A 112,650-nucleotide genomic window follows, 5' to 3' on the forward strand; every position below is an offset into this window, starting at 1 on the left:
AAACGCCGCACCGGAGGCGCAGCCTGACGCTAGCTGAGCTTAAGCTAAGAGAAAAGCTAAGCTAGGCAGGTCAGCAATGAGCGGGCGCCTCTCCGCAGGGAAGGCGCCCGTCGCGTGTCTAACCATAAGGAGCTACGGGGTGCTAAAGCTGCCCTCTACCGCCACTATCGTGGCCCTGGCCGCGCTAACGGCGCTCGGCCCGCTGGCGACGGATATGTACTTACCCGCCATGCCCGCCATGGCACAAGCGCTGAATACCGGCCCAGACCAAATCCAGCTAACCCTTAGCCTCTATATGGCTGGATTCGCGCTGGCTCAACTACTGTGCGGCCCAATCTCTGACCGCTTTGGCCGCCGCCCTGTGATGATCGCAGGCCTCTCGCTGTTTCTCGCGGCAAGCCTACTCTGCGCCTGGGCACCAACCGTCGAATGGCTGCTGGCTGGACGCTTCTTGCAGGCCTTCGGCGGTGCTGCTGGCCCGGTGCTAGCAAGGGCCGCAGTGCGCGACATCCACGGGCCTATCGAAGCAGGGCGCATCCTCGCCTATATGGCGAGCACCATGGCGCTCGCCCCTGCCCTGGCTCCTGTTGGGGGTGCGGTATTGCTGCTGTTCTTTGGCTGGGAATCAGTGTTCGTGGTGCTGGCACTTTATGCGGCGGTGATGCTGGCGGTGCTGATACTGATGCTGCCCGAACCGCTAGCGAAGGAGCGGCGGCAGTCGGTTCACCCAAGGGCGATACTCGCTAACTTTCGCCTACTGCTAAGCCAGCGCGCCTTTATTGGCTACACCTTGGTGAATGCGGCCGCTTTTTCCGGGCTGTTCGCGTACCTTTCGGGCTCCTCCTTTGTACTCATCGTGTATATGGGTGTCGCCCCTACCCTTTATGGCGTGCTGTTCACGCTGATTGTCGTGGGCTTTTTTATTGGAACGCTGGCCAGCGGCCGATATAGCCACCGCCTGGGGCGTGATCGCCTTATCACCCTGGGCAGCGTGGTCTGCGCGATAGGCGGAGGAATCATGGCGGGCTTGGCCGTGGTGGGCATTCATCTCCCCTGGGCAGTCGTGGGGCCGCAGATGGTATTCATGCTGGGCGTCGGCATTCTGATGCCGCAAACAATGGCCGGGGCGCTCGCGCCCAACCCACAGTGTGCCGGTGCGGCATCTTCTTTATTTGGTTTCCTGCAAATGACGATTGCCGCTGTGGTAGGTGGATTAGTTGGGCAATTCCACGACGGCAGCTCCCGCACCATGGCCTTGACGATAGGGCTGATGGGGCTGCTCGCCCTGATATGCCACTGGCGACTGGTACGCCGCCGCAACGATCTTAAGAACGCCTTTTGATGCATAGACGTGAAGTTGTATAGCTTTACAAACGCATCGATTTATTAATACATAACAAAAGGCCACGCATTGCGTGGCCTTTTTTACCTATGTGACCCGTCCTGAATAGAGTTGCCTTAAGCAGCTTCGACAGCGATGGTCTTCGAGCGACCTTCACGTAGCTCCTTCAGCAACGTCTCGCGGCGCTCGTTAGCTTTCTCAGCGGCGGCCTCACGAACCGGCCCGAAACCACGAATCTCTTCCGGCAGCTTAGCAAGCGCCAGGGCCGTAGCATGATTTGCCCCGTCAAGACGAGCCACCAGCTCATCAATCAGCTGCTCGTAGTCCGCCAATAGGGCGCGGTCCAGCTTCCGGTCAGCGCTGAAGCGAAACGGGTCCAGCGCCGTGTTACGCAAACCGCGCATCTTTGCCAGCGCGCCCATTGCCTTCAGTACCCAGGGGCCGAAGCGGCGCTTCACAGGACGCCCCTGCGCATCTTTTCGGCCACTCAGAAGCGGCGGTGCCAAGTGGAACCTTAGCTGGTAATCCCCTGCAAATGTTGCGTTGACCTCCTCCAGGAAATCGCTTTGGGTGAAGAGCCGCGCTACTTCGTACTCATCTTTATACGCCATCAAGCGATAAAGCTGATGCGCGACGGCTTCACTCAATGAGTCGCCACCGTTTAACGCGGCCTCTGCGTCACGCACTTTCGTCACCTGGGCGACGTAACGCTCAGCCAAAGCACGGTTCTGATAACTCTCCAGATGGCGGCTATTACGCGCGACCACGTCGTCCAGCGTTGCATTCGCGGACAGTGGCATCGTATCTAAATGCTGCTGAAGGTAGTCGGGTTCCACCGCTGCCAAGCGGCCCCAGGCAAAGGCCTGACGGTTCTTTTCTACGGCGACGCCGTTAAGCTCCAAGGCACGCTGCAGTGCAGGTTCAGAAAGTGGCACTAGCCCCTGTTGCCATGCAAACCCCAGCATCATCATATTGGAAAATACGGTATCTCCTAGCAGCTGTTCCGCCAGGCGATTGGCGTCCAGCGACGCAAAGCGTGCATCTCCCACTGCATCACGCAGCATGTTAAGGCGCTTGCCGGGCTGCATATCCGCATCGCGATAAAGGACATAGTCTGCCGTGGCTAGCTCGGCCAGATTGGCCACAATACGCGTGGTCGGCTGCAGCACATTCAGCGCTTTCTGCGAACTGGCCACCACCATATCGCAAGCGATCATTGCATCGGCCTGACCCGCTTCGATACGTACCTGATTAAGCTCGCTGGGCTGAGATGCCAAGCGGACATAGCTAAGTACCGCCCCGCCTTTTTGCGCAAACCCCATGAAGTCGAGCACACTGGAGCCCTTGCCTTCCAGGTGAGCAGCCATGGTGATCAGCTGGCCAACGGTCACTACGCCTGTGCCGCCAACGCCCCCCACCAGCAGGTCATAAGGGGCCGCCAAAGGGGCAATGGAGGGGCTAGGCAAATGCGACACCCGTTTCCAAAAGGCGTTGTCGGCAGCAACCCCTTGGCCTTTGCGCAGTTCGCCACCTTCAACAGTTACAAAGCTAGGGCAAAAGCCGCTGACACAGGACATATCCTTGTTGCAGGACGACTGGTCGATTTTGCGCTTGCGACCTAACTCGGTCTCGCGAGGCACCACCGATAAACAGTTCGACTGTACCGAGCAGTCACCACAGCCCTCACAGACATGGTGGTTGATAAACACGCGGCGGGCTGGGTCTTCCATCAACCCGCGCTTGCGCCGACGGCGCTTTTCAGCTGCGCATGCCTGGTCATATATCAACACGGTGCAGCCGGGGATCTCGCGCAGTTCACGTTGTAGCGTATCCATCTCTTCGCGGCCGTGGAAAGTCACCCCTTTAGGGAATTCCTTTTCATGCCCCCGGTACTTCTCCGGCTCGTCACTGACCACCATGACCCGGCGAACGCCTTCATCCAGCGATTGCCGAGCAATCATCGGAACATTAATTTGCCCATCCACCGGCTGGCCGCCCGTCATGGCCACCGCATCGTTGAACAGAATTTTGTAGGTAATATTGACGTTGGCAGCTACTGCCTGGCGCACCGCCATTGAGCCGGAGTGAAACCAGGTGCCTTCGCCTAAGTTCTGGAAAATATGACCATTGCCGGTGAAGCGGCTCTTGCCTACCCAGTTAACGCCTTCGCCACCCATCTGAATTAATGATTCGGTGCTGCGGTCCATCCACGAGGCCATAAAGTGGCAACCGATCCCCGCCAGGGCTTTGCTGCCTTCAGGCACTTTCGTCGAGCTGTTGTGTGGGCAACCGGAGCAGAAATACGGCATGCGACGTACACCGCCAAGCTCTTTAACACCTGCTTGGCACGCATCAACGGTTGCTAGTTTGTCGCTAAAATCTATGTTGAAAAAGCGCGCTAAACGCTCTGCAACAAAGCCTGCCAAGAGCCGCGGGCTTAGCTCCCCAACAAAGGGAATCAAGGGCTTGCCGGTTTCATCCTGCTTACCCGTAATCAGCACCTCACCAGGGTGGTCGGGTTCTGACATGTACTCTTTTAGCTGGCTTTCAATAATCCCGCGCTTCTCTTCAATGACCAGCACCTCACGCTTGCCATGAATAAACTCAAGGATGCCATGACGATGCAGTGGCCACACCATCCCGACTTTGTATATCTCGATGCCCAACTCACGCAGCTGCGCTTCATCAATGCCTAGCAAACGCAGCGCTTCCAGCAGATCCAAATGGCCCTTGCCGGTGGTCACCAAACCAAAGGTCGCCTGTTCCTGGGGAAAGAGCCGCTGATCAATCGGGTTAGCCGCAGCAAACGCCTGAACGGCGGCCAACTTGTGCTCAAGGCGGGTCTCAAGCTGCGGCCCCGGCAAGTCGGGCCAGCGATAGTGCAGCCCGCCTTCGGGCACGTCGAATTCGGGCGTTACATATTCCGGTAACGGGGGCACGTCCACCGACGCGCCACTCTCGACGGTTTCAGAAACCGCTTTGAAGCCCACCCAGCAACCCGAGAAACGTGAAAGTGCATAGCCCCACAGCCCAAAGCGTTCATATTCTGCCAATGAAGCAGGGCTCACCACCGGCATAAACCACGCCATAAAGGCAACGTCCGACTGGTGCGGCATTGAGGACGACACGCACCCATGGTCATCACCCGCGACCACCAGCACACCGCCAGTCGGTGAGCTGCCGTAGGCATTGCCGTGCTTTAACGCGTCGCCCGCGCGATCAACGCCTGGCCCTTTGCCATACCACATACCAAAGACGCCATCGACCTGCCTCTCAGGGTCTGTCTCTACCTGCTGGCAGCCCAGCATCATGGTGGCAGCCAGGTCTTCATTGATCGCGGGGACAAAATCGATTTTGTGCGATGCCATAGCGGCTTTCGCTCGCCAAATCTCTTGGTCTACACCGCCCAAGGGAGAGCCACGATAGCCGCTGATGAGACCTGCCGTGTGGCGGCCATCGCGGCGATCAAGCTCGGCCTGGCGCAAAGCGATGCGCACCAACGCCTGGGTGCCGGTTAGAAAGACACGGCCTTCTCCGCGGCTATAGCGGTCAGCCAGCTCGTAGTCATCAAGTGTGATATCGAGAGACGGGTTAGTAGAACCAGCCTGCTCAGCGATTGAGTGGATTGTCATGAGAGATCACCAGTACGGTTGAAGAGTTATAGTTGTAATACGCTTGAGTCTAGCCAAGAGCGCACTAAAGGTGCTTGCTAATTCACTCTTCAAAAGTCTAGTTATTAATCATTCCTTTCATTTTTTTTCTTTAGACGCAATGATATTCAACAAACCACAAATAAATGAAATGACGCCATGAGAGAAGTGACGAAAGAAATCACCTTAGACAGACATGATCAGCGCATTCTTACCCTGCTTCAGCAACAGGGGCGCATTACCAACAATGAGCTTGCCGAACAGATCGGGCTTTCCCCCGCCGCCTGCTGGCGTCGCGTAAAGGCCTTGGAAGAGAGTGGCGTTATCCGCCGTTTTGCTGCGCTGGTGGAGCCCAGCCTAGTGGGCCAGCCACTATCAGCATTGGTCATGGTGACGCTGGTTCGCCATCACATTGACAATACCGTTGAGTTTGAAAATCGCATTCTGCAGTACCCAGAAGTGCTGCAGTGCTACGCCACCACCGGCAACGCCGATTTCGTACTGCGAGTAGTTATTGAAGATATGGCGGCTTACGACCGTTTTCTGAATGAAAAGCTCTTCACCCTAAATGGTATCTCCCAGGTCAGCTCCAATTTCGTGCTACGTAATATCAAAGAAGAGACCGCTATCCCGATTCGCTGACTCCACTGACCGCGGCCGCCAAACTTGTAGATCTTTGAGCACCCGAGTTCTGTAAAACTTAAGACCCAAGACTTAAGTACAATACCAACCGCCCTCAAACTAGTTGCTATTGAAACTATCCAGAGGCATGGTAACCGGTGTGATTTACGCAGCCCCGAGAAGACGCCACTTGCTCGGGGTTAGGCATTACCAATAACAACACAGGCGCTAAGTTTTCGTACAAGGCCTAATAGCGCCGGCTCTGGAGCTTTAAAAATGAACAAACCCGCTCGCTTACTAGTGAGTGCCATCGCTGTTTCAAGCATGGCGTTCAGTATGTCTTCACTTGCACAGTCAACGATCACCGTCAGCACGTGGGGCGGGCCTAATCACGGTGTGAATACCATTGTTTGGCCGACCTGGAAGGCATGGATTGAAGAAGCCACTGATGACCGTGTGACGGTAGAGGTGGTGCATGATATGGGGCCTCCTCCCGCACAAATGGAGATCGTTGCGGATGGTATTGCGGATGCAAGCTGGATTTTTCACGCCCACATGGCGGGCCGCTTTCTAGCCACGCAGTTACCGGAATTCCCGACGTTTGAGGAGTTCTCCTCAGAAGATGCTTCCGCCGCTTATTGGCATACCCATCAAGAGCATTTACAGCAAGCCAATGAGCACCGTGGCGTTGATGTGGTGGCGATGGGCGTGCATGGCCCAGGGCAAATATTTACCCGCGATCAAATACGCTCAATTGATGAGCTTACTGGCAAACGTCTGCGCGTGGGCGGCGGAGTGATGAGTGGCTTAGCCGAGGCAATGTCAGTGACAGGGGTCGCCATTCCTCCAACGGGCACCTACGAAGCGGCCTCCCAAGGCGTTGTTGACGGTGCGATGCTAACACTTGAAAGCTTGCGCAGCTTTCGCGTTGCTGAAGTAGCCCCGCATACCCTTACCGTAGACGGCGGCTTCTATCGCGGCAGCTTTGCGATTGTGATGAACCCGATGTTCTGGGACCAAGTGTCGGACGAAGACCGCGCGGCAATTGAAAGCGTATCGGGCGAGCGGCTTTCACGCCTATTTGGCTACATGATGGATATTTCCGACCAGCGTGGCGTTGAATTTGGTGAAGAAAATGGCGCGACCTTTACCCAAGCATCGGAACAAGACATTGATCACCTGCGGGGCGTCGCCAGCAACTTGCAGGATGCCTGGAGTGAGTCTGTAAAGAGCCGTGGTGTGGACGCGCCAGCAGCGCTTGCCTTCTTTCGTGAGCAGTTAGTCAATGCGGCGGCTGAAGAAAGTATCTCGGCGAGTGTTGTTAGTCACTGAGCCCGCTTTACCCTTCTCGCCGCTGCGCATGGTGGGCGGCGAGAACAACGCTTATCAGCCAATGAGGCTATCAGCCCACCCTCCAGCCTTCCACACTCCATTGTGTCCCCGCCCCCTCTCACCTCTCTGTTTCATTTGAAACCAAATTGACCCCCGTCAAGATAGCCTATCTCTCACCGGTTGATACTGATGCCATCATCAATAACACCGGAGAGAGAATCACCATGAATACTACTAAGAGCACAGACACCACCTCTTGGTGGGAACGCCTGACAGAGCGCTGCTATTTAACGTCAACCACAACGCTAGCGCGCAACGTAAAACAAGAAGCAGGCGCTAGTTATGAGGCGCTTATCCATGACCTAGAAAAACCGCTAGAGCCTCACTTTGAACAAGCAGTAGCAAGGCAGCTGGCGGCAGGGCAACCGGCTCACTTCAGGCCCGCCAGAACCTTAATGCCCGTCATGATGCAGCGCTTCGGCCTTGAGGAAAGCGGACTGATGAATCATCCCGACTATGTCGCACTGCGTGACACCTGCAACGCCTGCGCAGCGGTTGGCGACTGCTGGAAAGCGATGCGAGCGGATGCCGAACTAGATGAGTGCCGTCACATATGTCCCAATGCAAACGCTTTTGATGCTTTAGCAGCTCGGTGAAGCTGATTGATTAACGCTCTCTTTAGCCCCACTTTCAGCGGCTTATGCCTCCACCAACGCATCCCTTTAACGCAAAGCGCTCCCATCAACAGTCGATGGGAGCGCTTTGACGATGCGTCTCAGTTACTTGGTCTTGATGACTTGCTACTGATGACTTGCTTTAGGAAGCTTGGTGGCGCAGTCGCGGGCTAGCGAGCTCGCCCACCACGGTGACAAGCGCCAGCAGAGCCAGTAACCATGGCCACTGAGTGCCTACTTGTAGAGTGGCAATGCCCAGCGCATCGATGAAAATTAACACAATGCCTAGCGGGCTGACATAGCGCACCATAAACAGCCACAGCGTGTGCTGGGTGCGGGTAAGCCCTAGCTCTTCCCTGAATATCTCATTACGCAGCAGGAAGCCTGCCATCAGTGCCATACCTAAGCCACCTAGCGGCATCATCCAGCGGGAAGTTAAATAATCTAGCCAGCCAAAGAAGTTTCGCCCAGCCAGCGACCAATCAGCACCAACATTGAACGACAGCATCGCCAAGGTGCTCACTAACCACAGCACAATACCCACACCCCACGATGCCTGCTTACGCGTCATTCCCTTGCTTCCAGTGAGCCAGGCTACCGTCGCCTCAATCATCGAAATCGACGAGGTAAGCGCCGCCATCGACAGCATCAAAAAGAACAGAATGCCAAACAACGTGCCAAAGGGCATCGCTTGGAACGCCAGCGGCAGGCTCATGAAAATCAGCCCTGGGCCCTCGCCGGGGTTCATTCCGTTAGCAAAAATAATCGGAAAAATAGCCAAGCCAGCCATCAGTGCAACTACGGTATCAGCAATAGCTACGCTAAACGTCGTGCGCGCGATGGAGTGCCCGTCTGGCAAGTAAGAGCCGTAGGTAAGAATCGCACCAGACGCGAGCGATAAGGTAAAGAAGGCATGCCCCAGCGCCGCGAGCAAGCCTTCGCTGCTTAACCCTTCAGTATTGAAGGAAAACAGGAAAGACCACGCGTCGAAAAAACCACCGGAAAAAGCACCGTAGCCAATCAGTATGCCCAGCATAATGACCATGCCCGGCATCATCCAGCTAACACTCTTTTCAATGCCTGCTTGTACGCCCTTGCCCACGATGAACATGGTAAGCACCGTCACCAGCGTGCTCCAGGCGCCTAGCGCAAAAGGGTTCGCATTATTAGCGGCGAAAATTGCTGCCATGTCATCGACGCTATTACCTGCCAAACCGCCACTCAGCATTTTCCACAGATAGGAGAATGACCAGCCAGCGACCACCACATAGAACGACAGGATCATGAACCCACAGAGCATGGCCATCCAGCCGAAGATCGACCAGAAACTGCCGCGGCCCGACTCATGTACCACGCGGCGGATAGCGTCAATTGGGCTGCCCCTTCCGCGGCGGCCGAAGCTGATTTCTGCCATCATGATAGGAACACCTACCGCCAATATGCAGGCCAAATAGACCAGCACGAAAGCGCCACCCCCGAACTCGCCAGTGATGTAAGGAAACTTCCAGATATTACCCAGGCCCACAGCAGAACCTGTGGCTGCCAGTACAAACCCCCAGCGGCCCAGCCACAGCGTTTTGGGAGGCGTATTTGTCGTTGTCATTGGGAAACCTTATGAATTTATATTGTTTTATTAGGCTATTTATTGATGAGCAGCTAGAACAGCTACTTAAAAGCGATTAGCTGCTTATAAAAGCCAACCAACTGCGGTCAACCCGTCATAAAGAGCAATCTATAAAGAGTCTATGGGGATAGCCATGGGGCAGGAATGGGCTTAAATCGCATTCATTGAGACGCTGGCTGCCTAAGCGAGGTGCAACCGTAAACTAATCGTTACACTTAATAAAAAATGCCGAGAGCCGGGGGCCAAGCGTTATATTTCTCTGCCACCCTGTAAATAAATCGTGACAGTTAATTTAACGGCCATGAAAAATTTTATAAAAATCGTCCCAAGTTATCTCTTAGTAATGACTTAAGTGTTGTCTTGGCTATTGTTTTGAGTATCGTCTTGAGCACCTATCCCGTAACGTTTGAGCTTATTGGCAATGGTGGTGTGCGAAACGCCCAACCGCTTGCCCAGCTGGCGGCTGGAGGGGTGCTGCTGATACAGCGTACTTAAGATGTTTCTTTCCACCTCGCCTAGCATGTCGCTCAAGCTTCCCTCTAATGGAATACCCGCCAGCTCAGAAGACACTTCGCTGTAAGGAAGGCGCAAATGCACCGGCTCAATGGCTTTCTCTTCACACAGCGACACCGCCTGGAAGAGCACATTTTCCAGCTGACGCACATTACCCGGCCAGTCGTAGCGGGTGATTTTTTCAAGCGCAGTGGGCGAAAGCTCCGGCAAAGGGCAGCCTATCTGACGCGCTGCACGATCAAGCACATAGGCCGCCAACTCTTCGATGCCGTCCAGGCATTCACGTAACGGTGGCACCTGTAGCGAAAGCACATTGAGCCGGTGATAAAGATCCAGCCGAAACAGCCCTTCACTACATAGCTGTGGCAGGTTTTGTTGAGTGGCACAGATTACTCTGACATCCAGGAAGGTCTCCTCCTCGCTACCCACACGCCGAAAGCCGCCATCCTGAAGAAAACGCAACAGCTTCGTCTGCAGCCGTGGGCTCATTTCGCCGACTTCATCAAGAAAGACCGTGCCACCTTCGTTAAGCTCCAGGAGGCCAAGCTTACCTTCCGGCCGAGCGCCCTCAAAGGCACCAGGTGCGTAACCGAAAAGTTCTGTCTCGGCCATTGATTCGGGAAGCCCAGCACAGTTAAGCACCACAAACGGCGCTTGTCCCCGGGGGCTTGCCAAATGACAGGCCCTGGCCACCAGCTCTTTCCCCGTCCCCGTTTCACCCACAATTAACAGCGGTGCATCCAGTGGCGCCATACGACGCGCCTCGTTGATCACGGCTTCCAATCGCGAACTCGACTGAAAAATGGCCTCAAAGCCACGCAGCTCCTGACGCTGCACTTGGTAAATACGTGCTCCAATACGGTCAGCACGGTGTAACGTCACGACCGCCCCTGCTAGTGAATCCACCTTCGTGTCTTCCATGTGCAGTGGCGCGATATCGGCAAGATACGTGTCACCTTTCAGTTTGATCCGCAGCCCATTGATGCGTGAGTTGTTACGGCGAATCACATCGGGAAGATCCACTTCATCAAGATAACGATCCAGCGAGAGCCCCGGTACTTCTTGAACCCGCACCCCCAATACCTGAACAGCAATACGGTTAGCCGCCACAATCCGGCCCTGCATATCAATCGACATGACGGGGTCAGAAAGCGAGGATAAGAGCGCATCCAGTTCCAAATGACGGCGCTCACTGGGCATCAAGCTAGCGCGCTTAACACTAAACACGCCGGGGATGGCTTCCAATACCGGCTTAAGCGTCAGTAGCTGCGCATTAAGTAAGTTCGGAACATGCAAATAGATGGTATTGCCCTGCTCCCCGCCCACTTCGCCCCGCGCGACATTAATTCGGTAATCAGCAAACTGAGCCACTATATCGCGAAGAATGCCAATTCGATTCTGACAGTAAAACTTAAGGCGCATAGTACCCTCAGGACACAATAAACTCTGTTACTTAGGGAGCCTCTGATTAGGCATTGCTTGAAAAGCCGACGATTTCGGACATAGCCTAACCACCACTCACTGGCAGGCCCTGCGCCTCTTTCATACTACGCAGTATGATTTCAGAGCGGACCTGGGTGACATTAGGATGAGGCAATAAATGATGGTGAATAAAGTCCGAAAATTCAGTTAGGTCCTTGGCTATTACGTGCAGTACATAGTCCGCATCGCCGGATACAGAGTAGGCTTCACGCACCATGGCGTGCTTCGTCAGTAACGCTACGAAATCATCGTCCATGCTTTCACCGTGAGCTTTAAGGTTAACTCTAGTGATGGCACGCAAGCCAAACCCCAGGCTAGCGGCATCTAGCCTCGCCGAATACCCCTTAATCACCCCCTCGGTTTCTAACCGCGCTTTGCGCCGGGAGCACTGAGAGGGAGACAGGCTGACGCGCTCACCCAATTCTGAATTAGTGAGAGCTGAGTTTTTCTGCAATTCTGACAAAATTGCAAGATCGTAACGATCTAGAGAAACCCCATGCATATAAGACTCCAATTGCGCACAAGCTGTGCACTATTTGGCTGCATACGGGGTTAGTTTGCAACCTAATTGCACCGCCTCTTCCCTATACTGATCTTGTCAAATTACAAAACAATAAGGAGAGACAACGATGGGTCCCTTCCCACACAACGCACCCAAAGTAACTATAAGTGATGTAAACCCAGCAGGTACTGATGGTTTTGAATTTGTTGAATTTGCCCACCCAGAGCCAGAAAAATTAGACAGCCTATTTAGGCAAATGGGCTTCATCCCCGTTGCAAAACACCGTGACAAGTCAATCACTGTTTATCGTCAGGGTGACATCAACTACCTGCTTAACAGTGAGCCTGACTCACATGCATCAGCATTTATCGAGGCACACGGCCCATGCGCACCGGCCATGGCCTGGCGCGTAGTTGATGCTCAGCATGCCCTAAAACGTGCCGTTGATTTAGGGGCTGAAGAGTTCACCGGCAATAAATCCATCGATGCGCCTGCGGTGGTTGGCATTGGCGGATCGCTGCTTTACTTTATTGATACGTACGGCGAAAAAGGCAGCTGTTACTCCAATGAGTTTGAGTGGTTAGCTGAGAAAGATCCTAAGCCTAAAGGCTTTGGTTTTTACTATCTTGACCACCTCACTCATAACGTTATTCGCGGCAACATGGACACGTGGTATAAGTTTTATCACGACACCTTTAACTTCCGTGAAATACGCTACTTCGATATCACCGGTAAAGTAACCGGCCTTACAAGCCGTGCATTAACCTCCCCCGACGGTAAAATCCGTATCCCTATTAACGAGAGTGCCGACGATCATAGCCAGATCGAAGAGTACTTACGTGAGTATAACGGCGAAGGTATTCAGCATATCGCCATTGCCACGGACGATATCTATACCGGCACTGACTTAATTGCGGCTGAGGGACTCGAATTTATGCCTGGCCCGCCGAGCATCTATTATGAAAAGTCGCTTGAGCGCGTGAAAGACCACCAGGAGCCTCTCGATAAACTTCGTAACCGTGGCATTTTGATTGATGGTGAAGGCGTCTTGGGCGGTGGCGAAACCAGAATTTTGCTACAAATATTCTCAAAAACGGTGATTGGTCCGATCTTCTTCGAGTTTATCCAGCGTAAAGGCGATGATGGTTTTGGAGAGGGCAATTTTAAAGCACTTTTCGAATCCATCGAAGAGGATCAAATCAACCGCGGCGTGTTGCAAGGCGCTGCAGAATAGTCGCAACGCTGAATAACAGAAAGGAAACCCTGTGCACGACGCTTGGCGTAACTATGCGAATGCCCCCCAAACGGGGGCTATTGTTTGTCCTTCCAACGTCATACAAGAAGGTAAAACACACTGCCTGGAAATCATTAGCAACGAAGGAAGTTTCCCTGTCATTGCAACGCGCATAGAGGGTGCGGTTTATTGCTACGTTAATGCCTGCCCCCACCAATATTTACCTTTAAATTATCGCTCGGACAGTATCATTTCCTCAGATGGAAATCGCTTGCTATGCAGTGCCCATGGAGCAGCGTTTGATAGTAAAACAGGCAACTGCTTAACAGGCGCCTTCGATAAACTTGACGCAATACCAGTGTTTGAAGATCAAGAAGGAAACCTATGCATTGGGCATATCAAATGTAAACAGACCAACTAAAATCTATTACTGCCTAGCTACAAAATAATTTGTCACCTAGCCATTGAGCATATTACAACAAAGATTATTTTTTCAGGTTGGTAGCCGCTGAAAAGAGCTACTGAAAATTGGCCCTAGTGCTCAGAATGCAATACTGCACCTTCCCTGAAGTACCGCAGAGGATACACACATTTTCCTTAAACGCTTGGCTTCAAAGTCTTAAAGCGAATCATCATCGCTTATTTAATGCGGCGTTAGTTGTCGCAGCACTGTCGTAGCATCTTACCTTCTTAACTCAGGGAAGATAAGGATATGGATATACAGACGTGCTCATCAACTGCTTCAGTGACCTCCCAGCAAAAGATGGAGCTTGCCAAGTGGCAAGCGGATCGCGACGCTTGGGCTAACACGCTCCCAGTCATGAATTTTTTAAGTCAGTTTTTGACCCTAACGCCGGTCGTGGCGCCGTCATTTGATTCCGCAAGTACCGATGGGCGTCATCTCTACTTCTGTCCTCGCTACAGCGCTTCCCTTTCCGATGAATCACGCCGTTTTTTACAGGCGCATTTACTCTGGCACTGTGTCGCGGGCCACTTAACGGCGCCGCTAGTCGCTAACCATCACCGCTGGCACCTCGCCTGTGATCATGAGGTGAACGCACTGCTGCTTGAGCTGGGTATTACGCTCCCGTTTGATGCTCTGCTGTTTCCCGTCTGCGTGGGGCGCAGCGCGCAGGCGGTGTATTTGTGGCTGAAAGGACACCCCAACACTTCCTTAGAGAAAACACCCGACATACACCCTGCCGCGCTCTGGGCGCACCTGCCTAATACGGCAACTGAACAGAGCACCGTAGCGCTATGGCGCAACCGTGCTCATTTGCTCGCTCGGGAGACGGATGCGCTGCCCAAGAGAGTCGCTAAGTTTTGTGAGGCACGGTAGACTCTTGCGTTTTCATCATTACTGCCTGGGGTGGCGTCACTATGTCCGATACGCGCGATACGCTTTTTCGCTATTTGACGCTACTACAGCTCATTCCTCGTTACCCTGGGCGCATTTCTACCCCGGTGTTAAAAGAGAAACTCGCGGAACGCGGTTTTCAAATTGATACGCGGTCGTTACAGCGCGATTTAGGTCAAAAACTCTCGACACAATTTCCGATTTGCTGCGACGACAGCCAAAAACCTTACCGTTGGTATTTTGATCGAGAGTTCCAGTGCCACTTACCGGCACTGGACGTGCCGAGTGCGTTAACGCTCGTGCTTGCCGAGGAGTATCTTAAGGGGCTGCTTCCCCCGGTGGTGGTGGGTCAGTTAACGCCCCACTTTAACGATGCACGGCAGTTACTAGACAGCATGGCGTCTAACGGCCTGAGTAAATGGGCCCGCTGCGTGCGTGCGATTCCAAATGGCAAAGCGCTGATTCCCGCCGAGCTGGATGAAGCGACGTGGCAGACGGTCGCTGAGGCCTTGCTGGAACAAAAAGCGATCGACGTGATGTACTTATCACGCACCTCGGAAACAGAAAAACCGTTAACGCTTCATCCCCAGGGGATTGTTAGTCGCCATAGTGCTACTTATTTACTGGCGCACGTCGATGGATTTAAGGATCTACGCCAGTTTGCGCTGCACCGGGTGAAACATGCGGCGTTCAGCCAGCGCGCCTGGCAAGCACGTGACGACTTCGATATTGATCACTATATCCAGAGCGGTGCGTTTGGCTATCGCCAAGGCCCAGATAATGTGGTGTTAGAGGCAGAGATCGCCCATCCGGTCGCTTGGCTATTGCAAGAAACACCGCTATCAGAGCAACAAACAATTGACGCCCTGCCGGACAGCCAGTGGTATCGCCTGACCGCCCATGTGCCCGATGACCAGCAAACCCTGTGGTGGCTGATGGGCATGAGCACCAATGTCAAAGTGCTTGCACCACGTGCGTGGCGAGAGACCCTAAAAGCGAATGCGGCCCTGGTACTGGCACATTATCAGGACACCTCTAACAGCGGCGATACGCACTAAACACGGGCTGTTAATAACCATGTCACGTTAAGGAGAACGCCATGCTCTGCTTTGCTTATGGATCCAATATGTCAACGCAGCGCTTAGCCGCACGGATTCCAGCACGCTTTGTGACCACCGCCCTGCTGCCGTCTTATCGGTTAGCGTTTCATCAGCGTAGTGGGGACGGCTCGGGCAAGTGCGATATTGTGCCTGCGTCAGAGCAGTCAGCGGTATATGGGGTTATTTGGGAGGTCGCTTCTCATCATAAACCCACCCTCGATCGGTACGAGGGGCTTGGCGTGGCCTACAACGAAACCTGGCTGACGGTCACGGATCTTGCCAGTGACCGTCAGTTTGAGGTGCAGGCGTATGTCGGTAACGTCACCGCCCTCGGGCTTCGCCCGTATACATGGTACAAGCACCATGTGCTGGCCGGTGCGCGTGAGCACAGGTTACCCGCCTACTATATTCGCGCGCTGGAACGCATTGAGGCCCACCACGATCACGATGTCGAACGCCACACCCTGGAAATGGCGCTGCATAGTCACGCTGAACCGTTAGAGCGAGGGGCATAATGGACAATGATGCGCGCTTAATCGCGTTTTATCGTGGGGAAGGCCAGGATCATAAAGGACGTCTACTTGAAGAGATCTGGGCACTCTCCTCTTTCTGGCTAGAACATACCCACGACTACATTCAGTGGCTATTCCCCATACCGGAAGCCGGTCGTTTTAATGCGTTTGCGCCCCTGCTGACGAGTGACGTGCAAGCAGCTTTTGAGCGTGAAGAGCCCTTACGCCGCCACCAGCAACGCTCCCTTGATGTCATGCTGGATTTTTTTGGGCTCCTTCGCGATGGCAACGCCATAACCGCCCAGCCGACATTATCGATGCAAACGCACATTTGGTTGAAAGCCGGTGGCCATAACCACCTACGCATTACCCGTATGATTCGGTCGTTAGCACTATGCCATCAGCCAACGTTAGCTCGCGCGGTTCAGCAGGCCGTGATTGAGCTGGGCACACAGCATGGCGTGGTATCAGAAGCATCGTTGCGGTATTGGCGGGAGGCTTTTTAAGTAAATGAGTATGTTTTGCTGTACTGGCCTTTCACTGGGAAGAACGAGCGCCAAACAAGCAAGCTCCCTATTTTGCTAACACATCCGCGACGCCTCGCTCAGCGGCTTCAATAGCACCTGCCAGGTAGCCGGCATAGTGCTTACCCCACTCGCTACCAATACCCGTTAAGCAAGGCCCCCAAGGCCCTTCAGCCGCCCGAGCAGGCGGCGCAGTACCGTGATGCTCGCTAGGTATCTGATCGGCATAGGTAGCGGTGAACGGCTCCTGCGCCCAGTCTTTAATCACATCCATACTCGGGCTAGCAGCTTGAGGGCCAAACAGCCTAGCCAGCTGTACGCGGCAGTGCTGACGCAGTGCCTCATCACTCAGTTGCGCTCGCGCACTGGCGGGTAAGCTAAAAAAGCCAAACAGCGCGCCGTGACCACCTGGATGGGACATATCATGAATTTCACCCAGCGGGCCCAGCAGACTGCGCGCCTCTCCCGAAAGCTGCTCATCTCGCCAAAAAGGCATGGGATACAGGGCGACGTATTTGCCGTGGGGTGCCATCCAGGTAGCAGTGCACGCCCACTGATGAGTAAGCCCCGCCGGTAGCGCCGGTGAAAACGTCATTGTTTGCGCCGCTAATCTCGGCGGCACAGCCAGCAACACATGCTGGGCGTTATAACGCTGCCCAGAAGTACACAGCATCTCCACACGGCCATTGTAAGTGAGTGCCATCGACTGAACGGCCTGGCCGGTAAAAATACGTTCAGGGCCAATGCGCTGGCGCAATGCATCAATCAGCGCTTGCATGCCACCCTGTAGCCGCATAGAAGGCGGCTGATTGACAAAGCCCTGCATGCGAACGGGCGGCATTTGGTGGGAGCGCTCCATAATCATATCGCCGGTTTCATACTGGGCAAACGATGACAGCCCTAGCGATTCCACCAGCGCTCCAAGCACCTGTTGAAACTCAGGCCAAAACCAAGAAGGCCCTAAATCAAACGACCCTGTGCTCCCCTCATTCAGCACCCCTCCGCTGGGTATTAACGTTGCAATACGTCCACCCACCCGCTCTCGCGCTTCCAGCATCACGTAATCGCTGATGCCCCGTTTTTCCAATAAATACGCGGCATACAGCCCCGCTAACCCAGCGCCTATAATGGCGATACGTGATGTAGGCATGAAACGTCTCGATGGTTGCTAATTTAGTGCGCCGCATTGTCGCAACAATGCTATTAACCAATATTATTGGGATGCAAGCGCGTTAAGATAAGCAGATCTTATTCTATATATAGATATCCTTATGCTAAAGCGCTTGCTTCCCCTGGTAATACTGGTTCTTGGCATCGCCAGCTTCATGGCGCTGCGTTATACACGCCCGGAGCCCGCCCCGGTTGACGCCCAGGAGCGCCGCTGGCCAGTTGAAGCCATCAGCGTTTCGCCTGGTGAGCATACCCCCCTGCTGGCGCTGTTTAGTGAAGTGATCGCGCCGAATATGGTGACCTTCGTAGCTCCCCTTCAAGCACAGGTGGTCGAGCGCCCCGTCAGCGACGGCCAGGCAGTAGAGCAGGGCGAGCTGCTGCTGGCGTTGGATGAAGACGAGCTGTTATCGCCTCTGCACCAAACCGAGGCGGAGCTCGCCGACCTGCAGGCGCAGCTGGAAAATGAGCGTATCCGCCATGAGAATAACCGCCAGGTATTGGCACAAGAGCGCGAGATTCTCGCTAATGCCAACCGCCAGCTGGAGCGTAACCGGTCGCTGGAAGGGCGCAACTTGGCCTCTCAAACAGATGTTGATGCAGCACGTGACGCAGTAGCGCGGGCGCAGCTCACCGTCTCTGCCCGCGAAAGTGCTATTGCCGAATACCCCTCTCGCTTAGCCAGCCTGGAAGCGCGCCTGGCCAGGGCGCAGGTGCAGCAGGCTGACGCCCAACGCAACCTCGCCCGTGGCCGAATTCACGCGCCCTTTGCAGGCCGCGTGACCCGCGTGCAGGTCGCTGTTGGCGATGACGTGGCCGCACGCGCACCGCTGCTATCGCTTTATCCGCGCAATGGCTTAGAGCTGCGCGCCCGTGTTCCACAGCGCTATCACGCAGAGCTTGACGCCCATTTACAGAGCGGCCACTCCCTCGAAGCGACCTCGGTGGATGGCCGCCAGCGCTTTGTATTAGAACGCCTGGCGGGGGAGAGCGACCCAGCGGGCACCGAGGCGATTTTCTCACTACACGACCCAGCAGAGGGGCTACGGCCGGGGGCGATGGTCGCCGTGCAGTTAAACCGCCCAAGCGTCAGCGATGCCTTTGCCGTGCCCTACGCCGCCTTGCACGGCGCCGACCTGCTCTACCGCATTAATGATGACAGCCGCCTAGAGCGCCAGCGCGTTGAGCGGCTGGGGGAAGTTGCCAAGCAGCAAGGGGAGCGCTGGCTGTTAGTGCGCGCTGACACGGTGGCGGAAGGCGACCAGATTATGTCGACCCACCTGCCCAATGCCGCCCAGGGGCTGCATGTGGAGATCACCCAAACGCCACCTGACGGTGGGGGCACCCCATGACCCAGCGCGGCGATTTTATCGGCTTCTTTGTTCGCCACAAGGTCGCCGCTAACCTTGTGATGCTGGTAATGCTGTTGGGCGGCGCGCTGGGGATTGCGCGTATGAATATCCAGTTTTTCCCCACCTTTGCCCTCGACGTGGTCAACGTGCGCGTGGTGTGGAGCGGTGCCTCCGCCGAAGACATCGAGCAGGGCATTACCAACCCCCTGGAACAGCGGCTGCGCAGCATTGATAACCTCAAGCGCATGACCTCAACCTCCGCGCAGGGGATTGCCAATATCACGCTGGAGCTAGAGGAAAACAGCGACCCCGTGCTGGCACTGGACGACATTCGCCAGCAGGTAGATAGCTTTACCAACCTACCTGCCAATGCAGAAACCCCCGAAATTTCTCGCCTAGCACGCTATGAACCTGTCGCACGGCTGCTGATACACGGCGATTTAGCCCCCCACGAGCTGCGCCAGTTAGCCCGCCGCTTTGAAGACTCGCTGCTGATGGCGGGCATTGACCGTATCGAGCTTAACGGCCTGCCTGCCCAGCAAATCAGCATCGAAGTACCTGCCGAACGCCTGCAAGCGCTGGGGCTTTCGCTGAGCGACATTGCCACGCGGGTGCAGGGCATGTCGCAAGATTTACCAGCAGGTTTATTAGGCCAGCAGGATAGCACCCGCGAGCTGCGCTCCCTGGAACAGCACCGCGATACCCTCGCGTTTGAGGATATGCCGGTGCTGAGCAACAGCCGCCAGCAGCTGCGCCTGGGCGACATCGCGCATATTCACCAGGAAGCCAGAGAGGGAGAGGTTGAGCTAACCTACCGCGGCTACCCCGCCGTTGAGCTGATTTTACAGCGCGCAGAGAGCGGGGACTCCCTAAAAGCGGCGCAGCACTTAGAGCGCTGGCTGGCTGAAACGCGCCCCACGCTCCCGCCCAACGTCAACGTAGATGTTTACGATGAGTCTTGGCAGCTCATCGACGAGCGTATTTCGCTATTGCTGGGCAATGGCCTGACCGGGCTACTGCTGGTGGTGATATTGCTCTACTTCTTTCTGCCTGCACGGGTGGCGCTATGGGTAGCGATTGGCATTCCAACCGCATTTCTCGCCTCGTTAGGCGTGTTCTGGGGCATTGGCGGCTCTATCAACATGATGTCGCTGTTTGCGCTTATTATGGCGCTGGGGGTGATTGTCGATGATGCGATTGTGGTAGGCGAAGACGCCGACGCCCACCACCGCATGGGCGAAGACCCCAAGCTTGCCTCCGCCGGTGCCGCACGCCGCATGCTGTGGCCGGTGGTCGCCTCGTCGCTCACCACGGTCGCGGCCTTTATGCCGCTGTTAATCGTTGGCGGCGTCATTGGCAATATTCTGGGCGATATTCCAATTATCATGATCTGCGTGCTGATTGCCTCGCTGCTGGAGTGCTTTGTTGTGCTGCCCGCGCACCTGCGCAATGCCTTTTTGCCCGCCAATACACCCAAGCGCCCTGCCCGTGGTATCGAGCGGCTACGCCAGGGGTTTGAACACCGTTTTGACCAGTTCCGTGAAGGCCGCTTCCGGCGCTTTTCCCAGCGCTCGCTGCGCAACCGTGGCGTAACGCTGACCGCAGCCCTCGCCATCACCCTGGTCACTGCGGGGCTTTTAGCCGGGGGGCGCATTGGCTTCAATTTCTTTCCATCACCGGAGTCCAGCATCGTCTATGCCAACGCCAGCTTTGTGGCGGGCACCCATCGTGGGAAGGCGGCGGATTTTGTCGATCATCTGCAGGCCACCCTGCAAGAGACCGATGACGCCCTGGGCGGCGGCCTAGTGCGCACGGCGGTTGCGCATTACGGCAGCACCCAGGCGGGCGGTGCGCCAGCACGCACTGGCGATGGCGTGGGCTCGATCATGGTAGAGCTGACCTCGCCGGATAGCCGCGACGTACGTAACACCGATTTCATCCGCGCCTGGCGCGAACGGATACATACCCCCGCCGGTTTGGATAGCCTGACGATTACCGAGCGCGCCGCTGGCCCGCCGGGCAAAGATGTCAACATCCGGCTCACCGGTGAAGACGCCGAAGGCCTACGCCAGGCCGCCGACATTCTCGGCGAGGCGATGGCCGGGTTACCCGGCGTACTCAGCACGGAAAACGATATGCCCTGGGGGCGCGAGCAGCTGATCTACCGCGTCAGTGCCCACGGCCAGGCACTGGGCTTAACCACTGACGACCTGGGCCGCCAGCTGCGCACCGCCTTTGACGGGCAGATAGTGCAGATACACCAAACTGGAGCGGATGAAATCGAAGTGCGGGTACAGCTGCCCAGGCACCAGCGCGAGCGCTTAGCCACCCTGTCGAGTTTTGCGGTGACGTTAAGCGATGGCCGTCAGGTGCCGCTCTCGCAGGTGATGGAAGTATCCCACCGCCAAGGGTTTGAAACGTTACGCCATGCCGAGGGGCAGCTGGCCGTGGAGGTGACCGCCGACATCGATAGCCAGGCCACCTCAGCAGAGCAGGTGTTGGAAAGCCTTTCTACCGAGCTGCTGCCGCGTTTAGAGCGTGAATACTTCTTAACCACCAGCTTTGAAGGGCGCGCCGCCGACCAGCGCGAAACCATGGCGGATATGCGCACTGGGCTACTCATCGGCCTGGGGCTGATGTATGGCGTGCTCACCTGGGTGTTTGCGTCTTGGACACTGCCGCTTATCGTCATGGCGATTATCCCCTTTTCGCTGGTCGGTGCTCTGCTGGGGCACTGGGCATTGGGGATCAACCTGACGATTTTGTCGCTATTTGGGCTCTTCGGGCTGTCGGGCATTGTGGTCAATAACGCCATTATCTTGGTCAGCTTCTACCGCCAGCAGCGAGAAAAAGGCTTGGATATTGATAACGCGCTTAATGAAGCCGTTGTACAGCGAGTGCGAGCGGTACTGCTGACATCGCTCACCACCATTGGCGGGCTGCTGCCACTGCTGTTTGAAACATCGCTGCAGGCGCAATTCCTGATTCCTATGGCGACCTCCATTGCGTTTGGCTTGGGAGGCACGACGCTACTGGTGCTGTTTATTATTCCGGCGCTGCTTTCCTGGAGTGAACACGCCCGCCAACGCTGGAAGCCCCATGATGATGCAAACCCACGCCCGGCTTAACGGTGCATACCCCGTCTAAGCCTTCATTAATTTTCTGATGTGAGACTTTTTGTCACTTTGGACAAATTGGTGATGGCTTTTTCGCACGCAGCAGACATAATGGAATAACGATATTACAAAAAAATATATCTTAGCGTTCGCTTAAGGAGTGCCCCCATGCAAAAGACGCCACTATTGACGCGCAGAGACTTGCTAAAAGTTGGCTCTAGCCTGGGGGTAGGTAGCCTGCTGCCACTCAGTGCACTGTCTGCCAACACGCTGCCAACCCAGGCACGCATCGTCATTCTTGGGGGCGGTGCAGCGGGCATGGCCATGGCGAACCGCCTAACGAGGCGGCTCCAAGGGGGCAGCATTACCCTCGTTGAGCCACGCGAAACGCATCACTACCAGCCTGGTTGGACACTGGTCGCCTCTGGCGTATGGAACGCCGACAAAACCATGCGCCCAAATGCGCAGTTTATGCCACGCGGCGTGAACTGGGTGCGTGGATACGCGGCGAACATTGATGCCGATAGCAAACGCATTACGTTGGCCAGCGGCAACACCCTTGGATACGACTTCTTGGTTGTGGCAACCGGCATTCAACTCAATTATCACTTAATTGAGGGTATGACGCCTGAACTGGTAGGGCAGCATGGCATTGGCAGTGTTTATGCCAGTATTGAAGGGGCCTCACGGACGAACCACGCCATTCAAACATGGCTTAATAGCGGCCAGGGCAAAGGGATTTTTACCGCTGCCCCCACCCCCGTAAAGTGCGCCGGGGCGCCGCTGAAGATGACCTTCACAACGCTAAGCCGCCTGGAAGCCTCTGGGCAACGTGATGCCTTCACAGTGGACTATATGGCACCAGGCGCGGGACTTTTTTCGCAACCCTGGGTCGATGAGTTCGTTAAACAACGTTTTGATGATCAAGGCGTTAAACGGCGCCATCACTACCGCCTTTCCGCCATCGACCCTCACGCCAAGCAGGCTGAATTTGCTTTTGTTGGACCCGAGAGCGAGTTCACCTCCCACCATGAGCTGCGCGAAGCAGAATTTAGGCGCGATAACCAGCCCACCGTGATTGCCGACTACGACTTTATCCACGTTGTGCCCCCCATGAGCGCCCACGACTTTGTTAAGCAGAGTGATTTGATCGCGCAAGATGGCCCCTTCAGGGGCGAGTGGCTAGACGTAGATATTCACACCCTGCAGCACAACCGCTACCCCGAGGTATTTGGGATTGGCGATGTAATTGGCGCGCCCATCAATAAAACCGCTGCCAGCGTAAAAGCCCAAGCACCGGTGGTCGAAGAGAACCTGCTGGCCGTGATGCAGGGAAAAACACCCCTTGCCCGGCATACGGGCTACACCTCTTGCCCCATGATTACGGGTATTGGAAAGGCCATGCTAGTGGAGTTTGGTTACGCCGATAACTTCGCCTTTATGCCGTCGTTCCCGTTTATTGACCCAACAGACGAGTCTTGGGCGGCGTGGGTGATGAAAGACCGCATGCTGCAGCCCGCCTACTACGCGGTGCTGGAAGGCCAGGCATAAGGAGAACAGACACATGACCATTAGCGGAATGCTCACCATATTGATGTACGCCTTGGCCCCTTTTATGTGGCTGTTGATTATCGGGGGCATCGCTGTCACGGGCCTGCACCTACTTGCCTACTTACGCGGCTATCAAATCACCCGCTACCGTCACCGCCCGACAACCCTATTAGCGCTCATCCTGGGGCTAACGGCTATATTATGGGTGCCCTGGTTAACGCACTCTACGCTGAGCTATGTCGCCACACTGTTTGACTGGATAGCCCTAAGCGGCGCAGTGATCGCCACGTTTGTGCTAGCGTTTCTTATCCTGCACCCGCTTAGCTATTTGATCCGCCTACGCGGGGAGTAAAGTAGCTTGCGCCGCGCGATGCGACAATACGCCATCGCGGATCACGACCTTTTCGTTTGTCGCTTCCAGCGCGCCCTTGTATTATCCAATAGGTAATAAGCATATTACCAAGAGCAATATAAGGGCTCTCTGTTCTCGCTTCACTCCGTGAACATAACGCCTGTTCTTTATCATGCTTCATGCGCTTGGAGGTTTATGATGGAGCTCGATCCGCTGGTGTTATCCCGCCTGCAGTTTGCGTTTGTAGTCTCTTTTCACGCTATTTTTCCCGTTTTTACCATTGGCCTAGCCTCTTACATCGCTGTCCTGCACGGCCTGTTTTATAAAACCGCTAACCTGGCCTGGGACCGTCTTGCACAGTTCTGGACCAAGGTGTTCGCCGTTGTATTTGGTATGGGCGTGGTATCGGGTATCGTGATGTCGTTCCAGTTCGGCACTAACTGGAGCAACTTCTCCTATGCGACCGCTAACTTTCTTGGCCCTATCCTGAGTTACGAAGTGGTCACGGCGTTCTTCCTTGAGGCTGCGTTTTTAGGCGTACTCCTGTTTGGCCGTAATAAAGTGCCCCAAGGCGTTCATCTGTTTGCTGCCATCATGGTGGCTATCGGGACGTTTATCTCCTCGTTCTGGATTCTATCGGCTAACAGCTGGATGCAAACCCCGGTGGGCTATGAGTTGATTGATGGACGTTTCCATATTACCTCTTGGCTTGAAGCGATTTTTAACCCCTCTTTCTGGTATCGCTTCGCCCACATGGGCATGGCGTCGTTCCTCACCGGTGGCTTTGTGGTGGCAGGCGTTAGCGCCTGGTACCTGTTGCGCAACCGCGATGTAGAGGCCAACAAGAAAGCGCTCTCCATGTGCCTTTGGTTACTGCTCTTTTTAACCCCCGCCCAGGCCTTGATCGGCGACTTCCACGGGCTCAACACCCTAGAGCACCAGCCCACTAAAGTGGCCGCCATGGAAGGTAACTGGGAAACCCGCGCTAACGTACCGCTGCTGCTGTTTGCGCTGCCTGACCAGGAAAATCAGACCAACCGCTTTGAGCTGGGTATTCCCAACATGGCGAGCATCATCCTCAAACATAGCGCTGATGGCGTGATTCCAGGGCTTTCCGAAGTAGCCCCTGAAGAGCAGCCTCCGGTGGCACTGGTGTTTTGGTCTTTCCGCGTGATGGTCGGCATTGGCTTTTTAATGATCGGCGTCGCCCTGCTGGGGCTAATACTGCGGCGCAAAGGGCGTATTTTTGAGAGCCCACTATTCCTTAAAACGCTGGTAGCGATGATTATCACACCCTTTGTGGCCGTGCTTGCTGGATGGATCGTGACGGAAGCAGGCCGCGCGCCGTGGCTGGTGTATGGGGTAATGACCCACGCCCAAGGCTTAACACCCTCGCTCACCGGCGCGATGGCGCTGTTTACGCTGATTGGGTATATCGCCGTGTATAGCGTGGTGTTTGTCGTCGGCGTGTACTACCTCACCCGCGTGGTGCGCAATGGCATGCTGGATGACCCGATTGAGGTTCACGGTGAGGTTGAGCGGCCTAAGCGTCCGTTTTCTGCCGCGCACACCCCGCTGGATGATGATTTAGGCGATAACACCGCAGGAGCAAACGCATCATGAGTATCGACTTAGCCTTAATCTGGGCGGTAATCATCGGTTTTGGCGTGATTATGTACGTCATTATGGACGGCTTCGATTTGGGCTTAGGGATTTTATACCCCTTTGCCCCCGACGAAGATTCACGCGATGTCATGATGAACTCCGTCGCCCCCGTATGGGACGGCAATGAAACCTGGCTGGTGCTCGGCGGCGCAGGACTGTTAGGCGCCTTTCCGCTGGTCTATTCGGTCTTTCTGCCTGCCCTGTATATCGGCGTATTCTTAATGCTGGCCGGTCTTATTTTCCGCGGCATCTCCTTTGAGTTTCGCTTTAAGTCACACAAAAACCGCCGCTGGTGGAACCGCGCGTTCTTCTTAGGCTCTGCCGTTGCTGCCTTTGCCCAGGGCGCGGTGGTGGGTGCCTATATCCAAGGGTTTGCCGTTGAGGATTTCCGCTACGTGGGCGGCGCGCTCGACTGGCTAACGCCGTTCACCGTGTTAACCGGGCTAGGGTTAATGGCTGGCTACGCGCTGCTGGGTGCTACCTGGCTGATTATGAAATCAGAAGGCCATGTACAGCAGTGGGCGTACGCCATTACCCCTAAACTGCTGCTGGCTGTTTTAGCGGTGTTTGCCATTGTCAGTATCTGGACACCGCTGGTAAGCCCTGAGGTGTATAGCCGCTGGATGGATACGTTCCAGCTGGTTTGGATCTTCCCAGTGCTGGCCCTACTCTGCTCAGGCATGGTGTACCGTGCGGTAAAACGCCAAGACGAAGGCCTGCCGTTTGTGATGTCGCTGGGCATCTTCCTGTTTACCTACTTGGGGCTGATCGCCAGCAAGTGGCCAGTCATTGTGCCCCCCAACTACACCATTTGGGATGCCTCCTCGGCACCGGAATCACAGCTGTTCCTGCTGATTGGCTTCCTATTTGTCATTCCTATTGTGCTGGCCTACACCGCGTGGACCTACTGGGTGTTTCGCGGCAAGGTCAAAGTGGGCGAAGGCTATCATTAATGCTTGCTACGTCAATCAGCGGCGCTTAGGCACATGAAGTTAAGTACGCGCGTTACTGCATGGTTTATGCGCTTTCCCATGCTAAGCGGTGTCATGCTGCCCTTAGTCTTCGGCCTGCTGATTGTCACTTTGTATCAGTCGGTCACACAAGATATAGACCAACGCGACCATTTAGGCCGCACCGAGCTTTTCCGTGCGGTTGAGGATAGCGATAACGACGGCATAGCGCGCCTCATACAGCAAGGAGCAGCACTAAACAGGTCAGACAACTGCGGTTGGTCGCCGCTGATGAAGGCTGCCTCACTCGGTCATACCACCGCGCTTGAGCAGCTGATGCAAGCAGGTGCCCACATAGAGCATCGCGACGACAGCGGCTACACCGCACTCATGGTGGCCGTCGTCAGTCGCCAAACAGCCGCGACGGCTTCTTTATTAGCGCAGGGGGCACACGTAGACCAGCAAGATACGCTCGGCTGGACAGCGCTGATTTGGGCCGCAAAGCAGAACGATCATCCCACAACCCAGCTACTGTTAGACCATGGCGCAAACCCGTTGCAGGCCGACCACAAAGGCCAAAGCGCACTGCACTGGGCGGCAATCGAAGGGCACGATTCCATGGCAAGACGATTGGGCAGCACCCTCTAAGTATCAACGTCGTAACACACGCAAAGTAGCCGCTACCGCTGCTAAAGCACGCGGCCACACGTTAGGCTGAATCAACACACCCAACGCAGCTAGGAGACAGCAATGCATAAAGATTGGCAAAAAACGACTCAAGACCTTTCGGCACTGATGCAGGATATTGGCAAAAATATTCCTGATGTTGCCAAGGGATTCACCCAAATGGCGAAAGGGGCAAATAAAGAAGGGGCGCTTTCGCATAAACACAAAGAGCTGATGGCGCTAGCCATTGGTATTAGCGTGCGCTGCGATGGGTGTATTGCGTTCCACTCTAAAGCCGCTGCAGAGCTTGGCGCAACGCGGGAAGAAGTAATGGAGATGCTGGGCGTTTGCATGTACATGGGCGGCGGGCCAGCGTTTACCTATGCCGCCCAAGCGCTTGAGGCGTTTGATAGCTTCGCCAAGCAAGACTAGGTGTAGGTGGGCTTTTTACTCTTAGCTCTATGCGCTCGCCCTCTTTCTATATACGAAAGAGGGCGATAAGTATGAAAAAGGGCGAATCCCGTCTTTATCAGTCGCCCGGGCCGCACTCCATGCAGCGCTCGGTAATGCTGGGCCCTTGCTTAAGGTTGGCCTGCAAGTCACGCAGCCCTGACCTTACGCCTTCTTCCACCACGGGATGATAAAAGGGCATGGCCAGCATTTGGCTAACGGTTAGCGTTTGCTCTAAGGCCCAGGCCAGCAAATGGGCAATATGCTCTGCCCGTGGCCCTAACATTTCAGCCCCTAAAAAGCGCCCGCTGCCGTGCTCTGCGTAAAGCGCTAAATAGCCGTGGTTTTCACCCATTACCCGCGCCCTGCCTTGGTCGTCAAACGACACTCCGCCCTCTGCAATACAGTCACACCCGCCGTAGCGCACCTCTAGGGCCGCGCGGCTTTCGCCCACGATAGCCATCTGCGGCTCGGTAAACACCACCGCGAGCGGCACATTACGTTGCCCCACTTGCACATCGTCTAAGCAAGCGGCATTGCGCCCAGCAATTTTTCCTTCGGTAATCGCTTCATGGAGTAGCGGAACAGACTGGTTGGCATCGCCCGCGATGAAGATATGGCTAGGTGTATTGTCCTGGGCTAAACACTGGGTGGTGAAACGATTAAAACGAGGGACGCCACGCGCATCTAGCGCCACGCCTGCTTTCTCGATATCCAGCTGATCTACATTAGGCTTACGCCCCGTTGCCGCTAGCACATAGTCAAATAGTTCCGTGGTTTTTTGCCTGCTTTCCCGCTCGTAGAAGGTAATGGCGACGCCATCGCCCTGCTGCTCTACCTGCTCAATAGTGGCATCAGGGTCTAGATAGAGCTCACGGTTAAACGTCTCGTCAGCCAGCTGCCGCAGCTTGTCAGACTGAAAAGGGCCAACCGCACCGCCAACACCAAAGGTGCGTGTGCGCACGCCTAACCGGCTGAGCGCTTGCCCTAGCTCCATACCAATCACCCCCGGCCCCACCACCGCAACGGAGCCTGGCAGCGTCTCCCAATCAAACACATCATCATTGATGATTAAGTGGTTTCCCGCTCCCTCCAACAGGCGCGGCCACGTTGGCCGCGAGCCGGTGGCAATGATAATGGCGTTGGCCGTCAGCCGGGTATGGTCACCAATGGCGAGCGTATGGGGGTCGATAAAGCGCGCGTGCCCCTGCAGGCGGTGGGACTCGGGAATCGACTTCATAGAGGACAGCACGTTACCCACGAAGCGGTCGCGCTCTCTTTTAACCCGGGCCATCACCGCCTGTCCGTCAACCGCCACCTCGTTAACAGTGACTCCAAACATGGCGGCGTTGCGCGCGCTATGAGCCGTATTCGCGGCGGCAATAAGTAACTTGGAGGGCATACAGCCCACGCGAGCGCAGGTGGTGCCATACGGCCCTTCTTCAATTAACACCACGTCGTCCGTGTGCTTGCGTGCTGCGTGCCATGCACTAAGCCCAGCGCTGCCTGCGCCAATAATCGCAACCTTCGTTTGCAGCTGTTGCATGTTGCTACTTCTCCTTGTGTTGGCCAACGCTATCTTCAGTGGGCATGAGAAAGGCCGGTGACCGGCACGCGACCTATCACGGCACTGTGGGGCTGGCGAGTACGGCAAAGAGTTTGTTGAACCGCTAATCCCAGGCAGCGCCTTCTAAGGCATCCAGGGGAATTTTCAAATAACGCTTACCGTTCGCCTCTGGCTCAGGCAAACGCCCGCCACGGGCATTGACCTGCAGTGCGTGCAGAATCAACTTCGGCATGGGTAATTCGCTATCGCGCTTGCGGCGCAAGGCCACGTAGTCCGCTTCGCTCACGCTTGCTAAGTGGGGGTTGCAATCGCGCTGTTCCGCCACCGTGCTTTCCCACTGCGGCTCGCGGCCATCAGGCATGTAGTCGTGCCCGGTAAACACGCGTGTTGTTTCTGGAAGCGCCAAAATTTGCTGAATAGAGTTCCACAGCACGGTAGCATCGCCACCGGGGAAATCAGCCCGTGCAGTGCCGAAATCAGGCTGAAAGAGCGTGTCGTGGACAAACGCCGCATCGCCAATCACATAGGTGATAGACGCAAGCGTATGGCCTGGGGAGTACATAACGCGGGCATTCAGCTCGCCAATGGTGAACGTATCACCTTCGGCAAACAGCCTATCCCACTGGCGTCCATCGGTGGGCATATCCGGCCAGTGGTAAATCTCTTTCCATAGTGCCTGCACCTTAGTGACATGCTCGCCAATCGCGGTGGGCGCGCCGGTTTTTTCTTTCAAATACTGCGCAGCAGAGAAGTGATCAGCATGGGGGTGGGTATCGAGAATCCACGCCACCGACAAGCCTTCTTTGGCAATGTACGCAAGCAGCTCATCGGCATGATGAGTCGCTGTAGCGCCTGATTTCTCATCAAAATCCAAGACAGGATCAATAATCGCGCACTGCTTCGTTGCAGGGTCACTCACCACGTACTGGACACTAAAGGTGCGCGGATCAAAAAAACCGGCTACATCGGGCGTACCCGCCCCCGTATGTTCAGAATGTGCAAAGGTTTTCATATAGGACTCTCCTGGTAGTGAGCTGAAAAGCCATGATGACTGACCGCAGCCAGCCATCCCGTCGCTGTTCGCAGGTGTTAAATCACCTTTTTGCAGAAGTACCAGTCGGTGTACTCATACCCCTCTGATTGCCGTGCCTCAGCGTCTTGCGAGGTGTGAGGAGGCGGTACGATCACCGGCTGACCCGGCAGCCAAGCTTCCGGTGTTGCGACACCATGCTCATCACTCGTTTGCAACGATTTGACTAAGCGCAGCACCTCCTCAACCGAACGACCGTTAGTCATTGGGTAGTACAACATGGCGCGCAACACGCCTTCAGGGTCAATCACGAAGGTGGCGCGAACGGCGGCCGTATCACTCGCCCCCGGCTGAATCATGCCGTAAGCGTTGGCCACCTTCATGCTCAAATCAGCAATGATGGGGAACGTAATCTCAACACCAAAGTTCTCCTTGATGCTGCGGGTCCATGCGATATGTGAATGGATACTGTCTATGGACAAGCCCAGGAGTTCTGTATTAACCGCTTTAAACTGATCAGCATAATTGGCAAATGCCGAAAATTCCGTGGTGCATACCGGGGTAAAGTCGGAGGGGTGGGCAAAAAGCACCAACCACTTGCCACGATAGTCGCTCAGCGACTTTTCGCCGTGGGTGGTTTTCGCCGTGAAATCGGGAGCGGGGCGGTTAATCTGGGGCATAACGGGCTGCATAGTATCGTTGGACATGATGATTTCCTGAGGGCTGAATTGATAACAGGAATAACGATAGCTCATTTTGTTATATAAAACGAATAGCCACGCGCTATTGTGACCATAGTGATTCAACACCTCACCAAGCGAATCACGACTTGCGATCTCAATCTCACTCGTACCTTTTGGATTGGCTATCTTTGCTGTGCCTCACCGGCGTTACCCCTTACCGATCTGCTTACATAGGAAAAGCGGGCAAGTGGCTATATGGTTTAACCAGCACCCATTTGAAGGTGTACGAGTGCCACGACCCCGTGGAGATGCGTAAGCAAATCGATTGCTTGGCCTTGCTGGTTCAGGAAGTCGAGCGTAATAACCAGGCTCTTCAGAGGTATTTGGACAACTGGGTTGAAAATCACCGTTCCTGTCGAGATGATATGAGGCCTTAACACTTGACCAGCCGCCATGGTTCAGATGCGAACATTTGGGGGGTGTTGTCGGATAGGAAGTAGCTTCCCCGCAGCCTCGATATTGGGTAGGAATGCTGATGCGCTTTGCGATACTGTTCTACTCGCTTTCGTCTTTTTTCTTGGTGCTATTGGCAGTAACTTTTTTGGCTTTCATGGCGTCTTCTCGGGCCTCCTATCCCTGGTCTTCTCTGCTAAGGATAGCTAAGCACCCGATAGTGTGTTCAGTATTGCTTGTGTGGGTAATATCGGGAGGGCTAGTTGTTTGGATGATGCTATAAAACTCTATTGGCGTGCTCTGCTGCATTTGAGCGCACAACGCCCGGGTGTCGCGCGTATAAGGCCCCTCCCCGGCGGCAAGCTCTGATGATGCAAAAACATAAGTGGGGTATGCCCGCTAGTGGCGCGGGCACCCAACATTAGGCTCGCTTTTGGAGCTGTAGATTATGAAGCGTGTAATCTAGCGCTTCAGTGAAACCATCGCTGATTTTAATGCCGTATCGTTTTTGCAGTGCCATTGCACGCCCTGCAAACGCCCCTGAGCCCAATACAATAGCGGTCGACTCTCGTCGGATCGCCTCTTGAATAGCTTCGTGTAACTGGGCTTCGGCTTGCGTAGTTTGCGCGGCAGTGTCAGAAACACCGATGCCTGTGGCAACAACACGGCAGCGTTTATTTAACCCATAGGCGGCGCTCAGCTTCTCAATGGTAGGCACGGCCTCTTCAAACGTCGTGATCACGGTAAACAGGCCCCCGCTGGCCGCTGCAGAACGCATGCCCGCTTCTGCCAAACTGATGACCGGAGCTTGGGTGATCGCTCGTGCTTCTGGGATAGCAATATCATCAAAGCAGGCCATGATGTATCCATCAAAGCTCGCTGCACTGTGTTTTTCAATCAATGTTAGTACGTGTTGAGTCGCCTCCTCTTTGTGCTGTTCGTTCTCAATCGCGTAGGGGCCGTGAGCTGGGCTGGTCACTTTCGTGATAACGCCAGTGGGGGTAATACGGGAGATTAACTGTCGAATACTGTGTGTGACATTAGCGTTCGTATTGGGGTTAATAATTAAGATACGCGCTATTTTTTCCGGTGAGTGCATGTGAGGAGTCATTAGCGCCCCGCCAGCAGGTCAGGAAGCCACATGACAATGTTTGGCCATACCATAATAGCGAGCGTAAACAGTGCCATAATGGCAACAAAGGGCATCGACCCCCAAATAACATCATTAAAGCTGCCACCATCTTTGCGCACGCCCTGAACCACAAACAGATTCATGCCGACGGGAGGAGTGATAAGGGCAATCTCGCACATTAAGACGATAAAAATGCCAAACCAGATAGGGTCAATGCCCACAGCCATCACCATCGGTACGGTAATGGGTACGGTGAGCACCAGCATCGACATGGCATCCATAAAGGTGCCAAGTATCACGTAGAACACCAGCAGTACGAGCAACAGGCCGACAGCGCTAAGCCCAAAAGATGCAACCCATTGAGTAAGCGCTTGGGTAACGCCCAACATCGAGATGGTGACATTGAGCAGCAGCGCACACATCAGCACGATGATCACCATGCCCGACGTTTTAGCTGCTTGGAGAGAGCAGTGAATGAGAAGATCAATACTCATTTTGCCACCGCCAATGATAAACCCTAACGCGATGACCACACCAATGGCAGCTGACTCTGTAGGGGTCGCTAGGCCGCCATAGATACTTCCCATCACCACGCCAAAAATGACCACCGGCGGAATAAGGTGCTTGGAAAGTGAGAGTTTCTCTTGTAGCGAAACGTCAACTTCTACCAGTGATGAGTTGCCTGCCTTGCCGTGGGCAATAAACAGGTATATGGAGAACAGAAGTGCCAAGGTAATGCCTGGAACTAGGCCTGCTGCAAACAGCTGACTAACAGAGGTATTGGCCAATTGCCCATATACCAGCAGGTTAATGCTAGGGGGGATCAGAATGCCGAGCGTACCGCCAGCGGCCAAAGAGCCGAGTGAAGGCCGTATTGGGTAGCGGTACTGATTTAGCGCAGGGAGTGCAATGGTGCCCACGGTGGCAGCGGTCGCCACGGATGAACCAGAGGTCGCCGAGAAAAGTGTGCAAGTGGCAATGTTGGTATGCAGTAAGCCGCCAGGAAGTTTGTTAAACCAAACGGCCAATGCGGCATACATGCGGTCCGCGATACCACCTCGCAGTAACAACTCTCCAAGTAGCATAAACAGGGGTATCGCAAGCATGGAGGGGCTATTTAAACTGCTCCAAACGACGCCGCCCATCATGTCCACAAGGGGCATGCCATACATAAAATAGCCGCCCAGCACCCCCACAAACAAAATGGAAACAGCAACTGGCAAGCTTAGCAGCATCAGCGCGAGCATGGCTAAAAATGCACCTATAATCAAGGGGATGCTCATAGCTTTCCTCCTTCACGCTGTTCAAGGTCGGCCAGTTCTGCCTCTAACTCATCGGTTGCTGAGCTTGGGCCGAATTGGCGGTTTAGCGTTTTCCAGTCACGTTTTAAGAGCAGTAATAGCGCTTTAACTGAGAGCAATGCCGCCGCCACGCTAAAGGCTGTCATGGCGATTAACCAAACGGACTGAGGATAGATCAGTGGCGTCGCCCAAGGCGTTTGCGCAATGGAGCGGTACAGCTGGGTATCCAACACGGTCTGCACGGTGAAATAGAGTAAAAATGCTGCTAACAGCCCTAGTGAAAGGGCTGCCAGTGCATTGAGAACCGCCTGAGTGGCAGTGGGGAGGCGCATGTGCAACAAGTTAATACGAATATGCGATTGCTCAACCATCGCAACACAAAATGCTAGCGGTGCCGCAATGGCAATGGCGTAGCCACCGAGTTCATCGACACCCCCTAGTGACAAAGAGAAGAACTTACGGATGAGTGTTTCGAGGGTGATCAGTAACGCCAGCAATAACATCATGCTGCCAAAAATGATCCCAAGAATTCGAGAGTAAGTGGTCATATTCCTCTCCTATTGCTTTATAAGCCTAACTGAGCGCCAACGGTGTCACGCCAAGCGGCTTCACAATCAGCAGCAACGGCGTTGCACTGGCGAGCCCAGAGAGGTAGCGAGACCTCTTCAACAGCCGCCGTGACGGTCGCTAGATCAGCGTCTGATACAGGCACTTCGCTAAGTGAGTATGAGGTTCCAAACTCACAGGGGGATTCGCCCGCGTTGCAGCGCATAGCGTCTTCATACAACGCTTCAGAGTATTGCCAAACATCGTCACTGAGCTTGGCGATTGCCTCTTCAAGCTGGGTCTGCTGCTCAGCAGATAAGCGATTCCAGGTGTTCATATTGATGGCATAGCCATTGATGGCGAGTTGTAGTGCAATCGGCAGCACCGTGCTTGTTGCTTCAGGCCAGCCACCGGAGTTAGCGGAAGCGGGACCCGTAATCGCACAGTCCACAACGCCACGGGAAAGCGCTTGCTGAACATCACCGAAAGGCATAGAGATGCCGGTCGCGCCAAGTTCACCAATAAAATTAGCTGCGCTTTGGTCGCCCACACGAACTCGTAACCCCCGCAGATCGTCTAGACCGGTGATGTCTTTATTGCAGAAAATGACCTGAGGGCCTGCTGGCCATACACCTAACAGTTTGGCGTTAAAGCGTTCTTGTAGGCGGGAGTCAACATAATCGTAAAACGCATCGACATTATTACGCCCGGCTTCAAAGCTAGTATTAAGGCCGACCAAATCCAGGCCTAAAATGGAAGGCTCATCTCGGCTCACCTGTGGTCCGCGCAGCGAAACAATGTCGAACAAACCTGAGTTCAGTACGCGCAGGCCATCCGTATCGGGGATGCCGGCAACATCAACCGGAATATACTGAACAGACACATCCATGCCGCTATGTTCGGCAAGGGCTTCAAAGAAAGGCTGCTCTTTATTTTGCGCGATCAACCCAGAGCCTGCAGGCTGTCCTAGCACTCTCAGCGAAAGTGTTTCTGCATGGGCGACAGGTAGTAATAAGGCGGTTGAAATGGCGGTAATGAGTGCGGTGCGTTTTAACATGATGAGTTTCCTATTGGGCGGTCTTATGGTTTCTCAGCGGTGTGGCACTCATGAATTTGGACGACTGACTGTATGTTGTGCCACGCTTCAAAAGTAGATCCATATTTCATGCCACTAGAATCAAGAAACTACAGTTTCATATTGAAATCAATTAACTACCTGATGTACTGCGCATAAAAAAGTGCGTGGAGGTGTTACGAAAGTGCACACAGAGAGTGCAAGAAGGGAGTGCTATGCGCTATCTAGGTGCTTGTGAGCCCCTTTTCTGTCACGTTAAAGCTCTTCAAAACGATCATTTAGCGTTTCGATGCGGCGCAGTCGAGACCGAGAGGCTTCGCCTGCTAATTCAATCGTGCGCATAACAAGCAAGTGGCACAGCGCCATTACGGCGGTGTGATTAAATAATGGCCCAGTGGCCAGGGTGTGACAACGGAAGTGCCAAGTGGCACTAGGTTCTGCGTCCACTCCTTCATCGGTAATATAAAGCAGCTTAGTACCGCACTCTTTGGCATGCGCAAGCAGTTGTTCAGTCAGCGCCACGCGGCGGCGCAGGCCAAATAGAATCACACAATCACCTGGGGTGAAATTGACCAATTGCTCGCCCAATGTTTCGCCTCCACCGGGCAAGCTGATGACGTGTTCGATCACTTGGGTTAATTGCCAACGCAGGTAATCTGCAAAAGGGTGGCTGGCGCGAAAGCCGATGACCCACGTTTTACGAGCGCTGAGGATCGTTTGAGCTACGCTGTCGATTTCTGCCTGGGTAATCGTGGCGAATGTTCGGTCTAGATTGGCTTTACCCAGCTCCAAATTGCTGGTGAGCGATTGCTCTTCAATACGGCTGTCAGATGAAGGAAGAAACAACCTAGAGCCGGTGCTTTGCTCTTCTCGTACATGTTTTCGAGCGGCCTCATAGCTTTCGTAACCCAGCCGCCGCACAAAACGTGACACGGTCGCTTTAGAGACGTTGGCAAACTTAGCGAGCTCCTGGGCATCGTAGCTGGCTAATTCGCCCGGGAAGTCACAAACAAACTCACCCAGCCGACGTTCGGCAGGATGGAGAGTGGGGAGAGCGCTACGCACACGAGTCAGAAAAGAACGTTCTTTGGCTGTCGGGGGCATTATGTGTCCTGAAACCTCAGTTTCATACATGATGGATGCTGGAAATGTATCGGGCAACAACAAATGACAACGCTATCCGTATTGCGGGCGTCACGATGGCAAAGCAGTAGAGCAGAACAAAGCCAAAGGCTATGCCGACAAACACCATGCCAGCGGCAAGCCGATTCACTTAATTGGCGTGGAATTCTCCAGCGCTCAGCGGCAAATTGTGGCGTTTGAAGTGGAGGCCCTGTAGCACACAGCTGCTTATCGCTAGAATCACACAACCTGCCAGCCTATAACCGGAGAACACCATGCCATCCCCCCTTGTGACGACCCAATGGCTGCAAGACAACCTAGACAACGAACGGCTAGTGCTGATCAATGCGAGCATGGCAACGGTGATTGGTATAGAGCCTATCGTTTATGATCGCCCGATATGGATACCCGGTAGCCGACAGGTCGATCTTGAAGGCGTGCTTTGCGACACCGGCTCTTCTCAGACCCACGCCTTTCCAACGGAAGAACAAGTCACTCAGGAAGCTCAACGGCTAGGCATTACGGCTGAAAGCCTCGTCGTACTCTACGATAACCAAGGCATCTATTCGGCGCCGCGTGCTTGGTGGATTTTCCGTTCAATGGGCGTTAAACACGTTTTTGTTCTGGATGGTGGACTGCCACAGTGGCTAGCCGAAAAGCGGGACGTTGTTTCTACCATCGCGGAAACTCCAGCCACGCCCAGCCACTTCGTCGCCAACCTTGACCATCGCCGGGTGCGAAACTCAGCCTACGTGCTGCAACACCTAGACGACAGCCAAGTCACCGTTGTTGATGCCCGATCACGTTCACGTTTTCTGGCACAGGTGCCTGAACCACGCCCTGGGGTGCGCAGTGGTCATATCCCCAACTCCCACAACCTGCCGTTTACCGAGGTGCTAGAGGGGCACTGCTTTAAACCGGTTAGCGAACTGAAGGCACTCTTTGTAACGTTTGCGCCTCCCCTTCACTCCAGCAGTGAACCCCAACTGGTGTTTTCCTGCGGCTCGGGCATCACCGCCTGCATTATTCTGCTGGCCGCCGAACTGGCGGGCTACCATCAGCTATCGCTTTACGACGGCTCTTGGGCAGACTGGGGGAGCGATGAGTCACTCCCTGTGGCTTAGGCTTTGTATGAATGGCTCTGACCAATAGCAATGGACGCTTCACAAACCTCTACGCAAACAGCAAGCGCCGGGCTTGAATTCGCTACACTCCAAGCACACTGGGGCTTTGGGTCTCAGCAGCGCGACCTGGATAGATGCCGAACTCACCAAAACACAGGATGGCAACGAAGGAAATGACGCCACGGGCGTTCCTGAGTATCGTTTTGTGTTCGGTGGCGAATGGGATACGCCCTTCGTCGAGCGTCTCACTGCCACTGGGCGCGTCCTGCACACGGGCTCGCAGTACGCCGATGTAGCCAACGACTTGAGGCTGGATTCCTGGACACGCCTCGATCTTGGCCTGCGCTACACCACGCCGGTCGGTGGCGCTGACTGGATCTGGCGCGCAGGCATCGACAACGTGACCGACGAAAATTACTGGTCAGGCGCCTCGACATCCTTTGCGAATTATTTGATTCAAGACGAACCGCGCACCTTCAAGCTTTCGGCGACCGTCGAGTTTTAAGTAACGCATCCTCTTTACCATGACCATGACCATGAGGGCGCTTCCTATGAAGCGCCCTCACCTTTCCACTGCTGAGTGGGACTTTTGGTATGACGACCAACATGCTGCCAAGAACCTTCCAAGCCGCGACGGCAGAGACTACCAGACAAGAATGAGCCGAATCGCGATGTGGACTACCGTCATGGATGAGCATAACTATTTGGTAAAGCGCTGGAATGATTTTATGTCGGCTTAAGTTGTGTGCTTGATCTAGCATTTAGCCTCTTCCATTCGCCGCCCCCGCAGCTAACAGCGTGATGACCATAAGTACAGACCCCCGCCTCTTGACTTCCACGAGCTTACGCGGGGTTCTTGTTTGCTCCTCCAGCTCCCATCTAATCAAGACTGCGTCTGCTGCATATCCGCCAGCGCTAGAAAAATGTTATGCCCCCTAATCAGCAGGCCAAGAAGGATTGTTGAAAAGAAAAGCTTACGAGTCTCAGCCTACTTCAGCAGCTTGTGCTAGGCTAAGTTCAGTAGAGAATTGAACTCGTACTCGAAAGCTAAAAGGCAATGTATGGCTACGTAGCATGAGGCTGGGAGTGCCCCTGAACGGACGTGCAGGAAAAGGCAGAAGCAGGGTAATTTTTTGATATACCGCCAAATGGAAATTAAAAAAACATACCTATTATATACTTAGAACAAATTATTCTCTAATACGCTGTTACGAGCCTAAATCTATATTAGCTAAATAATTGTCGAGAAATGTTAAAATCGCATCGATATGAATGTACTCCCGTGGATGATTTGAGTTTTAAGAGTACTGATAGAACTGGTTATGACTGACTACATGGCTAAATTAATTAAAAGAGGAAAAAATGGATAATTTAATAACAATTGGCTTGATTACTGTAGCTATTTTAGCTGTGTTAGGACTTGGAATAAGGGTGGCTTTAACCTTCAAAGGTGGGAGCAAAAGCAATATTAAAAATGTGCAAGCTGGCGGTGATGTGGTTGGTAGGGACAAGGTTCAAAAGTAGATGATAAATTGGCTAAAAAATATTACAGCGGGTAGAGATGTTGTTGGGCGGGATAAGATCACGAATATTCTACCCACTCCAACACAAATGGATTTGCTTTCACAGAGGTATGTTGAGGAAAAAAATAATCAAGAATTAACACACGTGATTATTGATGAACTGACTCACTACAGCAATGAAAAATATGACATTAGAGATTTAACAGAAAAGCTCCAAGAAGCCGGCTTTTCTTACGTAATTGAGACAGGTGAGCTTCTTAAAGAGGAAGTCAGTAAATTAATCATTCGAAATCAACATTACAAATCTGCTCAAAAAATAATTACCTACTTACTAGCTGAAGTTGAGTCTATTTTTAACGCAAAAATTAAGAGCGAGTTACTTACAGTGAAAGAAGAATCTGTTCTTAAATTACTTTTTAGAACTCACTTAGAGCAAGAAATACAAACTCACCTCGGAGTAAATGTTTTAGAAATATATAACCGCCAGATCAATGGAATGGTTTATTTTCTTACAGGGAATTGCCATTTGGAGTGGAAGTAATGCTTCTATACAACAAAGCCTTAGATGTAAATCATACGTTTCTGCGCATGACGGCATTGCTGATTCATTGGAATGCAGAAGCAGTCGAAAGGGATGCTCTTAGACTATTTGACTTCTTAATCGCAAATCCTGCACATATTCAAAAACTATCTGTACCGAGAGACAGATTCGTTGAAAAGAAGGAATTTAAAAATTATAGCAATCGATATCAAAGCTTTGATGCGATGAGTCTTTTTAATGCAATGAAAGAAATTCATTTAATTGCCATTGGGCGTTTTATTGAGATTGGCATTTTACAACTAGGTGAAAACACATCTAAGTACCACGTTGTTCTAGAAAATATACCCGACGATTTAAAGGTGTTGGCTGAATCAACAGAGAACAGCATATCTAGCAAGGCAATTTACTTCATCGTGAAAAACTTAACTTCTATTTCGTTAACAGGGCCTGATGGATTAAAAAAGATAACAAACTTAATGGATTATAAATACGATGCTAATTAAGCCAACTTTAAATGTGAACAGACTCCACGTTAAGAGACGTTCGCTAATCGCTTTTGATGAAGTTTTTCATTCTGGGGTTAACGTATTATTTGGACGTAATGGTTCCGGCAAAACCTCAGTTATTCAGTTACTTATGTATGGATTAGGTTACGAAATTCCAAACTGGAAGGATGAAGCAGGCCTCTGTGACAACATATATGTAGGGCTAACTATAAATGGGAGCCCACTAACAATTAGACGTAAAAATAACGGTACTGATAAGCAACCGATGGACTTTTGTTTTTCTGATGTAGATACAGCATTACTTTCGCCACTTACAAGCTGGTTTAACTATCCTTATGCAATTGGAAGTAAACCAAGTTTTTCTCAAAAAATGTTTGAAATTCTTGGCATACCTGAAGCAAAAGCTGATGCCAACAACAATGTAACTTTACATCAGTTATATCGACTCATTTACTCTGATCAGTCAAACGCATCAAGAGCAATCTTTAACAGTGAACCATTTGATTCAGCCTTTAAGCGCGAGTCTGTAGGCAAATATCTTTTGGGGCTTTATGACAATGAGCTATATGAAGCAAAAATAAAGCTTATTGAGGAAGAGAAAAAATTACAAAAAATAATAGCGAAACTTCAAGCGATTCATTCAGTCGTAGGAAAGACCTCTTTTGGAGAGGGTGTTGGAACATTAGAAGAGCAAAAGACCTCAATATTAAATGAAATAGCCTCCATTAACGTTAAGATCATGAGTGCTAAAGATGAATCTTTATTTTCATACCGCTCGGAGAAAAAAGAGACTGAGTCAACTGCCAAAGACAGCATCGCAATTCGAAGTAAATTACTGGAAGCTGAAACTGAAATCCAACAGTTAAATTACAACATATTAGACTCCGAAGAGTTTATAGCAGAGTTACTTGATAAAAAAAGCGCACTAACAGATTCAATAAAAGTAGGGAATTTAATTGGTGATTTTAAATTCTCATCTTGCCCTAGCTGTCACAAACCGCTAAAAGAAAAATCTGAGAATTGTTGTTGTTTATGCGGAGAGCCAAGTGATGATAAAGATAATTATAATAGCCTTTTGAGAATGAAGAATGAAATCGACATTCAGTTTCGAGAGTCCGAAAAACTACTAGAAAAGAAAAAAGCAAAATTGACTGACCTTATAAATAGGCGAAAAGAGCTAAGAACATCTTTTCGCAAACAGATAAGTAAAGCAACTGCAACGATGAGTTCTATCGATGCAGCTAAAGAAAACCAGATTTTTGAACTTTATCGCCAGACAGGTGAGCTAGAAGAAAAGCTGCAAACATTAGACAAAATTGCTGAATTACATCAATCCTTGATTGAATTACGCTCTGAAAGAGATTCTGTCCAGGCTGAAGTAAATAGCTTAAAAGATAAAATTGACTTGATAGGGAAGCAACTACTTGTGCGCGAACCTGAGATTAAAAAACTTATCTCTGAGAAGCTCTGTGAATTGCTTAAAAAAGATAATGGTGCGGAAAAAGAGTTTAAGAACGCGAGCAATGTTGAGTTCGATTTTGCTGCTAACAGTGTATCGGTGAATGGAAAGGCAGCCTTTTCAGAGGGTGGGACAGTATTATTGAATAATGCATTTCACGTAGCATTGTTAATGGCGTCTCTAGAAAAGAAATATGTTCGTTTACCTCGAATATTAATTCTTGATGGCATTGAAAATGGGGGAATGGAAGATGGTCGCTCTAAGAATTTTCAAAAAGTAATAGCTGAAGCTTTATCAGAATACAACGTAGACTTTCAGTTGATTTTCGCAACGAAGAATATCGATGAGAGTTTGAAATCAAAGACTTACATGATTGGTGAGGAATATAGTGAGTCAAACAAGAGTCTAAAATCTTTTAGCTAACTTCCCATATATGTCATTTTCGAAAAGGAGCTCATAACGGGTGGCTGTTGACGGACGTGCCTATGCTACGGCACGCCGCAAAGCCAACCGTGATATCGTTTTGCTCACCGGAAAATTAGGAGCGCAACGAGTAATTTTCCGCGTGCAACAACTGATTGATTAGGCCTGACCGTCTTTCCGGCCTCTCACAACGCTTCTTAGCTCGCTGAAGGCTGTGCTTACTAGAGCACCAGAAATTACAGTTGCGAAAGCCAAGAATATCCGACCAAAGCCGATGAAATATTCCTGGTTTGTAGCCTCACCAATACTGACAATATCTAGCCCCCAAAGACCACCGAGAATAAGTATGCTGACTCCAGCCAACATTACACCCCAAGGGCCCCAACGGCTTGAAAACACCGCTAAGCCGCCACAAATAAATGCACCAACCGTGAAAAGTAGAAGTCCCGACTCCAAAGTTTCCTCCTAAATGGCCTAACAGTATGTCTCATCGTTCACTTTTGGCCGATAGCAGCCAATACCGGCATAAAAAAAAGGGCCTGCGATTTCTCGCAGGCCCTTTTCGTTAATTTTGGCGCGCCCGGTAGGAATTGAACCTACGACCTTCGGCTTCGGAGGCCGGTTTTAGTAGCGTGCTTTTACTTTCCCTTCATTGCAATAAGCCAAATAAATATCATTAAAAAAAAAAGCTTAAACAAAAATACAACGGGAAATATTTCTTCGCCATCACACCAATTAACGCCACTATGTGGCTTTTATGGTCACAGTATTGGCACGTACCGTGACCTTTGCACGTCCTGGTTTTTACCAAATTTGACCTTTGGCCAACGCGAAACATGTGCTCTCTTTAATCATTTGGCACGCGTAAAATGCGAGCCGTGCCGATGCAAAAAACTCGGCATCATACGCGCAACCTACCCTGATCGCCAACATGCTAAACTGCCCAGTGATTGATCGGTTCAGCCTTGGAGGCCAGCATGCCATCTGCCCATCGTCGTAAGTTGCCTATCGGTATTCAAACCTTTTCGGATATTCGAGAAGGCGGCTATTACTACGTCGATAAAACGCCGTTTATTGAAAAGCTGGCGAACCAAAATAAGTACTATTTTCTCTCCCGCCCGCGCCGTTTTGGCAAAAGCCTGCTATTGGATACCCTGGGCTGCCTGTTTGAGGGCCGCGAATCACTATTTGAAGGGCTATATATTCACGATAAGTGGGACTGGCAGCAGCGCCACCCAGTGGTGCGCTTAAGCTTTGGCAGCGGTGTGATGCAGAATCGCCAAGAGCTGGATGTGCGTATCCGCGACCAGTTGCGCACCGAGCGCGAGCGCCTGGGGCTAACGCTCACCTACGATACTGATATTGCCGGCGAGTTTGAGCAGCTTATTCGCCAAGCACACTCACACTACGGCCAGCGCGTCGTGGTACTGATCGACGAGTACGATAAACCTATCCTGGACAATATTCTCGATGGCGATAGGGCACGTGAACTGCGTGAGGGGCTAAAAAACCTGTATAGCGTGCTGAAAGATGCTGACCCCCACCTGCACTTTGTGCTGCTCACCGGCGTGTCCAAGTTCAGCAAAGTCAGCCTGTTTTCAGGGCTAAACAACCTGCGCGACATCACCCTCTCTTCCGACTATGCCGCCATTTGCGGCTACACCGACCACGATGTGGATACGGTGTTTGCGCCAGAGCTACCTGGGCTTGACCGTGACGAAATCCGTCGCTGGTACAACGGCTACCGCTGGGGTGGGCAAGACGTTCCCAGCGTTTATAATCCGTTCGATGTGTTGTTATTGCTAGAAGAGCGGACATTCAGCCCTTACTGGTTTGAAAGCGCCACCCCTACATTTTTAATTGACCTGTTGAAGAAACGCGGGGTATTTACGCCGCAACTCGACACGCTTCAAGCCAAAGCGCAGCTATTAGGACGCTTCGATGTGGATGACATCGCCACCGAAGCACTGCTGTTCCAGACGGGTTATATCACCATCAAAGACGTACAAGAGCCCATGATCGGCTATCGGATTTACTCGCTCAGTTTTCCCAACCGAGAAGTAGAAAGTAGCCTAAACGAATTTCTACTGCCTGTGTTGGGCATCCAGCACAGCGAAGCCCAGATCTATCAACTAGCACTGTTTAACGTGCTGCTGGAACATGATCTAGCGGGATTAGAAAACCACCTTAAAGCGCTTTATGCCGGTTTACCCCACGACTGGTACCGCAACAACCCTATCGCCCAATATGAAGGCCATTATGCGAGCGTCTTTTACAGCCACTTCGCCGCACTGGGTATGAATGTGACAGTAGAAGACGCCAGCCACCACGGCAAAGTGGATATGAGCGTCGATTTTAACGGCCACATCTACCTCTTTGAGTTCAAAGTGGTGGAACAGCTGCCCGAGGGTAAAGCGCTAGAGCAAATCAAAGCCAAGGGTTACGCCGATAAACACCGTGCCAGCGGCAAGCCCATTCATTTGGTGGGCGTGGAGTTCTCAAGTGTTCAGCGGCAGATCGTAGCGTTTGAGGTGGAGACGCTGTAGCACGCTGCTACTTATTTATAGTCCCTTGCTTAAGCGCAACGAAAGAACTGGCCAAGAGGGCCGGCCGGTTAACAAAATCTCAATAGCCGCATCTTAAGCTTGTCTCCAAATGCTGCCTTTCCTGTACCTGAGCCGGGGCCATATATAGCAGGGCATATTTATTGCTCCATGCAGCTATCAAGCGATAAAAACGCACTGCCTGATCTTAATCTCGAAGCGCGTTGTCACCGTTTGTATATCAGTCTCAGGCTATTCTGGTTGATCATGCCTATCACGGCCGCACGCTTAGACTACCCTGCCATCACGGCTTCATCTTGATCGATTTCACACCCATAGTCATTTATCCGATCCTATGGGTATGAAGATCGTGCATAGAGAGGCGTTTTAGTAAATAACAGATCACTGGCTTCTTGATCGAAACCGAAGCGCAACTGCCTAACAAGGAGATATGCCGTCGGTACGGCTTATCAGGTTCTCACGTGGCCAGTTCAATCCTTCCCTGTACCCGCGCCAAAATTTTTGCATTAGCGTGTGCGCGGAGGACGATATCGGAGCGGCCTGTCTTTTAAGCCAGACTGGCTCGCAGGCGATGAAGCTCGGGGAGGTACCAGCGCTCGCCACTCGTCCGAACTATTGCGAAAGCCTGACGTAAAGCGTTCATTCCTGCGACGGAATAGCCCATTCTCCCCGCAACCTCTGCGGCGAGTCCGTGGCAAAAGGGTAGAGTGATCTTGACGCCCATTGCATTGAAGGCCGAGAGACCCTCCTCAACCTAATCGACCAACGCAACCCGCTGCGCGTCCGCCATTCGCTGGTCAGCCAGCTACGCACCCTGGTACTGCAGCGTGCGAAGGGCTGGATCAATCTCAACGATGCCGACATCCCCGGATTGAGAGCGAAAACAATTCAGCATCGCCCACATGTGGGCGATGCTTTAAACAAGGTGTGGTAAACGGTCAATCTTTCACTACTGCGGCAATGCCTAGCGGAGCTCTTGCTTGCTAATGGATTAAATCATCACCCTCCCCTGATAACCGACAATAGATCCGCGTAGGCTTGTTCTGATTTTTCTATTTCTTTATGGGCACCGTCAATCGCACGATCGACATCATTGTTGGCCTTATTAAGATCCCTCTGGATGGTCTTTTCGATTCGCAGCTGACCCGAAAAATCGCCGTCCGCTAAGGCCTTGTAAGCGGCTTTCGATTCATCGCGAAGGCGACTCGCCAGCTCCCTGGCCCTGGCCTCTTCTGCGCGCTTACGCTCCACCTTTTTAACTGACGATGAAAGCCTTTGGGCGGCTGACAGGATGCTTTTGTAGTTTGCCAATGCCTGGGGCAGGCTAATCACACCGTTACTTGAGACACTGTTTTGCATGCTTCACTCCGATGCCGTTTAACACTCAGTAGGATGGAGTGATGATACTGAGTAGTTCCCTATAAGCGTCCTGTGACTTTTCTGTTTCATCGCTGGCGCTCTCTACGGCCTTATCGAGTCGCTTGAGTGCTTTTAGCAAATCCTTCTGCACGTCTTCGAAGGAGCGTGCCTCCGGTGTTTCACGCTTTGCCAGCCGAGCATCGAAAGCCTCACTTGCTTCTTTTTGAAGCGCTCTTGCGCTTTTTTCGGCTTCCTCTTCCTCCTGACGGTTTTTCTCCAGCTTCTTTGCCGCTGAAGCCAGTAATTTCGCGGCCTCTAGGATATCGTCCACCCGAGGGATAACTTCCTCCAAAGAGGCAGCGGGATACTCAGCCTGATCGACAGGCGGCTGAAGCGGGGCGACATTATCCTTGTGCGCTGCGCGAGCAGTGTGAATGTCTTCGCTGGCGCTGCGACCAGCATTCTCAGCATGCAAGTGATTCATGTACATTCCTGTGTTGATCTCGCTCTGTATAAGAGCTTAAAAAGTAGTCTCACCACCATCACACACGCTTCCTCAGCTGTTTAGTGATCGTCTAGATTTGCTTAGCGGAGGGGGCCGCTGTTGATGCTCGATAGCGCTTGGTTAACGGTGAATATTTGTGCTTCGATCTCACTGACCCCCATATCTTTTAAGCGAGCAGTATGCTTTTCACGATATGCGATGGCATTTTCGCGGGTTTGAAACAGATACACGCCTCCTGCTTGGTTACTTTCCTCATCTTCAGTCCAAATTTTCCAAATTAACCCCGGCTCTTCGTTGATAGAGTGTGCAAGGGTTGCCATCATTTTTTCCATTTCATCCCCGAACGGCCCATTAAAGGGAAAATAAACCTGCAACACTGTTGGCATGTTAACTCCATATATTGATTCTATTTAGATCGGGTCGGAGGGGAGCTAGTCCCTGTCCACCCACTCCACTAGGCATACGGCATCGTACCTCGATGTACGCTTTTCCCCCACTTCAGGCCACCAGCGTTTTAAGAAACCTCTAATTGGCTTTCAACCGCGATCGCTTGGCAATGATGGTCGAGCGCGAGATTGACCGACTGACCTGATGGGCTTGCTTATCAGCTAGATAGGTCAGCCGTTGGTGGTCTCCGCGACAAAAACCCGGCGATACGGCAAGGTTTTGTTCAACAGCGTTACCACATTCTCTAAACCACACATTTCCTGCTGGCTCGCGCTTCTGTCACCATATCGCTACATTCAATGTTTAGTTTGCTGCTATGCAGCGCAGATCAAGGCCTATATCTGATGATGCTCGATTCTCCTTTCTCCCTACACAACAAGGTCGCTTTGGTATCAGGACTTGCCAACCGCGACAGCATTGCCTTTGGCTGTGCGCAAGCACTTAACCAGGCAGGCGCACGGGTCATCGTCACCTATATGCCCGGCGCTGAGCGCTTTGTCCTTCCATTGGCAGACGAGCTGGGCAACGCTGAGCTAATGCCCTGTGACGTACAGGATGACGCTCAGCTCACTCGCCTGTTTACGCATATTGCTGACCGGTACGGCGGCGTAGATGTGGTGGTTCACTCTATTGCCTACGCCCCCATTGAGGACCTGCGTGGACGTCTTGTTGATGCTTCACGGCAAGGTTTTTTATTAGCGATGGATATTTCATGCCACTCGTTTTTACGCATGGCGCGTTTGGCGGAGCCGCTTATGTCTGAAGGCGGCACGCTGATCAACATGTCTTATCTGGGTGCTGAGCGCGTTGTGCAAAATTACGCGCTGATGGGGCCGGTGAAAGCAGCTTTAGAGTCAATGACACGATATATGGCAGCCGAACTAGGCCCTCAAGGCCTTCGCGTGCATGCCGTATCGCCAGGGCCTATCCGTACTCGTGCAGCTTCTGGATTAAAAGACTTCGACACCCTTGCCGATGCCAGTGAACATCGCGCTCCACTTCGTCGGTTAGCCACGATTCGAGATGTTGGCAATACGGTTGTCTACCTGGCATCACCAGCGGGAGCTGCTACAACGGGCGGCGTGCACTACATCGATGCGGGTGACAACATCATGTATATCGGGTCGGAGGGGGACTAGCCCCCTCCGACCTGTGGGTTAGCAGGATATATGGCACAGCGGCCCCATGTGGGAAGTAATCCAATAACATCCAACAACCTGGGATGAAACGGCGAGATTTAGGAGCTTAAATTCAAATAGTTACGTGCAGCGAGTGATTATACAGCGCCAGCAGATCAGGCACCATTTGTGCCAAATACCCCACAAATACAAAAACGCCGTTTCCTAACCGAAGCGGCGTTTTTTTGCGCATGAATTGGCACTGCCTTACAACCACCCAGCAGACCAAACAGCGCGCCCTACAATCTCCAGTTCATGCAAGCGGTCACGCGGCACCGTCACCTTATCGTAGGCACTATTGGCGCTGATTACGCTCACGCCATCAAAGTTGCGCTGTAGGCGCTTGGCGTATAGATGTCCATCCAGCCGCAGAATATAAATACCCTCGCCCTCAATCGTTGTCCTGGTGTGATCGATCAGCACCGTATCGCCGCTGTGGAGCACCGGCTCCATCGAGTCCCCATCAATGCGAATGGCGGATAGATGCTCTGGCGTAAGCCCTTGTTTTCGCAATGAATAGCGGGTGAAGGAAATGTGTGTCAGAACACGGCAGTTCTCGTTCCAGGCACCCGCCCCAGCGCTGCACTGCGCGTCATATAGCGGCACAAACGCATAGTCATCCATCCCCTGTACTTCAGGCGATGGACTCTTCTCCTCGCCAAAAGCCAGCCACTCGGCATCAACCTTTGAGGCTTCGGCGATTTGCATTAGCCGATCCAGGGTCGGGTAAGTCGTCCCCGACAGATAACTACGCAATGTAGCTTCAGAGAGACCGCAGTCCTTAGAAAATCCTCGCAGACTATTTGATCCCATCGCGGATTTAAGGCGTTTCTTGAAGCATCCGATTCCTTGACTGGGAATCGGATGCTCTTCGCGTTTCTCGTGGTTAGCATCCGATTCTATGTAAGACATTGATTTTCCTTAAAAAGCTGTAAAATAAACGCACCACCCAAGGAAAATACAATCGGATGCGATTATTTCCTCTTGATGTGCGTTTTTATTCACGCTATGTTTACTAACAAGTGAGGGTTAGACAGCCAGAAAAAACGCCACGGAGTGACGCTATGAAACTGGACATACCTACCCACCCAGCCGCCCGCTGGGAGTGGATCAAATATCAGATACGGATGCGCGGTTTAACGCTTGCTGAGCTGGCTCGCCGCCTGGACGTCGAGCTTGGCACGCTTGCTGCTGTGAAGCGCACGCCCTATCCGCGTATGGAAAGAGCGATTGCCAAGGCACTCGACCTGCAGCCCGCCATGATCTGGCCAGAGCGCTGGAACCACGATGGCACGCCCAACCGCCAGCGCCCCAACCGCGCCGAAAAGAGCGCATCAATATCAAGTATGCATGATAGCGGCTCTAACGTTAGAGCGCATCGTCAAATGGCGGCGGGGGCGTAACCATGAAGCGCGTCAAAGACACCCAAACGCTAGACATCTTTGAGGTACCTGTCCCCGTGACGCCCACACCGGGCAGCGGCAACTATGCCGCCCAAGTGAGTGAGCTGGTGGGCGTGGTGCTGAAAGACTGCCCCGTTGACCGCTATGAAGTGGCCGCGCAGATGAGCCGCTACTCCGGTGACGACGTCTCCAAACACATGCTGGATGCCTGGAGTTCACCCGCACGCACCGATCACAACATTCCTTTCTATCGCATACCGCTTTTGGAAGAAGTGTGCCAAAGCCACGCCTTTACCGATTGGCTCGTGCATTTGCGCGGTGGCCGGGTGGCGTATGGGCGTGAGGCTTTGGCAGCCGAGTACGGGAAGCTCTCGCGTGTGCAAGAGCGTGTGAATGCGGATCTACGTCGCCTGAAGAAGCTAATGGGAGAAGAGCAATGAGCCAACACGATAACCCAACTGCCTGGTGGCACTCCGACAAGCCTGCCCGCCACATTCTGCGCCATGAAGATGGCAGCGAAACGGAGCTTAGCGAAAGTGACCTGGATGCCATGATGCGCCGCTGGGATCAGGCCGTTCGTGAGCAGGGTAAAAAATCCGTGATTGATGAAGAGCACAAGCTACGAGTTCAAGTTGCTGAGGCGGCAATGGGGGGCATTAAGGCTGCCGTGCTAAGCGGTGAGCTTCCAGAGGAGATCCATGATTTCGTCGTGTTGGAAGCACTTTTGCTAACCATGCAAATGGTAGGCGGCCCACAAGCGACCGCCACCGTTCTCCGTTACTCCTTCGATATTTTCGCGGTTAAGTGATCATGGATTTTATCGAACATATCCAGCGGGTCCGCCGAGTTGGTAAGGCCGCGAGCAATCCTAAAAGCCTGAGCGCTACCTTTGCTGTCTTGAAGCAACGCAACCGTCAACTGCATCGAGAGCTTGGCAAGTTCAATCTGGGTTTCTTCTTTCATGGGCGTTCCTCTAAGGGTGGTTTGGGTTTGGGTCGCACCTCTCAATCTACCGCAGAGTGCAACGCCCGCCTATTCCAGCGGGGGCGTGTATGAACTGGTACTCCGCCAAAGAGTTGGCTGGGCTACCAGGCATGCCCGGCACTGAACGCAACGTGCGCGAACATGCCAAGCGCCACGGCTGGGAAGGTCAGCGCCGCATCGGCAGCAAGGCAGTGGAATACGCCTTCGCCGTACTCCCCAAAGAAACCCAGAACGCCCTGCTGTTGGCACAGGCGGATAACGCCGCGCCCACGCCTGCTAGCACCGTAGTGCCGCCGCCAGAAGAGCAGCGCCCAGGCCAGCAGCAACTCACCGATGCACAGCGCCAAGTGATGACCGCCCGCGTGGCTTTCGTCCGCGAGATCGAGCGCATGAGCAAACAGGTCAGCCAGCAGCGCGCTATCGAAACGTTAGTCGCTCACGCCCAAGCCGACGATCTAACGCCTTACCTCAAACAGCGGGTAGTGCTGGCCAACGACCGTAAAACGGATACCCGCACCCTCAGCGAGCGTACCCTCAAGCGCTGGATCGCTGACTTCCGCAAGTACGGCGAACGCGGCCTCGTCCCCAAACGCCGCAAGGCCGATATGAGCATGCCGCCGTGGGCCGGTGACTTTCTCAAGCGCTACCAGAAGCCGCAAAAGCCCAGCGTAGAAGCGGCCTATCAGTTGCTCGTCGAGCAGACCGAGTCGCCGCACCCTTCTATCCACCAGGTGCGCCGCTGGCTTGCCAAGCTGTCACCGGAAGCGCGTGAGCGTGGCCGCATGGGTGCGCATGAGCTGAAAGCCCTCCAGCCCTTCAAGCGCCGCACCAGCGACGCGCTACTGCCCAACGATGTATGGGTAGCGGATGGCCACACCTTCGATGCCGAAGTAATTAACCCGCTCACCGGCCAAGCCTTCCGGCCCGAGATCACGCTTATCATCGATTGGGGCACCCGCCGCATCGTCGGCTTTGCCCTCAACCTTGCCGAATCCACCGTGGCCACGCTGGATGCCCTGCGCGATGCCGTGAGCCGTGTGGGCATGTTCAACCTGTTCTATGTCGATAACGGTTCAGGCTTTGACAACGCCACTGTTTACGAAGTGGTCGACCGCCTGGGTGGCAGCATTACCCACTCACTGCCCTACAACTCCCAGGCACGCGGCGTCATTGAACGCGCCCACCAAACCATCCTGGTGAAACTGGCTAAAGAGATGCCCAGCTTTATTGGCGCAGATATGGATAAAGAAGCCGCCACCAAAGCCCACAAGTTAAGCCGCCGCGATATTAAACAAGGGTTAAAGCCCGCGTTTATTCCCACGTTTCAAGAGTTCTTCGAGCGCTTGAACGACGCCCTGGATGTTTATAACCACCGGCCCCACAAAGGGCTGCCCAAAGTGCGCGACTTAGACAGCGGCAAGCTACGCCACCAAAGCCCCATGGAAGCCTGGAAAAGTGCCGAGGCCGAAGGCTTCGAAGCGCTCACCGCACCCAGTGATGTGGTCGCCTCGCTTATGCGCCCGCAAGAAGTGCGCAAAACCAACCGTGGCGAAGTGCGTATCAACGGCGGCGTCTACTTCATGGATGCCCTGCGCGACTTCCACGGCGACGAGATCCGCGTGGCCTGGGATTACCGCGACACCGGCTGCGTCGGCATCTTCACCCTGGACGGTGAATACCTCGGCGATGCCCAGCTAGATGGCAACGCCACCCCCGCGATGCCCGCCAGCATGATCGAACGCGCCGCCGAAAAACGCGAAAAAGGCCAGCTCAACCGCCTGGTACAGAAAGCCAAGGTGGTCACTGGGGGCGATGTGGAAATCAAAACGATTACCCCCGCCGCCCGCCAATCAGACGAAAAGCAGGCCGCTCAAGGCCGCGCCTACGCCAAGCAACTGGCCGATCAAGGCACACGCTTTCAGATACCCCACAACAAGATGGAGCGCTATCGGCTCTGGAAGAAGCTGGATGGACAACTACAGCAAGGAGAAGAAGTACCCGAAGCCGCCCGCGAATGGCACGAGCGTTACCAGCACCACAGTGATTTAAAAGCCATCGCCAAAGTGATGGATACCGAAATGGATGCAGGTGGGCGGCAACCCACCCGCACCCGGCGGGCCGTCTGAACCACGGCCCATGACACCCGCAGCAATTAAGGAACTGATATGAGCGTCAACACCATTGTACCACTCACCAACGTTGGCCTACTGGCCGCCGCTGTCGAAAGCGCCGCCAACCGCCCACCAGAACTACCCGGCTTAGTGGTCATGTACGGCCCCAGCGGCTACGGCAAAAGCCTGGCAGCCGCCTATGCCGCCAACATGCACCGCGCTTACTACGTCGAGTGCCGCGAAAGCTGGACGAAAAAAGCGTTCGTGGTCGCCATCCTGCGCGAGATGGGCATCATCCCCATGAAGACACTGAGCGAAATGGTCGACCAGATCGCCGAGCAGCTCTCCCGCTCTGGCCGCCCGCTGATTATTGATGACGTTCAGTACGTCATCGACAAAGCCGCCGCCAACGTCCTCACCGACATCTATAACGCCAGCCAAGGCACACTGATTCTGATCGGTGAAGAGCGCGTGCCTGCCTCCATGGCCCGCCTAGAACGCCTGCATAACCGCGTCCTGGAATGGGTGCCCGCCCAAGCCGCCAGCCTGGACGACGTGTGTGCCCTGGCCGCCAAGAGCTACCCCGATATCACCATCGAAGACGACCTGCTGGACGCCATCAACAACCGTGTTAAAGGCTGCCTGCGCCGTGTGGCGGTGAACCTCTACCAGATCCACTCCGAAGCCACCGCCCAGGGCTGGAAAACGGTAGGCCTACGCGAGTGGAGCGAGCAAGACATCCACACCGGCCAACCACCGGCGCGGAGGGGCTGAGCCATGGCGACGCGTAAAGTGCAATCGGCCTTGGCTGGGGATGTCCCCCCACGCCAGCGAATTTGGGACGCCATCCGTCACCAGCATTTAGACGATGGCATCATCACCATGCAGGGCATTCGCATTGCCCTCAAGCATCAGAAACCACGCTTGAGCGAGAGCCGCATCAGCGACTATCTCCGTGCCTTGATTGCAGGCGGCTTCTTGGTGCGCAGCAACCCCGATGCGCCACTGGCCACCAGCGCCATTTACAGACTGGAGCGCGATGTGGGCGTTGAAGCGCCGCGCGTGCGCCGTAATGGCACCCTGCCGCCTCCCCCAGGGCGCGAGCAGCTCTGGCGCACGCTCAAAATCATCGGTGTATTTACTGGCCAGCAACTGGCCGATGCCGCCAGCACCCCACAGGTGCCGGTCGCCAAAGCCACCGCTGATGAGTACATCAAGATGCTCTCTCGGGCCGGATACCTGCAAACCGTGGTGGAACCCTCCCCCGGCGTGCCAGGGCGCTACCGCCTGGTGCCCAGCCACTGGACAGGCCCCATGGCCCCCATGATTCGGCGCACCAAAGAACTCTACGACCCCAACACTGGCGCCGTGGTGTACCGCCGCGTCACCAAAACCGAAGGGGGCGAGCCATGATTCGCCGCACCCGCGCCGTGGATATCTCGAACTGGGGCGAAGCGCCGCCCCGCTGGATCACCCTGCTCGCCAACGAAGTGCGCGCCACCAATCGCAAGATGGCCGGTGATCGCATCGGCGTCTCGCGCAGCGCGGTATCCCTGGCACTGGCCAACCGCTACCCCAGCCCCTCCACCAGCAGCATCGAAAAGAAGGTGCTACAGGCGCTGGATGGCCTGAACTGCCCCGCGCAGGAACGCACCATCAGCGTGGAACAGTGCCGCGAGTACCGCTCGCGCCCAGCGCCCACCCACAACCCCATGGCCATGCGCCTATGGCGCAGCTGCCAAACCTGCCCGAACAACCCCGACCGCCAGCAGGGAGAAGACCAATGACCCTCAAAGCCACCTGCCCCGAATGCGGCATGAGCGGCGACATGGCCGCGTTCGTCACCCAAGGCGAACACAACCAGGCGCTGGCCGCCGCGCTGGAAATGCCCGCATTACTGAGCAGCCGCATCGTGCGCTACCTCGGCCTGTTCCGGCCCAAATCACGGGCATTGGCCAGCGCCAAAAGCGCCCGCCTGCTGGGCGAGCTGAAGGACGTCATCACCAGCGGCGTGATCGAGCGTAAAGGCATTACCCGTGAAGCACCGCTAAAGGTGTGGATGACTGCGCTTGACCAGTTGCTTGAACGCCCGCCCAGCAACCTGCCGCTCACCGGCCACGGCTACCTCTATGAAGTGGTGGCCAACTGCGCCGACCGCCACGCCGCCGAGGTGGAAAAACAGCGTGAGGAGCAAGTTCGTAGCGGTGCCAAACAGCCTGCAAACCGCGCTGCCGTTGCGCCCCTGCGCGAGCGCACCACCGATGACGTACTTGCCGAGCATGAGCGGTTAGCCCAACGCAAAGCGCACGTTACCCACCAGCGCCCGCCACAACACGACAAAGCCGCTGAAAGAGCCAACGCCCCAAAGCGCCTGAGCGACCTACTGAAAGGGGCAGCCAGCCAGGGAGAACAGCCATGAGAACGTACAGCGATGCCCACATCGAGCATTACGCCGACCGCTTCATTGCCCTGCGCATCGCCCGCCATGGGGTAGATCTCGCGCAGTACCTGATTAACCCCACGCAGTTTGAGCGCCTGGCATTAGAGCCAGAGCCGTTGCTGCCCAAGCAGCAAATGGCCGTGCTGCGCATCTGGCAGCGCTGGGACACCGGCTTAGCCGAGCAAGCAGCGGTGCCAGAAGCCCCCAAAGAAAAGCCGTTCGAGCTGCCCGGTGAATACGCCGTGTGGGAGGAGTTCCTGCTGGGTATCGGCAACAACAAAGCCATACGCCAACGCAACGGTGCCTATGTCGAGCCGATGCACCACCACCGCCACAACCCCCGTAACCGCAGCGCCAACTTTGCCCGTAAAGGAGCCTGATCATGAGCATCGCCACCCCTGAGACTCAACAAGTACCCGAAGGCTTCCGCATGGACGCCAAGGGCCGCCTGATTCCCGAAGCCCAGATCAAAGAGATCGATCAGATCCGCGATGAACTGGTGCTCTCCATCGTCGACCGCGCCACCGAGCTGCGCGACCAGCTACGCGACTTCAAAGCCGATGTGTTTAGCGAGATCGCCGCGCTCATCGAAACGTCCGCCCAGGAGTACGACGTTCAGATCGGCGGCAAGAAAGGCAACGTGCAGCTCGTTTCCTTCTGTGGTCGCTACAAGGTACTGCGCGCCATCTCCGAGACCATCACCTTTGATGAGCGCTTACAGGCTGCCAAGGGCTTGATTGAAGACTGCCTGCGCGACTGGACGACAGACGCCCGCCCCGAGGTGGCCACCATCGTGCAAGACGCCTTCCGCGTCGACACAGCAGGCAACATCCGCACCGGCCAAGTGCTAGGCCTGCGTCGCCTGAACATTCAGGACAAGCGCTGGCTGAAAGCCATGGACGCCATCAGTGACGCCGTGCAGGTAACAGGCTCCAAGAGCTACATCCGCATCTATGAGCGCGTCGGTAGCACCGACCAATACCAGCCCATCAGCCTAGATATCGCGGGGGTTTAACCATGCCCAGCAAATGCACCTACTTCTACCAACTCCAGGAGCGCGGCATCAGTGCCGCGCAAGCCAAGCAGTGGCTCAAGCAGAACCCGCCACCGCGTAAGTGGAAGCACTCAGCATGGCGCTGGGCCGCTGAGAACATGACCGACGAGGTGACCCCATGAGCAACGTTTTGAATGCCTCCTCCATCCGCGTTAGCCCCGCCATCGGCGGCTTTGTCGCGACCCTGCGCGGCAAGCGTGCCACGGCAGCCACTCACCGTGATGCAGCGCTGACGGTAGCGCGCCAGGTGTACGGCCCAAAAGTGAACGTGGTGAGCGACTACCTGCGCGACTCCGACCCGATGGCGGGCATCCAGTACCGCTACCACATCACCCACCGCGCCAACCGAGGTGCCGCATGAACCACGCACTCAAACACGGCGACCGCGTGAGCTACACCCGCACGGTGCGCCGGGGCAACAGCATCAGCATCTCAGCGCGTAAAGGAATGCTGGTCAGCATCAAGGGCGACGTAGCGTTCATCCGCGCCAGTAATGGGCGGTTGATCCACGTCAACGCCAACAGCGTGCGGCCTGCCAGCCAGCCCAACGCCCTCACCGAATCCATCAAGGCCATGCAGGAAGGTGCCCAATGAGCGAGCCAACCAAAACCAGCACCCAAGCCATGATCACGATTGAGCCTAATGGCAGTGGCGGTTTCACGGTATACGCCGGATTCAATGGCGATAAACCCGAGACGCCACAGATGAAAAAAGCCGGCGATTTAGCCCTGCTGGGAATGCTGGCCATCGCCAAAGCGCTGGAGCTGCAAGACGCCCACGCGGCCACCCAAACAACCCTCCACTAAGCGAAACGTCCTGCCAATGGCGGGGCGTCTGCTGGGCGTGGTAGCCCGGCACTGATGAGCAGCCAAGGGGAGAGAAATGGACAGCAAAGCGTTAGACAAAATCAAGAAGTGCTTGCGGCTAGCAAAGTCGAGCAATGCCAATGAAGCCGCCGCCGCATTGCGCCAAGCGAAAAAGCTAATGGCCATTCACGGCGTTACTACCGACGATGTGGCGATCAGTGACGTTGAGAGCCATACCACCAAAGCAGGCGCAGGAAAGACGCCCCCCAACCATGTTGCCTTACTGGCCAACATGGTCGCCGGGGCGTTTGGTGCTGAGGTCGTTTACTGCCCGCTGTTTGATGGTGAGCGCTGGACGGGGCGCGTCGAGTTTTATGGCGTGGGTGGAGCTGCCGAGGTGGCTGGATACGCCTTTGAGGTGCTAGGTCGACAGCTCAAGCGCGACCGAGCAGCCTTCTTGGCCACCCTCAATAAGCGCCTAAAGCGAGCCACAAAAGTGCGCCGAGGCGACCTATACGCAAGCGCATGGGTTGATGAGGTTTCCCGCCAAGTGGTGCCACACAAGCGCAGCGAGGCCGAAGAAAACACCATTGAAGCCTACAAGACGAAACGGTGGGAAGAGCCATTGGAGACTGTTCAGGCTCGCGATAACACCAAGGGAATGCGCAGCCATGACCACAGTGCCATTCACCAGGGCTATCAGGACGGCAAGAAAGTCAGCTTCCACCAAGGCGTGAACGGTAGCCGCCACGCCCAGATCGGTGAGGTAGCGTCATGATCAGCAAAGGCAAGCTGGCCCAAATCCACATCGCCAAGGCCCAGCTGGGCCTGACCGATGAAGACTATCGCGCTATCCTCGCCCGCACGGCGGGCGTGAGCAGTGCCAAAGAACTCACCAACCGCACCGTTGGCGGCGTGATGCACGAGTTTCGCCGCCTCGGTTTTGAACCTAAACCCGCCAAAAAAGCGGGCCGGAACGCGCCGCGTCCGCCGCGCTCACGCCAGAACGTGATGAGCAAGATCGAAGCCATGCTCACCCATGCAAAACGCCCATGGGCCTACGCCGACAGCATGGCCAAGCGGATGTTCGACGTTGAGCGCGTGGACTGGTTGGACGATGACCAGCTGCACCGCCTGATGACCGGGCTCATCATCGATGCCAAGCGGCAAGGACGGTACCCCAATGACCTCAAATGACGATAACCTCGATTTTGGGTTCGATGAGATCCCCAAAGATGCCCTGGAGCGCCTGCCGGACCCGGAGCTGGCCCGCCACTGGCCTCAGTCGCTGGTCGACATGCTGCAAGTGATCGAGGCGGAATACGTCGAGATAGGTCTGGCCCCGCGCATCGCTCAACGCCTGGCGTTTTCCACCCTAAGAATTCTGGCGTATTACCACGGCGGGCAGGTATTCTATTTAGCCAAAGGCGACCAGCTCGACCGAGCGCTGCGCGACCACCAAATATGGTGCGAGTTTAACGGCAGCAACCACGCCGAGCTGGCACGGCGCTACGATAAGAACGTGATCCAGATCTACAAGATCCTGGCCGAGCAGCGGGCACTGCACAGAAACCGCATTCAGCCTGGGCTGTTTTAAGCGAGGGAAACACCATGAAAGCACTTGCAGGAGTCGCACTGGCGTTAGTGGCAACGCTAGCAACAGCACAAGATAAGCCAGTGACGTTCAGTGAGTATTCAGCAGCAACACAAGCAGCCTTCACTCACTCTCAACGCTGCAAAGCCGAGATCACGGTGCGTGGTGTGGGTGAGCGCTGCGAACAGTTTTTTGAATACCTTGACCGATACCAAGGCATTACTGAAGCATTCCAAGCTAGGATGGAAAGCGAAGGTGTTGGTGCCTTTGATGGTGCCAGTACCCCAAGCATTGGCGGCCATGAGTACTACGAAGAACGCCTCACGACCAACATCCACTACATTACCGAGATGATGTAGTAGCAGCATAATCGCCCTCCCAACAAACCCGCCTCGGCGGGTTGTTTTCTTTAATTCCCGCTAATCCCGACGCCTCACCCCGCCACCCTATCCTGAACCTCACTGCTCTGTGCTCCGCTCACCTGCAATGAGGCTCTCTCGCCATGCCCCGTGACGACATCTCTACCCATTTCCGACGCCGTGAATTCGCCTGCAAATGCGGCTGCGGGTTCGATACGGTAGACCTTGAAACCCTGACACTGCTGCAAGACATTCGTCTTCACTTCAATGCCCCCGTCATCATCAACAGTGGGTGCCGTTGTGCAGCCTACAACCGCCGGGTAGGCGGTGCCGCCGCCAGCCAGCATGTGTTTGGCCGCGCCGCCGATATCCGCGTGCAAGGCATCGACCCCGCCGTGGTAGCCACCTACGTGGAAACCCAGCACCCCACGGCCAGCGTGGGCCGCTACAACACCTTCACCCACGTAGACACACGCACAAGCGGCCCTGCCCGCTGGGGCGAGTGAACCATGCAATGGCGAGAACTAGCCACCACCGTGGGCGGTATGGCACCGCTGATCGGCAGCGCCCTCGGCGGCCCTGCTGGGGCTGCGGTGGGCACCCTTGCTGCAAAAGCCTTAGGCGTAAACGCCACCCCCGACGCCGTCGCCCAGGCGCTCGGCGACCCAGACGCCGCCATCAAGCTCCAGCAACTCGAAAACGACCACCAGCAAACCCTCACCCGCATGGTGCTAGAAGCCGAAAGCGTGCGCCTTGGCGAGGTAAACAAAACCATGCGGGCCGAAGCGGCGAGCAACGACGCCTATGTACGCCGTTGGCGGCCTACCTTTGGCTATCTCACTGCGCTTGCCTGGGTCATCCAGTGCGTGGCCATTGCCTGGTCGATTGTGGCCACGCCTGAGCAAGCGGGGGTCGTGGCACAAGCGGTGACCGCACTGACACCTATGTGGGGCATTGCCTTAGCCATGCTGGGAGTTAACGCCACCTGCCGAAGCCGCGACAAACAAGTGGCCGCAGGCCAGCAGCCGAGCGGCTTTATGGATGCCGTTGTAAAGCGCGTTGGCCGCTAACCAACCAATAAGGGAACATCATGGAGTTCATAAACTGGGCAGCCGCCAAGCTGCTATTCGATGTGCTGCAAGCCCTCTTTATGGGCGTCATGGCCGCGTACGTGTACTGGCTCAATAAGCACCGCGCCAGCCAGAGCGCCATCAAGGAAACCCATACGCGTATTGATGGCGTGGAGAAAAAGGTGGTGAACCTGGAGCACAAGATGGAACGCCTGCCGAATCACGAAGACCTGAACAAGCTGCAAGAGCAAATGGCGCGTACCAACGTGCTATTAGCTGAAATTAACGCCAGCCAGAAAGCGACATCGGTGCAGGTCAACCGCATGAATGACTATCTGATGAACCAGCCGCGAGGGGGTCACTCATGAACCAGAGCTTTCAAGACTTCGAAACCGAAGGCCGCCGCCTAGGCATCCTGCGGATTCTGTCGCGCCGCAGCCAGTTCACGACCAACGAATACAGCCTGAACGATGAGCTGAAAGGTGCCTACGCCCACCACATCAGCCGCGACAAGCTACATGGCGATATTGCCTGGCTGGAAGAACAAGGCCTGGTAATTGCCCAGCAGCCCCGCGCTGGCTGGATCGTGACCCTCACCTCTCGCGGTGCCGACTGTGCCGAAGGCCTCGCCAATGTACCCGGCGTCGCCAAACCGCGACCGGGAGCGTAACCCATGCCGCCCCGTAACAAGGTGTTCGACCTTCCCCAAGAGGTGCGCGAAGAACTCAACGAGAAGCTCGTCAGCAGTGGCTTTCAGGGCTACGAAGCGTTAGCCGGGTGGCTCAGCGAGCGCGGTTATAACGTTTCCAAGTCCAGCGTTCACCGCTATGGCCAGGATCTCCAGGAGGAGTTCGAAGAAGCCATGGGCGACGTGCGTAAAACCACCGAGCTTGCCCGCGCCATGGCCAGCGATGGCGAAGACGAAAGCGGCCACCTGATCGACGCCACCGCCCGCATCGTGCAAGACCAGCTGCTGCGTATCTCTATCGCCATGCGCAAAGCCGAAGAAGACCCCGCCAAAGCCGCCAAGCAGCTCGGCAGCGTGACCAAAGCGCTGGCCGATATTGGGCGCGTATCACTCAGCCAGAAGAAATGGGCGAAAGAGCTGCGCGTGGAAGTGGCCAAAGAAGCTGCCGCCAAGGCCGAGACCAGTATGGCCAGCCAGGGCATGAGCCGCGAAGCCATCGACGCCATCAAGCGCGACATACTGGGGATTGCCTAATGGACGAACTCACCATTGCACAGGCCATAGTCGATGCTGCCGATAGCCTCGGCTGGGCCATTGTCATCGCAGCCTTCATTCGGGGGCTCTTGAACAAATGAGCGCACTGCCTCAATCCGTCCTGCTGCCCTACCAAAAGGCGTGGATCGAAGACGACTCCGACCTCAAGATTGCCGAGAAGAGCCGCCGTACCGGCTTGACCTGGGGCGAAGCCGCCGATGCTGTGCTGTCGGCTAGCAGTGCCAAAGCTGCGGGGGGCACCAACCACTTCTATGTGGGCAGCAACAAAGACATGGCCATCGAGTTTATCGATGCCTGCGCCATGTGGGCCAAAGCGTTCAATCGCGCTGCCTCGCACATCCAGGAAGAGCTGTACCAGGATGAGGATAAAGACATCCTCACCTTCAATATCCACTTCTCCAGTGGCTACAAGATCCAAGCGCTCAGCTCCCGCCCCAGCAACATGCGTGGCCGCCAGGGTAACGTCACGATTGACGAAGCCGCCTTCCACGACCAGCTGGCCGAAGTGCTCAAGGCCGCGCTAGCCCTCACCATGTGGGGCGCAAAGGTGCGTCTGATCAGCACCCACAACGGCGTCGAGAACCTGTTCAATGAGTTGATCCAGGACAGCCGTGCAGGCAAGAAGCGCTACAGCGTTCACCGCATCACCCTGGATAACGCCTGCGAGCAAGGTCTCTATAAGCGCATTTGCCAAGTGCGCGGCAAGCCTTGGAGCCAGAAAGCCGAAGACGAGTGGAAGGCCAACCTGCTCAAGGACACCGCCACGCGGGAAGACGCCCTGGAGGAATACTACTGCGTACCCAAGGCAGGCGGCGGCGCTTACCTGTCCCGCGCCATGATCGAATCGCGCATGGTCGATGCGCCGGTAATTCGCTTTGAAGGCAGTGCCGAGTTCAACGCGGTACCGGAGCACTACCGCGCACTGGAAATAGACGCCTGGTGCCAAGAGCACCTGCTGCCGCTGTTGGATAAGCTCGACCCCAAGCTAGCCCACTGCTTTGGTGAAGACTTTGGCCGCAGCGGCGACTTAACCGTGATTGCCCCCATGGCCATCACTCAGCAGCTCGTGCGCCAGGTGCCATTCCTGGTTGAACTGCGCAACGTGCCGTTCAAGCAGCAAGAGCAAGTGCTGTTCTTCATCGTGGACCGCCTGCCGCGACTGCAAGGCGGCGCGCTGGACGGTCGCGGTAATGGTCAGTACCTGGCAGAGCAAGCCGCCGAGCGTTACGGCAGCATTGTAGAAGTGATCATGCTTTCCCAAAGCTGGTACCTCAACAATATGCCCCCGTTCAAAGCCGCGTTTGAAGACGAGCTCATCACGCTGCCCCGCGACAGCCAAGTGGTCGACGACCTGCGCGCCCTGCAAGTGATCAAGGGCGTGCCTAAGCTGCCCGACGCCAAAACCGGCGACAGCAAAGACCGCCACGGCGATGCCGCTATCGCCTTAGCACTCGCGCACTACGCCAGCCTGATGGATGTGGTACCCATTGAATTCACCCCCGCGCCCCTGCCTGGCGCCCGCCAGGACGACGACAGCGACGACATTGAACCCAGCGGCTTTGGAATAGGAGGCGGCGCATGGTAAGCCCCACCGCGAAGTATCGGCGCAACCTGGTCAAAGCCAACGCGCCCGCACTAAAAGAGCAGCAAACCAACGACGCCCGCATTGGCCAGCTCAAGCGCGAATTTGCCGAGCACCCCACTAAAGGCCTCACGCCTGCGCGCCTGTACCAGATCCTTGAAGCGGCTGAGCAAGGCGACCTCAAGGCGCAAAGCGAGCTGTTCGACGACATGGAGGAGAAAGACCCGCAGATCGGCGCGGATCTGGGCAAGCGTCGGCAGCTCGCTGCTGAGCTGGAGTGGCAGATCGTGCCGCCGGACGGTGCCAACGCCCAGGAAAAGAAAGCCGCCGAGCACGCGGCTGAAGTGTTCTCAGGGTTTGAAGTCGAGGATCTCATTCTGGATCTCGGTACCGGCATCGGCCACGGCTGGGCCAACCTTGAGCTTTCGTGGCAGCGCGACGGCGCACTGCGCTACATCGAGCAGCCCACGCTGCGCCCCCATAGCTGGTTCAGGCTCCACCCGGATGACCAGAACTGCATCACCCTACGGGACAACAGCGCCACCGGTGCCGAGCTATGGCCGCTGGGCTGGGTGCAACACCGTCACCGCGCCAAGAGCGGCTATGTCGCCCGCATGGGCCTGCACCGCATGCTGGCATGGCCCTATCTGTTCCAGAACTACGCCCTGGGGGATCTCGCCCAACTGCTGGAAATCTACGGCCTACCTGCCCGCATCGGTAAGTACCCACGCAACGCCACTGAGCGAGAGAAAGCGACCCTCTTGCGTGCCGTGGTCACGCTGGGTCAGAACGCGGCAGGCATCATCCCCGAAGGCATGGGCATCGAGTTCATGGAAGCCGCAGGCAAGGGAGCGTCTGCCGACCTCTACACCGCAATGATGAACTGGTGCGAACGCGCCAAAGCCAAGGCCATCCTGGGCGGCACACTCACCAGCGGTACCGGTGAGGGCACGAACACCAACGCACTCGGCAATGTGCACGAACGCGCACAGATGAGCCTGATCCGCTCAGATGCTCGCCAGTACGCAGGCAGCATCCGTAATGCAATCCTGTGGCCCATGGCCGCGCTCAACTACGGCATTGATAAGCCCCAGCGTGCTCCTCGGTTCTATCTGGACACCGGCGAAACCGAAGACCTCGAACGCCTCTCAAAGAGCCTGCCGACCATTGTGGACATGGGCGTAAAAGTGCCCATGTGGTGGTTCCATGAGAAAAGCGGCATCCCGAAAGCAGCCAAAGACGAAGAGGTGCTGATGCCAAAGGCGGCACAAAACCCGTTTGGGGCCCTACGCCTGCCAGCATCTAAACCACCGCTGGCAGCACTGCGCCAGGCACCCACGCAACCGGGCCAGCCCAGCTACTACCGCGATGCCACCCTCGACCAGCTCGACGACCAGGCGCAGCCAATCGTTGATGGCTGGGTCAACCAGGTGCAGCAGCTCGTTGAACAAGCAGAGAGCTTCGAGCAACTGCAAGAGCTGATCGCCACGGCCTTTGATGACCTGGATGAAACCGAGTTGGCCAACGTGATGGCCACCGCGTTTGAAGCGGCCAACCTGGCAGGCCGTGCCGTGGTCGATGAGGAAACCGGCGATGCCGATTAGCGCGCAGTTCAACCGCCCGTTCCCGGAGCAGGTCACGTTCTTCCGTAACAAGTTGAACTTACCCACGACCCGTAGCGGCCAGATCACACGCGACCAAAACGACGCGGCCTTTGTGGTGGCCGGTGCCACAAAGGCCGACCTACTGGCGGATCTGCGCAGCGCGGTGAACGATGCCATCAGCAACGGCCAAAGCCTAGGCGAGTTCCGAAAGCAGTTTGAGGAGATCGTTGCTAAACGCGGGTGGACCGGCTGGACAGGCGAAGGCAGCAAAGCAGGCCGCGCCTGGCGTACCCGGCTTATCTATAAGACCAACCTCGATACATCCTATGCTGCTGGCCGCTGGCAGCAGATGACCGACCCCGACGTCGTGCGCCTGCGCCCCTACTGGCGCTACATCCACAACACGATTGAGAACCCTCGGCAGCAGCACCAGCGCTGGAATAACTTGGTGCTAAGGGCCGATGACCCCTGGTGGCAAGCGCACTACCCACCCAACGGCTTTGGCTGCAACTGCGGTGTGGAAACCCTGAACGAACGCGGCCTGCGCCGCCTAGGTAAAGAAGGACCAGACACCGCGCCTAACGACGGCACCTATGAGCGTGTCGATAACACCACCGGCGAAGTCGTCACAGTGCCTAATGGCATCCAACCAGGGTGGGACTACGCCCCAGGGCAAACCGCTACCGAGCGTGCGATCGCGGCCCGCCTGAACCGGCTGGATAGTGTAGAAGCCACCATTGCCAGGCAGAACGTGGCCGACCTGGTGCAGGCACCGCTGTTCAGTCGCTTCTTCAATGGCGAGATCCAGGGGGAATATCCAGTGGCGGTAGTGCCGCCACTGGAACGTCAAGTATTGGGCGCCGAGTCGCCCGTAGTGCTGCTCTCACAGCAGAGCTTGCGCACCCACCGCGAACGCCACCCCGAGATCGGCCTGGAGGACTATCGCCGCGTACAGCAGCTCCTGGACGATGGCCAGGTGTACCAACTACCCGACCAACCGGGTCGCTTGATCTATCTGGTAATCGAAGGCGTGACCTATCGCGCCGCACTCAAGCGCACGCAGGATGGTAAGAAGAGTTATTTCCTGACGCTGTTCAAGAGCCGCACGGATCAACCGCCGCCGGATGCAGAACGCTTGAGATAAGAAAGGGGGTAACACAGAGGTGACGCCTGCCGCATGGGAGGCACCCATGCTAGCCCTCATCAACGCTCGTTCGATGAGCGAAGGGGTCGGTAGCCATACCGAGGACAGGCACTAACAGTATAGGAGAGAACCATGATCACCATCAACGCCAACACCGACGCCATCGAACGCGCCATCACCGACCTGATCAGCAAAGGCGACGACCTCACCGCGCCGATGAAGAGCATCGGTGAAGAGATGATCAACCGCACCCAGCAACGCTTCCGCGATAAAGAAGCGCCGGACGGCACGCCCTGGGCACCGAACGCCCCTTCTACTGAAAAGCGCAAAGGCCATGACCGTGTACTCGAAGGCGAAAGCAAGCAGCTCGCCAAGCAGTTCAGCTACAGCGCCAGCAGCGAAGGCGTCGAATGGGGCAGCCTAATGGTCTACGCCGCGATGCAGAACTACGGTGGCGCAAAAGCTGACTTCCCCCACTTATGGGGCGACATCCCCAGCCGTGAATTTATCGGCCTCAACGATGACGACGAAGACGAGGTGTTGGGCATCCTCGCCGACCATTTCAGCCTCTGACCCCGAACCGCCAGAAACGCCCTGTCAGCGCCGCAAGGCGCTACCCCGCTACGCTGGCCCAGATTTTCTGCGCAAGGGGCGTTAGACCCGCGTTAGATTTTGATTATGCCCAGTGTGAAAGGGTTTCATTGGACGTAGAGGGTCTGAGCATGGAAGATAATGCAATATATTGCACTGATTTTGAGGTAGCACGATGGCGTTATTTACAGCAGGATACGAAGGATTGGACATAGATAGCTTTCTGGCAGGCCTTCGGCATGCTGGCGTCGAGAAGGTCGTTGACGTGCGTCAACTGCCGGTATCGCGCAAGAAAGGGTTTTCCAAAACCTCTTTCGCTGAGCAGCTCAGGGCATCTGGGATTGAGTACGAGCATGTGAAGGCTTTGGGTTGCCCAAAATCCATCCGTGACCAATACAAAAAAGATGGAGACTGGGCTAACTATACCAAGCACTTTCGTGCCTATATTGCGACTCAAACCGAGACTGTGCGTGATGTGGCCAGCGAGGCCTCCGAAATTAACGCCTGCCTCATTTGCTTTGAAGCAGACGTCATGTACTGCCACCGCAGGTTTGTCGCCGAAGCAAGCAAACAGATCAAGCCAGAGTTACAAGTGAAGCATTTAGCAATCAAAAAAGAGATTGCTGCGGCTGTCTAGGTGGGTATATCAAGCTAATAATCAGCCATTGGTCAGGAAACCGGTGCATATTTCCCATAAGAAACATCAGATCCTTACTTGGTAAATCCTCCAGCAACTTATGCTGAAACGGCCCTTTCCAATCATTGGGGCCGTGACTTTTGACTAGATTTCGGTACAGCGCACCAATCTCCCAATCAACAATCTTATGCTTGAAAGGGACGGGACCTGAAGGAGTGAGACACTCATAATGGTAATGAAAATCTACTGGAATTTTCTCTAGTATCTCTATTTCATCTTGCTCACCATCGAGGAGAGACAGCTGCACGCTCACCAGCTTTGCTCTTTCCTCGTCGGTCCAGTCCTTGTTCTTATGCTCATTGAGTGACAGGTCATTTATTTTATGTACGCGAACCAGCCCTAGAGAAGTGCCTTTATCTTCATGTGATTTTTGCAAGTCAACAGGTGAGTCAAACACAGGCAGTTGATTTAGGTAGTGCCTTCTGTTACCCCAATTACCCTCTGATGGGACCTTATTACCTAGCTGTATGGAGCCAACTTTAAGCTTGTGACTTTCTGGCCTGTGATCATCACGGCTTTTTTCAATTTTTGCCGATATCCACTGCCACTTGGAGAACTGCTGATCTCCACTAATTAACCGGAACGGAACCGGGAAAAGGCGGATCAAGGTTCCATCCTCATTCATCCCTGCTACACATGAGGTTTCTCTGTATCTTGCGCTGGGGCTTGGATACGTTTTGCAGAGTATGAGTATGTTGGCTTCCCTATCTGGCATGCTCCCCCCGTTCTATATGTATTTAGTTCAGCCTACTTAGTACCAGCAACGCAAAATTTTCTCTACCCCACTTTAGGAAAAAGCAGCAAATTCCTTTAACCCACGCTAAATCCCGCTAGCCTCCCCCGCCCCCGATCATGGGGGCATGAAAACACGTACCGCAGCACCTCATCCCATCGCCGCTTGCGCCGCCAGCAACACCGCTCCCATTGCGGCCTTGGCGCTGCGTGTTACGCAAGCCGACGAAAAAACGCGCCTCATCCCGTCAGGCCAATTCAATGCGCCCCGTGGTGCCATGAGTGGTAGTGGGCCGTGGCAACTCGATGCCGCCGGTGCCCAGGCCATCATCGCCCTGGCGGCCGCCCGCTCTACCGACATCCCCATCGACTACGAGCATCAAACGCTCATGGCCGAACGCAACGGCTTACCGGCACCGGCGGCGGGCTGGATTGACCCGCGCTCGCTGGAATGGCGCAACGATGGCCTGTACGGTCAAGTGACGTGGACCGCTGCCGCGAAAGCGGCGATCGACGCCGACAGCTACCGCTATCTATCCCCCGTCTTCCCCTACGACGCCGAGACCGGCGCCGTGCTGGACCTGCTGCACGTTGCCCTGACCAACACCCCGGCGATCGACACCGCCATCACCGAACTCGCCGCCGCCCGAGCCGGGCGCGGTGCCTCTGAAGCGACACCTCCAAAGGAGAACACCGTGGACCGCGAAAAACTGATTGCCAAGCTCGGTCTGGCCAATGATGCGACCGACGAACAGATCGACACCGCCATCGCCGCGCTGAAAGCCGCCCAGGCCGATGCCGAAGCGTTCCGCTCGGCACTGGGTGCCACTGCTGCCGCGAAGCCTGAAGAAGCCGTGGCGGCGCTCAAGGCCTCCAGTGCAGCCGCACCGGTAGACATGGCGCAGTTCGTGCCCGTGGCCGTGTACCAAGAAACCACTCAGCAGCTTGCGGCCCTGAAAGCCAACAGCAACACCGCTGAACTGGAAGCGCTCATCACCGAAGGCCTTGTCGATGGCCGCATTCCTGGCAAAGCCACCGCCGACTGGCTGCGCAAAAAAGGCCTCGCCGCCTGCAAGGCCCATCTTGAAGGCGCACCCAGCATCGCGGCGCTGAAGGCGACCCAGACACAAGGCAAACAGCCGGAGGAAACCCAATCCAACGACGGGGCGCTGACCGATGCAGAGCTGGCGGTGTGCAAGGCGGCTGGCCTGACACCTGAGCAATACCGCGAAGCGAACCCCGCATAACGACGGCACACCCTAACTCCGCAAGAGGATATCACCGTGGCTCTTAGCAAAAACCGCAATACGCCGTACCGCCATAACACCAGCCGTAGCTACCCCCTGGCAGCCAGTGCGGTGGTGTTTGCCGGTGGCATCGTCGCCCTGGCCGCCAGCGGCTTTGTGGCGGCGGGCACAACCGCAACCGGCCTGGTGGCCGTTGGCGTGGCCACGCACTACCAGGACAACACAACTGGCGATGCGGGGGACCAGCACGTCGATGTAAAGATCGGCTGCTTTGCCTTCGACAACTCCGCTGCGGCAGACGAAATCACCGCTGCTGATGTTGGCAAGCCCTGCTACCTGGTGGACGACCACACAGTGGCCAAAACCGATGGCGAGGCGACCCGCTCCCTTGCCGGAATCATCGACGGCGTAGACGACTTCGGCGTGTGGGTGCTGATTGACCCCACCTCCGGCGTCTACCTGTAACGCCCTATTAACGGCCCGTTTGGCCCAAGAGGATAGCAACCATGGATTTGAATAACGCCAACCTGAACGCCCTGTTCAAGGCCTACCGGGCCAACTTCCAGCAAGGCTTTAACTCTGTCGGCGACGCGGGCAGCGTTTACGAACAGTTCTGCACCGTCGTGAACAGCACCACCGCTGTGGAAGTGTACCCATGGCTCAAAGCCTTGCCGCGTATGCGTGAGTGGCTGGGTGATCGAGTCATCCACGGCCTGGAAGGCGCGGACTTCTCGATCAGGAACCGCAAGTTCGAGCTGACGGCTGGCGTGCCTCGCGACAGCATCGAAGACGACACCTACGGCCTGTATGCACCGGTGTACGAAGAGTTTGGTCGCTCCAGCCGTCAGCACCCCAACGAAATCGCCGTTGAGGTACTAGCCGCCAACCCAATCTGCTACGACGGCAAGCGCCTGTTTGCCAATGACCATCCGGTGCTGGATGCCAAAAACAAGCTGATCGGCGTTTCCAATGATATGGGCGGTAATGGCGCGGCTTGGTACGTCATGGACTTAACCCGCGCCATCAAGCCGATGGTGTTTCAGAAGCGCCGTGATTATGACTTCCGCGCCCTGACCAATTTGAACGACACCCAAGTCTTCATGACCGACAACTTCCTCATGGGCGTGGACGCCCGAGTGAATGCCGGTGCAGGCCTGTGGCAACTGGTGGTGCGCTCCAATCAGCCGTTCAACGCAGAGAACTATGAGCTGGCTCGCAAAAAACTTCAGGAATTGAAAGGCGACCATGAGCGGCCGCTGGCCCTGCGCCATAGCCACACCATGGTGCCGAGCAACATGGAAGGCCCCGCACGGCGTGTGCTCACCAACGCCATGAATGAAGCAGGCGCGACCAACGAATGGGCCAATACCTCACAGCTCATCATGAACCCCTGGCTGCCCAGCGCAGCGGCATAACGGAGCACTAACCCATGCCGTACTGCACGAAAGCGGATCTCATCGCCCGGTTCGGCGAAGGCGAGCTACAAGCCATCGCCCATGACGCCAGCGGTAAGATCGATAACGCAGCCGTCGATCGCGCCTGCGACGACGCCAGCGGCGAGATCGACGGCTACGTCAGTGCGGCGGGCTACCCCGTACCGCTCTCGCCCATACCGCGCATCGTCACCGCCTACGCCTGCGACATCGCCCGTTACCGTCTCTACGACGATCACGCGACCGAGCAGGTCCAGAAGCGCTACGACGACGCCGTGAAGTTTATGCGCTCCGTATCACGCGGCGAAGTGAAGCTGGGCATCTCGACCGGCCAAGGGAGTAGCAGTGCAGGCGGCGTGCAAATGAACCCAGGCCGCCAGGTATTCAACGGCGGCGGTTTTTAACCCGCCGCGCTAACGTCCTGGCGCGCCGGGATACCGTCCATCCCTGGACATAAGGAGCCACCATGAGTGCCAAACAGACCACCAAAGCAACGGCAGAGAAAATCGCTGAGAAGCCGGTTCCACGCAAAGACGTACAGGTGCGCGTGAAAACCAAAGCCACCGGGGCCAAGCGCACCAACAGCGGCACGATTTTCACCAACGAATGGAAGTACCTGACGTTGGACGACAAAGGCAGCGCCTACAAGTCGATCAGCGACGACCCCGCGCTGGTCGTGGAGCTAGCCGCTCCGCCTGCCAAGCCAGTCGCCGCTGACGAACCAGGCAAAGAGGCCAAGTAATGCTCTCGCTCATCCCGTGGCTCGACCGTTTAAACGCCCTGGAAGGGCTGCCCAGCGTGAAGCTGGCCGCCGATGTTGAAGCGGCCAAGAACAAGGTGGGCCTGCCCAACATGATGCTGGTGCTCGGGCGCGAGACGGTGAGCCACGGGGCAATGAGCAACCAGGCCCGCCACCGGGTGAAAACCGAAGTGCTCCTGGTCACGGGTATTAAACGCATGAACGCGCCGCTCGGCCCGGTGGCGTCATCAGGCAGCGACGAGCTGGCCAGCCTACGACAGCCCGCCTTGACCGCATTGATCAACTGGCTGCCAGCCGGTTGCGACATCCCCGTGAAATGGCATCGCGGCCAGCTGCTGGCGCTGGAAAGCCACGCCCTGTTTTGGGCTGACGTGTTTACCACCGAATACTTTTGGCCACTTGAGGAGACTTCACCGTGAGCCTAAAAACGAACCGCCGGGCGATGCGATTCGCTCTGGAATCCGAATACAACGATGGCACCACCACGCCCGAAGCAGCAACAGATGCCATCTTGATGCGCGAGATTACCGTCACGCCGTTATCGGGCAGCAATATCGAGCGCAACTTTGTGCGGCCTTACTACGGCAACTCACCGCAGGCCCCCGGCGAAAAGCATGTGGAAGCGGTCGTGGAGGTGGAATTAAACACCAGCGGCGAGCTAGGCACTCCGCCGCCCTGGGGCAAGCTACTGCGCGCTTGTGGCTGGAGCGAAGTGATTGAGGTAGGCGAGCGCGTCATCTATTCGCTCGTCTCAGAAGACGAAGACAGTGGCGTTTTCTTCTGCAACGTTGATGGCAACCTGCACAAAGGTCGCGGTGCGCGGGGCACACCTGCAATCACTGTCAACGCTGAAAACATGCCGGTGATCCGCTTCACCTTACGTGCGTTGATCAGCCCAGTGACAGCTGAACAGTTGCCTAACGTCACTCTGAGCCAGTGGCGTGCGGCGTTAGCTGTTAACTCGCTCAACACTGAGCCGCTTCAATTCATGGGGGCCACCGTACCGTTTAACCAGTTCTCGCTGGATATGTCGGGTCAGGTCATCCACAAAAAAATCGTTGGCTCCAACGATATTGAGATCACCGGTCGCTCACCTTCGGGTCAGTTGAGTATCGAAGATCCGGGTGTTGGTACGGTGAACTACTTCGAGATGTCGCAAAACGCCGCCACCGGCGCACTGAAGCTCGTGCATGGCAAAACACCTGAAGAACGCATCGAGATCAGCATGCAAAAGGTGGGCATCGAATCACCGACATACGCCGATCAAGACGGTATCCAGATGCTGAGCATCAACTATATGCCCGAGCCTACCGAGGGCAACGACGAAGTAGTGATCGTCGTGGGTAACGCGATTCCAGAAGTCCCTTAAGCATCAAACCAGCACTTAACCAGCGTTTAAAGCGCCATTAACCCCAGGAGTAATACCCGTGTTCACAGTCAATACAAAACGCACCTATAAATACCCCGTTTCACTCACCGTGTATGACGAGCACGGTAAAGAGATCAGCGGCAAGTTCAAAGCCACCTTCAAAGCCATGCCACAAAACGAACTGCGGGATTTACCAGCTGACACGCTGCTGCTCGATCACGTGCTGGTGGGCGTCGAAGACATTTGCCTAACGGACGATGAAGGGAAAGAGCTGGCAGGCGACGACAAGCTGCAAGCCGCCAAAAACGATCCAGCGATCAGCACCGCGTTGGTCAACGCCTATCACGAGAGCGTCTCAAAAAAGAACCGTCCGCGAATCTGATCGACGCAGGCAAGCACTGGGCAGAAGCCAGTAACGGCAAGCCCAACTTGGTCAAGGACGACCTCGCCGCCTTGGGCATCACCCTGGGCGGCGAGCTAGCCGAAGAGGCAGAGGCGTTCGATGCAGAGCCAGATGTCTTTGAAGTGTTGCCAGAGAACTGGCAAGCCGTCGAGACATTTCAGCGCTGTTGCCGCCAATGGCGCTTCGCTGGCATGGGTGGTGCTGTTGGGCTGGATGTGCAAGCGGTGATCAGCGTTATCAACCTCTACCAGCTTCCCCCAGAGCAACAACTTGAGCGGCTGGATCAAGTGCAGCTCATCGAGCGCGGCGCGCTCAGCGTCATGAACCAACCCCGCAACTAAACGTTAGAAGGACACACCGTGGCAAACAATCTAACGCTTAGCGTCACCCTCACTGGCGATGGCCGTCAGCTCTCCGGCACGCTCCGCGATGCCCAGAACGACGTGCGGGAATTTGGCACCACTACCGAGCGGGAAAGCCGCAAAGCCGATACCGCGCTCACGGCACCGGGCCGTAGCGCGGTGACGGTCTCAGACCACCTACGCACTACGCAGCGCGAAGCACGCGCCTTTGGCACCGAAGCCACCCAGGGCGGGCGTGAAGCCACCCAGGCGCTTAGCCAAACCAGCCAGCAGGTACAAACCACCAACAGCCACTTCAACCTGCTGCGCACAACGGTAGGCTTGGCCCTGGGCGCGTTCTCAGTACGACAAATCGCGGGCATGGCCGATGGCTGGTCAGACATGCAATCGGTGGTCGGTGCGGCCATCGGCGACATGAGCGCGGCGGGCGACATGATGGAGCGCATCACCGATATCGCCAATGCCTCCTATGCCCCGCTGGAGCAGACCGCCCGCACCTACGCCAGCAACGTCTCAGCCCTGAGAGATCTGGGCCGAACAGCCGCCGACACAGCGGATTACACCGAATCGCTCAACCACATGCTGGTGCTAACCGCCACGCGTGGCCAGCAGGCCGAGTCAGTACAAAATGCCCTGTCCCGAGCCATGGCCGTCGGCAGGCTGCAAGCGGATGGGCTGGAGACCGTACTGGCCAATGGCGGTGAGGTAGCCCAGGCATTGGCCAATCAACTGGGCGTCACCGTCAGCCAGTTACGTGGCCTCGCCACGGAGGGGCGTATCACCGGCGATGTAATCGCCAGCGCCCTGATCAACTCCCTGGACGACGTCCGCGAACGCGCTGGCGAAATGCCCGCCACCATTGAAGATGGTTTTGTACGCATCGGCACCTCCGCCACGCGCCTGGTCGGCGAGCTGGACCAGGCCATGGGTGCGTCGGAAGGCGTCGCGGGCATCCTGATCGGTGCCGCCGACCTGATGAACGCCGCCATCGACCCGCTGGTCGATAACATCGACAACATCCAGTTCGCCGCCACCGCCGTGGCCGTGGTGCTGGCGGGCCGTTACGTGGGTGCCATTGCCACCAGCCAGGCCGCATTGGCGGTGAAAACGGCGGTGGTGGCCACCACCACTGGCGCGATCAACCTGCTCACCGGGGCCACTACCCGGCAAGCGGCAGCCGCGACGGCCATGGCAGGAGCAACCCGCGTGGCCGCAGGCGCATTGGCGTTGATCGGCGGCCCTGCGGGCGCAGCAGTCATTGCCGCCGGAGCGATCTACTACTTCCGTGAAGAGCTTGGGCTCACTCAACGTGCATCGAAAACCACCGAAGAGTTCCTCGGGGACCTTCGTGAGGGTATGGGGGACTTGGACGAAGCGGCGATCGGCAACCGCTTGGACGTGCTAGTCCATGACCTGATTGAAGTCAGCCTGCAAGCACAAGAAACCTTTGCACAGCTCGAACGCTTACGTGAAGCACCGCGCATGTATGGGCAAGGGATGGCAGCAGACCAGCGAGTGCTCGAGCAGCAAACCGAGCAACGCCTGGAAGAGCAGCGTAACAAGATCAACGCGCTGACACAGACAATCCAGGAGCACCGCGATAGGCGTAATGAGCTGACCAGTACAAGCCGCGATAATGTGGCGGTACTGGAAGATATGACAGTCACCGCTCAACGCCTGGCAGAAGCCGAGACGGCGACTGCCGCTGCGACAAACGAACTCACCCGCGCCACCAACGCCCAAGCCACCGCCATCGAGAACCTGCGCAACCGTCTGGTGCCTCACCGCAGCCAAACCCTCCAGCTCGCCCAGGACCAGAACACGTTGAACCTGGCATTCGCCATGGGCCGCATCACAGCCAGCGAATACCTCTACATGATCGGCGCACTGCAAACGGCGTACATCGAGGCCCAAAACGACGCCGACGACCTTGCCACCAGCACCACCAACGCGCTGTACACCATGGACGGCGCGATGGAAGAGCTGCGCACCAACGGCCTGCGCCGCCTCGACAACGGCTTCGCGGATCTCTGGCTGGGCGCCGTAGACGGCAGCCGCAACGCCACCGACACCATCAAACGCATGTGGGATCAAACCCTCGCCGAGCTGCTGCACATGACCATCACCCGGCCTATCACCGTGCAACTGGCGGCCAGCATGGGCCTGGCTGGCGGTGCCGGTGGCCAGCAGGCTGGGGGCTTTGGCATCAGCCCCGGCAGCGTGGGCAATATGTGGAACGCCTTGCAAGGCGGCTTCAACGGCATCCAGTGGGGCGGTGCGGGTGGTGGTCAGGCCTACGGCGGTGGTGGCTGGGCTAATGCTGCAACATCTGGCACTGGCGCCACAGGCTACTTTGGCGGCTCCATGCGCAACTTCTCCGGCGTGCAGGGCCTGGCAGGCCTCGGCGCGGGTTTCGCAGGCAACTACCTCGGTGGCCAACTGTTCGGCCAAGGGCGGCACAGCAACACCCTTGGCACCATCGGGGGTCTTGCAGGCACGTACCTGGGCGGGCCGATCGGTGCGCTACTGGGCTCCGGCCTCGGCTCTGCCCTGGGCGGGCTGTTCGGTGGCCGCCGCTGGAATGAAACCGGCTCGGGCGTGAACCTGGGCGTGTCGGGTGGCGACATCACCGGCAACCAGTTCAGCGAACAGCACAGTAGCGGCGGACTGTTCCGCCGCTCACGCCGCCGCACCCAAACCAGCGCACTCGACGGCGAGTTTGTCCGCGCCCTGCAAGATGTGTACGACGCCACCAAGCAGTCACTGGCCGCGACGATCGAAGTGCTGGGCTTCCAGTCATCCTCCCTGGCGGGCTTCACCACCGGCCTTACCCGCATTGATACCAAAGGCCTTAGCGCCAAGCGCGCTGAAGCGAAGATCCAGGAGTGGCTATCTAACACGCTCAACGCGCTGGCGATCCACTCGGTTGGGGATGTTAGCCAGTACGCGTTTAGCGGTGAAACCACCATCGATACGCTGGAGCGTCTGGCCACCGTACTGAGCGGTATCAACCCAATTTTAGAGCAGCTGCACGGCAACACTCTGGCGGCATCGCTCGCCGGTGGCGATGCTGCGGCCCACCTTGCTGCGCTGGCGGGCGGCCTCGACGAATTTACGGCGCGTGCTGACTACTACTATCAAAACATACTCACCGAAGCCGAGCGCCAAGAGCGCGCCGTAACCGCCGCCGCTCGAGCTATGGGTGCCTTTACAGCCCGCACTGGCCGAGTGATCGAATCCACCGACGCCCTGCGTGAGCTGGTGGATGGCATCGACCTGACGACCGCCAGCGGGCGTGAGCTGTACAACGAAGCCATGAACCTGGCACCGGCGCTTGTCGAGATCGAGCGCGGCTTAGAACGTGTTGGCCAACGCTTTGACCAGATGCTTCAAGAGGCTGAATCGGCGCTGGCCACCGCCGAGCAGCAAGCCCACCGCGCTTGGCAGACGTTTGATCAACAGCAATTCGGCATGCAGTTAGAGCTGCTCAGCCTGATGGGGGATTCTGAAGGTGCGCTAGCCCTTGAGCGCGAGCGTGAACTCGCAACGATCGATGAATCCCTACGCCCCATGCGTGAGCGTATATGGGCCATGCAGGATGAAATCACCGTTCAGCAAAACGCCACCACAGCGGCCCGCAACTACCAACGCGAGCTATCCCGTGTGCGCGACCAGCTCAACCAGCAACTGGCAAATATCGGCAACTGGCTGGATCAGCAGCAGGCCACCAGCGGTTCACCTGAAACCAACCTGGCCACGGCACAAGAGCAGCTCGCCCGCCAGCTCGTGCTCGCTGAGAACGGCGATCGCAGCGCACTCCAAAACATTACCCAGTACGCCCAGCAGGTGCTGGAAGCTAACCGGGCGTTTAACGCCAGCAGTGTGGCTGGCCAGCGTATCCAAGAAGACGTTTATGCGGCTATCCGGGCGCTGCCCGATGCCATCAGTGCCGAGGAGTATCTCGCCACCGAGATCCGCGACGCCCTTCAATCTGTCGTCATCTCAGCCATGCCGACAGACGAACGCCTGGCGTTTGAGCTGAGCCGTGAACTGATTCGGTTGGACACTAACCAGCTCACCGTTTCACAAGTGCGCACCGCGCTAGCGCCCATCGCCACAGACGCCGAGATCAGCAAGCTTATCCGCGAAGTCGATGTAAGCGGCGATGGCATCATCACCCGCCAGGAGCTGGGCAATGCTCGGCTATCAGGTTTAGCGGGCGGTATCGGGGCAACGCTGAAACCGATGTTCGACGCGATCGACCTGGACGCCTCTGGCCTGATCGACTGGAACGAGTTTTATGGCGCATTTAATGGCCTCGCCAGCGACCAGGAGTTGCGGCGCATCTTCCAAAAGCTGGACGCCGACGGCAGCGGCACCATCAGCCGACTCGAAGCACTCAACCGCTCCAACGAGGGCACCGAAGCCAATACCGATAGTCTGGATAAACAGGCACGCGACCAACTGCGTGAACTAAGTGGTTTAGTAAGCGAGATGGCGCGCTCCACTGACCAGTTTGTGAGTCTGAATTCCACGATGGTTAGTCTGCGTGAATCAATCAACGCATTAGGTGTTGCTCAGGAAGAAGTGGCTCGTATTGAACGAGAGCGAGTAGCGGCTGAACAGCGAGCGAGAGAGCGTGTTGAGCTCAGCCGTCAAATAGGTGAAGTCGAAACGACGGTGGCTGGCCACCTTGCAGAAGCCGATTACCGTATGGGCCGCCGTGCTTTCTTTATGGATGCTACGAAAGAACATTCGGGAAACGTGTCTGCCGGTGTTGAGGATCGCGTTTTAAATTACATCCACGAAAACACGTCACGCAGTGATATGACGGCTGCTGAGCGGGAGCAGATGCATAGCTGGATGCTGCGTGTCTTTGGTGATGGCTCTCCCGAGTATCTCTACGCACTCTCTCGCATGGGCAGCTTTCGTAATGAGTCACTTGCCAGAGATGCGCAACGTCAAGCGGATCAATCCGCGCAGCTATTGGAGCAGCTACGTGGTCAGTTAGCCGTTAATGGCTCACACCGAACCGGCCTTGAGTATGTACCTTTTGATGGTTACGTCGCTGAGCTGCACCGTGGCGAAAAGGTATTAACAGCCGAAGATGCTGATGCAATGCGAAACGTTAGTACTAGTCGCTTCATGTTCCCACAGACGCCTTTACCCAGCTTCCCTCTTCTTGGCAATAACGATGTTGTTGAAACCCTTCGCGATCTGAAGCGTGAAGTGGCGGAGCTGCGCCGTGATAACGCCCGGCTACAAGGCGAGAGTAATAAACACTTGGCAGCGGCCAATAACCAACGCGGCGCAGCGGCTAAAGGCCAAATTAACGCCATTGAGCGCAGCAACAAGATGCTCAAGCGTATGGAAGATGACAAGCGGCTAGAGGCGGCAAAACGATGACATGGACCCTCACGCTCCAAGCCCGTGACGAAGAGAACCAGCCGCAAACCCTGCGCTTCAGTCTGGGCCTCTATATGGATGAGGCAGATAATTTCTATGATCCGCGCATCCAGCAGCCAGGGCTATACGAGGCAGGCCTCTACGCTGGCCAACTGCTGCAACAGAGCCGTAGCGGCTATGGCGAGACGACGCTCATCAACACAGACGGCGGATTGGACTACCTCGCCGACTATGCCGTCGATGGCCGTGAAATGGTGCTGGCACTTGATGGCGTGCCGCAAGTAGTGGGCACCGTCGCACGCCTGGCGTTTTCCGATGACGAAGTTTCGGTGGTGCTGCGTGATCCGCTGGAGCCGCTACGCTCGCCGCACCCCATGGAAACCTACGCCGGTACCAACGTTCTGCCAAATGGCCTGGAAGGTACGCAGGACGACATCGCAGGCGAACCCAAGCCGTTGGTGTTCGGTGAAGTACGCAACGCCCAGCCAGTGCAGGTCAACACGGCCAAGCTCATCTACCAGGTGTCATCGCTGCCCGACTGCACGATTCAAGCGGTTTACGACAAAGGCGTGGCGCTCAATAACGGCGGCGCGTATAGCAGCCTGGCCCAGCTGCAAAGCACCGCACCGGTAGAGGGCACTTTCCGTGCGTACCAGGGCTATGTCCGCTTGGGTGATAGCGCTACTGGCACGCTGACCGTCGATGCCGCACAAGCCGACCCACGTGCCGGGGCCGTTGCCCAAGCGTTGGCGGCAGCCCGCGGCTACACCCTGCATGCAGACGACGTGGCCACACTAAATACCTACGGCTCAGTGCGCTTCTATATCACCACCCAAACCAACACGTTAGACCTGCTCGACCGTATCGCCGAGAGCATTGGCGGCTACCTCTCAGCACAGGCCGACCAGGTGTTGCGTTTAGGAGAGTGGGAGGAGCCCGAGCCCACTGACGTTGCGATTCGTGACTACGCCATTCAAACCGTCAGCCGCAGTGCTACAGGCGCAGGCCCCGGCGGCCTGCCAGTGTGGCGCGTGAACATCGACTGCGATCGCATCGAAACCGTGCAGCCGGACCTGGAGAGCAACGTCTCCGAAGCCCGCCGCGCACGTCTTGCCCGCCAAACTCGCCGTGTGGCGGCCACTAATGAAACCGTCATTGAACGCCACCCTCTCGCAGGTGAACTCACGATCAACAGCGTGCTGTCCAGCTACAGCCAAAGCCAGGCCGTCGCCGACCGCGTGCTGGCTCTGCTGGGCGTCCGTCGCGACACGGTCACCGTGGAAGCTGTTGAGGCGCTGCTGCCCACGGTCGGCGGCAGCCTCACGTTGATCACACCGCGCCAGGGCTACGGTTCAGGGCGAGCAATGCGCGTCACTGGTTATCGGCTCAACGCGCAAACCAACGAAATCACATTGAACCTCTGGGGCTAATATGGCACTTGATCCCAATAAAATCGCACTGTGCTGGCCCAACTACATTGATGGCGCTGTCGTTAGTGGTGGTAGCTGGGTCAGCACCTTGCCGCTAACGCACGTTCAAGATGACCGTACCTCTGTCGTCGCTAAAACTACATCGTTAGACCCAGCAGACACACAGTTTTCAATCACGCTACCCAAGCGCGAACGCCTGCAAGTGCTCGCAATTTATGCACATAACCTGAGCGCTACCGCGACGATCAGAGTGCGCGTATACCGAGACGCAGGCCAAACCGACTTGATCGACGACACTGGCTGGCAAAACGTCTGGCCCGTGCTGTATGGGCTAGATGACGTGATCTGGGGAAACGATAATTTCTGGAACCGTCGCCTCTCTGAAGATGACCGACAAAAGTACACGCCGCTGACGCCTGTGCTATTCGATGAGCGCCTGCTGGGCAGCAGTTTGCACGTCGAGCTGATTGATACATCGAACCCTGACGGGGCCATCATGCTGGGCCGCGTCATGCCCGCCGATGTTTGGCAGCCCATCAAGAACCTCGACTGGAACGTCAGCCACGGATATGACAGCGGTACCCAAATCACCCGAGCGGGCGACCTCAAGCGCACCGGCTACGCCCGCCGCGTCACGCCGAAGCGTACCGTGCAATTCCAGCTATCAAACCTCACGGAAGACGAGGCATTTCTACGCCTTCACAGGCTGCAACGCACACAGGACATAGTGGGAGAGATCCTCTACCTCTGGTCACCGAGACCATCCCCGACCAACTTTGCGCGGGCAATGATTGCACAGCAAACAGAACTCAACGGCATCACACACCCGTATCACGCTAACTATGAGCACGCGATGTCACTACTGGAGATCCTATAAATGGCGAGCGTAACGTTTCCGACCGCGTTAGGCGGCGATGGCAGAACTTACTCTGATGACGCCGATCCAGACACTGGCCTGGATGGCTTAGGTTATACAACGCGCTTTATCCCCTGCCTGCGCCAAGCCGTCGCAATGGCAGGCTACACCGCTCAATACGCTGCAAAAATCGACGCGGCGGCGGCTGATGCGGACAGAGCTGAGAGCGCTAGCACAACTGCGCAGGGCCACGCATTAACAGCCGCTGGGTACGCTGAACAAATTCAAGCAAACTTTGAATCTGTGATTCAGCCCTGCCTGGAATTAGATTTTTATAAAAACCAGTATTGGTCGCTAAGCGGTAAGGGGTTGCAGCAGCAAACATTTTCAACTTTGATGCCCAACTTTTCACGTTTGAGTGAGACGGAGCGAGACGGGCCGTTTTGCCGTCGAGAAGTGGTACCTGCTGATGTACCCCACTTTAGCTATGACCCAGAGACAGGTGCACGCCGAGGCCTGTTAATCGAGCCACCATCTACAAATTTACTGACCTACTCTGATGACTTTACCGCAACCCCATGGCAGAAAATTGGCCTAACAGTGGATGCTGAAGGTGATGGCCATAAGCTGGTCGAGACAGCGATTTCTTCGCAGTCACGCTTGAGAAGAGACATTAGCGTAACGTCCATTTCAAGGGGTGTAAGCTATTCTGTCGATGTGTTGCCGGATGATAACCGCCGTGCAATTGCCATTCTTGTGCGTGCGATTACCGGTGAAGAGACTCTGCCGGGCGCATTAGTGCAATTCGATCTTGTTGATGATATCGCCAGTGTCAGTGCGTTCGATAATGGAGAAGCGCGAGCAACAATTACCCGTCGTAGAGATGGCTATGTACGCTGTACTGTCAGCGTTATTTTACGAAACTACACCGGTGTAGTAGGTACAAACATTTATTTTGGCCCAACCGGTGGTAATGGAAATGCTACTTATATAGGCAATGGTGTGTCCGGCGTAAAAATGCGTCGTGCTAGTTTCGAGCCTTTCGCTGATCCCACATCCACCATCCCAACTGTGGCATCCCAGGTATCCAGAACAGAGGATTTATTCACCGTTGGTGTGGATGGTCTTGCAAATAGTGAGAGCGGGACGCTTTTCTTATCGTTTCAGCCGTTAGCCATTTTGACTGGGAGATCGGGCTTTGATCAGACAATCATTGCATTGAATAATGGAACACAAAACGAGCAAGTGGATTTACGCTTCGTCACTGAGCTAATCGCTTTTCGTGTCCGCTCTGGCGGTGTTAATCAGGTGTCTCTTGGCAAAAGCGATGTTGATCTTTCCATTCCAGTTCGAGTCGCAGTCGGGTGGTCACACAATACCGCGTATCTGTGTATCAACGGCGAGATAGAGTGGTATGACACCTCACTGCAAGGGGCGCGTCCAGTCGCCTTGACACAGTTAGAATTAGCTAAGAGAGCTGGACCACCCGTAAGTCAGATGCTATTTCGCCGTGTCTCCCTGTATCCCATCATGCTGCCTGTCAGCGATGCTGCCGCCTTAACTCTTTGAGGGAGAATGAAATGCTCGATGTTATCGGTACGATTTACTTAAAAGACGCTGTAATAGACGACGCAGGTAGCATTGTAACGCCAGCGGTGCCAGTGGCGGGTTATCATGTCAATAGCCCGCATGTTTTGTACGCAATGGATGAATACCGTATTTACCCGAATTTACCTAAGCGAGTGTTTAACGGTAGCTCTACCTATCATTATCGCTTTGGCAGTGAGCAAGAAGCCAAAACGTTATTACATTACGACACCTCAACCGGCCTATTTGCACCAGATACAGTGCGTACTCCGCCAGTACCCGAATCCGTCACCAGCCGACAAGGCATGGAGCAGCTCATACGCAGCGGGCTAGACGAGCAGGTCGACGACGCAATCAACGGCATCACAGACCTAGTAGAGCGCAAACTGGCCCGCAACTGGCTAGACAAAGCCAGCATCTGGGAGCGTAACAACCCGCAGCTGCTTGCCATCGGCAACGCGCTAGGGCTATCACAACAAGACGTCGACAGCCTCTTTATTCAAGCGGCGACGTTGTAGATAGGTAGAAGAGGAGTGACCACCCGAGGTGCGGACACACCGAAGGTGGCCACCAACCAGCAGCACGCACCTGCAAGTCGGCCAAGACTCCCCTGCCTCGCGAGGCAATGGCAGTCTAAGCCAAACGTTAGAACGTTAGAAGGCTTGGCATGGTGTTAATTGAAATCCGTTGTAAGCAGTGCAATCGCAAGCTGGCCAACGTCAGCGACTACCAGTTCATTGAAATAAAGTGCCCGCGTTGTAGGCACTTAAACCAGCAGAGAGCCACGAGCTCCAAACCACCAAAGGAGATGCCTCGTGGCTACCCCAATCATTCCCTGGATGGGCGGCAAGCGCCGCCTCGCTGATCGTATTTTCCCGCTGATGCCGCCGCATCAGTGCTACGTAGAGCCCTTCGCAGGAGGGGCCGCGCTGTTCTTCCTGCGCCCCTCGCCTGCAGACGTCGAGGTGCTTAACGATGTTAACGGCGACCTCGTGAACCTCTATCGTGTAGTGCAAAACCACCTTGAAGAATTCGTCAGGCAATTCAAATGGGCGCTTTCCAGCCGCCAAGTGTTCGAGTGGCTAAAGATGACTCGACCAGAAACGCTCACGGACATCCAGCGTGCAGCTCGCTTCTACTACCTACAGCAAAACGCCTTCGGTGCCCGCATCGAAGGCCAGACGTTTGGCACCGCCACCACCACCCCGCCAGGGCTAAACCTGCTGCGCCTGGAGGAGTCGCTGTCCGCGGCACACCTGCGCTTAGCCAGCACGTTCATCGAACACCTAAGCTGGCAAGACTGCATCGAGCGATACGATCGACCGCACACGCTGTTCTATATGGACCCACCCTACTGGCAGACAGAAGGATATGGGGTACCCTTTGGCATAGAGCAGTACGAGGAAATGGCAAGTATGCTGGGCGAGCTGAAAGGCAAGGCCATCATCAGCCTCAACGACCACCCAGACATCCGCCGGATCTTCGCGGACTACCACATCGAAACCACTGACATCCGCTACACCGTCGGCGGCGGCAAAGGCTCAGACGCCAAAGAGGTGCTGATCTTCAGTTGGGATGTGGATGCCGAGCCAGCGGGGCTGTTTTAAACTCAGAGGTGATTTAGTTGTTCAGAGAGCAGGCTTTCGAAAACGCATATCAACTGGTCGAGCACCTCTCCCCTTTAAACCGCTTTCAATGGGGGAAAAGCCGCTACATATATCGAGGTCAGCCCTGTAGTGGCTTTCCCTTAGCGCCCTCCGCTCTAAGAACAGCTGGGCCCATGGCAGCTGGTTCGGTAATGAGTGAAAAGCTGGAATATGGCGAGCGGCAAGTATTGTTTGAACTTCAGCTGCTAAGGGCATTCATCCGTGCCTGTGATGCCGCTGGCATACCAATTCCCGGCGACTCGGAGCAATTGAGAAATGAGTTGCGTGGGCTTAAGTGGGAACTGGCTTTTACGAGGGATGAGAGAAACTGGCCTCCTAAGGTAGTTCATCCAGTACTGGCGACAGCTCAACATCATGGCGTTCCCACCTGCTTACTCGACTGGACTAGGCGGTCTTACGTGGCCTGCTATTTCGCCGCTTCTGCTGTGATGCATACACCTGCCCAGAGTGGGAGTCTTGCTATATGGGCATTGAACAGGGAAAAGCTTGATGATTGGGGGGCAGTGAAACTGCTCGAAATGCCTGGCGCTACAAGTGCCAACCTAGCTGCGCAGGACGGAGTTTTCACCGTTTCTACACTCGAAGCGACTATGGGAGGAGGGTTAGAATCGACCACTGTCGAAAATCTACTCGCTTATGATGACACAGATGAAGATCCCAATCCCTTGCTCTGGAAGTTCACGCTGCCTTCAAGCCAAGCACCAGAGTTACTAAGTTTATGTGCAGATTTTGGGGTCAAAGGATCTACCCTTTTTCCTGGCTATGAAGGTGTCGCTAGAGAGATCAGGGATAAAGCTTTTGCGGGAGAGTTGGCGGAATTTTTCAGTACTTAGAGTAATGCCAAGTAGAGTGCAAATTTGTTGAAATGCCCTACCGAGACCTAATGCCAAATCTAGTGCAAGGATATGCCAAATCCGTCGCGCGCTTACACGACCACAGGTCCGTACTACTGCAGTTGATCATATGATTTTCAATAGCGCGCTATTGCAACGCCAACGATTGAAGGCAAATCAGCAGTTAGCAGAATGGATGGGCATTACCTAATTATGGGTGTGCCCAACGTTGTGCCTTTAAATAGCCGAACGTCATTCAGAAAATGTCAGCCGCAGCGATGGGAAAACAAAAAGAGGGCGCAACATGGGCACCATATGGGCACACAAAACAAAAGGGCCTACGCGTTAACGTAAGCCCTTGATATATTTGGCGCGCCCGGCAGGAATTGAACCTGCGACCTTCGGCTTCGGAGGCCGACACTCTATCCAACTGAGCTACGGGCGCTTTGGGTGCGTATCGTACCCGTGTGGGCGTGCTGTGTCCAGCTGCCTAGCGGTTTTACAGCCGCTTTGATTGACCGTTTTCGTCTCTCTGGTGCATGCTTTCAAAGCACTTCCGACCCTTAGTGAAACCGGGAACATAATAAAATGAAAACATTTGCACGTAATACGCTGGCACTGGGCATTTCACTGGCGCTGGTAAGCGCCGCGAACGCCGCTGACTTTGCTGATATGGACCCCGTTACCCTGCGCTTGGCCCACGTGGTTAATGAACAAGATGGCTTTCATATCGCCGCTACCAAGTTTGAAGAACTGGTGGAAGAGCGCACCGATGGCAAGGTAACCATTGATATCTACCCTAACGCCTCCTTGGGTGACGAGCGCACGTTGTTGGAAGGCATGCAGATCGGCACGGTGGATATGGGGGTGATTACCAATGGGCCGGTGGCCAATTTTGTGGAAGAGATGGCGGTGTTCGAGCTACCGTTCCTGTTCCCCTCACCGGAAGCCGCCTACAGCGTGCTGGATGGCCCCATCGGCCAGGAGCTGCTGGACAAGCTTTCTGAGGTGAATCTAAAAGGCTTGGCCTACGCCGAGCGCGGGTTCCGCAACCTGACCAACAGCGAACGGGCGATTAATACGCCAGAAGACTTAGACGGCCTGCGTATTCGCGTGATGGAAAACCCGGTTTATACAGATACTTTCCGTGAACTGGGCGCCAATGCTATCCCCATGGCGTGGACAGAAGCGCTCACCGCTATGCAACAGGGCACTATTGACGGCCAGGAAAACCCGGTGAACGTTATCCACTCGTTCAAGCTGGATGAAACTCAGAGTTACATGACCCTTTCTCGCCATACCTACGCCCCGGCGATTTTTGTCATGGGTATGCCCGCCTGGAACCAGCTGCCGGAACACGCCCAAGAGGTGCTGCTAGCGGCTGCCCAGGAAGCCGCCGAGCATGAGCGCCAAGTGAACGCAGAAATGGAAGCCGAACAGTTGGAAGCCCTGCGCGAAGCGGGCATGGAGATCAACGAAACTCCAGATATGGAAGCCTTCCAAGCCGCCGTAGCGCCAGTCTATAAGAAGTACGGCGAGCAGTTTGGTGACTACCTGTCGCGTATTCAGGAGGCGCTAGAGTAAGCGGTCTTTTCTACCGACACGATTTCCCGAAGCGTCATGGGGTGTTCGTGAAATGACCGACGGCTGTTTGCGTGATGTGAATACACGGCGCAAACAGCCTTTGCCAACAAGAGACGAGCCGATGACCGAAACGACCAATATAAAGTTGGCAACGAGACTGAATAAGATAAATCTCAATTTATTATTGGTGTTTCACACGCTTTATTGGAAAAGAAGCTTAACACTGACAGCAGAAACACTCTGTCTAAGCCAACCAGCGGTTAGCCACTCGCTAAAGAAGCTCCGTCTGCTGATGGACGACCCTCTATTTATTAAGACGCTGGATGGTATGCAGCCAACGCCGCTGGCGCGGCAAATGGATGCCGCCGTGGCCAAAGGGCTGTTTTACTTCGATCAGGCAGTTTACAACAACAGCGAGTTTTCGCCCGCCACGTCAAAACGCGAGTTTCGCGTTAGCCTGGTGGACTATGTAAGCCAACAGTTGCAACCTAAGCTGATTCAGCACTGTTTAACCCATGCGCCCGATTTGTGCTTCAACATGCTCTCTACGCGCATTGCCAGCGCCGAAGATGCCCAGCACGCGATACAGGCCCACGATATCGACCTCGCCATGGTGCAGCTGGAAAGCTTGCCTCTCACCTCTTATCACGAATATCTGTTTGATGATGTCATTGGCTGTGTTGGCGATGCCACCCTGTACGGGGAGAGCAACACGATCACGCTTGACGCTTTTTTAAACGCACCGCAAATCGCCTTATCCCACCGCGAAGACAGCCCCCTATTGATCAATGAGAAATTGCGAACGCTGGGGCTGGAGCGCAAAATCGTCGCCAAGACACCCTATATCACTCCCCTTCAGGAGATATTAGTCTCGACGAATTTACTCTGCGTGGTAACGGAGAGCGCAGCTAACGCGATTTGTCGTAATAACACGCTGAAGTTCTACGCCCTGCCACTCGATGTAGCGCCCTTTAAAGTGTGCCTTTGCTGGGACGAAAGGAAGGATCACGATTCAGGCATACACTGGTTACGCTCACTCATTAGGGAGCTGTTAACACCCGCCCCCTAATCGCTGGCTGCCTTTAATAATTTTGAAGAAAACCTTAATCCAGTGCTACGACCTTACCGGGGTTCAATAAGCCCTTGGGGTCAAGTGCGGTTTTCAAGCGCTTCATTAAGGCGATCTCTTCACGGGTACGGGAAACCGACAGGTAGTCTTTCTTCTCAAGCCCGACACCATGCTCTGCTGAAATGGAGCCACCAAACGCTTTTAACGGTGTATAGACCAGCTCTTCGACTTGGCGGCGGATATGCGGGCTATCATCACGAACCGTGATCATAATATGTAAATTGCCGTCACCCAGGTGGCCAAACACCACTATTTTGCTTGCTTCGGGCCACTGGGTTTTGAGGTTCTCCTCTAACATATCAACATACGCGTCCATGTTGGGAATCGGCAGGCTGACATCGAAGGAGAACATCGGCTTCAGCGCGTTCACCAGCACTTCAATATCTTCCCTGATGGCCCAAATCGCGTTGCGCTGTGCATGGGAACTTGCCAACACAGCATCGGTGATCAAACCAGCTTCCAGCCCCTTTTGCAGCACGTGGGAAAAGTGCTCGGCATCTTGGGCCTCATCAAGCCCCAGGGTTTCAATAATGGCGTAGAACGGCGAGTCATCCGCTAACACGGGCGCATGCTTGCCGCTCTCGGTGGTCATCAATGTATAGTGATTATTCCACAGAGCCTCAAAGGCGCTGAGGCTATTGGCTAGCTCGCGAGAAGCAAGCTTCAGTAGCTGGGTCAAGGCATCGAACGAGGGCACTGCCACCAGCGCCGTTTGCTCGCTGGGCATGTGCGGCTGTAAACGCAGCACCGCGCGGGTCACAATCCCTAGGGTGCCTTCGCTGCCGATAAACAGCTGCTTTAGGTCGTAGCCCGCATTGTTTTTCAGCATTTTATTTAACGAGCTCACCACGGTGCCATCACTCAGCACGGCTTCTAAACCCAACACCTGCTGGCGCATCATGCCGTAGCGTATTACCCGTATGCCCCCGGCATTGGTGGCGATGTTGCCGCCAATGGTGCAGGAACCTCTTGCCCCCAAATCAAGGGGGAACTGCATATCGATCTCTTCCGCCGCTTCCTGCACGCGCTGCAGGGTTACCCCGGCCTGAACTTGAATCGTGGAGCCAACCGCGTCGACTTCCTCTATCTGGTTCATCAACTCCAGCGACACAACAAGCTCCTCCGGGCTTGCCACACCGCCATGCACAATACCGGTCATGCCGCCGTGGGTCACCACAGGCTGGTCGGCCTGGTAACACACGGCCATCACGCGGCTTAGTTGCTCTGTGCTGCGCGGCCTTACAATCGCCTTGGCGCGACACGGCGCTCCCGTAAACCAATCTACGCTTCGCTGCGAGACATCGTCACCCACCAACACTCCCGCCGGGCCGACGATTGCCAAAAGGTCGTTAAGCAACTTATCCATTTCTTATTCCTATTTAAGCTAACTACACCATTAGTCGAAGCATTTGTTCTTTTTAAAAACCATCAAATACTTTCTCTAAGAGTGCGTAATCAATAGACACCGCTTGCAGGCTAGCGCCAACCGACAAATCACTCAAGCACAAGATCTATAAAGATTTTTTGGATTAGCAGCGCGAATAATGGAATAAAAATAAGTAATTTGTCCCCTAGGACGAGTGTGATATAGATGAGCGTTAAGAAGATCAAAAACCACGCCTCTCTATTTATAATAAGAACTGCCAACGTTCAGGAGATCATGTGAACAACCTCGCCCGCTTCAACGTTAACGCTGTGACTAAAACAACTCGCCAACTGAAACAATTCACGCTGCCCATTATGTGTGCCGGTTTACTTGGCTTCCCCTTCGTCAGTCAGGCAGATGAAATAACCCCCACCACGCTGCGCTTGGCCCATGTGGTGAATACGGAAGACACATACCATATTGCCGCCGAGCGGTTTCAGCAGATTGTAAGTGAACAAACCGATGGCGCCGTCACCATTGAGATTTACCCGAACGCCTCCCTGGGCGATGAGCGCACCCTGTTAGAAGGCATGCAGATCGGCACCGTGGATATGGGCGTGATTACCAACGGGCCGGTGGCTAACTTCGTTGATGCGTTCTCTGTTTTCGAGCTGCCGTTTCTCTTTCCCAGCGCCGAAGCCGCCTACTCTGTGCTAGATGGCGAGATCGGCCAGGAAATATTGGGACAGTTACAGGACGTCAACCTGAAAGGGCTGGCCTACGCTGAACGCGGCTTTCGTAATATCACCAATAGCAAACACGCGATTAACGCACCCGAGGATCTTGAAGGCCTGAGACTGCGCGTCATTGAGAACGAGGTTTATGTTGATACGTTCCGCGAGCTGGGTGCCAACGCCGTTCCCATGGCCTGGACAGAAGCACTGACCGCCCTACAGCAAGGCACGATTGATGGTCAGGAGAACCCGGTGAACGCTATTCATGCGTTTAACCTAGCGGAAACCCAGGACCACCTCACGATGACACGGCATATTTATGCGCCAGCAACGTTTATCATGAGCCTACCCGCCTGGAACGGCCTGCAGGAAGCGCTCCAGCCCATTGTGCTAGACGCCGCCCAGCAAGCATCTGCCTATGCCAGGGAGCAGAATGCTATTATGGAAGCCGAACAGCTGGCCGACCTTGGTGAAGCGGGTATGGAAATCAACGAGTCGCCAGATATTGAAGCCTTCCAAGCCGCTGTGGCGCCAGTGTACGAGAAATACGGCCAGCAGTTTGGCGACTACCTACCGCGCATTCAGGAGGCGCTAAATCAGTGATGGTGTTTGCACAGCCTCTTTTGACGCTGCTGCGACGCATTGAACGCGGGCTGGATGTGATCATCCAGCCCGTGGTGTTTGCGGGCATGGCAGCTTTAATTGGCGTAATCACGCTACAGATTATCTCGCGCGTTTTTTTCAGCGCCGTGGGCTGGACAGAAGAGGTCGCACGCTTTCTGCTGGTGTGGATTACGTTTTTAGCCAGTACGCTGGCCTTTCAGCGTGGGCGACATATCGCAGTGACGTTCGCCGTGGACGCACTCCCACTGCCGCTACGCAAGCTAGCGCGCTTGGCAGCGCTAGCAGTGGTGCTGGCCTTTATGGTGATGTTGGTCATGATTGGCTACCGCTACATGCAAGTGCAGAGCTTTCAGAAATCCGCTTCATTGCGGCTCTCCATGACCTACGTGTATGCAGTGATTCCGATTTCAGCCGCCATCATGGCGTGGTACGCCTTGGTGGACATGATTGAAGTGCTGATCAACGGTGAACCAACAGCCGCCGCCGAGGAGAAACCGCTATGACGCTGGTGCTGTTTGGGCTGTTTTTCCTCTTCATGCTGCTGGGCGTGCCGATCGCCTTTGCCATTGGCGCAAGCGCCCTGTATGCCTTGCATCAGTCTGGGGTGCCACTGATGGTGGTCACTCAGCAGATGTTTCAGGGCATCAACTCCTTTGCCCTGGTCGCCATCCCGATGTTTATTCTGGCGGGGGATTTAATGGCCCAGGGCAAGGTGAGTGAACGGCTGGTGAGCTTTGCCGATTCGCTGGTAGGCTTTATGCGCGGCGGGCTTTCGGTGGTGTCGGTGATGGCGGGCATGTTCTTCGCGGCCATCTCCGGTTCCGGCGCGGCTACTACAGCGGCGGTGGGTTCAAGCCTGGTGCCAGAGCTAAAGCGTAAGGGCTACGACCCCGCCTCAGCGGCCAGCCTAATCGCCGCCAGCGGCACCATTGGCGTGGTAATCCCTCCTTCGGTGCCGATGATTATCTACGCAGTCATTGCTCAGCAGTCGGTGTCTAAGCTGTTTTTGAACGGCTTTTTACCGGGGCTGGCCATGGGGTTGGGCCTGATGGCCATTGCGATTACCCAGGCATATAAACGCCAGTACCCCAAAGGCACGCCGCTTTCGCTCATGACAATGTGGCGCACCTTTAAAGCCGCCAGCTGGGGACTGATGACACCGGTGATTATTCTCGGCGGTATCTTCTCGGGCATCTTCACACCTTCTGAAGCGGCCGTGGTGGCGGTGAACTATGCGCTACTGGTATCGCTGTTTGTGTATCGGGATTTAACCCTCCCCCAGGTGTATAAGCTGCTGATTCGTTCGGCGATGACCACAGCGGTGATTATGCTGGTGATTGCCATGTCGGCGGTCCTGAGCTGGACGCTCTCTAGCTGGCAGGTGCCCGGCGCCATCGCCCAGTCGGTGCTGTCGCTCTCCACTAACCCCTACGTGATTATGCTGCTGGTGGTGGCGGTGATTCTGCTGACCGGGGTGTTTATCGAAACCGCAAGCGCTTTGATCATCCTCACCCCGGTACTGCTGCCGCTGGTGCTGCAGCTGGGCATCGACCCGATCCACTTCGGGCTGATCATCGTGGTGGGGCTCTCCATTGGCATGATTACCCCGCCGGTGGCGATTAACCTCTACGTCGCCTCGTCGGTCACCCAGCTTCCGTTAGAGCGCATCACCCGGGCAATTATCCCCTACCTGCTGGGGCTCATTGGCGTGCTGCTGCTGGTGGTGTACGTGCCGATTTTGTTGGGCTGGTCGGGTAATTAACGAACAAGCACGATTAAAAAAACACCTAAGAAAAAAACACCTAAGAAAAAGGGGCTTGCCGATTGGCAAGCCCCTTTTGTATTCGCTAACGGTTCGCTAACTACCCTCTGCCTAGAACTCTTCCCACTTATCATCGGCATGCTGGGCGGGCGCAGGCTTGGAAGAGAGCGCTGGGCGCTTTAAGCCCTCCCGTGCGCTCGCCGACGACGGACCCTTAGCAGGCAGTGCTTGGCGCTGCTGGGGGTCATCGTCGCCTAGGATGAAAGAGTTAATCAGCTCGTTCAGGTGCTCCGCGTGGCGACGCATGTCGGCAGCGGCGGTAGTGGACTCCTGCACCATGGCAGCGTTTTGCTGGGTCATGGTGTCCATTTCTGCCACGGCGGTGTTGATCTGACCGATACCGCTGCTTTGCTCCTTGGCTCCAGCGCTAATCTCACCAATAACGTCGGTGACTTTAGAAACGCTTTCAACGATTTCGCGCATCGTCGCGCCTGCATTACGCACTAGCTCAGCACCGGCGTGGGTATGTTGCACCGAGTTATCGATCAGCCCGCGAATCTCTTTAGAGGCATCGCTTGAGCGGCTAGCAAGCACCCGCACTTCTTGAGCCACCACGGCAAAACCACGGCCATGCTCACCGGCCCGCGCCGCTTCTACCGAGGCGTTAAGCGCCAGAATGTTAGTCTGGAAGGCAATGGCATCAATCATGCTGATAATTTCGCTGATGCGCGTGGCCGAGTCGTTAATGTCGCTCATGGTGCGCTCAACTTGGCCCATCGCCTCTTCACCCTGATGGGCCACCTCTGACGTGGATTGCACCAGTTTATTGGCCTGCTGGGCGTTATCCGCACTGTGATTCACCGTCGAGGTGATCTCTTCCATAGAGGCCGAGGTTTCTTGCAAGTTGGCCGCCGCCTGCTCGGTGCGGGTGGCTAGTTCCTCGGAACTGTGGGAGATCTCTCCTGCGGAGTGGTAAACACTCATGGTGCTGCGACGCACATCGCGCAGGGTTTCCTGCATACGCTCCACAAAGGCGTTGAATTGAATCGCTAGGCTTCCCACTTCATCGTTACTCTCTACCGCTAAGCGCTGGGTAAGGTCACCCCGACCTTGGGCAATGTCCTGCATAGCGCTGGTTGCGCGCTTAATCGGCCCAACCGTACGGCGAACAAAGCCATAAGAGAGTACCGCGACGAGCGCAAACAGCGCGGCCCCCAGTAGTACCGCATAGATAATGGATTCGCGTAAATCAGTACGGGCGGTGGCTTCAAGCCCTGCAACGGTGTCATCAACATCGGTGACATAAACCCCCGCGCCAATCAGCCAGCCCCATTTTTCAAGGTTATCAACAAACGAATGCTTGGGTTCAATTTCACGGGTGCCGGGGTATTCCCATAAATAGCTGTAAAAACCACCCCCTTCCTGGGCAAACTGAATAATATCGCGAATAAGGAAGTTACCGTCAGGCGTCTGCACATCAATCATATTGGTGCCTTCCCGCTCTGGGGCGGGCGCCGTGACGATATTATTACCCTCATAGTCGTAGATAAAAATGTAGTTGTTATCGTCAAAGCGCATCGCGCGCACTAGGTCTGCTACCTGCTGCTTGGCTTCCTCGTCGTTAGCACCGGCTTGATCGTAAATAGGTGCAACAGCGGTCGTGGCCATTTGCACCACATCACGGACGGCGTTACGACGCTCGTTAATCAGCAGCTCGTGCTGTTCGGTGAGAGTGTTGCGGGAGTCTTGGATGCGGCTATAGGCGTCAAAGACCACCAGGGCGACGGTCACTAAAAGTAGGGGCAGCAAAACCAGTGCAAGCACTTTTGCTTGCAGCCCGGTGGCTCGTCTAGCGGTAGTGGGGGATGCAGTAGCCATGGTGTTATTGATCCAATGAGAATTTTAATAGAATTATATTCACTTATATCGACTAAAAGTGTGTCAACTTTAACCACTCACGGTACTTTTTTGCTTATTGAACAACTAATTATCCCATCAATAAGGCTATTCATAACATAGGTTAAGGTTATCAATAACCTACAGGTTCATTGTGTTCTTGTGGTGGCCAGGGACGGCCCGTTTTAGCGAAATGCTAGCCACGCTCTTCCGCTGCTCTGACCGCAACCGCCTGGTTAGGGCAGCTTTTTATTTTCTCCTCCTCCCAGCTTTTCCTAGCTATTGCCTCTTCGTCACGCAATTACCCATCTTCTTTGTTATTTGCTATTGCCATCGGCGTATCATGGCACTAAGGCCTAATGTACAAGGAGGACAGTAAGCCATGGTTCGACCCCACTTAATCATCAGTGCTGCCTTGCTGCTGCTTCCTCGGATAGCGCGTTTTGCCTGGCGTGTATTACGCAACTTTTTGAAAAATCACGGCATCCTGCTAGCGGGAGGAGTGGGCTACAATATTCTGCTCTCCATTGTGCCGCTGTTTGCTATCCTCGTTGTGCTCCTCACCCAAGTCGTAGACGAACAACATCTTCTCAGTGTACTGACGGTTCAGGCACGCCATATGGCGCCTGCTCACGCCGAGGTGTTGCTGGAAGCCGTGCGCAGCCTGCTGGCTTCCCGGGATGTCATTGGCATTCTGAGCTTTCCTATCCTGCTTCTGTTTAGCTCCTTTGCTTTTCGTATGCTCGAAGATGCCCTGGCGATCATTTTTCATGCGCCTGAGACTCCCCATATTAAACGTAGCGCCTGGGTGTCAGTGATGCTGCCCTACGCTTTTATGGTGGTGCTGGGCGCCGGGTTGATGGCGTTAACGCTAGTGGTCACACTGGCCAGCTCGCTCAATGCATTGGTGCTGATGTTTTTCGATAGAGAGCTGCCGCTAGCCGGGTTTTCAGACCCCGTACTTAACCTTGCCAGTTTTATTGGCGTTTTCTTGTTATTCAGCGCTATCTATAAAGTACTGCCTGTCGTACGCATTGCTTTACGCCGAGCGGTGGTGGGAGGTTTTGTCGCGGCACTGCTATGGGAAGGCGTAAGACTGTTATTGGTCTACTATTTCGCTAATCTGTCGTTCGTCAACGCCGTTTACGGCTCGCTGGCAACCTTGGTAATCCTGCTGATTAGCCTGGAAGTGGGCGCCATCATTTTGCTGCTGGGCGCCCAGGTAATTGCCGAACTGGAAAGAAATACCCGCCTTGATCTGCCCTGGTATGCCGACCCAAGCCGACAGCCCATTACACGGGTAAAGTAAGAGCGGGATTTATTACCTCAGCCGATAGCTTTTTCAGCCTGTGGGCGCCTCTCATCTAACATCCCTTTATCGAGAATAAAGCGGATGATCTCTTCAAGCCCAACGCCATCGTAAAGGTTGGTAAACACAAAGGGACGCTCGCCACGCATTTTCTTCGAGTCGCGCTCCATCACCTCAAGAGACGCGTGCACCTGCTCGGCAATATCAATTTTGTTGATAATCAGTAGGTCTGACTTGGTAATACCCGGCCCGCCTTTACGGGGGATCTTATCGCCTGCGGAAACATCGATCACGTAGAGCGTTAGATCGGAAAGCTCGGGGCTGAAAGTGGCCGATAGGTTGTCGCCCCCGGACTCCACCAACACTAGCTCAAGTTTTGGATGGCGGGCGTGCAGCTCGTCAATCGCCGCTAGGTTCATCGAGGCATCTTCACGAATCGCCGTGTGCGGGCAGCCGCCGGTTTCCACACCTAGGATGCGGTCGGCAGGCAGGGCATCGTGTTTGAGCAGAAAATCGGCGTCTTCGCGGGTATAAATATCATTGGTCACGACGGCGATGTCGTAGTAATCCCTTAGCGCTGAACAGAGCTGCTTGAGCAGTGCAGTTTTACCGGACCCCACCGGGCCACCCACGCCTACGCGTAAACAGTGCGTCATTGTTTTCTCCTAATAGATAAGCAGTTAGCTTCTAAACAAGCGTGAATATTGCGTTTCATGCAGCGCACTTGCCAGCGCCACGCCGGGCAGTACGGGGCCAAGGTCATCATCGTCGAGCAACAATGCCTGGTCGACGGCAGCAACCAGCTCCCCGCGAAGCTGTTCAATCACGCGCTGGGCGGCGGTGTGGCCCAGGGGCAGCGCTTTGCAGGCGACTGCCAACTGGTTTTCCAGCCACGCCCAGCCAAACCCTAAAAGGGCTTGACGCTTGGATACGCCGCGCATGTGAGCAGCATAGCTAAATAGGGTGACGTAGCCTGCCTGAACCGGCAGTAACGTCTCATGTGGCAATAAGTCCAGGCTGCCCAGCAAGCGCTTGAGTGAAGCACCCAAGCGGCTATCCTCGGCGGCTAATTCAGCGGTTTCACGGGTGGCGGCTAGCCATTCGTCCCACAGGGCGATGGCAACGCTGTCTTGCTGCTCAAAGGCGGTGTACAAGCGCGCGATTAGCGGCAGTTCACAGCGGGTTAGGCCATCTTCCAGTACGCCAGAAAGCCACTCAGAAAGGCTTTGCTCATCGCTCACCCAGCCCAGCTCAAAGGCGCTTTCCAACCCTTGGGAAAACGCAAAGGCACCGATGGGCAGCGCTGGGCTGACCAGCTGCATCAGCCCTAACAGGGCGAGGTCTGATGGCTGCTCAGTGGGCATGGTGGTGCTCATGCGCGTGGTCGTGGCTGTGCGAATGGCCGCCACCTACTTGGTTATAGGCGCCTGGTTCTGGGTCGAAGGTGGCGTTGTGATGCTCAAGCTCAGCTCCCAGCAATTCCGCCAGTTCTTCTAGCACATGGTCGGGGGGGAAACGAACCCAGCCGCCCTTTTCGTCTTCGCCCAGCGCCAGCTGCACATGGCGGTTGCCAAGGTGGTAAGCAAGCCTCGCCAGGGGTAAGCCTGTGCTTACTCGTGCGGTCACCACAGGCTCAATAGCGGCACGTATGCGCACCACCTCGCCACTTTCAGCTTTTAAACCTTCGCCATCGCGCAGCACGGGGCCGCGATCCAGAAACAGCCCCAGCGGCTGGCCGCTGTCACTTTCGGCTTTCAAACGGCCTCGAATGCGTAGCTCAAAGGGCAGTGTCAGCGTGTCGCTGGCACTGCCCTCGTCTACGGGGCCGAGGCGCTCAATCAGTTTTAACATCGATATCGTCCTGTTATAGCCTTGGGGGGCTAGCCGGGAGCAGCCCTACGAGAGGGCGCTGTGAATACGTCCCTGTACGCTACTTTTGCCATCCCTGGCAAAAGACCCTCTCTACGGGCTGCTCCCGGCTCTTGTGTCACGTGGGGTATGCTACTCAAAACAAGTGATACCGCTGCGCCAGCGGCAGCTCGGTCGCGGGCTCGCAGGTGAGCAGTTCGCCGTCGCAGCGCACTTCGTAGGTTTGCGGGTCAACCGTCAGTTCTGGGCAGGCGTCGTTGAGCTTCATATCTTTTTTGCGCACGCCACGCACGTTTTTACAGGCCGCTAAGGTGCTATGCAGGCCCAGGCGCTCCTTAATTCCCGCATCAATGGCGGCCTGGCTAACAAAGTTGAGCCGGATATGGCTGGTGGCCCGCCCAAAGGCGCCAAACATGTGGCGGTAATGCACTGGCTGCGGCGTGGGAATAGAGGCATTGGGGTCGCCCATAGGGGCTGCCGCAATCATGCCGCCTTTTAAAATCAGCGAGGGCTTTACGCCAAAAAACGCCGGTTTCCAGAGCACTAAATCAGCCAGCTTGCCTACTTCGATAGAGCCTACTTCATGGGCAATACCGTGAGTGATGGCAGGGTTAATGGTGTATTTGGCAATATAGCGCTTGGCACGCAGATTATCCGCGCCCAGCGCTTCATCTTCGGGCAGTAAGCCGCGCTGCACCTTCATTTTATGGGCCGTTTGCCAGGTACGGCAGACCACTTCGCCCACCCGCCCCATGGCTTGGGAGTCAGAGGCAATCATCGAGATGACGCCCAAATCGTGGAGAATATCTTCGGCGGCGATAGTTTCACGGCGAATGCGCGAGTCGGCAAAGGCAACGTCTTCGGGAATATTAGGGTCCAGGTGGTGGCAAACCATCAACATATCCAGGTGTTCGTCGATGGTGTTCACCGTATAAGGCCGCGTCGGATTAGTGGAAGACGGCAGCACGTACTCTTTTGAGCAGGCAGTCAGGATATCCGGCGCGTGACCACCGCCTGCCCCTTCGGTGTGGTAGGTGTGAATGCCACGCTCTTTAAACGCCGCCAGGGTGTCTTCAACAAAGCCGGATTCGTTGAGTGTGTCGGTGTGAATGGCGATCTGTACATCGTATCGTTCAGCAACGCTTAAGCAATTGTCGATAGACGCAGGCGTGGTGCCCCAGTCTTCGTGCAGCTTTAGTCCCATGGCACCGGCTTCTAGCTGCGCTTCCAATGCTTCAGGCAGGCTGGCATTACCTTTGCCGAGCAGGCCAATGTTCATCGGCAGGTCGTCCACCGCTTGGAGCATCTTGCCAATGTGCCAAGCACCGGGGGTACAGGTGGTGGCGTTGGAGCCCGTCGCTGGGCCAGTCCCCCCGCCCAACATGGTAGTCACGCCGCTCATGAGCGCTTCTTCTACCTGCTGGGGGCAGATAAAGTGGATATGCGCGTCGATGCCGCCGGCGGTGAGAATTTTGCCTTCGCCTGAGATAACTTCAGTGCCCGGGCCAATCACAATGTCCACATCAGGCTGTACGTCGGGGTTGCCCGCCTTGCCAATCGCGGCAATGCGCCCGTTTTGCAGGCCAACATCGGCTTTAACAATGCCCCACCAGTCTAAAATCAGCGCATTAGTAATCACCGTATCCATAACCGTAGCGTCGTTACGCTGGCTTTGCCCCATGCCGTCACGGATAACCTTACCGCCGCCGAACTTCACTTCGTCGCCGTAGTGGGTGGCATCTTTTTCAACTTCAATCCACAGCTCGGTATCGCCCAGGCGCACGCGGTCGCCCACCGTGGGGCCGTACATGTCGGCATAGGCTTGCCGGCTGATTTTGTTAACCGATGTCATTGGTTACCTCCATCCAGTGCACCCATCACATCGCCGCGGAAACCATAAATTTCGCGCTTACCGACGAAGGGAATCAGCGTGACTTCGCGGGTCTGGCCAGGCTCAAAGCGGATCGCGGTGCCTGCCGCCACGTCTAGGCGAAAGCCGCGGGCTTTGCTGCGATCAAACACCAGCGCGGGATTGGCTTCAGCAAAGTGGTAGTGAGAACCGATCTGTATGGGGCGGTCGCCGGTATTGGCCACTTCTACCGTGATTCGCTCGCGTCCCACGCATAGCTCAATATCACCGTCTTTTAACTGATACTCACCAGGAATCATCTGCTTGCTCCTTCGTCGCGTTGCTGTGAGGGGTAAGGCGTTAGGTGTGTGTCATAACTTCATCATTCACCCTTCACTACTTACACAATGGGCGTGTGCACGGTGACCAGCTTTGTCCCATCAGGGAACGTGGCCTCTACTTGCACTTCATCGACCATTTCCGCCACGCCTTCCATCACGTCGTCACGGCTAAGAATTTCACGGCCGTAGCTCATTAGATCGGCGACACTTCTGCCGTCACGGGCACCTTCGATGATTTCAAAGCTAATCAGCGCGACGGCTTCGGGGTAGTTAAGCTTTAGGCCGCGTGCTTTGCGGCGTTCGGCAAGCTGGGCAGCTGAAAACAGCAGCAGCTTGTCTTTGTCTCGTGGGGTCAGTTCCATGGGGCATGTCTCCAGCGGTGCATCACATTAGGTTAGCCAAATGCGTGGGGTGTGGGCTGTACGCTCAATCCAGCGCGGGCGTAATAGGTGCCAGGCCTGTTCACACAGCGCCCACGCTTCATTACGGGAGTTGCCAAGGTAGCGCAGCAGCAGCACGCCGCGGCGAACGGTAACCGCCCAGCGCGGGTTATCCGGCAGTAACTCGCGTAGCTCATCAATCGCCGCCCCGGCTTCTTCCAGGCCTACCGCCCATAGCGTGGCTTGTACCGTGGCGCCGCCCTGGCCCCAGCGCCCTGCAAAGCGCGGGTGAGATGGGTCTAACGGCTGGCGCTCTAGCCACAGCGGCTTGCCGTCCAGGGTTAGCCGAAAGTGCTGCTCAATGCAGCCAGAAAGGTAGGGGAGTTCGCTTGCGGGACGGCCAAGGGCCATGATTTCCCAGCCTAGGCAGCGCGCACTGCCGTGAAGCGCGATATGGGTGCGCTGGTTGCCCTTGGAACCATCAAACGCGATGGTTTCCTGGGGCAGCCACTCAAGTATGCCGCCATCGTCCACGTACAGTGCGGTGTGCTGAGCCCAGGCAACGCCCTGGCTGTCGGCTTTATAGAGTTTATTTGCGGCGGGGGTGGTTAGCAGCGCATGGGCCCCTCGCTCTACGTGGGCATTAATCGTCAGCGCATCGCCACTGACTAAGCCACCCGGCGGGTGCAGCACATATACATGGCAGGCCTGCGCGCTGCCTTCGGGGTAAAACGGGCGCTGTACCCGAAGCGGCCCCTGATGGCGGGCCTGGGTGAGCCGGGTAATGCCGTCGCGGTTAGCAAAACGCAGCGCCAACGATGCCGCCCAGTGGCGGTCTTGGTCAAACCGGTGGCCGGAGCCAGCACGCGGTGTTGCGGGTTCGCACAGCAGCATGGGGAGCGGTCGCATCCTTTTTGATAAGCCTTTCCCCGTTTAATGCAAAGAGTGCGCCAAAATGGTGAAAGGCCCCTATATGCGACCGTAAAAGCAGTTAATGAGCGAATGAAAATTATTACAACGACTTTTTTGCACCAAAAAAATGCAGAAAAAGCGCCGCTTGCACCACGATATTACGTGGCGGTTAGTGGTGCATATGCCCAGGCTCTTCATCATGCGAGTGAGAATGATGCTGGGAGTGATGAGACTGCGCTTCGCCCTCTGGCGATGCGCCAGGCGCCAGTACTTCAAGTTCTACGTCGATGCTCTCAGCATGCTGGAACTCAAGGGTGACGGGTAGTGGCTGGCCTTCAGCGATGGGTGACGTTAGCTCCATAAACATTAGGTGCAGGCCGCCCGGCGCCAGCGTTACTGTATCACCTGCAGGAAGCTCAATTCCGTCTGGCAGGTGCAACATGCGCATCACGTCACCATCCATTTCCATCGTATGAATTTCAACGCGTTCGGTAAGCGTTGTCGTGGCACCTACCAAACGGTCATCGGTCGCGCCGTGATTGGTCAACGTAATAAAACCACCCCCGGCACCGGCCCCTGGCGGCGTTGCCCTTGCCCAGGGCGTGGCCACCTCAATGGGCGCCGCTTGGTGTGAAGACACATCACCATGGGAGCCGTTTTGGTCGGCAAACAGTGCGCTACTGGTCAATAGAAGCGTCGTTAACAGTGCAGTACGAAACATAGTGATTCTCCTTAAAAGTGCTGATTATCCTGTCACTACCCGGTTACGCCCACTGCGCTTGGCTTGGTAGAGCGCTTGGTCGGCGCGCTGCATGGAGCGCTGGTAGTCCGGGTGGCCATCGTGGAGTGTTAATCCAATGCTTACCGTCACATTGAGCAGTGTATCGGCCGTTGCGAGCATAGGCTCTTTGGCCACGGCTTGCCGCAAGCGCTCGGCAAACAGCCGGCTGCCATCCTGGTCAGTGTCGACCAATACAATTAAAAACTCTTCGCCGCCCATGCGAAATACGTAGTCGCCACCGCGAGTGGAGCGGTCAAGAATACTCGCTACCTGCTGCAGTACGCTGTCGCCAGCATCGTGCCCATGGGTATCATTGATCGATTTGAAGTGGTCAATATCCACCATTAATAGCGCAAAGCGCTTGTCTGAATGGCGGGCAATCTCAACTTCACGGTTAAGTACTACGGAAAGAAACTTACGATTAAGCAGCCGGGTTAAACTATCGCGCCCTGCTTCTAAACCTGAAGCGCGCTCTAGCACATCATCTAACAGCATGATGATTGTGCGCGCAGCGGTGCGAATATCGCTCAACGCCCGCAGCCGTGCAGTGGTATCTTCGCTGGCCAAGGCCTTTAACCATTCGCCATCCACCTGCTGAATGTGGCGCGATATCGTCGTAATTTCCGGCGCGCCTTCAAAGGCATGGCAGGCTTTATGAAAGTACCATAGACCAAATTCGGAGTTTGCTAGCCGGGGAAAGTTGGCTATCTCCTGCTGGGCGGCCACGGCAAACATCAGCGTATTTTCCCAGTCCAATAGCGCCGAACGCTGCCGCTCGCGCTCATCGCCGATACTCTGGGTCAGAGAAAAGAGCTTGTATGCCTCTTCAGTGCGCGCATTGCGGTCACTGGCGACGGAGTAGGCGTGACTCATAATCTCCATGGCCATATCAATATGGTTGGAGACATACACAGAGGCGTCTCCCGGCGACAGCGGGCTCTCAAAAGTGGCATTCATCTGCTGATAAATTGCCTGTTTAAGCTGTCGTGCACCGTTAAGCACCAGATTAACCGGGATATCGATACGGGCATGCACCTGGCCAATTTTTTCCTGATGCACGACCAGCGCATCGAAGTCAGCTAGTTCTACGGCAAACATGGCACTTAGCCAGCGCTGCATGGAAGGGTTTAAGCGCTGATGCACTTGGTCGTTAGAGAGAAACAGCGAGGCATGAGGATCTTCTAGCATGACGCTGTAGAAGTGATCAGCAAAGTGGGCGCAGTGTTGTTCGATCAGCGCTTCCACCGCTTGGCGTAACGCCATCGGCGTACTTTCCAGCAGCGTTCGCCACTCGGTAGCGAGCTGATTTTTATCTTTATAACGCATACTCCACCCGGCTCTGGTTGTTAAGGCGAGCTATGTTACCGTAAAGCAATGTGGCCAACACGCACCCAGGGCAGGGTTTTTCACTGCCTATACGTTCTCACCGTCTGTTTTTATAACCTGTGCTATTAACTAAGGCGCCCACCAATAGTGGGCGCCGTGAACCAGCTGTGGATAACTTAAACGGTCAGGTGCTGCTTGATCAGCTCGTTGGAAAGCTCGCTAATATCGCCTTTGGCCACCGGTCGGCCGCGATCCATAATCACGAAGCGGTCGGCGTATTTGCGGGCGAAGGGTAGCTTCTGTTCTACCAGCAGCACTGTTAAGCCATCTTCCTTGATCAGTTGGCGAATCACCTGACCAATTTGGGCGACGATATTGGGCTGGATGCCCTCCCCTGGCTCATCAAGAATCAGCAGCTTAGGTTCAATCACCAGCGCACGGCCAATAGCGAGCTGCTGCTGCTGCCCGCCGGATAAGTCGCCACCCCGGCGATGCTTCATCTCTTTTAACACTGGGAACAAGTCATAGATGCGCTCGGGGATTTTTTTCAGCCCGTCGCCTCGGGCAGCAAGCCCGGTGCGCAGGTTCTCCTCCACCGTGAGCAGCGGAAAAATCTGCCGCCCCTGAGGTACGAAGCCAATCCCCATTCGGGAGCGTGCTTCAACGGCTTTTTTGGTCAACTCAATGTCGCCGCCACCGCCTTGATAGCGTAACTGGCCGCTCTTCACCGCCACTTCCCCCATGATGGCCTTCATTAAGGTGGTTTTCCCCACCCCGTTGCGGCCCATCACGCAGGTACATTGGCCTACGGGCACCTCAAGGTCTAAATCCCACAGCGTATGGCTTTGCCCATAAAATTGGTTGAGCTTTTCAATGGAGAGCATCAGGCGGCCTCCTCATCATCGGCACCCAGGTAGACTTCAACCACCTTAGGGTCGCTTGATACCTGATCCATACTGCCCTCTGCCAGCACGCTGCCCTGGTGCAACACGGTCACTTTTCGGGCGATCGAGCGCACAAACCCCATATCGTGCTCTACCACCACCACGGACTGCTTACCCGCAAGGCTGGTTAGTAGCTCGGCGGTGCGCTCCATCTCTTGCTCCGTCATCCCCGCCACCGGCTCATCCACCAGCAGCAAGCGCGGTCGCTGCATCAACAGCATGCCAATTTCCAGCCACTGCTTCTGGCCGTGGGAGAGAATGCCGGCAGGCTGGTAGCGCAGCGCAGTCAACCCAATGGTTTCCAGCACCTCATCAATGCGGTCTTTGATTTCACCGGTCATGCGCGCGGTCAGCGTGGGAAAAATCCGCTTATCTGCGGCCATGGCAAGCTCTAGGTTTTCGAACACGCTAAGCGCTTCAAACACCGTAGGTTTTTGGAACTTACGGCCAATGCCTAGGCTGGCAATGTCGGGTTCGTTCATTTGCAGCAGATTATGGCGACTACCGAACCACACGCTGCCTTGGTTGGGCCGCGTTTTGCCGGTGATGATGTCCATCATAGTGGTTTTACCCGCCCCGTTGGGGCCGATAATGCAGCGCAGCTCGCCGTCATCGATGGTCAGGTTTAAGTTGTTGATGGCCTTAAAACCATCGAAGCTCACTGTGACATCTTCCATATACAGAATCGGGCCATGGCGCACATCTACCGGGGAAGCCTGGGGGGCCATAAAATCAAACACCCGGTCGCGCTGGCTCAGCGATTGTAAAAAGCTCATACGGCGGCCTCCTTAGGTGTGCTGTTGGGTTGATCGCTCTCATCGCCCTGCTTGCGTCGCTTGAGATGGCGAAATAGCCCCGCCACGCCCTTGGGCAGGAAGACCGTTACCAGTACGAACATCGCCCCTAGGGCAAACAGCCAAGCATCCGGCATCACGCCGGTAAACACGGTTTTGGCGTAGTTAACCAAAATTGCCCCAATTACCGCGCCATATAGCGTGGCACGACCACCCAGCGCGACCCATAGCACAATCTCAATCGAGAAAATCGGCGAGAACTCACTGGGGTTGATAATCCCCACTTGAGGAACATAGAGCGCGCCCGCCAAGCCTGCCAGCATGGCGGAAACCACGAAGACAAACAGTTGGAAGCGTTCAACCCGGTAGCCAATAAAGCGCGTGCGCGCCTCGGCGTCTCGGGTGGCCACACACACTCGGCCTAGTTTGCTGGTGACAATCGCGCGGCAAAGAACGTAGCCCAGCGCTAGCGCCACGCCGGTAGCAATAAATAGTCCTAAGCGGGTGTCGTTACTGCGCAGGTTGAAGCCCAGCAGCTCGCGGAAATCGGTCAGCCCGTTGTTGCCACCAAAGCCCATCTCATTGCGGAAGAACGCCAGCATCAGGGCAAAGGTGAGCGCCTGGGTAATAATCGACAAATAGACCCCGGTGACCCGTGAACGGAAGGCCAGAAAGCCAAAGACCAATGCCAATAACCCTGGTGCCAACAGCACCATGGCAAACGCGAACCAGGCCATATCAAAGCCGAGCCAGTACCAGGGCAGGCTGTCCCAGCTGAGAAACACCATGAAATCCGGCAGCACCGGGTCACCGTACGTGCCGCGGTCACCAATTTGGCGCATCAGGTACATGCCCATGGCGTAGCCGCCAATGGCAAAAAATGCGCCGTGGCCAAGGCTTAAAATGCCCAAGTAACCCCACACCAGGTCAACCGCTACCGCCAGCAGCGCGTAGCTTAAGTACTTGCCAAACAGGTTTACCGTGTAGGCATTCACGTGTAGCGGGTGGCCCTGGGGTACCGCTAGGTGCAGCACGGTGACCAGTAGAAGCGCGGCAAACAGCACGCCAAGGAAAAGCTGCGTGGCCCGTTCGCCAAACGGGCGGGTTAGCCAAAACTGGCTTGAGGATGATTGCGTCATCATAGGTTAGCCCTCCGCAGCCCGGCCCTTCTGCGGGAAGAGTCCACGCGGGCGTTTTTGAATAAACAGAATGATAAAGACCAGCACAATAATCTTGGCGAGCACTGCGCCTGCCCAGGGTTCCAACACTTGGTTGATAATGCCCAGGGAGAGCCCGGCCACCAGGGTGCCCCACAGGTTGCCCACGCCGCCAAACACCACCACCATGAACGAATCAATAATGTAGTTTTGGCCAAGGTTGGGGCCTACGTTGGTCAGCTGCGAGAGCGCAACGCCTGCCAAACCTGCCACGCCAGAGCCCAGCGCAAAGGTCATGATATCCACTCGGGTCGCGCGGATACCCATAGAGCGTGCCATGGCGCGGTTCTGAGTCACGGCGCGAACCTCAAGCCCCAGGCGCGTGCGGCGCATAATCAGCATCAGGCCTGCAAACACCACCAGTGCAAAACCCAGTACAAACATGCGGTTAAGCGTTAATGACAGGGCGTCGTTAATCACCAACGAACCGCTCATCCACTCGGGTGTAATCACGGTGCGGTTCAGCGGCGAGATCACCGTGCGCACCAGCTGCTGCAGAATCAGGCTAATACCGAAGGTGGCTAGCAGGGTTTCCAGCGGGCGGCCTTTGAGGAACTGGATCACGCCACGCTCAATGGCAATACCCGCAAGTGCCGCCACCATAAAGCCCGCAGGAATCGATAAGATTAACGCTAGCCCTGGCTGGCCGGGCAAGAGTTGCTGCATCATCCAGGTGGTATAAGCACCCAGCATGATCAGCTCGCCGTGGGCCATGTTAATCACACCCATGACACCAAAGGTAATTGCCAAACCAATCGCCGCCAGCACCAATACGGAGCCTAAACTTAAGCCGAAGTAGAGGGTTTCAATACCGCGGTTGATTTTCAGATTCTGCTCAATACTGGTCAGCGCTTCTCTTGCTGCATTGGCAATAATAGGATCTTCCCCGCTGGCCGCGCGGCTGAGCGCCACACGGGCACGGGGGTGAAGGCTACCGCGCAGTGCCTCAACGCCTTCAAGCTGGCCACTCTCTACTTGATAAATGGCAAGCGCCTGGGCAAGGCGACGCTGTACCTGGCGGTCCTCCTCCTCTGTGATCAGTTCACCGAGCGGCTCGGCTAGCTCTTCATCCACTTCACCCAATAACCGTTCTGCCGAAGAACGGCGACGCTCAACATCGGGTGAATAGAGGTCCACCACCGCAATGGCGCTGCGTAGCTGATTGCGCAGGGCGTTATTAATACCGATGCGATCCAGCTCGCGGCGCGACATATCGCCCAGAGGTTCATTGGTCAACGCATCCGCCACTGGCCAGTCACGACCACGGTTATCAAGCACCACCACAAAACGGCCGTCGTCAGTGCGTTGTAAGCGGCCATCCAGGAGTGCCTGTAGCCAGTCGCGGGCGCGCTCATCGTCGCTTTGCAATATGGCCGTAATCGCCTCTCCTTTGGCAGGATAAGAACGCACGTCCAACGCTTCGAGCAGTTCCAGCGCGGCTGAGTCATCAGGTGGGTTGGAGTCAGATTGTGCTTGTGCAGTGAACGAAATGCTCAGTAGCAGCGCGCACAAAAGCCCCAAGGAAAGGAAACGCCTCATAGGGGTTCTTCCTTTGGTTGTCTAACAAGGGTTGTCTAAAAAGGAGAGCTAGCGTGCTCCCTTGCCGCGTGTTGTTGCACTGCTTCGCTTGGCATCCGCGGGCCTAGCGAAGCAGTGCGGCAAGGGATAAGGGTGTTACTCAGCGAGGGCCGCTTCGGCTTCTTCTGCTGCGGTGCTACCACCACAGGAGCCGGTCGCAACGTTGAAATTGCCGCAGCGCATGGGCGCACGCCAGTCGGCGATCAAATCACGTGAACCCGGCAGATAGTCAGACCAGGCATCGCCCGCAACGGTTGACGGCGTTTGCCATACGATGTCGAACTGGCCGTTATCCTGCACCTCACCAATCAGCACTGGCTTGGTAATGTGGTGGTTAGGCATCATGGCCGCATAGCCGCCGGAGAGATTGGGAACCGTTACGCCAATAATGGCCTCTTTTACTGCATCAACGTCGGTAGTACCTGCTTTACGTACCGCTTCCGCCCACATGTTGAAGCCGATGTAGTGCGCTTCCATGGGGTCGTTAGTGACGGCTTCCTCATCGCCGGTCCAGTCAATCCAAGCATCGATAAAGTCATAGTTTTCGTCGGTATCAACGCTCATAAAGTAGTTCCACGCGGCCAAGTGGCCCACGAGCGGCCCGGTATCAATACCTGAAAGCTCCTGCTCACCTACCGAGAAAGCAATCACCGGGATATCCGCAGCGTCAATGCCCTGGTTAGCCAGTTCCCGGTAGAAGGGGACGTTGGCATCGCCATTAATCGTCGAAACCACGGCTGTAGGTTTGCCCTCTTCACCAAAGCGGCGAATTTCAGAGACAATATTCTGCCAGTCCGAATGGCCGAACGGCGTGTAGTTGATCAAGATGTCTTCGTCTGCCACACCATGCTCATCTTTTAAGAAGGCTTCCAGAATCCGGTTGGTGGTGCGCGGGTAGACGTAATCGGTGCCGACCAGTGCAAAACGCTCGATACCGACTTCATTAATCAGATACTCAACGGCAGGAATCGCCTGCTGGTTGGGGGCCGCGCCGGTATAGAAGACGTTTTCAGAAGACTCTTCCCCCTCGTACTGTACCGGGTAGAACAGCAGGCCGTTTAACTCTTCAAACACCGGTAGAACGGCTTTACGCGATACCGAGGTCCAGTTACCAAACACAACGTCTACTTCATGCTGAGCCAGCAGCTCACGGGCGCGCTCGGCAAACAGCGGCCAGTTAGAAGCCGGGTCGACCACTACGGCTTCAAGCTCGCGGCCCAGTAAACCACCGGCGTCATTCTGCTGCTCAATTAGCATTTCAACGGTGTCTTTTAGCGTTGACTCACTGATCGCCATGGTGCCTGAAAGCGAATGAAGAATACCGACTTTGATGGGGTCGTTATCTTGGGCAACCGCGTGGGCGCTGGCGCCCATTACCGCGGCGGCAATTAAGCCAGTGGTAAAACGGCCAAGGGTGCGAGGGTGTGTCTTGCGCTGCAGTGTGGTCACTTGAACCTCCTTGCGCCCCTTATGCTTGGGGCTCTGTATGTTGGCTGCGTGCTGAAACCTCTGCCTCTTGCTGCTACCGGCATTGGTGCGCTTCAGCACGTCCACTAGAGTGGTACCTATTACGCCTGCAAGGGGTGCGCCACATTGGAACAAATGAATTTAATAAATAATAAATCAAACACTTAGCCATTAACTAAGAAACACCTAAAAACGCTTTATGCACTAACGTAGCGCGCTAACACATCCTTAATGCACGGCTTGGATGCACCAGGAGAGCACCATGCACCAAGAAAGCATTCACAGCGATTTAGTGTAAAAAACTAAAAAAAACGCCCTAGCTAGGCTAGGGCGCTAAACGTTTTTTAAAAAGAGAGATGCTTAAGCCACGGGGCGCTTACGACGCTTCTTTAAGAGCGGTAAACCAAGCGACAGCAGCGCAATAAGCAGAAGGCTCAGTGAGATGGGTTTTTCAACAAAAATCATCCAGTCCCCGCCAGAAATCTGCAGCGCGCGGCGCATGGACTCTTCCATGATATTGCCTAGAATCAGCGCCAAAATCAGCGGTGCTGCGGGGAAGCCAAATAAGCGCATCCCCAGGCCAATCAACCCAAAACCAAGCAGCAGCAGTAGATCAAATACGCTGAAGCTCATGCCGTAAACGCCAATCATGCAGAAGATTAAAATCAGCGATAGCAGCAGTGGCCGCGGCAGATCAAGAATTTTGGCGATCAGCGGAATCAGCGGCAGGTTGAGTACCAGCAGGAAGATGTTGCCGATATACATACTCGCGATAACCCCCCAAAACACATCCGGGCGCTGCTCAAGCATCATTGGCCCAGGCGTTACCCCCATCACCAAAAGCGCACCCAGCAGCACCGCCGTCGTACCAGAGCCCGGCACACCCAGCGTTAGCAGCGGCACAAACGAACCGGTACAGGCAGCATTATTGGCCGCTTCCGGGGCAGCAACCCCCTTAATATTGCCTTTACCGAAGGTATCGCCATCTTTGGCAATACGTTTTTCCATGCTGTAGCCAAGAAAAGAGCCAATCGTGGCCCCTGCGCCAGGCAGCACCCCGGTAAAGAAACCAAGTACCGAGCTACGGCTGATAGGGCCTGCAATCTGCTTCATTTCACTGCCCGACAGTTTTAGCGAGCCAATCGCATTTCGCTTCGGCGCTTTACCGCCACCGCCCCGTAGCAGCATGTAAAAAACTTCTGCCAAGGCAAAAATACCCAGAGCCACTACCAGAAAATCGATACCGTCGAGCAAGTTAGTAGTGCCAAAGGTAAAGCGCTCGGTACCCGTTTGTAAGTCGATACCAACAATGGAGATCATCACGCCCACTACCGCCGCTATTAACCCTTTCACCAAGGACTTATCCGATAGTGAGACCACGGCGGTAAGGCCCAGAACCATCAACGCAAAATACTCCGGTGGGCCAAAACTCACCGCGACTTTGGAAAGTAGCGGTGCCACTAGCATCAAAAAGACAATCGAAATGGTGCCGCCAATGAAGGAGGCATAGGCAGCGATAGCCAGCGCTTTCCCGGCCATCCCCTGCTTAGCCAACGGATAGCCGTCAAAGGAGGTCGCCACCGTGCCTGCAACACCGGGGGCATTAAGCAGAATAGACGACGTTGAGCCGCCAAAAATCGCGCCGTAGTAAACCCCCGCCATCAAGATCAGCCCTGACGAAGGCTCCATGGCAAAGGTAATCGGAATCATCAGCGCCAGTGCACTAATCGGCCCTAGGCCCGGCAGCATGCCGATAATAGTGCCCGCAAATACACCAGCAAAGACATAAGCAATATTCATTGGCTCAAGCGCGATGCCAAAGCCATACATCAAATTGTTTAAGGCATCCATGGGAGACTCTCTCGCAAAACCCGCTACAAATTCAGCATCACGGTGTGATTAGAACGGCAGAACGCCGGTTGGAAGGTAAACATCCATGACCCGCGTCATCGTCAGATAAAGCACCAGCACCACACCCAAAGAGGTTGCTAGGTTGACCCCATGACGTTGGTAGCCGTAGTAAGCGGTCAAGCCAACGCACAGTAGCGTTGAGGCAAGCACAAAACCCAATGGCACCAGCAGCAGCGCGTAGGCAGCAATGGCCAGCGCGGTTATTACAACGCGTGCCCAGGGAGTAAGCAGCAGCGGCCCTTGGGTAGCGTCTTGGTCGATTTCATCGGCGCCTGCAATCGGGGTGGGTTTCTCAAAAAAGAGAAAAACCGATAGCAATAGCAAAGCCGCGCCCAGCACTTTAGGGAACAGGTCAGAGTCCACTGGACGTGGCAACGGGAAAACAGGTATCTGCCACGCCATCGCTAGATAGGCAGCCGCCAACAGCGCTAGCACAAGTGCCAGCCACTGGTTAGTGTTTAATCGAGTCATTGGAATCTCTCCGAAGGCGCCGTGGCATTTAAGCACTGCCTTGCGGTATCGGTCTCAGACGATGAATCCCGATGGCGAAACGCCACCGGGAGGACCCAGAGGAACGCTTACTGGCGCAGTAGGCCAAGCTCGCTCAGCACGTCGCTGAATAGCTCTTTCTGCTGATCCAAAAAGTCGCCAAATTCTTCGCTGCTTTGATAGGCATCAATCCAGCCCAGCTGATCACGGGCCTGCTGCCAACCGTCGGTCTCTAGCATTTCAGCGAAGAGATTTTCATAGTAGGTGACGGCTTCTTCAGGCATGTCGGGGGTACCCATCACGCCACGCCAGATATCGAACGTGTAATCAACACCCTGCTCTTGGTAGGTGGGTACATCCGCTAAGCTGCCCGTCAAACGCTCAGGTGCGGATACGCCCAGTGCACGTAATTGACTGCCTTCTCCCAACTGGCCAGCGGCTTCACCGGCGCCGGTAATAACCGCTTCTACATGCCCCCCCATCAGGTTGGTCATGGCGTCGCCACCGCCTGAGAACGGAATGTAGTTGACGCTAGAGGCATCTAACCCCGCCGCTGATGCCAAGCCCGCCACTGAGATGTGGTCCATAGAGCCAGGGGCACTGCCGCCACCAACGCTCAAACGAGGGTTCTCTTTTAACGCATCAAACAGGTCATTGATGGTTTCATACTCAGCGTTTGCAGAAACCAAAATGATGGAGTAATCGGTAATTAAGCGCGCGACCGGTGTGAAATCAGTGTGGTCGTAGCGGGAGGCACCGGCGAGCGGCACCAGAATCATCGGTGGGCTGGTCGCAAACAGCTTGTGTGGGTTACCGCTATCGCGGGCGATTTGCGCCCACGCGACCGCACCGCCGCCGCCAGGCACGTTAATCGCCGCAAAGTTACGCTCAGCAAGCTGCTCTTCTTGCAGCACACGGGAAACGGTACGTACCAGTGTGTCCCAGCCACCGCCTGGGTTAGCCGGCGCTACAAATTCAATTGAGCGGCTCGGCGTCCACTCTTCAGCGTGAACGTTGGTTGTTACGGCGAGGGCAGCCATCGGCAGGGCCAGCACGGCTAGGCGCTTTAGGGTAGGCGAGATCATTAGCGTTCTCCACGGTTCAGCTATTTTTTATAAGCGTATTGTTATAAACAACGTTATAAACGTGTGGTTATATGCGTGTTGTAGTGTGGTTACGCTGAGAACGTTAGAAGAAGTTAGGTTCAGGGGACAAGCTTATGGGCATAAAGGACAAACTGTTCTTTATGTGCGTTTTGTTCATTTTGTTCACGCGGATACATTACAGCGCCTCTAACCAGCCTTTCGCCGCGGCTAGTAGCCGGTAGCGCCGCTCAGGTCGACCAAC

The 112,650-nt window shown here is 55.5% G+C and carries 117 protein-coding genes, 1 tRNA gene and 1 other RNA gene (2 of these 119 running past the window's edge); 79 read left to right on the forward strand and 40 right to left on the reverse strand.

Features of this window, described 5'->3' with window-relative positions; translation table 11 throughout:
* Window positions 1-37, forward strand: partial view of a maleylacetoacetate isomerase gene (gene maiA, locus P8S54_RS09660; RefSeq protein ID WP_281441574.1) — the end only. Its footprint begins 608 nt before the window's first position; only the last 37 of its 645 coding nucleotides appear in the window; its start codon lies off the left edge, out of view; its stop codon occupies window positions 35-37.
* 102 nt (window positions 38-139) lie between these two features.
* The gene (locus tag P8S54_RS09665; RefSeq protein ID WP_281441575.1) at window positions 140-1,342 is read left to right on the forward strand and encodes a multidrug effflux MFS transporter; all 1,203 of its coding nucleotides are present in this window, start codon (window positions 140-142) and stop codon (window positions 1,340-1,342) included.
* A 116-nt stretch (window positions 1,343-1,458) separates the two neighbouring features.
* Here P8S54_RS09665 and P8S54_RS09670 read toward each other — a convergent pair whose 3' ends face one another.
* On the reverse strand, window positions 1,459-4,974 hold the full coding sequence (locus tag P8S54_RS09670) for an indolepyruvate ferredoxin oxidoreductase family protein (RefSeq protein ID WP_281441576.1): 3,516 nt from the start codon (window positions 4,972-4,974) through the stop codon (window positions 1,459-1,461).
* 177 nt (window positions 4,975-5,151) lie between these two features.
* On the opposite strand from P8S54_RS09670, the gene P8S54_RS09675 reads away from it, so the two are divergent.
* The 3 genes from P8S54_RS09675 (at window position 5,152) to P8S54_RS09685 (ending at window position 7,601) form a co-directional block, all read left to right on the forward strand.
* Window positions 5,152-5,634 carry an Lrp/AsnC family transcriptional regulator gene (locus P8S54_RS09675; RefSeq protein WP_009096087.1) on the forward strand — a complete coding sequence of 161 codons (483 nt, stop codon included), beginning with the start codon at window positions 5,152-5,154 and terminating at the stop codon, window positions 5,632-5,634.
* A gap of 255 nt (window positions 5,635-5,889) precedes the next feature.
* On the forward strand, window positions 5,890-6,945 hold the full coding sequence (locus P8S54_RS09680) for a TRAP transporter substrate-binding protein (RefSeq protein WP_281441577.1): 1,056 nt from the start codon (window positions 5,890-5,892) through the stop codon (window positions 6,943-6,945).
* A 224-nt stretch (window positions 6,946-7,169) separates the two neighbouring features.
* Window positions 7,170-7,601 (forward strand): hypothetical protein, encoded by a 432-nt coding sequence (locus P8S54_RS09685; RefSeq protein WP_281441578.1) that lies wholly within the window; start codon window positions 7,170-7,172, stop codon window positions 7,599-7,601.
* A gap of 160 nt (window positions 7,602-7,761) precedes the next feature.
* Here P8S54_RS09685 and P8S54_RS09690 read toward each other — a convergent pair whose 3' ends face one another.
* The 3 genes from P8S54_RS09690 to P8S54_RS09700 form a co-directional block, all read right to left on the reverse strand.
* Entirely contained in the window at window positions 7,762-9,222 is a 1,461-nt protein-coding gene (locus P8S54_RS09690) for a sodium-dependent transporter (RefSeq protein WP_281441579.1), read from the reverse strand.
* A gap of 369 nt (window positions 9,223-9,591) precedes the next feature.
* Entirely contained in the window at window positions 9,592-11,178 is a 1,587-nt protein-coding gene (locus tag P8S54_RS09695) for a sigma-54-dependent transcriptional regulator (RefSeq protein WP_281441580.1), read from the reverse strand.
* Between the two features lie 85 nt (window positions 11,179-11,263).
* Window positions 11,264-11,740, reverse strand: a complete 477-nt coding sequence (locus P8S54_RS09700) for an Lrp/AsnC family transcriptional regulator (RefSeq protein ID WP_281441581.1) — start codon at window positions 11,738-11,740, stop codon at window positions 11,264-11,266.
* A gap of 127 nt (window positions 11,741-11,867) precedes the next feature.
* On the opposite strand from P8S54_RS09700, the gene hppD reads away from it, so the two are divergent.
* The 6 genes from hppD (at window position 11,868) to P8S54_RS09730 (ending at window position 16,449) form a co-directional block, all read left to right on the forward strand.
* Window positions 11,868-12,974 (forward strand): 4-hydroxyphenylpyruvate dioxygenase, encoded by a 1,107-nt coding sequence (gene hppD, locus P8S54_RS09705; protein ID WP_281441582.1) that lies wholly within the window; start codon window positions 11,868-11,870, stop codon window positions 12,972-12,974.
* 31 nt (window positions 12,975-13,005) lie between these two features.
* Entirely contained in the window at window positions 13,006-13,395 is a 390-nt protein-coding gene (locus tag P8S54_RS09710; RefSeq protein WP_281441583.1) for a Rieske 2Fe-2S domain-containing protein, read from the forward strand.
* Window positions 13,396-13,686: 291 nt separating this feature from the next.
* On the forward strand, window positions 13,687-14,313 hold the full coding sequence (locus P8S54_RS09715; protein ID WP_281441584.1) for a hypothetical protein: 627 nt from the start codon (window positions 13,687-13,689) through the stop codon (window positions 14,311-14,313).
* Window positions 14,314-14,354: 41 nt separating this feature from the next.
* Window positions 14,355-15,389 (forward strand): WYL domain-containing protein, encoded by a 1,035-nt coding sequence (locus P8S54_RS09720; protein WP_281441585.1) that lies wholly within the window; start codon window positions 14,355-14,357, stop codon window positions 15,387-15,389.
* A gap of 41 nt (window positions 15,390-15,430) precedes the next feature.
* Window positions 15,431-15,946, forward strand: coding sequence for a gamma-glutamylcyclotransferase family protein (locus tag P8S54_RS09725; RefSeq protein ID WP_281441586.1), 516 nt, complete (start codon window positions 15,431-15,433; stop codon window positions 15,944-15,946).
* Window positions 15,946-16,449, forward strand: a complete 504-nt coding sequence (locus P8S54_RS09730) for an opioid growth factor receptor-related protein (RefSeq protein WP_281441587.1) — start codon at window positions 15,946-15,948, stop codon at window positions 16,447-16,449. Before P8S54_RS09725 ends, P8S54_RS09730 begins: the two co-directional genes overlap by 1 nt.
* 67 nt (window positions 16,450-16,516) lie before the next feature.
* Here the strand turns inward: P8S54_RS09730 and P8S54_RS09735 are convergent, their stop codons facing one another.
* Entirely contained in the window at window positions 16,517-17,617 is a 1,101-nt protein-coding gene (locus P8S54_RS09735) for an FAD-dependent oxidoreductase (RefSeq protein ID WP_281441588.1), read from the reverse strand.
* Window positions 17,618-17,738: 121 nt separating this feature from the next.
* On the opposite strand from P8S54_RS09735, the gene P8S54_RS09740 reads away from it, so the two are divergent.
* The 8 genes from P8S54_RS09740 (at window position 17,739) to P8S54_RS09775 (ending at window position 27,718) form a co-directional block, all read left to right on the forward strand.
* A complete protein-coding gene (locus tag P8S54_RS09740) occupies window positions 17,739-18,986 on the forward strand; it encodes an HlyD family efflux transporter periplasmic adaptor subunit (protein WP_281441589.1) in 1,248 nt (415 codons plus the stop codon).
* Window positions 18,983-22,114 (forward strand): efflux RND transporter permease subunit, encoded by a 3,132-nt coding sequence (locus tag P8S54_RS09745; protein WP_281441590.1) that lies wholly within the window; start codon window positions 18,983-18,985, stop codon window positions 22,112-22,114. Before P8S54_RS09740 ends, P8S54_RS09745 begins: the two co-directional genes overlap by 4 nt.
* 156 nt (window positions 22,115-22,270) lie before the next feature.
* A complete protein-coding gene (locus P8S54_RS09750) occupies window positions 22,271-23,653 on the forward strand; it encodes an FAD/NAD(P)-binding oxidoreductase (RefSeq protein ID WP_281441591.1) in 1,383 nt (460 codons plus the stop codon).
* A gap of 13 nt (window positions 23,654-23,666) precedes the next feature.
* Window positions 23,667-24,005 (forward strand): DUF5368 family protein, encoded by a 339-nt coding sequence (locus tag P8S54_RS09755; RefSeq protein WP_009100608.1) that lies wholly within the window; start codon window positions 23,667-23,669, stop codon window positions 24,003-24,005.
* Between the two features lie 198 nt (window positions 24,006-24,203).
* The gene (locus P8S54_RS09760; RefSeq protein ID WP_281444089.1) at window positions 24,204-25,628 is read left to right on the forward strand and encodes a cytochrome ubiquinol oxidase subunit I; all 1,425 of its coding nucleotides are present in this window, start codon (window positions 24,204-24,206) and stop codon (window positions 25,626-25,628) included.
* Complete coding sequence (cydB, locus tag P8S54_RS09765; RefSeq protein WP_281444090.1) at window positions 25,622-26,623, forward strand: cytochrome d ubiquinol oxidase subunit II; 1,002 nt, start codon at window positions 25,622-25,624, stop codon at window positions 26,621-26,623. The genes P8S54_RS09760 and cydB overlap by 7 nt, the downstream gene beginning before the upstream one ends.
* A 33-nt stretch (window positions 26,624-26,656) precedes the next feature.
* Complete coding sequence (locus tag P8S54_RS09770; protein WP_281441592.1) at window positions 26,657-27,268, forward strand: ankyrin repeat domain-containing protein; 612 nt, start codon at window positions 26,657-26,659, stop codon at window positions 27,266-27,268.
* A 102-nt stretch (window positions 27,269-27,370) separates the two neighbouring features.
* Window positions 27,371-27,718: a carboxymuconolactone decarboxylase family protein gene (locus P8S54_RS09775; protein WP_281441593.1), complete on the forward strand. Its 348-nt coding sequence runs from the start codon at window positions 27,371-27,373 to the stop codon at window positions 27,716-27,718.
* Window positions 27,719-27,815: 97 nt separating this feature from the next.
* Here the strand turns inward: P8S54_RS09775 and P8S54_RS09780 are convergent, their stop codons facing one another.
* The 8 genes from P8S54_RS09780 to P8S54_RS09815 form a co-directional block, all read right to left on the reverse strand.
* Complete coding sequence (locus P8S54_RS09780; RefSeq protein ID WP_281441594.1) at window positions 27,816-29,282, reverse strand: dihydrolipoyl dehydrogenase; 1,467 nt, start codon at window positions 29,280-29,282, stop codon at window positions 27,816-27,818.
* A gap of 124 nt (window positions 29,283-29,406) precedes the next feature.
* Window positions 29,407-30,315 (reverse strand): MBL fold metallo-hydrolase, encoded by a 909-nt coding sequence (locus tag P8S54_RS09785; protein WP_009100618.1) that lies wholly within the window; start codon window positions 30,313-30,315, stop codon window positions 29,407-29,409.
* A 77-nt stretch (window positions 30,316-30,392) separates the two neighbouring features.
* On the reverse strand, window positions 30,393-31,040 hold the full coding sequence (locus P8S54_RS09790) for a peroxiredoxin (protein WP_009100619.1): 648 nt from the start codon (window positions 31,038-31,040) through the stop codon (window positions 30,393-30,395).
* Between the two features lie 850 nt (window positions 31,041-31,890).
* Complete coding sequence (locus P8S54_RS09795; RefSeq protein WP_281441595.1) at window positions 31,891-32,580, reverse strand: aspartate/glutamate racemase family protein; 690 nt, start codon at window positions 32,578-32,580, stop codon at window positions 31,891-31,893.
* The gene (locus P8S54_RS09800; protein ID WP_281441596.1) at window positions 32,580-33,884 is read right to left on the reverse strand and encodes a TRAP transporter large permease; all 1,305 of its coding nucleotides are present in this window, start codon (window positions 33,882-33,884) and stop codon (window positions 32,580-32,582) included. Before P8S54_RS09800 ends, P8S54_RS09795 begins: the two co-directional genes overlap by 1 nt.
* On the reverse strand, window positions 33,881-34,450 hold the full coding sequence (locus P8S54_RS09805; RefSeq protein WP_009100626.1) for a TRAP transporter small permease subunit: 570 nt from the start codon (window positions 34,448-34,450) through the stop codon (window positions 33,881-33,883). Before P8S54_RS09805 ends, P8S54_RS09800 begins: the two co-directional genes overlap by 4 nt.
* Before the next feature lie 17 nt (window positions 34,451-34,467).
* Window positions 34,468-35,505, reverse strand: coding sequence for a TRAP transporter substrate-binding protein (locus P8S54_RS09810; RefSeq protein WP_281441597.1), 1,038 nt, complete (start codon window positions 35,503-35,505; stop codon window positions 34,468-34,470).
* A 273-nt stretch (window positions 35,506-35,778) separates the two neighbouring features.
* Window positions 35,779-36,627, reverse strand: a complete 849-nt coding sequence (locus P8S54_RS09815) for a MurR/RpiR family transcriptional regulator (protein WP_281441598.1) — start codon at window positions 36,625-36,627, stop codon at window positions 35,779-35,781.
* 293 nt (window positions 36,628-36,920) lie between these two features.
* Here P8S54_RS09815 and P8S54_RS09820 point away from each other — a divergent pair, with 293 nt between their 5' ends.
* The 8 genes from P8S54_RS09820 to P8S54_RS09855 all read left to right on the forward strand — a co-directional run bounded on the left by P8S54_RS09820 (window position 36,921) and on the right by P8S54_RS09855 (window position 44,767).
* Entirely contained in the window at window positions 36,921-37,769 is an 849-nt protein-coding gene (locus P8S54_RS09820; RefSeq protein WP_281441599.1) for a sulfurtransferase, read from the forward strand.
* 73 nt (window positions 37,770-37,842) lie between these two features.
* Window positions 37,843-38,274, forward strand: a complete 432-nt coding sequence (locus tag P8S54_RS09825; protein ID WP_281441600.1) for a TonB-dependent receptor — start codon at window positions 37,843-37,845, stop codon at window positions 38,272-38,274.
* A gap of 46 nt (window positions 38,275-38,320) precedes the next feature.
* Window positions 38,321-38,509, forward strand: coding sequence for a hypothetical protein (locus P8S54_RS09830; RefSeq protein WP_281441601.1), 189 nt, complete (start codon window positions 38,321-38,323; stop codon window positions 38,507-38,509).
* Window positions 38,510-39,131: 622 nt separating this feature from the next.
* Window positions 39,132-39,293 carry a hypothetical protein gene (locus P8S54_RS09835; protein ID WP_281441602.1) on the forward strand — a complete coding sequence of 54 codons (162 nt, stop codon included), beginning with the start codon at window positions 39,132-39,134 and terminating at the stop codon, window positions 39,291-39,293.
* Window positions 39,294-39,833, forward strand: coding sequence for an ABC-three component system protein (locus P8S54_RS09840; RefSeq protein WP_281441603.1), 540 nt, complete (start codon window positions 39,294-39,296; stop codon window positions 39,831-39,833).
* The gene (locus tag P8S54_RS09845) at window positions 39,833-40,336 is read left to right on the forward strand and encodes an ABC-three component system middle component 5 (RefSeq protein ID WP_281441604.1); all 504 of its coding nucleotides are present in this window, start codon (window positions 39,833-39,835) and stop codon (window positions 40,334-40,336) included. Before P8S54_RS09840 ends, P8S54_RS09845 begins: the two co-directional genes overlap by 1 nt.
* Window positions 40,326-42,221, forward strand: coding sequence for an AAA family ATPase (locus tag P8S54_RS09850; protein WP_281441605.1), 1,896 nt, complete (start codon window positions 40,326-40,328; stop codon window positions 42,219-42,221). Before P8S54_RS09845 ends, P8S54_RS09850 begins: the two co-directional genes overlap by 11 nt.
* A gap of 977 nt (window positions 42,222-43,198) precedes the next feature.
* A complete protein-coding gene (locus tag P8S54_RS09855) occupies window positions 43,199-44,767 on the forward strand; it encodes an ATP-binding protein (RefSeq protein ID WP_281441606.1) in 1,569 nt (522 codons plus the stop codon).
* 1,017 nt (window positions 44,768-45,784) lie between these two features.
* On the opposite strand, the gene P8S54_RS09860 is transcribed toward P8S54_RS09855, so the two are convergent.
* The 3 genes from P8S54_RS09860 to P8S54_RS09870 all read right to left on the reverse strand — a co-directional run bounded on the left by P8S54_RS09860 (window position 45,785) and on the right by P8S54_RS09870 (window position 47,035).
* Complete coding sequence (locus P8S54_RS09860; protein WP_009098475.1) at window positions 45,785-46,144, reverse strand: hypothetical protein; 360 nt, start codon at window positions 46,142-46,144, stop codon at window positions 45,785-45,787.
* Between the two features lie 25 nt (window positions 46,145-46,169).
* Window positions 46,170-46,628 (reverse strand): hypothetical protein, encoded by a 459-nt coding sequence (locus P8S54_RS09865; protein ID WP_281441607.1) that lies wholly within the window; start codon window positions 46,626-46,628, stop codon window positions 46,170-46,172.
* Between the two features lie 101 nt (window positions 46,629-46,729).
* Window positions 46,730-47,035, reverse strand: coding sequence for a monooxygenase (locus P8S54_RS09870; RefSeq protein ID WP_281441608.1), 306 nt, complete (start codon window positions 47,033-47,035; stop codon window positions 46,730-46,732).
* Window positions 47,036-47,440: 405 nt separating this feature from the next.
* Between P8S54_RS09870 and fabI the strand changes: the two genes are divergently transcribed.
* Complete coding sequence (gene fabI / locus P8S54_RS09875) at window positions 47,441-48,235, forward strand: enoyl-ACP reductase FabI (RefSeq protein WP_281441609.1); 795 nt, start codon at window positions 47,441-47,443, stop codon at window positions 48,233-48,235.
* 246 nt (window positions 48,236-48,481) lie between these two features.
* Here fabI and P8S54_RS09880 read toward each other — a convergent pair whose 3' ends face one another.
* Window positions 48,482-49,186 (reverse strand): helix-turn-helix transcriptional regulator, encoded by a 705-nt coding sequence (locus P8S54_RS09880; RefSeq protein ID WP_281441610.1) that lies wholly within the window; start codon window positions 49,184-49,186, stop codon window positions 48,482-48,484.
* Between the two features lie 152 nt (window positions 49,187-49,338).
* Between P8S54_RS09880 and P8S54_RS09885 the strand changes: the two genes are divergently transcribed.
* From P8S54_RS09885 to P8S54_RS09895, 3 genes are read left to right on the forward strand one after another with little or no spacing between them, the layout of a single operon-like run.
* Window positions 49,339-49,677, forward strand: a complete 339-nt coding sequence (locus tag P8S54_RS09885) for a helix-turn-helix domain-containing protein (protein WP_281441611.1) — start codon at window positions 49,339-49,341, stop codon at window positions 49,675-49,677.
* 2 nt (window positions 49,678-49,679) lie between these two features.
* Window positions 49,680-50,117: a hypothetical protein gene (locus tag P8S54_RS09890; RefSeq protein ID WP_281441612.1), complete on the forward strand. Its 438-nt coding sequence runs from the start codon at window positions 49,680-49,682 to the stop codon at window positions 50,115-50,117.
* Complete coding sequence (locus P8S54_RS09895; protein WP_281441613.1) at window positions 50,114-50,485, forward strand: hypothetical protein; 372 nt, start codon at window positions 50,114-50,116, stop codon at window positions 50,483-50,485. Before P8S54_RS09890 ends, P8S54_RS09895 begins: the two co-directional genes overlap by 4 nt.
* Here P8S54_RS09895 and P8S54_RS09900 read toward each other — a convergent pair.
* On the reverse strand, window positions 50,455-50,640 hold the full coding sequence (locus P8S54_RS09900; protein WP_281441614.1) for a hypothetical protein: 186 nt from the start codon (window positions 50,638-50,640) through the stop codon (window positions 50,455-50,457). The genes P8S54_RS09895 and P8S54_RS09900 overlap by 31 nt on opposite strands.
* A gap of 89 nt (window positions 50,641-50,729) precedes the next feature.
* Here P8S54_RS09900 and P8S54_RS09905 point away from each other — a divergent pair, with 89 nt between their 5' ends.
* The 26 genes from P8S54_RS09905 to P8S54_RS10030 all read left to right on the forward strand — a co-directional run bounded on the left by P8S54_RS09905 (window position 50,730) and on the right by P8S54_RS10030 (window position 66,896).
* A complete protein-coding gene (locus tag P8S54_RS09905) occupies window positions 50,730-52,787 on the forward strand; it encodes a DNA-binding protein (RefSeq protein WP_281441615.1) in 2,058 nt (685 codons plus the stop codon).
* Between the two features lie 39 nt (window positions 52,788-52,826).
* A complete protein-coding gene (locus P8S54_RS09910; protein WP_281441616.1) occupies window positions 52,827-53,546 on the forward strand; it encodes an ATP-binding protein in 720 nt (239 codons plus the stop codon).
* A gap of 3 nt (window positions 53,547-53,549) precedes the next feature.
* On the forward strand, window positions 53,550-54,185 hold the full coding sequence (locus P8S54_RS09915) for a hypothetical protein (RefSeq protein ID WP_281441617.1): 636 nt from the start codon (window positions 53,550-53,552) through the stop codon (window positions 54,183-54,185).
* Between the two features lie 17 nt (window positions 54,186-54,202).
* Window positions 54,203-54,559 carry a hypothetical protein gene (locus P8S54_RS09920; RefSeq protein WP_281441618.1) on the forward strand — a complete coding sequence of 119 codons (357 nt, stop codon included), beginning with the start codon at window positions 54,203-54,205 and terminating at the stop codon, window positions 54,557-54,559.
* Window positions 54,556-55,191: a hypothetical protein gene (locus P8S54_RS09925; protein ID WP_281441619.1), complete on the forward strand. Its 636-nt coding sequence runs from the start codon at window positions 54,556-54,558 to the stop codon at window positions 55,189-55,191. The genes P8S54_RS09920 and P8S54_RS09925 overlap by 4 nt, the downstream gene beginning before the upstream one ends.
* On the forward strand, window positions 55,188-55,592 hold the full coding sequence (locus tag P8S54_RS09930) for a hypothetical protein (RefSeq protein WP_281441620.1): 405 nt from the start codon (window positions 55,188-55,190) through the stop codon (window positions 55,590-55,592). Before P8S54_RS09925 ends, P8S54_RS09930 begins: the two co-directional genes overlap by 4 nt.
* A 2-nt stretch (window positions 55,593-55,594) precedes the next feature.
* A complete protein-coding gene (locus P8S54_RS09935) occupies window positions 55,595-56,227 on the forward strand; it encodes a DUF3164 family protein (protein ID WP_281441621.1) in 633 nt (210 codons plus the stop codon).
* A gap of 2 nt (window positions 56,228-56,229) precedes the next feature.
* Window positions 56,230-56,388: a hypothetical protein gene (locus P8S54_RS09940; RefSeq protein WP_281441622.1), complete on the forward strand. Its 159-nt coding sequence runs from the start codon at window positions 56,230-56,232 to the stop codon at window positions 56,386-56,388.
* Window positions 56,385-56,627 carry a hypothetical protein gene (locus tag P8S54_RS09945; RefSeq protein ID WP_281441623.1) on the forward strand — a complete coding sequence of 81 codons (243 nt, stop codon included), beginning with the start codon at window positions 56,385-56,387 and terminating at the stop codon, window positions 56,625-56,627. Before P8S54_RS09940 ends, P8S54_RS09945 begins: the two co-directional genes overlap by 4 nt.
* Window positions 56,624-56,860: a hypothetical protein gene (locus P8S54_RS09950; RefSeq protein WP_189463239.1), complete on the forward strand. Its 237-nt coding sequence runs from the start codon at window positions 56,624-56,626 to the stop codon at window positions 56,858-56,860. The genes P8S54_RS09945 and P8S54_RS09950 overlap by 4 nt, the downstream gene beginning before the upstream one ends.
* Window positions 56,857-57,072 carry a hypothetical protein gene (locus P8S54_RS09955; RefSeq protein ID WP_281441624.1) on the forward strand — a complete coding sequence of 72 codons (216 nt, stop codon included), beginning with the start codon at window positions 56,857-56,859 and terminating at the stop codon, window positions 57,070-57,072. The genes P8S54_RS09950 and P8S54_RS09955 overlap by 4 nt, the downstream gene beginning before the upstream one ends.
* Window positions 57,071-57,140, forward strand: an RNA gene (locus P8S54_RS09960) — hammerhead ribozyme type II. Before P8S54_RS09955 ends, P8S54_RS09960 begins: the two co-directional genes overlap by 2 nt.
* Window positions 57,141-57,148: 8 nt before the next feature.
* The gene (locus P8S54_RS09965; RefSeq protein ID WP_281441625.1) at window positions 57,149-57,850 is read left to right on the forward strand and encodes a DUF2786 domain-containing protein; all 702 of its coding nucleotides are present in this window, start codon (window positions 57,149-57,151) and stop codon (window positions 57,848-57,850) included.
* Window positions 57,847-58,269 carry a regulatory protein GemA gene (locus P8S54_RS09970; protein WP_281441626.1) on the forward strand — a complete coding sequence of 141 codons (423 nt, stop codon included), beginning with the start codon at window positions 57,847-57,849 and terminating at the stop codon, window positions 58,267-58,269. The genes P8S54_RS09965 and P8S54_RS09970 overlap by 4 nt, the downstream gene beginning before the upstream one ends.
* Window positions 58,256-58,669, forward strand: a complete 414-nt coding sequence (locus P8S54_RS09975) for a Mor transcription activator family protein (protein WP_281441627.1) — start codon at window positions 58,256-58,258, stop codon at window positions 58,667-58,669. Before P8S54_RS09970 ends, P8S54_RS09975 begins: the two co-directional genes overlap by 14 nt.
* Before the next feature lie 14 nt (window positions 58,670-58,683).
* Complete coding sequence (locus P8S54_RS09980) at window positions 58,684-59,025, forward strand: hypothetical protein (RefSeq protein WP_281441628.1); 342 nt, start codon at window positions 58,684-58,686, stop codon at window positions 59,023-59,025.
* 143 nt (window positions 59,026-59,168) lie between these two features.
* A complete protein-coding gene (locus P8S54_RS09985) occupies window positions 59,169-59,531 on the forward strand; it encodes a D-Ala-D-Ala carboxypeptidase family metallohydrolase (RefSeq protein ID WP_281441629.1) in 363 nt (120 codons plus the stop codon).
* A 3-nt stretch (window positions 59,532-59,534) separates the two neighbouring features.
* Entirely contained in the window at window positions 59,535-60,095 is a 561-nt protein-coding gene (locus P8S54_RS09990) for a 3TM-type holin (protein WP_281441630.1), read from the forward strand.
* Window positions 60,096-60,115: 20 nt separating this feature from the next.
* Window positions 60,116-60,463 (forward strand): DUF2730 family protein, encoded by a 348-nt coding sequence (locus P8S54_RS09995; protein WP_189463216.1) that lies wholly within the window; start codon window positions 60,116-60,118, stop codon window positions 60,461-60,463.
* Window positions 60,460-60,765, forward strand: coding sequence for a hypothetical protein (locus P8S54_RS10000; protein WP_189463215.1), 306 nt, complete (start codon window positions 60,460-60,462; stop codon window positions 60,763-60,765). Before P8S54_RS09995 ends, P8S54_RS10000 begins: the two co-directional genes overlap by 4 nt.
* A 3-nt stretch (window positions 60,766-60,768) precedes the next feature.
* On the forward strand, window positions 60,769-61,317 hold the full coding sequence (locus P8S54_RS10005) for a DUF3486 family protein (RefSeq protein ID WP_281441631.1): 549 nt from the start codon (window positions 60,769-60,771) through the stop codon (window positions 61,315-61,317).
* 97 nt (window positions 61,318-61,414) lie between these two features.
* Window positions 61,415-62,923, forward strand: a complete 1,509-nt coding sequence (locus P8S54_RS10010) for a terminase family protein (protein ID WP_281441632.1) — start codon at window positions 61,415-61,417, stop codon at window positions 62,921-62,923.
* Window positions 62,917-64,524 carry a DUF935 domain-containing protein gene (locus tag P8S54_RS10015; protein WP_281441633.1) on the forward strand — a complete coding sequence of 536 codons (1,608 nt, stop codon included), beginning with the start codon at window positions 62,917-62,919 and terminating at the stop codon, window positions 64,522-64,524. Before P8S54_RS10010 ends, P8S54_RS10015 begins: the two co-directional genes overlap by 7 nt.
* A complete protein-coding gene (locus P8S54_RS10020; protein ID WP_281441634.1) occupies window positions 64,514-65,668 on the forward strand; it encodes a phage minor head protein in 1,155 nt (384 codons plus the stop codon). Before P8S54_RS10015 ends, P8S54_RS10020 begins: the two co-directional genes overlap by 11 nt.
* A gap of 132 nt (window positions 65,669-65,800) precedes the next feature.
* Complete coding sequence (locus tag P8S54_RS10025) at window positions 65,801-66,241, forward strand: phage virion morphogenesis protein (RefSeq protein ID WP_281441635.1); 441 nt, start codon at window positions 65,801-65,803, stop codon at window positions 66,239-66,241.
* Window positions 66,242-66,434: 193 nt separating this feature from the next.
* The gene (locus P8S54_RS10030) at window positions 66,435-66,896 is read left to right on the forward strand and encodes a DUF488 domain-containing protein (protein WP_281441636.1); all 462 of its coding nucleotides are present in this window, start codon (window positions 66,435-66,437) and stop codon (window positions 66,894-66,896) included.
* On the opposite strand, the gene P8S54_RS10035 is transcribed toward P8S54_RS10030, so the two are convergent.
* Entirely contained in the window at window positions 66,868-67,581 is a 714-nt protein-coding gene (locus P8S54_RS10035; protein WP_281441637.1) for a hypothetical protein, read from the reverse strand. The two genes, P8S54_RS10030 and P8S54_RS10035, sit on opposite strands and share 29 nt — an antisense overlap.
* Before the next feature lie 235 nt (window positions 67,582-67,816).
* On the opposite strand from P8S54_RS10035, the gene P8S54_RS10040 reads away from it, so the two are divergent.
* From P8S54_RS10040 to P8S54_RS10115, 16 genes are all read left to right on the forward strand, one after another.
* Window positions 67,817-68,935, forward strand: coding sequence for a phage protease (locus P8S54_RS10040; protein ID WP_281441638.1), 1,119 nt, complete (start codon window positions 67,817-67,819; stop codon window positions 68,933-68,935).
* A 36-nt stretch (window positions 68,936-68,971) separates the two neighbouring features.
* Window positions 68,972-69,400, forward strand: a complete 429-nt coding sequence (locus P8S54_RS10045) for a hypothetical protein (protein WP_281441639.1) — start codon at window positions 68,972-68,974, stop codon at window positions 69,398-69,400.
* 41 nt (window positions 69,401-69,441) lie between these two features.
* The gene (locus tag P8S54_RS10050; protein WP_281441640.1) at window positions 69,442-70,350 is read left to right on the forward strand and encodes a Mu-like prophage major head subunit gpT family protein; all 909 of its coding nucleotides are present in this window, start codon (window positions 69,442-69,444) and stop codon (window positions 70,348-70,350) included.
* 14 nt (window positions 70,351-70,364) lie between these two features.
* Window positions 70,365-70,772 (forward strand): DUF1320 domain-containing protein, encoded by a 408-nt coding sequence (locus P8S54_RS10055; RefSeq protein WP_281441641.1) that lies wholly within the window; start codon window positions 70,365-70,367, stop codon window positions 70,770-70,772.
* A gap of 62 nt (window positions 70,773-70,834) precedes the next feature.
* Entirely contained in the window at window positions 70,835-71,110 is a 276-nt protein-coding gene (locus P8S54_RS10060) for a hypothetical protein (protein WP_281441642.1), read from the forward strand.
* Window positions 71,110-71,547, forward strand: a complete 438-nt coding sequence (locus tag P8S54_RS10065) for a hypothetical protein (RefSeq protein ID WP_281441643.1) — start codon at window positions 71,110-71,112, stop codon at window positions 71,545-71,547. Before P8S54_RS10060 ends, P8S54_RS10065 begins: the two co-directional genes overlap by 1 nt.
* Window positions 71,544-72,497 carry a phage tail tube protein gene (locus P8S54_RS10070; protein ID WP_281441644.1) on the forward strand — a complete coding sequence of 318 codons (954 nt, stop codon included), beginning with the start codon at window positions 71,544-71,546 and terminating at the stop codon, window positions 72,495-72,497. Before P8S54_RS10065 ends, P8S54_RS10070 begins: the two co-directional genes overlap by 4 nt.
* A 58-nt stretch (window positions 72,498-72,555) precedes the next feature.
* Window positions 72,556-72,879 (forward strand): hypothetical protein, encoded by a 324-nt coding sequence (locus tag P8S54_RS10075; protein WP_281441645.1) that lies wholly within the window; start codon window positions 72,556-72,558, stop codon window positions 72,877-72,879.
* Window positions 72,880-72,926: 47 nt separating this feature from the next.
* On the forward strand, window positions 72,927-73,241 hold the full coding sequence (locus P8S54_RS10080) for a DUF1799 domain-containing protein (protein ID WP_058577575.1): 315 nt from the start codon (window positions 72,927-72,929) through the stop codon (window positions 73,239-73,241).
* An 18-nt stretch (window positions 73,242-73,259) separates the two neighbouring features.
* Complete coding sequence (locus P8S54_RS10085) at window positions 73,260-78,668, forward strand: tape measure protein (protein WP_281441646.1); 5,409 nt, start codon at window positions 73,260-73,262, stop codon at window positions 78,666-78,668.
* On the forward strand, window positions 78,665-80,098 hold the full coding sequence (locus P8S54_RS10090; protein ID WP_281441647.1) for a hypothetical protein: 1,434 nt from the start codon (window positions 78,665-78,667) through the stop codon (window positions 80,096-80,098). The genes P8S54_RS10085 and P8S54_RS10090 overlap by 4 nt, the downstream gene beginning before the upstream one ends.
* Window position 80,099: 1 nt before the next feature.
* Entirely contained in the window at window positions 80,100-80,975 is an 876-nt protein-coding gene (locus tag P8S54_RS10095) for a hypothetical protein (RefSeq protein ID WP_281441648.1), read from the forward strand.
* Window positions 80,976-82,523 carry a hypothetical protein gene (locus P8S54_RS10100; protein ID WP_281441649.1) on the forward strand — a complete coding sequence of 516 codons (1,548 nt, stop codon included), beginning with the start codon at window positions 80,976-80,978 and terminating at the stop codon, window positions 82,521-82,523.
* Between the two features lie 11 nt (window positions 82,524-82,534).
* On the forward strand, window positions 82,535-83,059 hold the full coding sequence (locus P8S54_RS10105) for a hypothetical protein (RefSeq protein ID WP_281441650.1): 525 nt from the start codon (window positions 82,535-82,537) through the stop codon (window positions 83,057-83,059).
* Window positions 83,060-83,356: 297 nt separating this feature from the next.
* A complete protein-coding gene (locus P8S54_RS10110; protein ID WP_281441651.1) occupies window positions 83,357-84,148 on the forward strand; it encodes a DNA adenine methylase in 792 nt (263 codons plus the stop codon).
* A 17-nt stretch (window positions 84,149-84,165) separates the two neighbouring features.
* Window positions 84,166-85,041, forward strand: coding sequence for an FRG domain-containing protein (locus tag P8S54_RS10115; protein WP_281441652.1), 876 nt, complete (start codon window positions 84,166-84,168; stop codon window positions 85,039-85,041).
* A 368-nt stretch (window positions 85,042-85,409) separates the two neighbouring features.
* Here the strand turns inward: P8S54_RS10115 and P8S54_RS10120 are convergent.
* Window positions 85,410-85,486, reverse strand: a tRNA-Arg gene (locus P8S54_RS10120).
* Between the two features lie 143 nt (window positions 85,487-85,629).
* On the opposite strand from P8S54_RS10120, the gene P8S54_RS10125 reads away from it, so the two are divergent.
* Window positions 85,630-86,625: a TRAP transporter substrate-binding protein gene (locus tag P8S54_RS10125; RefSeq protein ID WP_281441653.1), complete on the forward strand. Its 996-nt coding sequence runs from the start codon at window positions 85,630-85,632 to the stop codon at window positions 86,623-86,625.
* A 121-nt stretch (window positions 86,626-86,746) separates the two neighbouring features.
* On the forward strand, window positions 86,747-87,694 hold the full coding sequence (locus P8S54_RS10130; RefSeq protein WP_281441654.1) for a LysR family transcriptional regulator: 948 nt from the start codon (window positions 86,747-86,749) through the stop codon (window positions 87,692-87,694).
* 34 nt (window positions 87,695-87,728) lie between these two features.
* On the opposite strand, the gene P8S54_RS10135 is transcribed toward P8S54_RS10130, so the two are convergent.
* Window positions 87,729-89,120, reverse strand: coding sequence for an FAD-binding oxidoreductase (locus tag P8S54_RS10135; RefSeq protein WP_281441655.1), 1,392 nt, complete (start codon window positions 89,118-89,120; stop codon window positions 87,729-87,731).
* A gap of 296 nt (window positions 89,121-89,416) precedes the next feature.
* Here P8S54_RS10135 and P8S54_RS10140 point away from each other — a divergent pair, with 296 nt between their 5' ends.
* Genes P8S54_RS10140 through P8S54_RS10150 form a run of 3 tightly spaced genes read left to right on the forward strand, consistent with a single transcriptional unit; the run spans window position 89,417 to window position 92,240 of the window.
* Entirely contained in the window at window positions 89,417-90,457 is a 1,041-nt protein-coding gene (locus tag P8S54_RS10140) for a TRAP transporter substrate-binding protein (protein WP_281441656.1), read from the forward strand.
* Window positions 90,457-90,981 carry a TRAP transporter small permease gene (locus P8S54_RS10145; RefSeq protein WP_281444091.1) on the forward strand — a complete coding sequence of 175 codons (525 nt, stop codon included), beginning with the start codon at window positions 90,457-90,459 and terminating at the stop codon, window positions 90,979-90,981. The genes P8S54_RS10140 and P8S54_RS10145 overlap by 1 nt, the downstream gene beginning before the upstream one ends.
* A complete protein-coding gene (locus tag P8S54_RS10150; RefSeq protein ID WP_009098458.1) occupies window positions 90,978-92,240 on the forward strand; it encodes a TRAP transporter large permease in 1,263 nt (420 codons plus the stop codon). Before P8S54_RS10145 ends, P8S54_RS10150 begins: the two co-directional genes overlap by 4 nt.
* A 111-nt stretch (window positions 92,241-92,351) precedes the next feature.
* Here the strand turns inward: P8S54_RS10150 and P8S54_RS10155 are convergent, their stop codons facing one another.
* The gene (locus P8S54_RS10155) at window positions 92,352-94,118 is read right to left on the reverse strand and encodes a methyl-accepting chemotaxis protein (protein ID WP_281441657.1); all 1,767 of its coding nucleotides are present in this window, start codon (window positions 94,116-94,118) and stop codon (window positions 92,352-92,354) included.
* A 400-nt stretch (window positions 94,119-94,518) separates the two neighbouring features.
* Here P8S54_RS10155 and P8S54_RS10160 point away from each other — a divergent pair, with 400 nt between their 5' ends.
* The gene (locus P8S54_RS10160; RefSeq protein WP_281441658.1) at window positions 94,519-95,445 is read left to right on the forward strand and encodes a YihY/virulence factor BrkB family protein; all 927 of its coding nucleotides are present in this window, start codon (window positions 94,519-94,521) and stop codon (window positions 95,443-95,445) included.
* Between the two features lie 17 nt (window positions 95,446-95,462).
* Here the strand turns inward: P8S54_RS10160 and ureG are convergent, their stop codons facing one another.
* The 18 genes from ureG to P8S54_RS10250 form a co-directional block, all read right to left on the reverse strand.
* Window positions 95,463-96,101: an urease accessory protein UreG gene (ureG, locus tag P8S54_RS10165; RefSeq protein ID WP_263066901.1), complete on the reverse strand. Its 639-nt coding sequence runs from the start codon at window positions 96,099-96,101 to the stop codon at window positions 95,463-95,465.
* A 24-nt stretch (window positions 96,102-96,125) separates the two neighbouring features.
* Window positions 96,126-96,809 (reverse strand): urease accessory UreF family protein, encoded by a 684-nt coding sequence (locus P8S54_RS10170; RefSeq protein ID WP_281441659.1) that lies wholly within the window; start codon window positions 96,807-96,809, stop codon window positions 96,126-96,128.
* Window positions 96,799-97,296 (reverse strand): urease accessory protein UreE, encoded by a 498-nt coding sequence (gene ureE, locus P8S54_RS10175; protein ID WP_281441660.1) that lies wholly within the window; start codon window positions 97,294-97,296, stop codon window positions 96,799-96,801. The genes P8S54_RS10170 and ureE overlap by 11 nt, the downstream gene beginning before the upstream one ends.
* 154 nt (window positions 97,297-97,450) lie before the next feature.
* Window positions 97,451-99,166, reverse strand: a complete 1,716-nt coding sequence (gene ureC, locus P8S54_RS10180; protein WP_281441661.1) for an urease subunit alpha — start codon at window positions 99,164-99,166, stop codon at window positions 97,451-97,453.
* Entirely contained in the window at window positions 99,163-99,483 is a 321-nt protein-coding gene (locus tag P8S54_RS10185) for an urease subunit beta (RefSeq protein ID WP_009098443.1), read from the reverse strand. The genes ureC and P8S54_RS10185 overlap by 4 nt, the downstream gene beginning before the upstream one ends.
* 80 nt (window positions 99,484-99,563) lie before the next feature.
* Window positions 99,564-99,866 carry an urease subunit gamma gene (locus tag P8S54_RS10190; protein WP_009098441.1) on the reverse strand — a complete coding sequence of 101 codons (303 nt, stop codon included), beginning with the start codon at window positions 99,864-99,866 and terminating at the stop codon, window positions 99,564-99,566.
* 27 nt (window positions 99,867-99,893) lie between these two features.
* Window positions 99,894-100,778: an urease accessory protein UreD gene (locus P8S54_RS10195; protein ID WP_281444092.1), complete on the reverse strand. Its 885-nt coding sequence runs from the start codon at window positions 100,776-100,778 to the stop codon at window positions 99,894-99,896.
* A gap of 187 nt (window positions 100,779-100,965) precedes the next feature.
* The gene (locus P8S54_RS10200; protein WP_281441662.1) at window positions 100,966-101,517 is read right to left on the reverse strand and encodes a copper chaperone PCu(A)C; all 552 of its coding nucleotides are present in this window, start codon (window positions 101,515-101,517) and stop codon (window positions 100,966-100,968) included.
* Window positions 101,518-101,541: 24 nt separating this feature from the next.
* The gene (locus P8S54_RS10205) at window positions 101,542-102,903 is read right to left on the reverse strand and encodes a diguanylate cyclase (RefSeq protein WP_281441663.1); all 1,362 of its coding nucleotides are present in this window, start codon (window positions 102,901-102,903) and stop codon (window positions 101,542-101,544) included.
* Window positions 102,904-103,079: 176 nt separating this feature from the next.
* A complete protein-coding gene (urtE, locus tag P8S54_RS10210; RefSeq protein ID WP_281441664.1) occupies window positions 103,080-103,787 on the reverse strand; it encodes an urea ABC transporter ATP-binding subunit UrtE in 708 nt (235 codons plus the stop codon).
* On the reverse strand, window positions 103,787-104,623 hold the full coding sequence (gene urtD, locus P8S54_RS10215) for an urea ABC transporter ATP-binding protein UrtD (protein WP_009098427.1): 837 nt from the start codon (window positions 104,621-104,623) through the stop codon (window positions 103,787-103,789). The genes urtE and urtD overlap by 1 nt, the downstream gene beginning before the upstream one ends.
* Window positions 104,620-105,783, reverse strand: coding sequence for an urea ABC transporter permease subunit UrtC (gene urtC, locus P8S54_RS10220; RefSeq protein ID WP_281441665.1), 1,164 nt, complete (start codon window positions 105,781-105,783; stop codon window positions 104,620-104,622). Before urtC ends, urtD begins: the two co-directional genes overlap by 4 nt.
* Window positions 105,784-105,786: 3 nt before the next feature.
* Window positions 105,787-107,397, reverse strand: coding sequence for an urea ABC transporter permease subunit UrtB (gene urtB / locus P8S54_RS10225; RefSeq protein ID WP_281441666.1), 1,611 nt, complete (start codon window positions 107,395-107,397; stop codon window positions 105,787-105,789).
* Window positions 107,398-107,532: 135 nt separating this feature from the next.
* Window positions 107,533-108,885: an urea ABC transporter substrate-binding protein gene (urtA, locus tag P8S54_RS10230; protein ID WP_281441667.1), complete on the reverse strand. Its 1,353-nt coding sequence runs from the start codon at window positions 108,883-108,885 to the stop codon at window positions 107,533-107,535.
* Between the two features lie 378 nt (window positions 108,886-109,263).
* Window positions 109,264-110,754, reverse strand: a complete 1,491-nt coding sequence (locus P8S54_RS10235; RefSeq protein ID WP_281441668.1) for a tripartite tricarboxylate transporter permease — start codon at window positions 110,752-110,754, stop codon at window positions 109,264-109,266.
* Window positions 110,755-110,802: 48 nt separating this feature from the next.
* On the reverse strand, window positions 110,803-111,285 hold the full coding sequence (locus P8S54_RS10240; RefSeq protein ID WP_281441669.1) for a tripartite tricarboxylate transporter TctB family protein: 483 nt from the start codon (window positions 111,283-111,285) through the stop codon (window positions 110,803-110,805).
* A gap of 107 nt (window positions 111,286-111,392) precedes the next feature.
* Complete coding sequence (locus P8S54_RS10245) at window positions 111,393-112,388, reverse strand: tripartite tricarboxylate transporter substrate binding protein (protein ID WP_281441670.1); 996 nt, start codon at window positions 112,386-112,388, stop codon at window positions 111,393-111,395.
* Window positions 112,389-112,584: 196 nt separating this feature from the next.
* Window positions 112,585-112,650 carry the final stretch of a response regulator gene (locus P8S54_RS10250; protein WP_281441671.1) on the reverse strand. Its footprint extends 666 nt past the window's final position, so the window shows 66 of its 732 coding nt (coding positions 667-732); the start codon falls outside the window, past its right edge; its stop codon occupies window positions 112,585-112,587.

The sequence above is a fragment of the Halomonas sp. M1 genome, assembly GCF_029581375.1.
In the GTDB taxonomy this organism is placed as follows: Bacteria; Pseudomonadota; Gammaproteobacteria; order Pseudomonadales; family Halomonadaceae; genus Vreelandella.

What these genes read in the sequence shown, in the direction of transcription:
- P8S54_RS09750 (WP_281441591.1), top strand. Translation starts at nt 22,271, where the DNA reads ATGCAAAAGACGCCACTATTGACGCGCAGAGACTTGCTAAAAGTTGGC.
- P8S54_RS10065 (WP_281441643.1), top strand. Translation starts at nt 71,110, where the DNA reads ATGCTCTCGCTCATCCCGTGGCTCGACCGTTTAAACGCCCTGGAAGGG.
- P8S54_RS09745 (WP_281441590.1), top strand. Translation starts at nt 18,983, where the DNA reads ATGACCCAGCGCGGCGATTTTATCGGCTTCTTTGTTCGCCACAAGGTC.
- P8S54_RS09870 (WP_281441608.1), bottom strand. Translation starts at nt 47,035, where the DNA reads ATGCCAACAGTGTTGCAGGTTTATTTTCCCTTTAATGGGCCGTTCGGG.
- P8S54_RS09760 (WP_281444089.1), top strand. Translation starts at nt 24,204, where the DNA reads ATGGAGCTCGATCCGCTGGTGTTATCCCGCCTGCAGTTTGCGTTTGTA.
- P8S54_RS10150 (WP_009098458.1), top strand. Translation starts at nt 90,978, where the DNA reads ATGACGCTGGTGCTGTTTGGGCTGTTTTTCCTCTTCATGCTGCTGGGC.
- P8S54_RS10000 (WP_189463215.1), top strand. Translation starts at nt 60,460, where the DNA reads ATGAACCAGAGCTTTCAAGACTTCGAAACCGAAGGCCGCCGCCTAGGC.
- P8S54_RS10060 (WP_281441642.1), top strand. Translation starts at nt 70,835, where the DNA reads ATGAGTGCCAAACAGACCACCAAAGCAACGGCAGAGAAAATCGCTGAG.
- P8S54_RS09775 (WP_281441593.1), top strand. Translation starts at nt 27,371, where the DNA reads ATGCATAAAGATTGGCAAAAAACGACTCAAGACCTTTCGGCACTGATG.
- ureG (WP_263066901.1), bottom strand. Translation starts at nt 96,101, where the DNA reads ATGACGCACTGTTTACGCGTAGGCGTGGGTGGCCCGGTGGGGTCCGGT.
- P8S54_RS10170 (WP_281441659.1), bottom strand. Translation starts at nt 96,809, where the DNA reads ATGCCCACTGAGCAGCCATCAGACCTCGCCCTGTTAGGGCTGATGCAG.
- ureC (WP_281441661.1), bottom strand. Translation starts at nt 99,166, where the DNA reads ATGACATCGGTTAACAAAATCAGCCGGCAAGCCTATGCCGACATGTAC.
- P8S54_RS10025 (WP_281441635.1), top strand. Translation starts at nt 65,801, where the DNA reads ATGATCACCATCAACGCCAACACCGACGCCATCGAACGCGCCATCACC.
- P8S54_RS10130 (WP_281441654.1), top strand. Translation starts at nt 86,747, where the DNA reads ATGACCGAAACGACCAATATAAAGTTGGCAACGAGACTGAATAAGATA.
- P8S54_RS09895 (WP_281441613.1), top strand. Translation starts at nt 50,114, where the DNA reads ATGAGCCAACACGATAACCCAACTGCCTGGTGGCACTCCGACAAGCCT.
- P8S54_RS09735 (WP_281441588.1), bottom strand. Translation starts at nt 17,617, where the DNA reads ATGCCTACATCACGTATCGCCATTATAGGCGCTGGGTTAGCGGGGCTG.
- P8S54_RS09730 (WP_281441587.1), top strand. Translation starts at nt 15,946, where the DNA reads ATGGACAATGATGCGCGCTTAATCGCGTTTTATCGTGGGGAAGGCCAG.
- P8S54_RS09700 (WP_281441581.1), bottom strand. Translation starts at nt 11,740, where the DNA reads ATGCATGGGGTTTCTCTAGATCGTTACGATCTTGCAATTTTGTCAGAA.
- P8S54_RS10100 (WP_281441649.1), top strand. Translation starts at nt 80,976, where the DNA reads ATGGCGAGCGTAACGTTTCCGACCGCGTTAGGCGGCGATGGCAGAACT.
- urtE (WP_281441664.1), bottom strand. Translation starts at nt 103,787, where the DNA reads ATGCTCTCCATTGAAAAGCTCAACCAATTTTATGGGCAAAGCCATACG.
- P8S54_RS10105 (WP_281441650.1), top strand. Translation starts at nt 82,535, where the DNA reads ATGCTCGATGTTATCGGTACGATTTACTTAAAAGACGCTGTAATAGAC.
- P8S54_RS10040 (WP_281441638.1), top strand. Translation starts at nt 67,817, where the DNA reads ATGAAAACACGTACCGCAGCACCTCATCCCATCGCCGCTTGCGCCGCC.
- P8S54_RS09975 (WP_281441627.1), top strand. Translation starts at nt 58,256, where the DNA reads ATGACCTCAAATGACGATAACCTCGATTTTGGGTTCGATGAGATCCCC.
- urtC (WP_281441665.1), bottom strand. Translation starts at nt 105,783, where the DNA reads ATGATGACGCAATCATCCTCAAGCCAGTTTTGGCTAACCCGCCCGTTT.
- P8S54_RS10020 (WP_281441634.1), top strand. Translation starts at nt 64,514, where the DNA reads ATGCCGATTAGCGCGCAGTTCAACCGCCCGTTCCCGGAGCAGGTCACG.
- hppD (WP_281441582.1), top strand. Translation starts at nt 11,868, where the DNA reads ATGGGTCCCTTCCCACACAACGCACCCAAAGTAACTATAAGTGATGTA.
- P8S54_RS09675 (WP_009096087.1), top strand. Translation starts at nt 5,152, where the DNA reads ATGAGAGAAGTGACGAAAGAAATCACCTTAGACAGACATGATCAGCGC.
- P8S54_RS09805 (WP_009100626.1), bottom strand. Translation starts at nt 34,450, where the DNA reads ATGACCACTTACTCTCGAATTCTTGGGATCATTTTTGGCAGCATGATG.
- P8S54_RS09980 (WP_281441628.1), top strand. Translation starts at nt 58,684, where the DNA reads ATGAAAGCACTTGCAGGAGTCGCACTGGCGTTAGTGGCAACGCTAGCA.
- P8S54_RS10125 (WP_281441653.1), top strand. Translation starts at nt 85,630, where the DNA reads ATGAAAACATTTGCACGTAATACGCTGGCACTGGGCATTTCACTGGCG.
- P8S54_RS09835 (WP_281441602.1), top strand. Translation starts at nt 39,132, where the DNA reads ATGGATAATTTAATAACAATTGGCTTGATTACTGTAGCTATTTTAGCT.
- P8S54_RS10205 (WP_281441663.1), bottom strand. Translation starts at nt 102,903, where the DNA reads ATGCGTTATAAAGATAAAAATCAGCTCGCTACCGAGTGGCGAACGCTG.
- P8S54_RS09850 (WP_281441605.1), top strand. Translation starts at nt 40,326, where the DNA reads ATGCTAATTAAGCCAACTTTAAATGTGAACAGACTCCACGTTAAGAGA.
- P8S54_RS10055 (WP_281441641.1), top strand. Translation starts at nt 70,365, where the DNA reads ATGCCGTACTGCACGAAAGCGGATCTCATCGCCCGGTTCGGCGAAGGC.
- P8S54_RS10240 (WP_281441669.1), bottom strand. Translation starts at nt 111,285, where the DNA reads ATGACTCGATTAAACACTAACCAGTGGCTGGCACTTGTGCTAGCGCTG.
- P8S54_RS09855 (WP_281441606.1), top strand. Translation starts at nt 43,199, where the DNA reads ATGCCATCTGCCCATCGTCGTAAGTTGCCTATCGGTATTCAAACCTTT.
- P8S54_RS09715 (WP_281441584.1), top strand. Translation starts at nt 13,687, where the DNA reads ATGGATATACAGACGTGCTCATCAACTGCTTCAGTGACCTCCCAGCAA.
- P8S54_RS10005 (WP_281441631.1), top strand. Translation starts at nt 60,769, where the DNA reads ATGCCGCCCCGTAACAAGGTGTTCGACCTTCCCCAAGAGGTGCGCGAA.
- P8S54_RS09840 (WP_281441603.1), top strand. Translation starts at nt 39,294, where the DNA reads ATGATAAATTGGCTAAAAAATATTACAGCGGGTAGAGATGTTGTTGGG.
- P8S54_RS10050 (WP_281441640.1), top strand. Translation starts at nt 69,442, where the DNA reads ATGGATTTGAATAACGCCAACCTGAACGCCCTGTTCAAGGCCTACCGG.
- P8S54_RS09795 (WP_281441595.1), bottom strand. Translation starts at nt 32,580, where the DNA reads ATGACTCCTCACATGCACTCACCGGAAAAAATAGCGCGTATCTTAATT.
- P8S54_RS10015 (WP_281441633.1), top strand. Translation starts at nt 62,917, where the DNA reads ATGGTAAGCCCCACCGCGAAGTATCGGCGCAACCTGGTCAAAGCCAAC.
- P8S54_RS09670 (WP_281441576.1), bottom strand. Translation starts at nt 4,974, where the DNA reads ATGACAATCCACTCAATCGCTGAGCAGGCTGGTTCTACTAACCCGTCT.
- P8S54_RS09910 (WP_281441616.1), top strand. Translation starts at nt 52,827, where the DNA reads ATGAGCGTCAACACCATTGTACCACTCACCAACGTTGGCCTACTGGCC.
- P8S54_RS10195 (WP_281444092.1), bottom strand. Translation starts at nt 100,778, where the DNA reads ATGCTGCTGTGCGAACCCGCAACACCGCGTGCTGGCTCCGGCCACCGG.
- P8S54_RS09945 (WP_281441623.1), top strand. Translation starts at nt 56,385, where the DNA reads ATGAGCAACGTTTTGAATGCCTCCTCCATCCGCGTTAGCCCCGCCATC.
- P8S54_RS09800 (WP_281441596.1), bottom strand. Translation starts at nt 33,884, where the DNA reads ATGAGCATCCCCTTGATTATAGGTGCATTTTTAGCCATGCTCGCGCTG.
- P8S54_RS09905 (WP_281441615.1), top strand. Translation starts at nt 50,730, where the DNA reads ATGAACTGGTACTCCGCCAAAGAGTTGGCTGGGCTACCAGGCATGCCC.
- P8S54_RS09785 (WP_009100618.1), bottom strand. Translation starts at nt 30,315, where the DNA reads ATGAAAACCTTTGCACATTCTGAACATACGGGGGCGGGTACGCCCGAT.
- P8S54_RS09780 (WP_281441594.1), bottom strand. Translation starts at nt 29,282, where the DNA reads ATGCAACAGCTGCAAACGAAGGTTGCGATTATTGGCGCAGGCAGCGCT.
- P8S54_RS09720 (WP_281441585.1), top strand. Translation starts at nt 14,355, where the DNA reads ATGTCCGATACGCGCGATACGCTTTTTCGCTATTTGACGCTACTACAG.
- P8S54_RS09860 (WP_009098475.1), bottom strand. Translation starts at nt 46,144, where the DNA reads ATGCAAAACAGTGTCTCAAGTAACGGTGTGATTAGCCTGCCCCAGGCA.
- P8S54_RS10190 (WP_009098441.1), bottom strand. Translation starts at nt 99,866, where the DNA reads ATGGAACTGACCCCACGAGACAAAGACAAGCTGCTGCTGTTTTCAGCT.
- P8S54_RS09925 (WP_281441619.1), top strand. Translation starts at nt 54,556, where the DNA reads ATGACCCTCAAAGCCACCTGCCCCGAATGCGGCATGAGCGGCGACATG.
- P8S54_RS10245 (WP_281441670.1), bottom strand. Translation starts at nt 112,388, where the DNA reads ATGATCTCGCCTACCCTAAAGCGCCTAGCCGTGCTGGCCCTGCCGATG.
- P8S54_RS09885 (WP_281441611.1), top strand. Translation starts at nt 49,339, where the DNA reads ATGAAACTGGACATACCTACCCACCCAGCCGCCCGCTGGGAGTGGATC.
- P8S54_RS09930 (WP_281441620.1), top strand. Translation starts at nt 55,188, where the DNA reads ATGAGAACGTACAGCGATGCCCACATCGAGCATTACGCCGACCGCTTC.
- P8S54_RS09880 (WP_281441610.1), bottom strand. Translation starts at nt 49,186, where the DNA reads ATGTCTTACATAGAATCGGATGCTAACCACGAGAAACGCGAAGAGCAT.
- P8S54_RS09815 (WP_281441598.1), bottom strand. Translation starts at nt 36,627, where the DNA reads ATGCCCCCGACAGCCAAAGAACGTTCTTTTCTGACTCGTGTGCGTAGC.
- P8S54_RS10030 (WP_281441636.1), top strand. Translation starts at nt 66,435, where the DNA reads ATGGCGTTATTTACAGCAGGATACGAAGGATTGGACATAGATAGCTTT.
- P8S54_RS09915 (WP_281441617.1), top strand. Translation starts at nt 53,550, where the DNA reads ATGGCGACGCGTAAAGTGCAATCGGCCTTGGCTGGGGATGTCCCCCCA.
- P8S54_RS10010 (WP_281441632.1), top strand. Translation starts at nt 61,415, where the DNA reads ATGAGCGCACTGCCTCAATCCGTCCTGCTGCCCTACCAAAAGGCGTGG.
- P8S54_RS10035 (WP_281441637.1), bottom strand. Translation starts at nt 67,581, where the DNA reads ATGAATGAGGATGGAACCTTGATCCGCCTTTTCCCGGTTCCGTTCCGG.
- P8S54_RS09740 (WP_281441589.1), top strand. Translation starts at nt 17,739, where the DNA reads ATGCTAAAGCGCTTGCTTCCCCTGGTAATACTGGTTCTTGGCATCGCC.
- P8S54_RS09820 (WP_281441599.1), top strand. Translation starts at nt 36,921, where the DNA reads ATGCCATCCCCCCTTGTGACGACCCAATGGCTGCAAGACAACCTAGAC.
- P8S54_RS09970 (WP_281441626.1), top strand. Translation starts at nt 57,847, where the DNA reads ATGATCAGCAAAGGCAAGCTGGCCCAAATCCACATCGCCAAGGCCCAG.
- P8S54_RS09790 (WP_009100619.1), bottom strand. Translation starts at nt 31,040, where the DNA reads ATGTCCAACGATACTATGCAGCCCGTTATGCCCCAGATTAACCGCCCC.
- P8S54_RS09900 (WP_281441614.1), bottom strand. Translation starts at nt 50,640, where the DNA reads ATGAAAGAAGAAACCCAGATTGAACTTGCCAAGCTCTCGATGCAGTTG.
- P8S54_RS09685 (WP_281441578.1), top strand. Translation starts at nt 7,170, where the DNA reads ATGAATACTACTAAGAGCACAGACACCACCTCTTGGTGGGAACGCCTG.
- P8S54_RS09830 (WP_281441601.1), top strand. Translation starts at nt 38,321, where the DNA reads ATGAAGCGCCCTCACCTTTCCACTGCTGAGTGGGACTTTTGGTATGAC.
- P8S54_RS09695 (WP_281441580.1), bottom strand. Translation starts at nt 11,178, where the DNA reads ATGCGCCTTAAGTTTTACTGTCAGAATCGAATTGGCATTCTTCGCGAT.
- P8S54_RS10235 (WP_281441668.1), bottom strand. Translation starts at nt 110,754, where the DNA reads ATGGATGCCTTAAACAATTTGATGTATGGCTTTGGCATCGCGCTTGAG.
- urtD (WP_009098427.1), bottom strand. Translation starts at nt 104,623, where the DNA reads ATGAGCTTTTTACAATCGCTGAGCCAGCGCGACCGGGTGTTTGATTTT.
- P8S54_RS09680 (WP_281441577.1), top strand. Translation starts at nt 5,890, where the DNA reads ATGAACAAACCCGCTCGCTTACTAGTGAGTGCCATCGCTGTTTCAAGC.
- P8S54_RS09935 (WP_281441621.1), top strand. Translation starts at nt 55,595, where the DNA reads ATGAGCATCGCCACCCCTGAGACTCAACAAGTACCCGAAGGCTTCCGC.
- P8S54_RS10145 (WP_281444091.1), top strand. Translation starts at nt 90,457, where the DNA reads ATGGTGTTTGCACAGCCTCTTTTGACGCTGCTGCGACGCATTGAACGC.
- urtB (WP_281441666.1), bottom strand. Translation starts at nt 107,397, where the DNA reads ATGAGGCGTTTCCTTTCCTTGGGGCTTTTGTGCGCGCTGCTACTGAGC.
- P8S54_RS09990 (WP_281441630.1), top strand. Translation starts at nt 59,535, where the DNA reads ATGCAATGGCGAGAACTAGCCACCACCGTGGGCGGTATGGCACCGCTG.
- P8S54_RS10200 (WP_281441662.1), bottom strand. Translation starts at nt 101,517, where the DNA reads ATGTTTCGTACTGCACTGTTAACGACGCTTCTATTGACCAGTAGCGCA.
- ureE (WP_281441660.1), bottom strand. Translation starts at nt 97,296, where the DNA reads ATGTTAAAACTGATTGAGCGCCTCGGCCCCGTAGACGAGGGCAGTGCC.
- P8S54_RS09985 (WP_281441629.1), top strand. Translation starts at nt 59,169, where the DNA reads ATGCCCCGTGACGACATCTCTACCCATTTCCGACGCCGTGAATTCGCC.
- P8S54_RS10095 (WP_281441648.1), top strand. Translation starts at nt 80,100, where the DNA reads ATGGCACTTGATCCCAATAAAATCGCACTGTGCTGGCCCAACTACATT.
- P8S54_RS09755 (WP_009100608.1), top strand. Translation starts at nt 23,667, where the DNA reads ATGACCATTAGCGGAATGCTCACCATATTGATGTACGCCTTGGCCCCT.
- P8S54_RS09955 (WP_281441624.1), top strand. Translation starts at nt 56,857, where the DNA reads ATGAGCGAGCCAACCAAAACCAGCACCCAAGCCATGATCACGATTGAG.
- fabI (WP_281441609.1), top strand. Translation starts at nt 47,441, where the DNA reads ATGATGCTCGATTCTCCTTTCTCCCTACACAACAAGGTCGCTTTGGTA.
- P8S54_RS09940 (WP_281441622.1), top strand. Translation starts at nt 56,230, where the DNA reads ATGCCCAGCAAATGCACCTACTTCTACCAACTCCAGGAGCGCGGCATC.
- P8S54_RS09865 (WP_281441607.1), bottom strand. Translation starts at nt 46,628, where the DNA reads ATGAATCACTTGCATGCTGAGAATGCTGGTCGCAGCGCCAGCGAAGAC.
- P8S54_RS09690 (WP_281441579.1), bottom strand. Translation starts at nt 9,222, where the DNA reads ATGACAACGACAAATACGCCTCCCAAAACGCTGTGGCTGGGCCGCTGG.
- P8S54_RS09965 (WP_281441625.1), top strand. Translation starts at nt 57,149, where the DNA reads ATGGACAGCAAAGCGTTAGACAAAATCAAGAAGTGCTTGCGGCTAGCA.
- P8S54_RS09770 (WP_281441592.1), top strand. Translation starts at nt 26,657, where the DNA reads ATGAAGTTAAGTACGCGCGTTACTGCATGGTTTATGCGCTTTCCCATG.
- P8S54_RS09845 (WP_281441604.1), top strand. Translation starts at nt 39,833, where the DNA reads ATGCTTCTATACAACAAAGCCTTAGATGTAAATCATACGTTTCTGCGC.
- P8S54_RS10135 (WP_281441655.1), bottom strand. Translation starts at nt 89,120, where the DNA reads ATGGATAAGTTGCTTAACGACCTTTTGGCAATCGTCGGCCCGGCGGGA.
- P8S54_RS10090 (WP_281441647.1), top strand. Translation starts at nt 78,665, where the DNA reads ATGACATGGACCCTCACGCTCCAAGCCCGTGACGAAGAGAACCAGCCG.
- P8S54_RS09995 (WP_189463216.1), top strand. Translation starts at nt 60,116, where the DNA reads ATGGAGTTCATAAACTGGGCAGCCGCCAAGCTGCTATTCGATGTGCTG.
- P8S54_RS09725 (WP_281441586.1), top strand. Translation starts at nt 15,431, where the DNA reads ATGCTCTGCTTTGCTTATGGATCCAATATGTCAACGCAGCGCTTAGCC.
- P8S54_RS10185 (WP_009098443.1), bottom strand. Translation starts at nt 99,483, where the DNA reads ATGATTCCTGGTGAGTATCAGTTAAAAGACGGTGATATTGAGCTATGC.
- P8S54_RS10160 (WP_281441658.1), top strand. Translation starts at nt 94,519, where the DNA reads ATGGTTCGACCCCACTTAATCATCAGTGCTGCCTTGCTGCTGCTTCCT.
- P8S54_RS10155 (WP_281441657.1), bottom strand. Translation starts at nt 94,118, where the DNA reads ATGGCTACTGCATCCCCCACTACCGCTAGACGAGCCACCGGGCTGCAA.
- P8S54_RS09890 (WP_281441612.1), top strand. Translation starts at nt 49,680, where the DNA reads ATGAAGCGCGTCAAAGACACCCAAACGCTAGACATCTTTGAGGTACCT.
- P8S54_RS09950 (WP_189463239.1), top strand. Translation starts at nt 56,624, where the DNA reads ATGAACCACGCACTCAAACACGGCGACCGCGTGAGCTACACCCGCACG.
- P8S54_RS09810 (WP_281441597.1), bottom strand. Translation starts at nt 35,505, where the DNA reads ATGTTAAAACGCACCGCACTCATTACCGCCATTTCAACCGCCTTATTA.